This is a genomic window from Pseudomonas sp. S2_A02 (assembly GCF_054668495.1).
Genome location: NZ_CP162776.1, coordinates 2,175,768 through 2,286,838, shown reverse-complemented (window position 1 = coordinate 2,286,838; position 111,071 = coordinate 2,175,768). Strand labels below are relative to the sequence as shown.

General features: G+C 58.2%; 110 protein-coding genes, 2 tRNA genes and 6 pseudogenes (2 of these 118 cut by a window edge). 73 read left to right on the top strand and 45 right to left on the bottom strand.

What is annotated here, in order from left to right; genetic code table 11:
• On the bottom strand, positions 1-791 hold the 5' portion of the coding sequence (locus AB4O41_RS10525) for a DUF4917 family protein (protein ID WP_460147671.1). Its footprint begins 229 nt before the window's first position; only the first 791 of its 1,020 coding nucleotides appear in the window; the start codon lies at positions 789-791; the stop codon falls past the left edge of the window.
• Between the two features lie 156 nt (positions 792-947).
• Here AB4O41_RS10525 and yiaY point away from each other — a divergent pair, with 156 nt between their 5' ends.
• Positions 948-2,096 (top strand): L-threonine dehydrogenase, encoded by a 1,149-nt coding sequence (gene yiaY / locus AB4O41_RS10520; RefSeq protein ID WP_460147670.1) that lies wholly within the window; start codon positions 948-950, stop codon positions 2,094-2,096.
• Here yiaY and AB4O41_RS10515 read toward each other — a convergent pair.
• Positions 2,093-3,259, bottom strand: coding sequence for a multidrug effflux MFS transporter (locus tag AB4O41_RS10515; protein ID WP_460147669.1), 1,167 nt, complete (start codon positions 3,257-3,259; stop codon positions 2,093-2,095). The two genes, yiaY and AB4O41_RS10515, sit on opposite strands and share 4 nt — an antisense overlap.
• A gap of 331 nt (positions 3,260-3,590) precedes the next feature.
• On the opposite strand from AB4O41_RS10515, the gene AB4O41_RS10510 reads away from it, so the two are divergent.
• The 9 genes from AB4O41_RS10510 to AB4O41_RS10470 all read left to right on the top strand — a co-directional run bounded on the left by AB4O41_RS10510 (position 3,591) and on the right by AB4O41_RS10470 (position 12,004).
• A complete protein-coding gene (locus AB4O41_RS10510; protein WP_460147668.1) occupies positions 3,591-4,499 on the top strand; it encodes a LysR family transcriptional regulator in 909 nt (302 codons plus the stop codon).
• A 251-nt stretch (positions 4,500-4,750) separates the two neighbouring features.
• Positions 4,751-5,944, top strand: coding sequence for a CaiB/BaiF CoA transferase family protein (locus tag AB4O41_RS10505; protein WP_460147667.1), 1,194 nt, complete (start codon positions 4,751-4,753; stop codon positions 5,942-5,944).
• Positions 5,941-6,867 carry a hydroxymethylglutaryl-CoA lyase gene (locus tag AB4O41_RS10500; protein ID WP_460147666.1) on the top strand — a complete coding sequence of 309 codons (927 nt, stop codon included), beginning with the start codon at positions 5,941-5,943 and terminating at the stop codon, positions 6,865-6,867. Before AB4O41_RS10505 ends, AB4O41_RS10500 begins: the two co-directional genes overlap by 4 nt.
• 188 nt (positions 6,868-7,055) lie before the next feature.
• Positions 7,056-8,387 carry an MFS transporter gene (locus AB4O41_RS10495; protein WP_460147665.1) on the top strand — a complete coding sequence of 444 codons (1,332 nt, stop codon included), beginning with the start codon at positions 7,056-7,058 and terminating at the stop codon, positions 8,385-8,387.
• A gap of 201 nt (positions 8,388-8,588) precedes the next feature.
• Positions 8,589-9,005, top strand: a complete 417-nt coding sequence (fos, locus tag AB4O41_RS10490; RefSeq protein WP_460147664.1) for a fosfomycin resistance glutathione transferase — start codon at positions 8,589-8,591, stop codon at positions 9,003-9,005.
• A gap of 64 nt (positions 9,006-9,069) precedes the next feature.
• Positions 9,070-9,708: a LysE family translocator gene (locus AB4O41_RS10485; RefSeq protein WP_460147663.1), complete on the top strand. Its 639-nt coding sequence runs from the start codon at positions 9,070-9,072 to the stop codon at positions 9,706-9,708.
• 103 nt (positions 9,709-9,811) lie between these two features.
• Entirely contained in the window at positions 9,812-11,161 is a 1,350-nt protein-coding gene (locus AB4O41_RS10480; RefSeq protein ID WP_460147662.1) for a sensor domain-containing protein, read from the top strand.
• Between the two features lie 110 nt (positions 11,162-11,271).
• Positions 11,272-11,427, top strand: coding sequence for a KGG domain-containing protein (locus tag AB4O41_RS10475; protein WP_008014777.1), 156 nt, complete (start codon positions 11,272-11,274; stop codon positions 11,425-11,427).
• Positions 11,428-11,500: 73 nt separating this feature from the next.
• Positions 11,501-12,004 carry a DUF4142 domain-containing protein gene (locus tag AB4O41_RS10470; protein WP_123360469.1) on the top strand — a complete coding sequence of 168 codons (504 nt, stop codon included), beginning with the start codon at positions 11,501-11,503 and terminating at the stop codon, positions 12,002-12,004.
• Between the two features lie 55 nt (positions 12,005-12,059).
• Here AB4O41_RS10470 and AB4O41_RS10465 read toward each other — a convergent pair whose 3' ends face one another.
• Positions 12,060-12,458 carry a low affinity iron permease family protein gene (locus AB4O41_RS10465; protein ID WP_192344331.1) on the bottom strand — a complete coding sequence of 133 codons (399 nt, stop codon included), beginning with the start codon at positions 12,456-12,458 and terminating at the stop codon, positions 12,060-12,062.
• Positions 12,459-12,776: 318 nt separating this feature from the next.
• Here AB4O41_RS10465 and AB4O41_RS10460 point away from each other — a divergent pair.
• A pseudogene (locus tag AB4O41_RS10460) lies at positions 12,777-13,863 on the top strand (type I restriction endonuclease).
• A gap of 64 nt (positions 13,864-13,927) precedes the next feature.
• On the opposite strand, the gene AB4O41_RS10455 reads toward AB4O41_RS10460, so the two are convergent.
• Both AB4O41_RS10455 and AB4O41_RS10450 read right to left on the bottom strand, forming a co-directional pair.
• Complete coding sequence (locus AB4O41_RS10455) at positions 13,928-14,467, bottom strand: AidA/PixA family protein (RefSeq protein WP_460148325.1); 540 nt, start codon at positions 14,465-14,467, stop codon at positions 13,928-13,930.
• A 123-nt stretch (positions 14,468-14,590) separates the two neighbouring features.
• Positions 14,591-15,094 carry an inclusion body family protein gene (locus AB4O41_RS10450; RefSeq protein ID WP_460147661.1) on the bottom strand — a complete coding sequence of 168 codons (504 nt, stop codon included), beginning with the start codon at positions 15,092-15,094 and terminating at the stop codon, positions 14,591-14,593.
• Between the two features lie 444 nt (positions 15,095-15,538).
• On the opposite strand from AB4O41_RS10450, the gene AB4O41_RS10445 reads away from it, so the two are divergent.
• Together AB4O41_RS10445 and tam are read left to right on the top strand one after the other, a co-directional pair.
• Complete coding sequence (locus AB4O41_RS10445) at positions 15,539-15,868, top strand: YXWGXW repeat-containing protein (RefSeq protein ID WP_460147660.1); 330 nt, start codon at positions 15,539-15,541, stop codon at positions 15,866-15,868.
• A gap of 70 nt (positions 15,869-15,938) precedes the next feature.
• Complete coding sequence (gene tam / locus AB4O41_RS10440) at positions 15,939-16,709, top strand: trans-aconitate 2-methyltransferase (protein WP_460147659.1); 771 nt, start codon at positions 15,939-15,941, stop codon at positions 16,707-16,709.
• 56 nt (positions 16,710-16,765) lie between these two features.
• Here the strand turns inward: tam and AB4O41_RS10435 are convergent, their stop codons facing one another.
• The 3 genes from AB4O41_RS10435 to AB4O41_RS10425 all read right to left on the bottom strand — a co-directional run bounded on the left by AB4O41_RS10435 (position 16,766) and on the right by AB4O41_RS10425 (position 18,088).
• Positions 16,766-17,173, bottom strand: coding sequence for a type II toxin-antitoxin system HicB family antitoxin (locus AB4O41_RS10435; RefSeq protein WP_460147658.1), 408 nt, complete (start codon positions 17,171-17,173; stop codon positions 16,766-16,768).
• Between the two features lie 36 nt (positions 17,174-17,209).
• Positions 17,210-17,389 carry a type II toxin-antitoxin system HicA family toxin gene (locus AB4O41_RS10430; protein ID WP_048394018.1) on the bottom strand — a complete coding sequence of 60 codons (180 nt, stop codon included), beginning with the start codon at positions 17,387-17,389 and terminating at the stop codon, positions 17,210-17,212.
• 363 nt (positions 17,390-17,752) lie between these two features.
• Positions 17,753-18,088: a hypothetical protein gene (locus tag AB4O41_RS10425; RefSeq protein WP_460147657.1), complete on the bottom strand. Its 336-nt coding sequence runs from the start codon at positions 18,086-18,088 to the stop codon at positions 17,753-17,755.
• A 402-nt stretch (positions 18,089-18,490) separates the two neighbouring features.
• Between AB4O41_RS10425 and AB4O41_RS10420 the strand changes: the two are divergent.
• From AB4O41_RS10420 to AB4O41_RS10400, 5 genes and pseudogenes are all read left to right on the top strand, one after another.
• Positions 18,491-19,954, top strand: a pseudogene (locus tag AB4O41_RS10420) (c-type cytochrome); the annotation flags it as partial.
• A gap of 54 nt (positions 19,955-20,008) precedes the next feature.
• On the top strand, positions 20,009-21,784 hold the full coding sequence (gene ctaD / locus AB4O41_RS10415; RefSeq protein ID WP_460148324.1) for a cytochrome c oxidase subunit I: 1,776 nt from the start codon (positions 20,009-20,011) through the stop codon (positions 21,782-21,784).
• Positions 21,781-22,470, top strand: a complete 690-nt coding sequence (locus AB4O41_RS10410; RefSeq protein WP_460147656.1) for a cytochrome c oxidase subunit 3 — start codon at positions 21,781-21,783, stop codon at positions 22,468-22,470. The genes ctaD and AB4O41_RS10410 overlap by 4 nt, the downstream gene beginning before the upstream one ends.
• Before the next feature lie 6 nt (positions 22,471-22,476).
• The gene (locus AB4O41_RS10405) at positions 22,477-23,190 is read left to right on the top strand and encodes a heme-copper oxidase subunit III family protein (RefSeq protein ID WP_460147655.1); all 714 of its coding nucleotides are present in this window, start codon (positions 22,477-22,479) and stop codon (positions 23,188-23,190) included.
• Positions 23,191-23,203: 13 nt separating this feature from the next.
• A complete protein-coding gene (locus AB4O41_RS10400; RefSeq protein WP_460147654.1) occupies positions 23,204-23,521 on the top strand; it encodes a cytochrome C oxidase subunit IV family protein in 318 nt (105 codons plus the stop codon).
• 31 nt (positions 23,522-23,552) lie between these two features.
• Here AB4O41_RS10400 and AB4O41_RS10395 read toward each other — a convergent pair whose 3' ends face one another.
• From AB4O41_RS10395 to AB4O41_RS10375, 5 genes are all read right to left on the bottom strand, one after another.
• On the bottom strand, positions 23,553-24,113 hold the full coding sequence (locus AB4O41_RS10395; RefSeq protein ID WP_460147653.1) for a magnesium transporter: 561 nt from the start codon (positions 24,111-24,113) through the stop codon (positions 23,553-23,555).
• A 531-nt stretch (positions 24,114-24,644) separates the two neighbouring features.
• Positions 24,645-24,718: transfer RNA gene (locus tag AB4O41_RS10390), tRNA-Gly, on the bottom strand.
• A 182-nt stretch (positions 24,719-24,900) separates the two neighbouring features.
• Positions 24,901-25,785, bottom strand: a complete 885-nt coding sequence (locus tag AB4O41_RS10385; RefSeq protein ID WP_460147652.1) for an alpha/beta fold hydrolase — start codon at positions 25,783-25,785, stop codon at positions 24,901-24,903.
• Positions 25,786-26,100: 315 nt separating this feature from the next.
• Entirely contained in the window at positions 26,101-26,793 is a 693-nt protein-coding gene (locus tag AB4O41_RS10380; protein ID WP_460147651.1) for a pseudouridine synthase, read from the bottom strand.
• Positions 26,783-27,013 carry a cysteine-rich CWC family protein gene (locus AB4O41_RS10375; RefSeq protein WP_460147650.1) on the bottom strand — a complete coding sequence of 77 codons (231 nt, stop codon included), beginning with the start codon at positions 27,011-27,013 and terminating at the stop codon, positions 26,783-26,785. The genes AB4O41_RS10380 and AB4O41_RS10375 overlap by 11 nt, the downstream gene beginning before the upstream one ends.
• A 201-nt stretch (positions 27,014-27,214) precedes the next feature.
• Between AB4O41_RS10375 and AB4O41_RS10370 the strand changes: the two genes are divergently transcribed.
• Together AB4O41_RS10370 and AB4O41_RS10365 are read left to right on the top strand one after the other, a co-directional pair.
• The gene (locus AB4O41_RS10370) at positions 27,215-27,451 is read left to right on the top strand and encodes a hypothetical protein (RefSeq protein WP_460147649.1); all 237 of its coding nucleotides are present in this window, start codon (positions 27,215-27,217) and stop codon (positions 27,449-27,451) included.
• A 212-nt stretch (positions 27,452-27,663) separates the two neighbouring features.
• Positions 27,664-28,131 carry a hypothetical protein gene (locus tag AB4O41_RS10365; protein WP_460147648.1) on the top strand — a complete coding sequence of 156 codons (468 nt, stop codon included), beginning with the start codon at positions 27,664-27,666 and terminating at the stop codon, positions 28,129-28,131.
• 53 nt (positions 28,132-28,184) lie between these two features.
• On the opposite strand, the gene AB4O41_RS10360 is transcribed toward AB4O41_RS10365, so the two are convergent.
• Positions 28,185-29,297 carry an enoyl-CoA hydratase/isomerase family protein gene (locus AB4O41_RS10360; protein WP_460147647.1) on the bottom strand — a complete coding sequence of 371 codons (1,113 nt, stop codon included), beginning with the start codon at positions 29,295-29,297 and terminating at the stop codon, positions 28,185-28,187.
• Between the two features lie 132 nt (positions 29,298-29,429).
• On the opposite strand from AB4O41_RS10360, the gene ung reads away from it, so the two are divergent.
• A complete protein-coding gene (gene ung, locus AB4O41_RS10355) occupies positions 29,430-30,122 on the top strand; it encodes a uracil-DNA glycosylase (RefSeq protein WP_008074486.1) in 693 nt (230 codons plus the stop codon).
• Between the two features lie 102 nt (positions 30,123-30,224).
• On the opposite strand, the gene AB4O41_RS10350 is transcribed toward ung, so the two are convergent.
• Genes AB4O41_RS10350 through AB4O41_RS10330 form a run of 5 tightly spaced genes read right to left on the bottom strand, consistent with a single transcriptional unit; the run spans position 30,225 to position 35,604 of the window.
• Positions 30,225-31,265: an AbrB family transcriptional regulator gene (locus AB4O41_RS10350; protein ID WP_460147646.1), complete on the bottom strand. Its 1,041-nt coding sequence runs from the start codon at positions 31,263-31,265 to the stop codon at positions 30,225-30,227.
• A complete protein-coding gene (locus AB4O41_RS10345; protein ID WP_460147645.1) occupies positions 31,258-32,772 on the bottom strand; it encodes a tripartite tricarboxylate transporter permease in 1,515 nt (504 codons plus the stop codon). Before AB4O41_RS10345 ends, AB4O41_RS10350 begins: the two co-directional genes overlap by 8 nt.
• Before the next feature lies 1 nt (position 32,773).
• Positions 32,774-33,232 (bottom strand): tripartite tricarboxylate transporter TctB family protein, encoded by a 459-nt coding sequence (locus tag AB4O41_RS10340; RefSeq protein WP_367374499.1) that lies wholly within the window; start codon positions 33,230-33,232, stop codon positions 32,774-32,776.
• 58 nt (positions 33,233-33,290) lie between these two features.
• Positions 33,291-34,268, bottom strand: a complete 978-nt coding sequence (locus AB4O41_RS10335; protein WP_460147644.1) for a Bug family tripartite tricarboxylate transporter substrate binding protein — start codon at positions 34,266-34,268, stop codon at positions 33,291-33,293.
• A 43-nt stretch (positions 34,269-34,311) separates the two neighbouring features.
• Positions 34,312-35,604: an OprD family porin gene (locus AB4O41_RS10330; RefSeq protein ID WP_460147643.1), complete on the bottom strand. Its 1,293-nt coding sequence runs from the start codon at positions 35,602-35,604 to the stop codon at positions 34,312-34,314.
• A 233-nt stretch (positions 35,605-35,837) separates the two neighbouring features.
• Here AB4O41_RS10330 and AB4O41_RS10325 point away from each other — a divergent pair, with 233 nt between their 5' ends.
• Positions 35,838-36,509, top strand: coding sequence for a response regulator (locus AB4O41_RS10325; RefSeq protein WP_007898613.1), 672 nt, complete (start codon positions 35,838-35,840; stop codon positions 36,507-36,509).
• A complete protein-coding gene (locus tag AB4O41_RS10320; RefSeq protein WP_460147642.1) occupies positions 36,502-37,890 on the top strand; it encodes a sensor histidine kinase in 1,389 nt (462 codons plus the stop codon). Before AB4O41_RS10325 ends, AB4O41_RS10320 begins: the two co-directional genes overlap by 8 nt.
• Before the next feature lie 60 nt (positions 37,891-37,950).
• Here AB4O41_RS10320 and AB4O41_RS10315 read toward each other — a convergent pair whose 3' ends face one another.
• Both AB4O41_RS10315 and ygfZ read right to left on the bottom strand, forming a co-directional pair.
• On the bottom strand, positions 37,951-38,772 hold the full coding sequence (locus AB4O41_RS10315) for an HDOD domain-containing protein (protein WP_460147641.1): 822 nt from the start codon (positions 38,770-38,772) through the stop codon (positions 37,951-37,953).
• A 35-nt stretch (positions 38,773-38,807) separates the two neighbouring features.
• The gene (ygfZ, locus tag AB4O41_RS10310; protein ID WP_460147640.1) at positions 38,808-39,749 is read right to left on the bottom strand and encodes a CAF17-like 4Fe-4S cluster assembly/insertion protein YgfZ; all 942 of its coding nucleotides are present in this window, start codon (positions 39,747-39,749) and stop codon (positions 38,808-38,810) included.
• A gap of 148 nt (positions 39,750-39,897) precedes the next feature.
• Here ygfZ and AB4O41_RS10305 point away from each other — a divergent pair, with 148 nt between their 5' ends.
• Both AB4O41_RS10305 and AB4O41_RS10300 read left to right on the top strand, forming a co-directional pair.
• Entirely contained in the window at positions 39,898-40,152 is a 255-nt protein-coding gene (locus tag AB4O41_RS10305; RefSeq protein ID WP_217856610.1) for an FAD assembly factor SdhE, read from the top strand.
• Complete coding sequence (locus AB4O41_RS10300) at positions 40,136-40,588, top strand: protein YgfX (RefSeq protein WP_460147639.1); 453 nt, start codon at positions 40,136-40,138, stop codon at positions 40,586-40,588. The genes AB4O41_RS10305 and AB4O41_RS10300 overlap by 17 nt, the downstream gene beginning before the upstream one ends.
• On the opposite strand, the gene nadB is transcribed toward AB4O41_RS10300, so the two are convergent.
• Entirely contained in the window at positions 40,557-42,173 is a 1,617-nt protein-coding gene (nadB, locus tag AB4O41_RS10295; RefSeq protein WP_367374505.1) for an L-aspartate oxidase, read from the bottom strand. The two genes, AB4O41_RS10300 and nadB, sit on opposite strands and share 32 nt — an antisense overlap.
• Positions 42,174-42,729: 556 nt before the next feature.
• Here nadB and rpoE point away from each other — a divergent pair.
• From rpoE to AB4O41_RS10275, 4 genes are all read left to right on the top strand, one after another.
• Positions 42,730-43,311 carry an RNA polymerase sigma factor RpoE gene (rpoE, locus tag AB4O41_RS10290; RefSeq protein WP_003172477.1) on the top strand — a complete coding sequence of 194 codons (582 nt, stop codon included), beginning with the start codon at positions 42,730-42,732 and terminating at the stop codon, positions 43,309-43,311.
• A 30-nt stretch (positions 43,312-43,341) separates the two neighbouring features.
• Positions 43,342-43,929, top strand: a complete 588-nt coding sequence (locus tag AB4O41_RS10285; RefSeq protein ID WP_460147638.1) for a sigma-E factor negative regulatory protein — start codon at positions 43,342-43,344, stop codon at positions 43,927-43,929.
• Between the two features lie 8 nt (positions 43,930-43,937).
• Positions 43,938-44,900, top strand: a complete 963-nt coding sequence (locus AB4O41_RS10280; protein WP_123721945.1) for a MucB/RseB C-terminal domain-containing protein — start codon at positions 43,938-43,940, stop codon at positions 44,898-44,900.
• Positions 44,901-45,147: 247 nt separating this feature from the next.
• Entirely contained in the window at positions 45,148-46,578 is a 1,431-nt protein-coding gene (locus AB4O41_RS10275; protein ID WP_460147637.1) for a DegQ family serine endoprotease, read from the top strand.
• A 90-nt stretch (positions 46,579-46,668) separates the two neighbouring features.
• On the opposite strand, the gene AB4O41_RS10270 is transcribed toward AB4O41_RS10275, so the two are convergent.
• The gene (locus AB4O41_RS10270) at positions 46,669-48,102 is read right to left on the bottom strand and encodes a M48 family metalloprotease (RefSeq protein ID WP_460147636.1); all 1,434 of its coding nucleotides are present in this window, start codon (positions 48,100-48,102) and stop codon (positions 46,669-46,671) included.
• Between the two features lie 98 nt (positions 48,103-48,200).
• On the opposite strand from AB4O41_RS10270, the gene AB4O41_RS10265 reads away from it, so the two are divergent.
• Together AB4O41_RS10265 and AB4O41_RS10260 are read left to right on the top strand one after the other, a co-directional pair.
• Entirely contained in the window at positions 48,201-48,440 is a 240-nt protein-coding gene (locus AB4O41_RS10265) for a sulfurtransferase TusA family protein (RefSeq protein ID WP_020300476.1), read from the top strand.
• 31 nt (positions 48,441-48,471) lie between these two features.
• Positions 48,472-49,542, top strand: a complete 1,071-nt coding sequence (locus AB4O41_RS10260) for an AI-2E family transporter (protein WP_192344364.1) — start codon at positions 48,472-48,474, stop codon at positions 49,540-49,542.
• A gap of 126 nt (positions 49,543-49,668) precedes the next feature.
• Here AB4O41_RS10260 and AB4O41_RS10255 read toward each other — a convergent pair whose 3' ends face one another.
• Together AB4O41_RS10255 and AB4O41_RS10250 are read right to left on the bottom strand one after the other, a co-directional pair.
• The gene (locus tag AB4O41_RS10255; RefSeq protein ID WP_218398183.1) at positions 49,669-50,142 is read right to left on the bottom strand and encodes a peroxiredoxin; all 474 of its coding nucleotides are present in this window, start codon (positions 50,140-50,142) and stop codon (positions 49,669-49,671) included.
• A 10-nt stretch (positions 50,143-50,152) separates the two neighbouring features.
• A complete protein-coding gene (locus tag AB4O41_RS10250; protein ID WP_007898662.1) occupies positions 50,153-50,713 on the bottom strand; it encodes a glycine cleavage system transcriptional repressor in 561 nt (186 codons plus the stop codon).
• Between the two features lie 36 nt (positions 50,714-50,749).
• On the opposite strand from AB4O41_RS10250, the gene AB4O41_RS10245 reads away from it, so the two are divergent.
• The 14 genes and pseudogenes from AB4O41_RS10245 (at position 50,750) to AB4O41_RS10180 (ending at position 62,057) form a co-directional block, all read left to right on the top strand.
• Complete coding sequence (locus AB4O41_RS10245; RefSeq protein ID WP_460147635.1) at positions 50,750-51,043, top strand: hypothetical protein; 294 nt, start codon at positions 50,750-50,752, stop codon at positions 51,041-51,043.
• Positions 51,040-51,918, top strand: a complete 879-nt coding sequence (gene dapA, locus AB4O41_RS10240; protein ID WP_367374511.1) for a 4-hydroxy-tetrahydrodipicolinate synthase — start codon at positions 51,040-51,042, stop codon at positions 51,916-51,918. The genes AB4O41_RS10245 and dapA overlap by 4 nt, the downstream gene beginning before the upstream one ends.
• A 17-nt stretch (positions 51,919-51,935) precedes the next feature.
• Positions 51,936-53,051 carry an outer membrane protein assembly factor BamC gene (gene bamC / locus AB4O41_RS10235; RefSeq protein ID WP_460147634.1) on the top strand — a complete coding sequence of 372 codons (1,116 nt, stop codon included), beginning with the start codon at positions 51,936-51,938 and terminating at the stop codon, positions 53,049-53,051.
• Between the two features lie 4 nt (positions 53,052-53,055).
• The gene (locus AB4O41_RS10230) at positions 53,056-53,814 is read left to right on the top strand and encodes an MBL fold metallo-hydrolase (RefSeq protein WP_223487906.1); all 759 of its coding nucleotides are present in this window, start codon (positions 53,056-53,058) and stop codon (positions 53,812-53,814) included.
• Between the two features lie 28 nt (positions 53,815-53,842).
• Entirely contained in the window at positions 53,843-54,556 is a 714-nt protein-coding gene (gene purC, locus AB4O41_RS10225) for a phosphoribosylaminoimidazolesuccinocarboxamide synthase (protein WP_007898671.1), read from the top strand.
• An 83-nt stretch (positions 54,557-54,639) separates the two neighbouring features.
• Positions 54,640-54,729: transfer RNA gene (locus AB4O41_RS10220), tRNA-Ser, on the top strand.
• A 480-nt stretch (positions 54,730-55,209) separates the two neighbouring features.
• Positions 55,210-56,298 (top strand): annotated as a pseudogene (locus AB4O41_RS10215) (ShlB/FhaC/HecB family hemolysin secretion/activation protein); the annotation flags it as partial.
• Positions 56,299-56,359: 61 nt separating this feature from the next.
• Positions 56,360-57,256: a hypothetical protein gene (locus tag AB4O41_RS10210; protein ID WP_460147633.1), complete on the top strand. Its 897-nt coding sequence runs from the start codon at positions 56,360-56,362 to the stop codon at positions 57,254-57,256.
• A gap of 4 nt (positions 57,257-57,260) precedes the next feature.
• Positions 57,261-58,076, top strand: a complete 816-nt coding sequence (locus AB4O41_RS10205) for a hypothetical protein (protein WP_460147632.1) — start codon at positions 57,261-57,263, stop codon at positions 58,074-58,076.
• A 196-nt stretch (positions 58,077-58,272) separates the two neighbouring features.
• On the top strand, positions 58,273-58,827 hold the full coding sequence (locus AB4O41_RS10200; RefSeq protein WP_460147631.1) for a hypothetical protein: 555 nt from the start codon (positions 58,273-58,275) through the stop codon (positions 58,825-58,827).
• Positions 58,828-58,961: 134 nt separating this feature from the next.
• Positions 58,962-60,098: pseudogene (locus tag AB4O41_RS10195) on the top strand (hemagglutinin repeat-containing protein); the annotation flags it as partial.
• A 267-nt stretch (positions 60,099-60,365) separates the two neighbouring features.
• Entirely contained in the window at positions 60,366-60,557 is a 192-nt protein-coding gene (locus tag AB4O41_RS10190) for a YegP family protein (protein ID WP_367374524.1), read from the top strand.
• Positions 60,558-60,708: 151 nt separating this feature from the next.
• Positions 60,709-61,638, top strand: a complete 930-nt coding sequence (locus AB4O41_RS10185; RefSeq protein WP_460147630.1) for a LysR substrate-binding domain-containing protein — start codon at positions 60,709-60,711, stop codon at positions 61,636-61,638.
• Between the two features lie 53 nt (positions 61,639-61,691).
• Positions 61,692-62,057 carry a 5-carboxymethyl-2-hydroxymuconate Delta-isomerase gene (locus AB4O41_RS10180; RefSeq protein WP_460147629.1) on the top strand — a complete coding sequence of 122 codons (366 nt, stop codon included), beginning with the start codon at positions 61,692-61,694 and terminating at the stop codon, positions 62,055-62,057.
• A gap of 17 nt (positions 62,058-62,074) precedes the next feature.
• Here AB4O41_RS10180 and AB4O41_RS10175 read toward each other — a convergent pair whose 3' ends face one another.
• Both AB4O41_RS10175 and AB4O41_RS10170 read right to left on the bottom strand, forming a co-directional pair.
• A complete protein-coding gene (locus AB4O41_RS10175) occupies positions 62,075-62,989 on the bottom strand; it encodes a LysR family transcriptional regulator (protein ID WP_460148323.1) in 915 nt (304 codons plus the stop codon).
• A gap of 330 nt (positions 62,990-63,319) precedes the next feature.
• Positions 63,320-64,255, bottom strand: a complete 936-nt coding sequence (locus tag AB4O41_RS10170; protein WP_460147628.1) for a LysR family transcriptional regulator — start codon at positions 64,253-64,255, stop codon at positions 63,320-63,322.
• Between the two features lie 173 nt (positions 64,256-64,428).
• Here AB4O41_RS10170 and AB4O41_RS10165 point away from each other — a divergent pair, with 173 nt between their 5' ends.
• The 6 genes from AB4O41_RS10165 to AB4O41_RS10140 are packed head-to-tail and all read left to right on the top strand — an operon-like array spanning position 64,429 to position 71,340.
• Positions 64,429-65,046: a thermostable hemolysin gene (locus AB4O41_RS10165; protein WP_460147627.1), complete on the top strand. Its 618-nt coding sequence runs from the start codon at positions 64,429-64,431 to the stop codon at positions 65,044-65,046.
• Complete coding sequence (locus AB4O41_RS10160) at positions 65,043-66,611, top strand: AMP-binding protein (RefSeq protein WP_460147626.1); 1,569 nt, start codon at positions 65,043-65,045, stop codon at positions 66,609-66,611. Before AB4O41_RS10165 ends, AB4O41_RS10160 begins: the two co-directional genes overlap by 4 nt.
• Positions 66,586-67,467 carry a TauD/TfdA family dioxygenase gene (locus AB4O41_RS10155; RefSeq protein WP_460147625.1) on the top strand — a complete coding sequence of 294 codons (882 nt, stop codon included), beginning with the start codon at positions 66,586-66,588 and terminating at the stop codon, positions 67,465-67,467. Before AB4O41_RS10160 ends, AB4O41_RS10155 begins: the two co-directional genes overlap by 26 nt.
• 9 nt (positions 67,468-67,476) lie before the next feature.
• On the top strand, positions 67,477-68,604 hold the full coding sequence (locus AB4O41_RS10150; protein ID WP_460147624.1) for an aminotransferase class III-fold pyridoxal phosphate-dependent enzyme: 1,128 nt from the start codon (positions 67,477-67,479) through the stop codon (positions 68,602-68,604).
• On the top strand, positions 68,582-69,922 hold the full coding sequence (locus AB4O41_RS10145) for an aspartate aminotransferase family protein (RefSeq protein WP_460147623.1): 1,341 nt from the start codon (positions 68,582-68,584) through the stop codon (positions 69,920-69,922). Before AB4O41_RS10150 ends, AB4O41_RS10145 begins: the two co-directional genes overlap by 23 nt.
• A 2-nt stretch (positions 69,923-69,924) precedes the next feature.
• Positions 69,925-71,340, top strand: a complete 1,416-nt coding sequence (locus AB4O41_RS10140) for an amidase (RefSeq protein ID WP_460147622.1) — start codon at positions 69,925-69,927, stop codon at positions 71,338-71,340.
• 6 nt (positions 71,341-71,346) lie between these two features.
• Here AB4O41_RS10140 and AB4O41_RS10135 read toward each other — a convergent pair whose 3' ends face one another.
• Complete coding sequence (locus tag AB4O41_RS10135) at positions 71,347-72,258, bottom strand: DMT family transporter (protein ID WP_460147621.1); 912 nt, start codon at positions 72,256-72,258, stop codon at positions 71,347-71,349.
• Between the two features lie 56 nt (positions 72,259-72,314).
• Entirely contained in the window at positions 72,315-73,502 is a 1,188-nt protein-coding gene (locus AB4O41_RS10130; RefSeq protein ID WP_460147620.1) for a cyanate transporter, read from the bottom strand.
• A gap of 477 nt (positions 73,503-73,979) precedes the next feature.
• On the opposite strand from AB4O41_RS10130, the gene AB4O41_RS10125 reads away from it, so the two are divergent.
• The 6 genes and pseudogenes from AB4O41_RS10125 (at position 73,980) to AB4O41_RS10100 (ending at position 80,731) form a co-directional block, all read left to right on the top strand.
• On the top strand, positions 73,980-75,362 hold the full coding sequence (locus tag AB4O41_RS10125; protein ID WP_460147619.1) for a glutamine synthetase family protein: 1,383 nt from the start codon (positions 73,980-73,982) through the stop codon (positions 75,360-75,362).
• Positions 75,363-75,689: 327 nt separating this feature from the next.
• Entirely contained in the window at positions 75,690-77,339 is a 1,650-nt protein-coding gene (locus AB4O41_RS10120; protein ID WP_460147618.1) for a phosphoethanolamine transferase, read from the top strand.
• A gap of 75 nt (positions 77,340-77,414) precedes the next feature.
• Positions 77,415-78,077, top strand: coding sequence for a class I SAM-dependent methyltransferase (locus tag AB4O41_RS10115; protein WP_460147616.1), 663 nt, complete (start codon positions 77,415-77,417; stop codon positions 78,075-78,077).
• 178 nt (positions 78,078-78,255) lie between these two features.
• Positions 78,256-79,388: pseudogene (gene rnd, locus AB4O41_RS10110) on the top strand (ribonuclease D).
• Positions 79,385-79,678 (top strand): YcgL domain-containing protein, encoded by a 294-nt coding sequence (locus tag AB4O41_RS10105; protein ID WP_447788740.1) that lies wholly within the window; start codon positions 79,385-79,387, stop codon positions 79,676-79,678. The pseudogene rnd and the gene AB4O41_RS10105 overlap by 4 nt, the downstream one beginning before the upstream one ends.
• A gap of 120 nt (positions 79,679-79,798) precedes the next feature.
• Complete coding sequence (locus tag AB4O41_RS10100; RefSeq protein ID WP_460147614.1) at positions 79,799-80,731, top strand: D-2-hydroxyacid dehydrogenase; 933 nt, start codon at positions 79,799-79,801, stop codon at positions 80,729-80,731.
• 123 nt (positions 80,732-80,854) lie between these two features.
• On the opposite strand, the gene AB4O41_RS10095 is transcribed toward AB4O41_RS10100, so the two are convergent.
• A complete protein-coding gene (locus tag AB4O41_RS10095; protein WP_460147612.1) occupies positions 80,855-81,448 on the bottom strand; it encodes a nitroreductase family protein in 594 nt (197 codons plus the stop codon).
• Positions 81,449-81,726: 278 nt separating this feature from the next.
• On the opposite strand from AB4O41_RS10095, the gene AB4O41_RS10090 reads away from it, so the two are divergent.
• Both AB4O41_RS10090 and AB4O41_RS10085 read left to right on the top strand, forming a co-directional pair.
• On the top strand, positions 81,727-82,176 hold the full coding sequence (locus AB4O41_RS10090) for a YcgN family cysteine cluster protein (protein WP_038979355.1): 450 nt from the start codon (positions 81,727-81,729) through the stop codon (positions 82,174-82,176).
• A 125-nt stretch (positions 82,177-82,301) separates the two neighbouring features.
• The gene (locus tag AB4O41_RS10085) at positions 82,302-83,531 is read left to right on the top strand and encodes a hypothetical protein (RefSeq protein ID WP_460147610.1); all 1,230 of its coding nucleotides are present in this window, start codon (positions 82,302-82,304) and stop codon (positions 83,529-83,531) included.
• Positions 83,532-83,763: 232 nt separating this feature from the next.
• On the opposite strand, the gene AB4O41_RS10080 is transcribed toward AB4O41_RS10085, so the two are convergent.
• The 4 genes from AB4O41_RS10080 to AB4O41_RS10065 form a co-directional block, all read right to left on the bottom strand.
• Entirely contained in the window at positions 83,764-84,141 is a 378-nt protein-coding gene (locus tag AB4O41_RS10080) for a YgaP family membrane protein (protein WP_460147608.1), read from the bottom strand.
• Between the two features lie 92 nt (positions 84,142-84,233).
• On the bottom strand, positions 84,234-84,704 hold the full coding sequence (locus AB4O41_RS10075; RefSeq protein WP_007942196.1) for an RNA methyltransferase: 471 nt from the start codon (positions 84,702-84,704) through the stop codon (positions 84,234-84,236).
• A gap of 191 nt (positions 84,705-84,895) precedes the next feature.
• Positions 84,896-85,267 (bottom strand): YajD family HNH nuclease, encoded by a 372-nt coding sequence (locus tag AB4O41_RS10070; RefSeq protein WP_095630945.1) that lies wholly within the window; start codon positions 85,265-85,267, stop codon positions 84,896-84,898.
• Between the two features lie 49 nt (positions 85,268-85,316).
• The gene (locus tag AB4O41_RS10065; protein WP_007898703.1) at positions 85,317-86,003 is read right to left on the bottom strand and encodes a spermidine synthase; all 687 of its coding nucleotides are present in this window, start codon (positions 86,001-86,003) and stop codon (positions 85,317-85,319) included.
• A 95-nt stretch (positions 86,004-86,098) separates the two neighbouring features.
• On the opposite strand from AB4O41_RS10065, the gene AB4O41_RS10060 reads away from it, so the two are divergent.
• Positions 86,099-86,389, top strand: a complete 291-nt coding sequence (locus AB4O41_RS10060) for a hypothetical protein (protein ID WP_095920352.1) — start codon at positions 86,099-86,101, stop codon at positions 86,387-86,389.
• 4 nt (positions 86,390-86,393) lie between these two features.
• On the opposite strand, the gene AB4O41_RS10055 is transcribed toward AB4O41_RS10060, so the two are convergent.
• Both AB4O41_RS10055 and AB4O41_RS10050 read right to left on the bottom strand, forming a co-directional pair.
• Positions 86,394-86,867, bottom strand: coding sequence for a cyclic nucleotide-binding domain-containing protein (locus tag AB4O41_RS10055; RefSeq protein ID WP_105348246.1), 474 nt, complete (start codon positions 86,865-86,867; stop codon positions 86,394-86,396).
• Between the two features lie 213 nt (positions 86,868-87,080).
• Positions 87,081-89,135 (bottom strand): S9 family peptidase, encoded by a 2,055-nt coding sequence (locus AB4O41_RS10050; RefSeq protein ID WP_460147604.1) that lies wholly within the window; start codon positions 89,133-89,135, stop codon positions 87,081-87,083.
• A 216-nt stretch (positions 89,136-89,351) separates the two neighbouring features.
• Between AB4O41_RS10050 and AB4O41_RS10045 the strand changes: the two genes are divergently transcribed.
• From AB4O41_RS10045 to AB4O41_RS10035, 3 genes are read left to right on the top strand one after another with little or no spacing between them, the layout of a single operon-like run.
• Positions 89,352-89,849 (top strand): MFS transporter, encoded by a 498-nt coding sequence (locus AB4O41_RS10045; protein ID WP_237884157.1) that lies wholly within the window; start codon positions 89,352-89,354, stop codon positions 89,847-89,849.
• Positions 89,850-89,882: 33 nt separating this feature from the next.
• Entirely contained in the window at positions 89,883-90,659 is a 777-nt protein-coding gene (locus tag AB4O41_RS10040) for a class II glutamine amidotransferase (RefSeq protein WP_007898710.1), read from the top strand.
• A gap of 13 nt (positions 90,660-90,672) precedes the next feature.
• A complete protein-coding gene (locus AB4O41_RS10035; RefSeq protein ID WP_008067554.1) occupies positions 90,673-91,215 on the top strand; it encodes a DUF2937 family protein in 543 nt (180 codons plus the stop codon).
• A gap of 148 nt (positions 91,216-91,363) precedes the next feature.
• On the opposite strand, the gene AB4O41_RS10030 is transcribed toward AB4O41_RS10035, so the two are convergent.
• From AB4O41_RS10030 to AB4O41_RS10015, 4 genes and pseudogenes are all read right to left on the bottom strand, one after another.
• Positions 91,364-93,475, bottom strand: coding sequence for a TonB-dependent receptor (locus tag AB4O41_RS10030; RefSeq protein ID WP_460147601.1), 2,112 nt, complete (start codon positions 93,473-93,475; stop codon positions 91,364-91,366).
• Positions 93,476-93,488: 13 nt separating this feature from the next.
• Positions 93,489-94,691: pseudogene (locus AB4O41_RS10025) on the bottom strand (MFS transporter).
• On the bottom strand, positions 94,681-96,603 hold the full coding sequence (locus tag AB4O41_RS10020; RefSeq protein WP_460147599.1) for an IucA/IucC family protein: 1,923 nt from the start codon (positions 96,601-96,603) through the stop codon (positions 94,681-94,683). Before AB4O41_RS10020 ends, AB4O41_RS10025 begins: the two are co-directional and overlap by 11 nt.
• Positions 96,604-96,714: 111 nt before the next feature.
• On the bottom strand, positions 96,715-97,644 hold the full coding sequence (locus AB4O41_RS10015) for a LysR family transcriptional regulator (RefSeq protein ID WP_460147597.1): 930 nt from the start codon (positions 97,642-97,644) through the stop codon (positions 96,715-96,717).
• Between the two features lie 147 nt (positions 97,645-97,791).
• Here AB4O41_RS10015 and AB4O41_RS10010 point away from each other — a divergent pair, with 147 nt between their 5' ends.
• The 4 genes from AB4O41_RS10010 to AB4O41_RS09995 all read left to right on the top strand — a co-directional run bounded on the left by AB4O41_RS10010 (position 97,792) and on the right by AB4O41_RS09995 (position 101,530).
• Positions 97,792-99,075 (top strand): MFS transporter, encoded by a 1,284-nt coding sequence (locus AB4O41_RS10010; RefSeq protein ID WP_460147595.1) that lies wholly within the window; start codon positions 97,792-97,794, stop codon positions 99,073-99,075.
• A gap of 78 nt (positions 99,076-99,153) precedes the next feature.
• Positions 99,154-99,906: a 5-oxoprolinase subunit PxpA gene (locus AB4O41_RS10005; protein ID WP_460147593.1), complete on the top strand. Its 753-nt coding sequence runs from the start codon at positions 99,154-99,156 to the stop codon at positions 99,904-99,906.
• Complete coding sequence (pxpB, locus tag AB4O41_RS10000) at positions 99,903-100,607, top strand: 5-oxoprolinase subunit PxpB (RefSeq protein WP_460147591.1); 705 nt, start codon at positions 99,903-99,905, stop codon at positions 100,605-100,607. The genes AB4O41_RS10005 and pxpB overlap by 4 nt, the downstream gene beginning before the upstream one ends.
• Entirely contained in the window at positions 100,604-101,530 is a 927-nt protein-coding gene (locus AB4O41_RS09995; RefSeq protein WP_460147589.1) for a 5-oxoprolinase subunit C family protein, read from the top strand. Before pxpB ends, AB4O41_RS09995 begins: the two co-directional genes overlap by 4 nt.
• Before the next feature lie 123 nt (positions 101,531-101,653).
• Here the strand turns inward: AB4O41_RS09995 and AB4O41_RS09990 are convergent, their stop codons facing one another.
• On the bottom strand, positions 101,654-102,832 hold the full coding sequence (locus AB4O41_RS09990) for a vWA domain-containing protein (protein WP_460147587.1): 1,179 nt from the start codon (positions 102,830-102,832) through the stop codon (positions 101,654-101,656).
• A 27-nt stretch (positions 102,833-102,859) separates the two neighbouring features.
• Positions 102,860-103,705, bottom strand: a complete 846-nt coding sequence (locus AB4O41_RS09985) for an AAA family ATPase (RefSeq protein WP_007898718.1) — start codon at positions 103,703-103,705, stop codon at positions 102,860-102,862.
• A gap of 203 nt (positions 103,706-103,908) precedes the next feature.
• Here AB4O41_RS09985 and AB4O41_RS09980 point away from each other — a divergent pair, with 203 nt between their 5' ends.
• Positions 103,909-104,139: a DUF4160 domain-containing protein gene (locus AB4O41_RS09980; protein WP_460147584.1), complete on the top strand. Its 231-nt coding sequence runs from the start codon at positions 103,909-103,911 to the stop codon at positions 104,137-104,139.
• On the top strand, positions 104,127-104,630 hold the full coding sequence (locus AB4O41_RS09975; protein ID WP_460147583.1) for a DUF2442 domain-containing protein: 504 nt from the start codon (positions 104,127-104,129) through the stop codon (positions 104,628-104,630). The genes AB4O41_RS09980 and AB4O41_RS09975 overlap by 13 nt, the downstream gene beginning before the upstream one ends.
• Here AB4O41_RS09975 and AB4O41_RS09970 read toward each other — a convergent pair.
• Positions 104,627-105,703: a DUF748 domain-containing protein gene (locus tag AB4O41_RS09970; RefSeq protein ID WP_460147581.1), complete on the bottom strand. Its 1,077-nt coding sequence runs from the start codon at positions 105,701-105,703 to the stop codon at positions 104,627-104,629. The two genes, AB4O41_RS09975 and AB4O41_RS09970, sit on opposite strands and share 4 nt — an antisense overlap.
• Positions 105,704-105,829: 126 nt before the next feature.
• On the opposite strand from AB4O41_RS09970, the gene cysK reads away from it, so the two are divergent.
• Both cysK and AB4O41_RS09960 read left to right on the top strand, forming a co-directional pair.
• On the top strand, positions 105,830-106,804 hold the full coding sequence (gene cysK, locus AB4O41_RS09965) for a cysteine synthase A (protein ID WP_460147579.1): 975 nt from the start codon (positions 105,830-105,832) through the stop codon (positions 106,802-106,804).
• 222 nt (positions 106,805-107,026) lie between these two features.
• Positions 107,027-107,965, top strand: coding sequence for an aspartyl/asparaginyl beta-hydroxylase domain-containing protein (locus tag AB4O41_RS09960; RefSeq protein ID WP_460147577.1), 939 nt, complete (start codon positions 107,027-107,029; stop codon positions 107,963-107,965).
• Between the two features lie 57 nt (positions 107,966-108,022).
• Here the strand turns inward: AB4O41_RS09960 and AB4O41_RS09955 are convergent, their stop codons facing one another.
• A complete protein-coding gene (locus AB4O41_RS09955; protein WP_367374559.1) occupies positions 108,023-108,184 on the bottom strand; it encodes a hypothetical protein in 162 nt (53 codons plus the stop codon).
• A 734-nt stretch (positions 108,185-108,918) separates the two neighbouring features.
• On the opposite strand from AB4O41_RS09955, the gene AB4O41_RS09950 reads away from it, so the two are divergent.
• Complete coding sequence (locus AB4O41_RS09950; protein WP_460147575.1) at positions 108,919-109,782, top strand: DMT family transporter; 864 nt, start codon at positions 108,919-108,921, stop codon at positions 109,780-109,782.
• Positions 109,783-109,978: 196 nt separating this feature from the next.
• Here AB4O41_RS09950 and AB4O41_RS09945 read toward each other — a convergent pair whose 3' ends face one another.
• A complete protein-coding gene (locus AB4O41_RS09945; RefSeq protein ID WP_460147573.1) occupies positions 109,979-110,890 on the bottom strand; it encodes a DMT family transporter in 912 nt (303 codons plus the stop codon).
• Positions 110,891-111,019: 129 nt separating this feature from the next.
• Here AB4O41_RS09945 and aceK point away from each other — a divergent pair, with 129 nt between their 5' ends.
• Positions 111,020-111,071 carry the beginning of a bifunctional isocitrate dehydrogenase kinase/phosphatase gene (gene aceK / locus AB4O41_RS09940; protein ID WP_460147571.1) on the top strand. Its footprint extends 1,670 nt past the window's final position, so only the first 52 of its 1,722 coding nucleotides appear in the window; the start codon lies at positions 111,020-111,022; its stop codon lies beyond the right edge, outside the window.

The window sequence follows — 111,071 nt, the reverse complement described above, 5'->3', positions numbered from 1 at the left end:
ATGCACAACCCATCGCCATGGCCCAGTAACTGGTCGTAGCAGAACGACAGGTAATCCGAGCTGCGAATGGTCTTGAGCTTGTCCTGGGTCGGACCTTCATTGACGAACAGCGGTACATCGTCGAGGGTCTTGATCGTATTGTTGATGGCGAAACTGCCCAGCAACGTACCCTCGGTCGACATCAATTTACGCGCCGTACCGTCCTGATTACGCACCAGATGCAGGCCGCCGTGCAGATACAGCAGCCGGGTTTTATCTGTTGCGGTGAGGCTCAGATCAAAACGCGGCTCGGAGCCCTGGAACAGATCGGTAATAGCGTCAGGCTGGTGCTGGATCGCCCAGTAGTTGAGCAAGTCGTAATTGGTGGTGAACACCGTCCGATAGCTGCCCAGTTCCTGATTGATCGTCGCCAGCGTCGAGGGCACCACCAACCGCCAAGGGATATGCACCGCATGCACGGTGTTGATCAGCGCTTCCTTGATCGCGTAATAGCGATTGCGCGGTGCGGCAGAGCTGACGGCCAACGCCTTGTTGACCCGGCTGGTGGTTTTCAGCGCCCCAAGCACTTGTTCGAAACTGCGCGTCTGCATCGCGTCGAACACGCTCAGTTCGGATTGGCTCAGAGGCTTCTCTTCGACCGTGCGGGCGTTTTCGAACAGCGAGTCATAGCCGAAGTCGTCCCATACCGCACGACTGGCACCGTTACCCACCAGCAGGCCGCCGAAAGAGGCGGTGGTGCGCAAGGCGTTCCAGTCTTCAAGTTGGGCATCGACATCCTGGAAATCGGTCATTGCGTTCGTTGTCTCAAAGCAAAAGGTCTGATGGACGGCGACTTTATCACGCCCCGGCCTTGAGCCAGATCAAGTTACCGCGCGACTAATGGGTCGATCCTGTGCGCACCCGCCGGATCGGTGCTGTTGATTCGGCTTCAGCCAGGAGACTCGCGCATGAGCAGTACGTTTTTCATCCCCGCTGTGAACATCATGGGCACCGGTTGCCTCGACGAAGCCATGGACGCCATTCGCAAGTATGGTTTTCGCAAGGCGCTGATCGTCACCGACACCGGATTGGCCAAGGCTGGCGTGGCGACGATGATTGCCGAGAAACTGGCGATCCAGGACATCGACTCGGTGATCTTCGACGGCGCGAAGCCGAATCCGAGCATCGCCAACGTCGAACTTGGCCTGGGCCTGCTCAAGGAAAGTCGCTGTGATTTCGTGGTGTCGCTGGGCGGCGGTTCGCCTCACGACTGCGCCAAGGGCATCGCCTTGTGCGCCACAAACGGTGGGACGATTCGTGACTACGAAGGTGTCGATCAGTCGGCCAAACCGCAAATGCCGTTGATCGCGATCAACACCACTGCCGGTACCGCCAGCGAGATGACCCGTTTTTGCATCATCACCGACGAATCCCGTCACGTGAAAATGGCCATCGTCGATCGCAACGTCACACCGCTCCTGTCAGTCAACGATCCGGCGCTGATGGTCGCCATGCCCAAGGGCCTGACTGCCGCCACTGGCATGGACGCTCTGACCCACGCCATCGAAGCCTACGTCTCCACGGCGGCCAACCCGATTACCGATGCCTGTGCGCTGAAAGCCATCACGTTAATCAGCAATAACTTGCGTCTGGCCGTACGCGACGGCAGTGACATGGTTGCGCGGGAAAACATGGCTTACGCGCAATTCATGGCGGGTATGGCGTTCAACAACGCGTCCCTTGGCTACGTTCACGCGATGGCTCACCAGTTAGGTGGGTTCTACGACTTGCCCCATGGTGTGTGCAACGCGGTGTTGCTGCCTCATGTGCAAAGTTTCAACGCGCTGGTGTGCGCCGACCGCCTGGCCGATGTTGCCCGCGCGATGGGCGTCGACGTTCGCGGGTTCAGCCCCGAAGAGGGCGCTCAGGCAGCCATCGCGGCCATTCGCAACCTGGCCAAGGATGTGGAGATTCCCGGCGGTTTGCGCGAGCTCGGTGCCAAGCTCAACGACATCCCGGTGCTTGCCAGCAATGCCATGAAAGACGCCTGTGGACTGACCAATCCACGGAAGGCAGATCAGCGGCAGATCGAGGAAATTTTCCGCAGCGCGTTCTAAGTGGTTCGACGGCCGGGCGCGAACACTACGCAAAGCAGCGCGCCCACGGCCAGCAAGGTGCATAACAGCGACAATGGCCATGCCTGCTGGCTCGCTATCAGGCTGGCGATACCGCCGATAATGGCGGCCATCAGTTGGTGAATGAAACCGCTCAATGCCATCGCATAAGCGCCGCCGACTGGCGAACCTTCGTTGGCCAGGGACAGGCTGATCGGGTAATTCAGCGACTGGCCAAACACCGCAAAACAATAGGGCAACCAGAACAGCAGCGCTATCGATGTACCGGCGATGCTACCCAGCAACATGACTGCGCTGCCCGTCAGTACCAGCCCCACGCCTGCCGTCATCAGTTGGCGCTGACCGGTGCGCAACACAAAGCGATTGACCGCCACAGCCCCGAGAAAATAGGCCGCGCTGATTGGCCAACCCAACAATCCGTATTCCACTGCCGACCAGTTGAAGGGGCCTTGCAGAATCAACGGCGCCGCGGTGTTGAATGCGACGATCACCCCGTACCCCAAGCCGCCGACAAGGGCCGGCAACAGGAAGGCCCGATGACCCAGAATGTGCCAGTAACTCGTCCAGGCGGATGACAGTGTGTGCTCTGCTGCCAGCACCGGGAACGTGAATCGGGCCACCACCGTCGCCATCAACAGGCTTACGCCACCCAACAAGTAGAAGATCATCGGCCAACCCAGCGCCACTTGGATAATCGACCCCAGGTACTGGCCGATACCCAGCGCCACCACAAAGGAAATCGATATCCAGGACAACGCCTTGGCCAGCAGGTCTCCGCGAAAACTGTCGCGGATCAGCACCCGGGCCATGACCGAAATTCCGCTGGCGCCTACACCCTGAATCAGTCGAAAAATCAGGAACGATTCAAGCGTCTGGCCCAGGGGCAGGGCTAGGTTGCCCACCCCATAGATACCGAGTGCCGCGAGCAGCACCGGTTTGCGGCCAATGCGCTGACCGAGGCTGCCCCAGAACAGCATCGGCAGCGCCATGCCGATCAGATACACCGCCAGCCCCCATGAAACCTGCGAGGCATCGGCGGTTAAATCCCGGGCAATTTCCGGTAGCGCCGACAGATAAATGCTCATGCCCAATTGAGCGAGAAAAACCGTGCAGCAGGTGATGAGGAGGGTGGTGCTGCGCTTCATTTGATCTTCCCTGGGTTGCAGCTGCCGATGTCCCGGCCGTGAGTGCGTAAAAGCTCGCTGATGAGTTCGCAGAAATGGTGTATCAGCGTCGTATCCATGTCGGCGCGTAACGTGATTCTGATGGCTGCCTTGCCTTGTGCGACCATCGGGCAAACACTGCCGAAGTGAAAAAAACCTGGCGGATATTAACGTAAAGCTTTTCCTTCAATGCGACGCAATTCCAGAGTGCGGTGAACTGCCCTGAAGTGTTGTCGGGCAATTGGATGGCGGGGACGAAACGAAACCGGGCTATCCTGCCGACTCAGTCGAACCGAAATCATCGAGCCCTCCCATGCTGCAAAAAAGCCTGATCCGCCGCCTCGACCTGATCACTCTCCAACTCTTTGTGGCCGTCCATGAAGAGGGCACCTTGACCCGTGCCGCCGCTCGCGAAGCGATCGCGGTGTCGGCGGCCAGCAAGCGCTTGATGGAGTTGGAGGAGGCGCTGGGCATCAGCTTGTTCGTGCGCCAGGCCAAGGGCATGACCCTGACGCCGGCCGGTGAAACCCTGCTGCACCACGCCCGGCAGATGCTGTTCAACGTCGAGAAAATGGGCCTCGAACTGGGCGAGCATAGCCACGGTGTACGGGGTTATGTGCGGATGCTCGCCAATCTGTCGGCGATCATTCAGTTCCTGCCTGAAGACTTGAGAGACTTTTCCGAACGCCATCCGCAGGTCAAGACCGACCTCGAAGAACGCCCCAGCAGTGGGGTGATTCAGGGTGTGCTCGATGGCGTGGCAGACCTCGGGATTTGCTCCAGCGACAGTGATGTCAAAGGTCTGCACAGTGTTCTTTATCGTCGGGACAAACTGATGGTGTTGATGCCGGCCGATCATCCGCTGGCGAGTCGTTCGACCCTGGCTTTTGCCGACACGCTGGGCAGCGATTACGTTGGCTTGCACGCCGCCAGTTCCATCAACATGCGCACCCATGCGGCCGCGCGCAAGGCTGGCAAGGTACTGAGGCTGCGGATTCATGTGCCGGGGTTCGATGCCATGTGCCGGATGGTCCAGGCCAACATGGGCATCGGCATCCTGCCGCAAAAGGCCTACGAACTGTTTGGCCGGGCGTTGGGTTTGCACGCGGTGCCGCTGACGGATGACTGGTCGGATCGTGCGTTGATTCTGGTGGTGCGTGATGAAGCGGCGCTTTCGCCGGTGAGTAGGATGTTGTTTGAGCAGTTGCGCGGTCAGGCCTGAATATTCTCGATTGGATGGGCGGGCCTCTTCGCGGGCAAGCCTCGCTCCTACAGGATTGGCGGTGGGCATACAAAACTCTGTAGGAGCGAGGCTTGCCCGCGAAGACTGACTTGAGGTCGCGGCAATCTCCAGCCGGCCATCCAGCCATGCATTCGCGTTTCGCGAACGGTCGTTGCCAACTGACGGTTGGATTCCCGGCCCCTCGGTCCTCTAGCCTTGGCTCATATTCCAAGAACAAGAGGTACCCCGCGATGACTGCCCCCTTGAGTGCAATCAAAGTGATCGAGATCGGCACACTGATCGCCGCGCCATTCGCGGCGCGCATGCTCGCCGAGTTCGGCGCCGAAGTGATCAAGATCGAAGCCATGGGCCAGGGCGATCCCCTGCGAAAATGGCGCAAGCTGCACGAAGGCACTTCGCTGTGGTGGTACCTGCAATCGCGAAACAAGAAGTCCCTGGCGCTGAATCTGAAATCCCCCGAAGGCATCGAGTTGGTCAAGCAACTGGCGACCGACGCCGATGTGCTGATCGAAAACCTGCGCCCCGGTGCCCTGGAAAAACTTGGCCTGGGCTGGAACGTATTGCATGCCCTCAATCCCAACCTGACGCTGGTGCGCATTTCCGGTTATGGCCAGACCGGCCCATACCGTGATCGTCCGGGTTTCGGTGCCATCGGCGAGGCCATGGGCGGGATTCGCTACACCACCGGCACCCCCGGTTCACCGCCGGCCCGAGTGGGTGTGAGTCTCGGCGATTCCCTGGCCTCGCTGCATGCGGTCATCGGTGCGCTGATGTCGCTGCTGCGAGTCAAGACCGGGCAGGGCGGCGGGCAGGTGGTGGATGTGTCTTTGGCCGAAAGCGTGTTCAACGTGATGGAAAGCCTGGTGCCGGAATACGACATGCTGGGCCACGTTCGTGAGCGCAGCGGCGGGGCGTTGCCGGGCATCGCGCCATCCAATACCTACCTGACGGCCGACGGCGCCTACGTGGTGATCGCCGGCAACAGTGACCCGATCTATAAGCGCCTGATGGCGGTGATCGGTCGGATCGATCTGGCCGAAGCGCCGGAGTTTGCGCATAACGATGGCCGCGCCGCCAAAAGTAATGTGCTCGACGCCGCCATCACTCATTGGACTAGCAGCCTGCCTATCGACGAAGTGCTGTCGGCCCTGGAAGCTGCCGAAGTCCCGGCCGGGCGCATCTACTCGGTAGCCGACATCGTTGCCGATCCGCATTACCAGGCGCGGGACATGCTGCTCAGCGCCGAACTGCCCGGCGGCGCCACGGTGAAGATGCCGGGCATCGTACCGAAAATGTCCGAGACCCCCGGCGGCGTGAACTGGTCGGGACCGAGTCTGGGTCAGCACACCGACGGCATCCTCGCGGGGCTGGGCCTGACTGACCAGGACATCGAACGGCTGAAAGCTGAAGGGGTGGTGCAATGATCACTGATTATTCAGAGACCCTGATCGTTCAGGAAGTCTCCCCTCGTGACGGTTTGCAGATCGAGCCGACCTGGGTCGAAACCATCGACAAGATTGCGCTGATCGATCAGTTGTCGCTGGCGGGGTTCAGCCGTATCGAAGCAGGCTCGTTCGTTTCGCCAAAGGCCATTCCAGCGCTGCGTGATGGCGAGCAAGTGTTCAAGGGTATCGCCCGACGGCTAGATGTGATCTATGTGGCATTGATCCCCAACCTCAAAGGTGCACAACGAGCGCTGGACTCGGGGGCCGATGAGCTGAATCTGGTGATGTCCGCCAGCCAGACCCACAACCTGGCGAATATGCGGATGCGCTGCGAGGCGTCATTGGTGGCGTTTGGCGAGATCGTCGAATTCGTTCGCGGTACGCAGGTGCGGCTCAACGGCAGCATCGCCACGACCTTCGGTTGCCCGTTTGAATGCAGGATCGATGAGGACCGAGTGCTGCAGATCGTCGACGCCTATCAGGAGCTCGGGATCCAGGGCATTACCCTGGCCGACACCACCGGCATGGCCAATCCGCGTCAGGTCGATCGCTTGGTGCGCAGAGTCTTGCAGCGGGTTTCGCCGGCTGATCTGACCCTGCACTTTCACAACACTCGCGGCCTCGGTTTGTGCAATGTCCTGGCCGCTTACGAGGCCGGAGCCCGTCGCTTCGACGCGGCCCTCGGCGGCCTTGGCGGCTGCCCGTTTGCGCCGGGTGCTTCGGGCAATATCTGCACTGAAGATCTGGTCAACCTGTGCGACGAAATCGGTATTCACACCGGTATCGATCTGCCGTTGTTGCTGAAGTTGTCCCGAGGGTTACCCGCGTTGCTGGGTCACGAAGTACCCGGGCAGCTCGCCAAGGCCGGACGCAATTGCGACCTGCACCCGACACCCACCTGAAACCACCACGAACCCTGTAGGAGCGAGGCTTGCCCGCGAAAGCGGTCTGACATTCAGCATCGATGGCGACTGACACGCCGCCTTCGCGGGCAAGCCTCGCTCCTACAAAAAAGCGCGTTCACTGAACACCTCAACCAGACAACAAAAACAATCGGGACTCCCTCGTGAAGTCCATCTGGAGAAACACTATGAGCCTCAATGTATTGGAGGCGGGTGCGAGCCCGTCCGTTAGCCACGACGCCGAAAAAGCCCTGGTTCGCAAAGTCGCCTGGCGAGTGATGCCGCTGATCATGGTCTGCTACCTGTTCGCGTTTTTCGACCGCATCAACATCAGCTTTGCCAAGTTCCAGTTGCAGACCGACCTGAGCCTGAGCGATACCGCTTACGGCCTCGGCGCCGGGCTGTTTGTGGTCGGTTACGTGATCTTCGAAGTGCCGAGCAACATGATGCTCTACAAGGTCGGTGCGCGGCGCTGGATCGCCCGGATCATGATGTCCTGGGGGATCGCCACGGCGGCCATGGTCTTCGTCAACAGCGAATGGCAGTTCTACGCCTTGCGCTTCGTGATCGGTGCGATGGAAGCGGGTTTCGCCCCCGGCGTGCTGTATTACCTGACGCTGTGGTTCCCGCAGCACTATCGCGGGCGCATCACCTCGATGCTGTTCCTCGCGTCGGCGTTTGCCGGGCTGGTTGGCGCACCGTTCTCCGGGCTGGTGCTGCAACACCTTGATGGCTTCTTAGATATGCGCGGCTGGCATTGGCTGTTTCTGCTCGGAGGCGTGCCTTGCATCGGCCTCGGTTTGTTGGTGCTGACCTTGCTCAAGGACCGCATCGAAGACGCCCATTGGCTGACGCCGTCGGAGAAGACACTGCTCGCCAGCCGTATCGCTCACCACGAACCGCACAAGAGCGGCGGTTCCTTGCTGGCAGCCTTGCGAATTCCAGGTTTCCTGATGCTGGGACTGATCTACTTTCTGATTCAAGTAGCGTCCTATGGCTTGAATTTCTGGGCACCGCAACTGATCCGCAGCGCCGGCACCGAGAGTCCGGTGATGATCGGCTTGCTGACCGCCATTCCCTATGTCTGCGGCGCCATCAGCATGGTGGTGATCGGGCGGTTGTCCGATGCCACCGGCGAGCGGCGCAAGTTTGTCGCAGGTCTGGTGGCGGTAGGCGCGGTGGGGTTCTTCAGCGCAGGAATCTTCGCTAACCACACGACCTTCCTGATTGTCGCCCTGGGCTTGCTCGGTGCCGGGATCATCGCCTCCATCCCCAGCTTCTGGACCTTGCCGCCAAAACTGCTGGCCGGTGCCGGCGCAGGTGCCGCTGGCGGGATCGCGGTGATCAACACCCTTGGCCAATTCGGTGGGATCGTCAGCCCGGTCATGGTCGGGCGGATCAAGGACCTGACCGGCAGCACCACCCCGGCCCTGTACGTCATCGGCGTCGCCGCGCTGATCGCTGCTGCGTTGTTGCTGTGGGGATTGCCGCAGAAGCTGCGCACGCTCGATAAGTTCTGAAATTTTTGGCGTCAGGAAAAACGCTTTCGCGAGCAAGCCCGCTCCCACATTTAACCGTGTCCAACTTTGGAATTCGGTCAAGTGTGGGAGCGGGCTTGCTCGCGAAGACTGACTCACAGCAACAAAGCACTAGTGGTTCTACGCTCAAAGACGTTTAAGTTGTACGCTCCGGTCGGACCCAGCCTCAAGGTTACTTAACCCATGCTAACCGGCCTCAACCACCTGACCTTCGCCGTCACCGACCTGAACCGCGGTGTGGCGTTCTATCGCGATCTGCTGCAACTCCAGCTAGAAGCCACTTGGGACACCGGCGCCTATCTCTCATTACCCGGTCTATGGCTGTGCCTTTCTTTCGATCCGCTACGCGAATCTACGCCCGCCGCTGACTACACCCATTACGCTTTCAGTATTGGCGCTACGGACTTCCCGCTGATCGTCGAGCGTCTGCGATCCGCCAACGTGCGGGAATGGCGGGATAACCGCAGCGAAGGCGCGTCGTTCTATTTTCTCGACCCGGACGGGCACAAGCTTGAGGCGCATGTCGGGGATCTGGCGTCGCGGCTGGCGGCTTGTAGGCAGCAGCCGTATGCGGGGATGAAGTTCTTCGACGATCGTTAAGTCGATGCACGAGGTCCTGAGATAGACTTGCGTCCATTCATCCGGCGTTTCAACAGGAATTCCCATGACTCCATCGCTGCTAATGGCCGTTCTCGCCTCGGGCTTCATTTATGGCATCACGCCGGGACCGGGTGTGCTGGCGGTGTTTGGCATCGGCGCGGCACGCGGGCGGCGGGCCGGAGCGGGGTTTCTGTGCGGGCATTTGCTGGGCGACGTGGTCTGGTGCAGCACGGCGCTGATCGCTATTGTCGGTGCTCGGGAAATCGGCAGCACCGCGTTCGATGTGCTGGGCGTATTCAGTGGGCTCTACTTGTTCTGGCTGGGGCTGCGCGCAGTGCGAGCTCGGCGGGGCAGTGCCGAGGCGCCTCAGGGAACGGCGCGACAGCCGTTCTGGCACGGCATCATGTTCGGTTTGACCAACCCCAAGGCGTACCCGGTGGCGGTGGCGACCTTTACTGCGCTGCTGTCCAGCCGTGCAGAATTGCTGCATTGGTCAATGTTGCCCTGGTTGATCATCTTGAGCTTCATTGGTGGCCTTTTGGCCTACGCTATTCTCATCGGCATCGTCGGTGCGCGTCAGGTGCGCACGTTGTATCAGCGCCATGAGCTGGCGATCACCCGGTTGTGCGGGGTAATGTTCATCGGTTTTGCCATCAATGCCCTGGTGCATGCGCTGCCGGGGCTGGTGACGAACAAGGCTTGAGGCTGATCGCAGGGAAGCGTCAGCTGCACAGTCATCGCTCGGGCGTATGACCGGTCAGGGAGGGTTGTTCAATGTTGCATTGTCCGGACACGCTCTCGGCATCATGGAAAGCAGAAATTCCGCGCCACTGGCGAGTTACATCGACCTCTTGCTGGACGCCGTCTGTGCGGTGGACAAACAAGGTCGCTTCGTATTTGTCAGCGCGGCCTGCGAGCGAATTTTCGGTTACACCCCCGACGAGCTGATCGGCCAGCCGATGATCGACCTGGTGCATCCCGCCGACCGACAGCGCACCCTCGACGCCGCGCGGGAGATCATGGGGGGCGAGCCCAAGCTCAACTTTGAGAATCGTTACCTGCGCAAGGACGGCCGGGTGGTGCATATTCTCTGGTCGGCGCGCTGGTCGGAGGTCGATCAGGTGCGCATTGCCGTGGCGCGCGACATCTCCGAGCGCAAACAGGCCGAGTCCCGGCAAGCGGCGCTGTACGCAATCTCCGAAGCAGCCCACGCGGCGGAAGATCTGCTGGCGCTGTTCAAACGCATCCATTCGATCATCGGTGAATGGCTCCCGGCGTTGAATTTCTCTGTGGCGCTGTATGACGAGCACTGTGCGCAGCTGAATTTTCCCTATCACGTCGACGACTGTGAACCGCAACCCGAGGAGCCTGGGACGGTGACCGGGCGTCTTTGCAGTGAAGTGATCCGCAGCGGCTTGCCGATTCTGCTGACCCCGGATCAGGACAATCCGCCGGCGAGATTCGCGGCGCTGGTCGCGGGGCAGGATTCGCCCTGCTGGCTGGGCGTGCCATTGAGTTCGCAGAACGGCACCATTGGCGCGCTGATCGTTAAAAGCGTACCGGGCGGCGAGCGTTACACCGAGCAAGACAAGGAACTGCTGCAGTATGTTTGCGCCCAGGTCGCGACCGCTATCGAGCGCAAGCAATTGCATGCCCGGCTCCAGCGCATGGCCCAGTACGACCAATTGACTCAGTTGCCCAATCGCGAGTTGCTGCGCGAACGCCTCAAGGCCTCACTGGCGCTGGCCCGGGCAGATGCCGGTCGCATGGCGTTGCTCTATGTCGACCTCGACCGCTTCAAGCAAGTCAACGACACCCTGGGTCATGCGGTCGGCGACATGCTATTGCAAGCGGTCGCCAATCGGCTCAAAGGCTGCGTGCGCGAAACCGACACCGTAGCGCGTATCGGTGGTGATGAATTTGTCGTTTTGTTGCACAGCCTCCACGCCGCGGAAGACGCCGAGAAAGTGGCGGGAAAAATCCGCCAGGTACTGGTTCAGCCCCTGCGCCTGGACGGGCATAACCTGAATATTCAACCGAGCATCGGCGTTGCGCTCTACCCCGAACATGGGACCGAAGAAAATCAGTTGTTCAGGCATGCCGATGAGGCGATGTACAGCGCCAAACGCCAACAGCACTTGCGCTTCGAGGCCTGAAAGTCCGTTCGTCGCAGCGCCACCAGTTTTTCTAAACCTTTTTGACGATGGAAATTCTTATTCTATGCGGGCGGCTGCTCGCTGTGATCATCATCAAGAGGATGAAAACCATGCCTACTTCAAAAAATCCGAGTCCGGGTAGTGCCCATGATCGAACGAAGGCGTCTGAAGCCGGTCGCAAAGGTGGGAAAACCACCACGACGACCGTTGATAAAGACTCCGCGAAAGGCGGCATGGGCCGCAAAGGTGGTCAGAAATCCCGGTAATAGTGAAGATGGTTTCATTAAAAGACGGGGGCGAAAGCCCCCGTTGGAATTTTCAAAGAAGGAGGGCGCGACCATGAGCCGGATGGCCACCCGTTTACGCAATGCCAGTTTTGTCACGTTACTGGGTCTGTTTGCCAACAGTGCCTTTGCCCAGTCAGCCGCTGAATTCATCAACGAAGCGTCGGCCAAAGGCATGGCCGATATCGAAGCCAGTCGCCTGGCGCACCAGAAAACCGAGTCCAAAGAGGTCAAGGATTACACCATCGTGGTGATCAACGACCTCACCACCGCCAACCAGCATCTGGCGAAAATTGCCAAGCAACTCGATTTGCCGGTCGCACCACGCGAAGAGGTGATGGATAAGGCCAAAGCCTTGATTCCCGAGGTGAAGGACGATGCGTCCTTCGATCAGGCGTATGCCGCCAGTCAGGTGAAAACTACCCAAGAGACCATCGAGCAGCTTCAACAACAAGCGCAGACCACGGACGTGCCGCAAATCAAAGCGTTCGCCGAAGAAACCCTGCCCAAACTGCAAAACCATCTGCAAATGGCCAGGGCCCTGCAAGCCAGTCGCTAGCACTCATGGCGCGGGTGACGTCGCCGGTCACCCGCGGGGCATGGATCAACATTCATCAATCCTGTTTCTTTGTTTCCGGGACAACAGTGCCGTCCAGGGGAATCGTCTCGCCCTCGCCGAGGTGACGATATTTCTTTCTCAATTCTTCCAACTGTTTGAGATCCAGCGATTCGAGCCCCAGCATCGCATTCTGCGCTTCTTTCGTGACTCGCAATAACTCATCGATCTTCAAGTGCAAAATGTCCGTGTCGCGGTTCTGGGTGTTCTGGATCAGGAACACCATCAGGAAGGTGATGATGGTGGTCGAGGTGTTGATGATCAGCTGCCAGGTATCGTTGAAATGGAAAATCGGCCCGCTCAAACCCCACAGGATAATCAGAACGATCGCCCCCAGAAATGTCCGGGGCAGGCCGGCCCACAGGGAGAGTTTCTGTGCAATTTTTGCGAATTTCATTGCCGTGTTCCTTATAGGAATGCGCCTGATTTTCAGACAGCACGGGCACGACGAAAATTCTGCTGAATATTGCCTGCGGGATGAAAAGCCGGTGCGCTGAACCCTCTGTCAGCGCTCATCGTTCGGGGCCGAGAAGGTCGCAACCATTTCCACGGCCGAGGGAGCGCTCGCGCTCTTCATCGGAATGCGGCCTATGCCTTGCTGCGTCTGGAATCTTTGATTGGAATCTTTCTTTGTGCCGGTTTGTGTCTAGTATCAAATGGCAGTCAATTTGCCAGCATGCAAACACACGGATCGAAACCAAGTCAGAGGTCACTCATGGAATTCTTTGAGAAGTTAGCAAGCTCTAGCCGCCAAGGTTCGTTTGCAAAGCGCTGCAATTCAGACGGAGGAGGCGACCAAGAATGCTTTCGTCATGCCCTTCATCAGTACGGTGCTGGGCTACGATGTCTTTGATCCGAGTGAGGTGACTCCAGAATTCGTTTGCGATATCGGAACGAAAAAAGGAGAAAAAATTGACTACGCAATCATGAAGGAAGGAGAGGTACAGATCCTCATCGAGTGCAAAAAAATAGGCGAATCGCTGCACATCAATCACGCCTCCCAGCTGTTTCGCTATTTCCATGTCACCAGCGCTCGAATCTCTATCCTCACCAACGGCCAAGTCTATAAATTCTTCACCGACCTGGATGCGCCCAACAAGATGGATGAGAAACCGTTTCTTGAACTCGATCTTCTGGATATCGATGAGTACTCCGTCCCCGAATTGATCAAGCTCACCAAGTCTGCATTCGACGTGGATTCGATCATCAATGCTGCAGGTGAGCTGAAATACGTCAGTCAGATCAAAAAGGTCATCGCCTCGCAGGTCATCAAACCTGATGACGACTTTGTAAAAGTCTTCGCCTCCCGAGTGTACGATGGGGTCATAACTCAGAAAGTCCGTGAACAGTTCCACGAGCTGACGAGAAAAGCAGTCGTGCAGTTTCTCAATGATCAGATCAATGACCGACTCAAATCAGCTATGAGTGGTGCCATTCAGCCTGCGCTGGCATCGAGATCGGTTCCTGCCGGCGGCAGTGATCTGACAGATCCGCGTGACGAATCAGAGGATAAAGTGCTGACGACCCTGGAAGAATTGGAGGGTTATCACATTGTCCGTGCGGTGGTTCGTTCGGTTGTAGACGCTAAACGGATAGTGCAGCGCGATACGCAAAGCTATTTTGGGATCTTGCTCGATGACAACAATCGCAAGCCGATTTGTCGCCTTCATTTCAATCGTTCACAAAAGTACATTGGGATTTTTGACGAAGAAAAAAATGAAACGCGGCATCCGATTGGCTCGGTTGATGAGATTTACGATTATTCGGATCACTTGAAGAAGACAGTTGGATACTACGACTGACCGTGTTGGGTAAACGGCATACAAAGAACCGGCCCCTTGAGGCCGGTTTTTTGTGGGTCTCTGTTCACGTCGACAGCATCACCTCAGTCTTCCAACTGAAGTACCCCAACGCTTCACAGCGCGGGTTGATCAGCATGAAGCTCAGTTCGCAGGTTGCCACACCCGGGGTCAGTTGCGAGCACTCCCAATAATGATCATCGGCTTTGTGGCTACCCGGTTGGGTCGGGTTGGCGGGGTCGGGCGCGGGGACTGTCTGCTCGTCATGGACGACCAGTTTGGGCGGCGAAAGGATTCCGGTATCGCTTACCGAAATGTTGTGAAATACCACGCTGTGTTCGGCCAGCAGGCTGACGGTTCTGCCGCGGATATGAAAGACTTTTCCGTTGTTGGCGGTCAGTGTAATTTTACTGTCACTTTTAGCATTTTGTGTTGTCATTGTATCGCTGATGGCGAAGATGAAGCCGTCTTCAATCACAGTCGGTTTTTGCGGTTCGAGGCTGGGTTGCGGGTAACGGGAAAGCAGCGATTCGGCATCGACGATCAGCAGCACATTATTGGCTGTCACGACACTCGCCGAAGGGGAGTTAATCGGTTCGGAAGTCATCATGGATTCCTTTCATGATGTTGACGCATATCGATAGCCGCTTCGGTTCAAGCAGAGATCCATTCCAGTCGAGGCGGCAACGAGCCCGGTAGGCCCCTCGTTGCCAAGGGGCCCGGCGCATCATCAGTTGCGGATGGTAATGAACGGATCCCAAGAGCAGCAGCCGACGATTTTGCAATCGCGATCCACGATCAGGAAGTTGAAGTGATAGGTCACGCTGCCGCACGAAAGTGTTTCCGAAGACCAGTAATAGTTATCGACTTTCTGGCAGCTGGGCACCGACGGGTTGCTGGTGTTGGGGACGGCGACGCAGGCGGTAGCCTTGCGCGGCGTAGGCGTGGAGATCAACTCGTTACCTGCGTTACCGATGAATTTGTAGAAAACCACCGCAGTCTCGAAGCTCTGCGACAGGCTGGTTTCACGCCAGCGAATCAGATCGCCCACCTGTGCTTTCAGGTTGAGTTCGCCACCGGCCTGGCCACTTACCACGTTGTTCTGATTGGTCACCATGTACACATGATTGACGTCGATCATCGTCGGCGCAGCAGGGTTTTTGCTGATGTTCGGATAATTTTTCAGAATGGTTTCGGTGTCGATGGAAACAAGTACATCCGTGACTCGAGACATAGTAAAGCTCCTTTGAACATAGTGATTACCTGGCTACCTACCAGGCACGGCAACGCTTGTTTGCCTTGCGGCCGTTGCGAACACACTACTGGGGAACCCACTCGATCACGGGGTACGAGCTGGCCTTGCTCCTTGCCTTGAAATGACGGGTTGGGTTCCTTCCAACAGGCCGCGAGTAGGACTATAGATGCCATTTCTATACTGTCAAAATCGCTTTGTCGTTCGCTCGACGAACGGTTCTTTTTGTTATGACTTTCAATGATTTTGCGATAAGAGAAGACTCATTCAGATCCCCTGTGTTTTTCAATCATCAAATGACCCGGGTTCAGGCAACAGACAGACAAGGCCTGTTAAAAGAGTAATGAACCAGGCAGGAGCATGGTTAGAAAAGGGGGTGTTTTTTGCTGATTCACTCGATTTGGCTTTCAAGCCTGAGGAGGCGGCATGTTGTTACGTTACATGGTGTTGCTGGCGGTGGTGGTTACCGCTGCGGGTTGTGTGCAGGAACGGGTTGTTCATGACCGGCGTCCGGTGCAGCGTGAATATGTTGAAATCATCGCGCCGCAACCGCCACCGGAACGCGTTGTTGAGGTAGAGCCTGCGGGGCGGCCGGGTTATCTCTGGTCCAGAGGGTACTGGCGTTGGGAAGGTGGGCGTTATGTCGCGATTCATGGCCATTGGGTCCCGGAACGGCCGGGTTATCGTTATGTGCATCCGCACTGGGAGCAACGTAACGATGGCTGGCATTGGCGGGTGGGGGCGTGGGTTAACTGACGCGGTCGATGTATCGTAGCGAACCGGTTGTCTGCCTCTGGCTACAACCCTGCACCGACAGGAGAGCGATATGAGTTGGTCCGCCAAACAATACGTAGCGTTTGAAGATGAGCGCACGCGCCCGGCGCGTGACTTGCTGGCCGCCATCCCCCAAGTGGACGTCCAATCGGCAATCGACATCGGCTGCGGCCCCGGTAATTCCACCGAGTTGCTGGTGCAGCGTTTTCCCAATGCCGCGGTGCGAGGGGTGGACAGTTCACCCGATATGGTCGAGGCCGCTCGCAAGCGCTTGCCTCACCTGCGTTTCGACATTGCTGACATTGATACCTGGAACGAGACCGGCCCGTTCGATGTGATTTTCGCCAACGCGGTATTGCAGTGGCTGCCCGATCACACCCGGTTGCTGCCGTCATTGGTAACCAGGCTTGCGCCCGGCGGTAGCCTGGCGATTCAGATGCCCGACAACCTCAACGAACCGTCGCACAGGTTGATGCGCGAGGTTGCAGCGAACGGCCCTTGGGCTGACAAATTGGCAAGAGCCACTGGCCTGCGAACGGAAATGGAGGATGCGGGTGGTTACTACTCGATGATGCGTGCCCACTGCACCCGCGTCGATGTATGGCGCACCACTTACTACCATCCACTCGCGGACGGCGCATCGGGCGTGGTCGAGTGGTTCAAGGGCAGCGGTTTACGGCCTTTCCTTGAGCCGCTGAATGAAGCGGAGCGGGTGCAGTATCTCAAGCAGTATCAGGCGGCGATCGAGCAGGCCTATCCGGCGCTGAGCGATGGTTCGGTGCTGTTGCCATTTCCGCGGTTGTTCATGGTGGCGACGCGTTGACCTACAAAGGGACATGCCTGGTCGATTGGCTCTTTGGTTGACCAACCTTCGAACCATTAGCCCTGCTGCAAAACCTTGAGTGCCGCCGAGGCGAGAAACCCGGAGCGACTCTTCTCTTCCGGATGATGCAGTACGTACTCATCGATGCGGTTGAGCAGGTAGCCGGGCAGGGTGATGTTGAGTTTCTGTGCCTTGCCCAGGTATTTGGTGATATCGATGTCCACCACGGCCCACGTACACCCTGCGTACTGTGGATTGGCCGCATGCAGGGTCACTTTGTTGGCGGGCGGAATCGGTGATCCGTCTTCGGCCAATATTTCGAAATGGCCTTCGATGGCTTCGCGTGCCATGGCCATGGCGTCATCCAGATCCTCGCCGGCGGAAAAACAACCCGGAATATCCGGTACTTCTACACCCCAGGCGTGTTCGTCATCGCCCATGGAAATCGCAATTGGATAAAGCATGTTCGTCATCCTCCGAAGGCGCTGTCCATCGACTCGTCAGAGCAGTGCCTGTTGCAAAATACTGATGGCCGTTTTTTTGAGCAGATCCTTTTTCGGATGAGGAACCGTTACCAGTCCTGGCTTGGTCGGATGCTTGAAATGGTGATGGCTCCCCTTGATTCGTACCAGATACCAGCCATCTGCAACGATTTGGCTTATCAAAAAACGGCTATTCACATCACCTCCCTGTGGTGTGCTTGTGGTTACTATACCTACTGAAATTCACTAATCAACACTATAACCGCCAATGCATCCTGAGCACCGATGTGTTAGCGACATGAAATGAGTCTAGGAGGGCATTTGGCGATGGCTTGGGGAAGGCCGGCTTTCTGTATTGCAGGGTTTTGCCGAGGTGCTGGGGAGCGAGGGAGATCAAATCTCAATGCATAAAAAAACGGGCCACTTCGGATCAATGTCAGTCAATTGGGCAAATTGGACATGTAGGAGCCCGCGGTGCGGCGAAAAGCGGTTGCTCGCTTAACTGACTGGCATTGGCCACTTCAACCATCATGACGCGAGACTGAAATTGAGTAGTAGCTTCTAAAGCAGCTGATCAATCAGAACCGCATTGGTATAGACCAAGCTTCCATCACTCGCTTGATGCCCGACCAAATGGAACTGACCGCGCTCGTGCTGCAAGTAGACGCGCATTTGGCAGTCGGACAAGGGGCCGTACCCCTCTGGCAGGATCAAATCCATGGAGCTCATGTCGACATCGACCATGGCTTCAGGCTCATGGGTCTTCTGTAAACGTTCTTCAGCTTGCTCCAGACGCAGATGGAGGGGGCCATCGACATCAAAACTGATCTCACCTATCGGGGTGGACTTTTGCGCGCCGGTGGTTTTGCACCAGCCTTCGATCGTCAGGTTACTCATGACGAAACCTCCGTCGTGGACTGCTGGACTCTGTAGCTCTTGTCTCTTCTCAAGCCATCCTCTTCTGGCCAGTTCTGCCATCCGTATCAGGGTTGAGTATAGCTGGCAACCGGGCTTCGCTTGCTGTAGCCGGCGTCAATTCGCTATGCCACATTTAGTCCCGAGAGACGGGATATTGAATATCCATAGTTACATGTAGCGAATAGCTTTAAACGATTAACTTAATGTTCGAATTGGAATATCTGGCCAGCAGGTTTTTCAGAAAAAGCGCGTGTTCCGTCCATGCACTATACTTCTTGCGGACTTTGCCGTCGGCATGGATGGTACTTGTCTGCCCTGCTTGGACGTCAGTGGCGATGCTGTTGCATAACCAGTGAACAACAGGAATAGGATGAACAGAAAATGGCAATAGCAATTATCTTGATACTAATCGTTATTGCATCAGTTCTGTTCAATATACTAGCGCCTTGGCATGCGACACCGGCAGCGTCCAACTGGGGGTCGATAGACACCACCCTGTTCATCACCCTGATCATTAGTGGAATATTTTTCATCGCTATCACGGTATTTATGGCGGTAGCCGTGATGCGTTACCGGCACAAGGAAGGTTCCAGGGCACACTACCAGCCAGAAAGTAAAAAGTTGGAAACCTGGTTAATTATCGTGACCTCGGTAGGTATTGCCGCAATGTTGGCGCCAGGCCTGGTGGTTTACAATGATTTCATCCGCGTGCCGAAAAATGCTTATGAACTTGAAGTGGTCGCCCAGCAGTGGCAGTGGGCCTTTCGTTTTCCCGGCCATGACGGCAAGCTGGGTAAATCGGATATCAAGTTTGTTGATGCCACCAATCCCCTCGGCCTTGATCCCAGGGATCCTGTGGGTCAGGACGATGTACTTATAAAAAACAATGAAGTTCGCCTTCCGCTCGATCAACCAGTGAAAGTTTTACTGCGTTCTAAAGATGTACTACACAATTTTTATATCCCGCAAATTCGCAGCAAGATGGACATGGTGCCGGGGATGGTGTCGTACTTTTGGTTTACGCCGACTAAAACCGGGAAATATGAAATCCTTTGCGCTGAATATTGTGGCGTAGGTCATTACAACATGCGCGGCCAGATGATTGTGGAAGAGCGGGGCGCCTTCGATCAATGGCTGAACAGCCAACCGACTTTTGCGCAGACATTAAAGACAGCAGCCAAACCCAGTCAGGACAGCGTGGTGGAAAAAGGTCGCTTGCTGGTCGAAAAATACGGCTGCGGTGCCTGCCATAGCCAGGATGGCAGTACCAGTCTCGGCCCGGGATGGAAGGGGCTGTATGGCCGCACTGAACAGTTTGCCGATGGCACCAGTGCGCTGGTTGATGAGGCCTACCTGAAAGAGTCGATCCTCGATCCTAAGGCCCGACTGGTGCAGGGCTACCCGCCGGTCATGGTGGCCTATACTCTCACTGAAGATGAACTGGGTGCTGTCGTCGCCCTGATCAAATCACTGGGTGCCGCGCAGCAAGAACCGTCTGCCAGCGAAAAGTTGGACAGAGGTGACGACTTGGCGACGCAGGGGCAGCGGCTGGCCGAGTCGCTAGGTTGCCTGGCCTGCCACAGTGTCGATGGTAGCAAGAGTGTCGGCCCCAGCTGGCAGGGGCTGTATGGCAAGACAGAAACCCTTGCCGACGGTACGAGTACCAAGGTCGATGAGGGCTATATAAAGGATTCAGTTCTTAATCCCGGCGCCAAAATCGTCAAAGGCTATGCACCCGTCATGCCGACCTTGGCTCCGACTGATCAGGAGTTGAATGCACTGATCGCTTTTATCAAATCCAAAGCGAATGCCGACGCTGATGCGAGTAAGGCGGAGCCAGGGGAAGTAGCCGTAAAGCAGCCAGGAATGCACCGAAACTTCGAACAGGAGGATGACGTGATGGCCTATGCGGAGCAAGCCGAAACAGAAGCACTACACGAACCCAAAAGCTTCCTGACCAAATATATCTGGAGTCAGGACCACAAGGTTATAGCCATTCAATATTCCTTGACGGCTATTTTCGTGGGCGTTATCGCCGTGGTGTTGTCCGGCTTGATGCGTATACAGATTGGCTTCCCCGGCGCGTTGGAGTTCATGGACGCCAGTGCTTACTATCAGGCGATGACCATGCACGGCATGATCATGGTCATTTACTTGTTGACGGCCTTGTTTCTGGGTGGCTTCGGTAACTATCTGATCCCGCTGATGGTGGGGGCCCGTGACATGGTCTTCCCCTATGTCAACATGCTGAGTTACTGGTTCTACCTGGTAGCGGTAGTGGTGTTGCTCTCCAGCTTCTTTGTCCCTGGCGGCCCCACTGGTTCGGGCTGGACGCTCTATCCGCCACAGTCCATTTCTCAGGGGACACCGGGGGTCGAGTGGGGCATCGTCCTGATGCTCGTCTCCCTGGCGATTTTTATTGTCGCAGCCACTATGGGTGGCTTGAACTACGTCACCACGGTGTTGCAGGCGCGCACGCACGGCATGACATTGTTTCGCATGCCGCTCTCCGTATGGGGAATTTTTACTGCCTCGATTATGGCCTTGCTGGCCTTCCCAGCATTGTTTGTCAGTGCGGTAATGATGCTGTTTGACAAGCTGTTGGGCACCAGCTTCTTTATGCCGGCGATGATCTCACTGGGGCAGCAGATCGATCACCAGGGTGGCAGCCCAATATTATTTCAGCACCTGTTCTGGTTCTTCGGCCACCCGGAGGTCTACATCGTTGCTCTCCCTGCGTTTGGCCTGGTCTCCGACTTGATCAGCACGCATGCGCGTAAAAATATCTTCGGCTACCGAATGATGGTGTGGGCCATTATTGCGATTGGCGTACTCAGCTTTGTGGTCTGGGCGCACCATATGTATGTCAGTGGAATGAACCCGTACTTTGGCTTTTTCTTCGCCACCACCACCTTGATCATCGCGGTGCCGACCGCACTGAAAGTCTACAACTGGGTGCTGACCCTGTGGCGGGGCGATATCCATCTGACCGTGCCGATGCTGTTTGCCCTGGCCTTTATTGTCACCTTCCTGGTCGGCGGTCTGACCGGGTTGTTTCTCGGCAATGTGATCGTGGATATTCCGCTCTCGGACACCTATTTCGTCGTCGCCCATTTTCATATGGTCATGGGGGTCGCTCCGGTACTGGTGGTGTTCGGCGGCATTTATCATTGGTTCCCGAAAGTCACCGGGCGCATGTTGAACGACACCCTGGGCAAGTTGCATTTCTGGATTACCTTTCTGGGTACCTACGCCATCTTCTTCCCCATGCACTACCTGGGTTTCCAGGGCATGCCTCGCCGTTACTACGCCTATGAAAACTACGCGTTCATCCCGCAGTCGGCGCAAGAGTTGAATGCCTTCATTACGGTGATCGCATTGACCGTCGGCGTTTCCCAGCTGCTGTTCCTGTTCAACCTTGCCTGGAGTGCATTCAAGGGCAAGCCCGCAGGCAGTAATCCCTGGGGCGCGGCCAGCCTGGAATGGCAAACGCCGAACACCCCGCCGATACATGGTAACTGGGGAGCGAAGCTGCCGGTCGTGCATCGCTGGGCCTATGACTACAGTGTGCCGGGGATAGAACAGGATTTCGTTCCGCAAACCGTCTCCGCCGAGGAGCTGGAGCAGATGCGGCAACTGAGTGCCGGAACCAAGATAGCGGACGTTAAAACATGAAAAGGCTGCTATTGAGAAACGCCGACGGCGCTGACCCCGGCGGCAGTTGGAGTCGCGATCCTGGTGGTATTCAGGCCACCGAGGCTGATAGAAGCCAAATCGCAAGAGTGGGCCTGCGCTTGTTTCTGGTCGTGGTGAGTTCGTTGTTCTTTCTCTTCCTGTTCGCCTTTATTGCCCGTTCACAAATGGCCGACTGGCTCCCCCTGACTGACCCCTTGGCGCCGTTAGCCAATCTCTGGCAGCTATGGCTGAATTCGGCTTTTCTGGTATTGAGTTGCATCGCACTGCAGTGCTCGCGTATGGCCGCCCGGCAGGCTCGACTGGACGCAACAGTCATTGGTTTTGCATTGGGGGGAGTATTTGCCATTGCCTTTCTGGTGGGGCAACTCTGGGTCTGGCAGCAGTTTGTCGCCTGGGGCTACTTTGTCGCCAGCAATCCGGCCAACAGTTTCTTCTACCTGTTGACCGGCCTGCATGGGCTCCACCTGCTGGGCGGGCTGATAGCCTGGAGCATAATCGTCGCTAAATTCCTGCGTCGCGTGCCGTTGGCGCAACTCAGCGTCAGCGTAGAACTCTGTACCACTTATTGGCACTACTTACTGGGTCTTTGGTTCGTGCTATTCGCTTTGCTGGCCAGCACGCCGGAGACTTACGAAGCCATCGCCAGATTCTGCGGCCTGAGGTGAAAAGCCATGGCATCGCACCCACTTGCCCCAGGCGAATCCAGTTCATCCAATCCACCCGACTCACCGCCTGCTCCGGGATGGCAGGGCATCGCCAGCGACTGGGCCTCGGATAAAGAGGTCTTCAAGCAGGTGCCTTGGGGCAAGGCGATGATGTGGATATTCCTGCTCAGCGATACGTTTATATTCACCTGTTTTTTAACCGGCTACATGTCGGTACGCATGACCATCACCACCGCCTGGCCGAACCCCAGTGAAGTGTTCGCATTGACGATCGGCGGTAGAGAAATCCCGCTTATTCTGATCGCGATCATGACCTTTGTGCTGATCAGTAGCAGCGGCACCATGGCCATGGCCGTTAATTTCGCCTATCGCCGTGATCGCGCGAAAACCACTGCCCTGATGCTGGCGACCGCTGCCTTGGGGGTGACCTTCGTCGGCATGCAGGCATTTGAATGGAGCAAGCTCATTGCAGAAGGGGTGCGTCCCTGGGGGAACCCCATGGGGGCGGCGCAATTTGGTGCCAGCTTTTTCATGATTACCGGCTTCCACGGACTGCATGTGTCAATCGGAGCCATCTACCTCAGCATTGTGGCGATGAAAGTATTGCGGGGAGATTATGAGCGCTCCGGAAACTATCAAAACGTCGAGATAGCCGGGCTTTACTGGCACTTCGTGGATTTGGTGTGGGTTTTTATTTTTGCTTTCTTCTATTTATGGTAGAGGAGCACGGGTGATGGCGCATGCTCAGGGTCAGCAACATCCAATCAGTTTGTACCTCAAAATCTGGGGGCTGTTATTCGTCCTCAGCACGATGTCGTACCTTGTCGACTATTTCCATTTCCATGGCTACCTTCGGTGGTCTCTGATCATCACTTTCATGTTGTTGAAGGCAGGTTTGATTGTCTCCATCTTCATGCACATGGCCTGGGAACGGTTGGCCATTGTCTACGCCATACTGTTGCCACCTTTATGTTTACTGGTGCTCGTCGGACTGATGGCCACCGAGGCAGACTATGTTTTCCTCAGCCGGGTCATTTCCTTCGGCCAATAAGCAGCTTCCGAATGGCCATGAGTCTCCAGGGCTAACCCGATATCACTCGCTTGAACTGATGCCATTTGTGCTGCCAGGCCACTGTCCAGTGGGGAGCTGCCGTTCCCGTGCCGGCGATCGTCAGCGCTGGATGATGTTCAATTACCCGATCCAGTACCGGTTCCTGATTCGGTTCAACATCCACGAAGAAGATATGTTTTCCCTCTTCTACCATCTGTTTAAAATTGCGGAAGTGAGCATTCGGCACCTGGATACCAAAAAAGCCGCCTTCCCAGATGCAGAAGCCAAATATAACGATGGCCAGGAAGATAAAAGGCACCCAGCCAGCGGCGGATTCGGTCCAGCCCATCCAATAGGCGCCGCCAAGGACCAGCGCCGCGAGTGGCACGCCGACCAACGCACCAATCTCGCCAGAGTGAACAACATCCTGTTTCATCAACGAGTTAACCTCGTGGAGGTGATGTTCTTCAACATCAGCCACTTGTTCACTGAGCACATGAATTTGTTCGGTATTGATGCCGTTGGCTTCAAGTTCATTTTCAACGGCTTCGAGATCGTCGAGATTGTCACTGATGTAATAGTGCCGATTCATGCCACACCTCCCATCTCGTGTTGGCTGTAGACCTCCTCTGTCTTGCAGCCGTTAACTGAGATTTGCAGTCGGTATCTGTGTCCATGGGGAACGTTGTACGCTTCATGCAATTCGTAGGAAGTATAGCATTCGCTAGTATGCGGGGCAGGAGGTGTCAAGGTCTGGAGGGCGGCATGGGCTTGGCGTGCGCCGACGAATTCTGCATTGCAGCGCCACATTCAGACGTTTCCCTGTCAGCCGTTCGTAGAGGAATCCAAAACGCTAATTTCCGTAGATGTGAAAACATTAACGCTTGATGAAATTTGATAATAAATCCGTACTTTTCGAAAAAAATGCTAACAGGCTTCAGGGTAGTCGCTAACGCCCGGAGAGCACTTGCTCATCGATCAGCGGATAATGGACGAAAATTGGGGGATGTTTCAGAGCCCGATTCCACCAAACCCCAAACACAAAAAAACCGGCCATCGAGGCCGGTTTTTTTGTGTTCCTGCATCCCCCGCCAAAAAAACTGACGTGAGACAAAAATTCGATTGGAGCGGGTGAAGGGAATCGAACCCTCGTTATCAGCTTGGGAAGCTGGAGTAATGCCATTATACGACACCCGCTCAGAGCGGCTGACTTTGTACCAGATGTGGGCGTGAAAATGAAGTTTTTCTTTGCGTGCGATGGCTTTAGCACGGGTGAAACGAAAGCACAGACCGCATTTGCGGTCTATCGCGGGCAAGCCTCGCTCCTACAGGAGTGCGTTCAACGATGTAGGGCTGAGCTTGCTCGCGATGACTCTGTTTCAAATTGCCAATGCATGGTGGTCCTGAACGTAGTGGTAACGCGGTCGGCTTTCGTGTTGCGTCGGTTTCAGGAAGCCCAGCAATGCGTTGCGGCTGTCTCGGCAGGCAGCTTTGTGCTCCATGTCGAGAAAGTGGCCGGTGGCCTGCAGGGTACTGAAGGTGCTGTGCTGCACGTGGCCGGCGAATAGCTTGGCATCGTCGGCGGCGGTGTACTCGTCCCATTCGCCGTTCATGAACAGCACCGGCACGTTGATTTTCTTCGCCGCGTTCAGGTAGCACTGGCGGTCGCTGTTGAGCACGTCGCTGATGTGAAAATGCATCTGCCCGTATTCATGTTCGGCCAACGAACTGACGTGACGGTAGTTGAAGCGCTTGAACAGCGAGGGCAGGTGTTTGCCGATGGTGCTGTTCACCAAGTCACCAACCCGGTTCCCGTCACGGCTGCCGAGATAATCGACACCGCGCTCAAGGTAGTCGAGCATGTGCTCGTTGACCACCGGCGAGAACGAGCTGATCACGGCCTTTTCGATGCGCCGTGGTTGTTGGGCGAGGGCGACCAGAGTGGCGGCGCCACCAAAGGAAAACGACAGCACGTGCTCGGCGGCGAAGTGGTCGATCAGCTCAAGGAGGATCTGCCCTTCGATTTCCTTGGTGAGCATTTTCTCATGCAGGTTGTGAGCCTTGGACTTGCCCGCGTAGGGCTGGTCGTAGCACACCACATTGAACTCTGGGTAAAGGTTTTTCACGGTCTGTGCAAACGACGCAGTCGTGGACATGGAGCCATTGACCAGAATAATGGTCTTCTCTGCGGCGTCTGCGCGATAGAACTCCGTGTAAACCCGATACTGACCCTGTATATCCAGCACAGCGATTTCTGGCCTCATGACATAAGACTCCTGGCAAGCGGGTATGCGCGCAAATCAGATTGCACGAGCTTTGTGACAGGTAGGCATACGCCTGGAATTTTTGAAGGCCCATGTCGATCCATTGCAGGCCGGTCGACGGGTATTGTTATAAGCGGGCAGTTTGCCGGGGGAAGGCGGAACCTGAGGGTTCTCTGCCGGCAAAAGTTTCTTAGAGTAGTTTTGGTGACTCGCCGGTCACATTTCGCGCCGACGTCCTGATTCAAGCAGGGGTCACGTCATCGCGCAAGTATCTTTCGTAAAATTTTTAGCGGCTTCTGCTGAGCGGTCGCCTGCTTAGATCAATCGGATCTCATCGCTGCTCAACGGCCGGTACTCGCCCGGCTTCAGCGCATCGTCGAGCACCAGCGGACCCATGCGTTCACGGTGCAGGCGCAACACCTTGTTGTCGAAGTGGCCGAACATCCGTTTAACCTGATGATAGCGGCCCTCGACGATGCTCAGACGCGCAGATTTTGGCCCGAGTACGACCAGTTCGGCAGGTTGGGTAGTGAGGTCTTCGAAGGCGAAATACAGCCCTTTGGCGAACGTGATCGCGTACTCGGCAGTGATGTCCTGCTCCGTCTCGACGTGGTAGATCTTGGGCAGTTTGGTCTGCGGTTGCGTCAGGCGTCGCGACCAGCTGCCATCGTTGGTGATCAGCATCAGGCCGGTGGTGTTGAAATCCAGACGGCCGGCGATGTGCAGGTCTTCCTTGTCCGATTCATCGATCAGGTCGAGCACGGTCGGGTGTTGCGGGTCGCGGGTGGCACTGACGCAGCCGGGTGGTTTATGCAGCATGAAGTAGCGGGCCGGCTTGCCAACTTGCAGCACCTCGTCGTCGACTTCCACGCGGCTGAACTCGAGCACCTCGGCGTGAGGGTCGCTGACGACTTCTCCGTCGACCCTGACGCGCTTTTCCACCAGCAACAGGCGTACCTGCTTACGGTTGAAGCAGGGCAGGTTGCTGAGGAAGCGGTCAACGCGCATGGCTAGGGATCGGCCAAACGGCTGCTTGCAACTGCATCTCGACCTGGGCGCAGGCCGGGCACAGGCAGGACTTGTCGCGCAGCTCGGCGGGCAATGCCTGGAGCACCGCCGGATCGATGCTGACGCCGTAGCACCAGCAGGCACGATCAACGGTTCGCGGGTCAGCCAGGCTGCAGTCGTTGGAGGCGCCGCAAGCCGGGCAGAGGTCAGGTTTATTCATGAGAGGCATTCGATTACGGCCGGTTTGCTTGGCCCGAGACCGCGCATGATCGGTCGGCTGGCAGCCATGCGCAAGCCAGCTTGAGCTGGCCGCTGATCTGAAGGCCAGACGCTGTCTGGCACTCGGGACCGGTTTGAAAGTCAAAACAGGTGTCAGCCGGTCAGTGCCGACTGCTGTTTGCGGGTCTTCCAGGAGGCCGCCATGCTTTGTCAGAAAAAGCTCCGCCGAATACTGCTCTGTGTGTTTTTTGGTTTGGGCTTGTCCGGCTGCTATTACTACGCAGGTGGTGCCGATGTTTATCCGGCACCTTATTACTATCCCGGCTATAACTACTCTCCTTACTACGACGGCGGCCCGCGTTTTTACGGGGGCTATCGCTACTATTATTTCAGTGGGCCCCGTCATTACCACGGTGGACACTATCGCGGACACCGTTAACCCAACTCACGAAGACAGCGGCGCGTCCGGCTTCACGAGCGCGCCGTTTTCTTCTGGGTAGATGAAAAACCTTTCATCGGGTACTTGTTTCAGAGTGTTGCATGAACGCACCAGATTCCGATTTCACTGTCTGATCTTTCGACAGTTGTGAACAATTGACTGTCGCCTGCCAGCGTCGCTGGTGTGGCTCACTCGCGGTCCAGGAGGCCGCCATGCTCTGTCAAAAAAAGCTCCACCAAACTCTGCTGATTGCTCTATTGGGATTGTTTCTTGGTGCGTGCGTACCCTATTCCGATGGAGGAGACAGCTACTACCGTTCCGAGGTCTACACATCCCCTGCGCCGTATTATTCCGGCGGCGGGTCCTATTACTCTGATGGTCGTTACTACTCGGCCCCGCAAAGGTATTACTCACCACCTGCACGGTATTACCAGCCAACGCCGCGTTATTACCACCAGCCGCGGGTTTATCAATCGGCACCACGGTATTACCAGTCGGCGCCACGAGCAGACTATCGGGTCTATCAGAATCGTGGATGGGACCGTCATGACCGCGGCGGTTGGGACGGCCATAACCGGGGTGGCCGGAATGATGACTATCGAGGTCACAACAGGTCGGATTATCGCGGCGGAAGGGACGGCCATCATGATCGCGGCGACGGCCGAGGCGGCCGCTGGTAAAACCTCTCAACAAAAAGCGGCGCATGAAGCGCCGCTTTTTTTGTGCCCGAAACTCAATACTCCGACAGGTCAGCCAGAGGATGCCGGCCTTCCCAGACTTTATGGAAATGCGCCTCCACCGCCGCCTCCGGTACATTGTTGATGTCTGGCCAGTGCCAGCGAGGTTTCTGGTCCTTGTCGATCAACCGCGCTCGCACGCCTTCGCTGAACTCCGGATGACGGCAGCAGTTGAGGCTGATGGTGTATTCCATCTGAAAGACTTGAGCCAACGATAGATGCCGGGCGCGATCGATCTGTTCCCACACCAGATGGGCGGTCAGGGGCGAGCCTTCAGTCATGGTTTTGGCGGCACGAGCGAGCAGCGGGTCGGAATGTTCGCGCAGCGTACTGATGGCCTTCCAGGCGCAACGAACGTCGCTGACATCCAGCAGTTCGTCGATCTGCTCGCGTCGAGGCAGCCACTGCGCTTCGGGCAGTTGCGCGATCGCTTCCTGCTGCAAGGCCTTGAGCAGGCTGTTGAGCTGCATGGCTGTCTGTTCCTGCCAGTTCAATTGCAGCAAACCTTCGAGCAGCTCATGTTGTTGATCATCGCGCAGGAAGCGGTCGGCGAGGTCCAGATCGATTGCATCACGACCGTTCATCTGGGCGCCGGTCAGGCCGAGAAACAATCCGAGCTTGCCGGGTAACCGCGACAGAAACCAACTGGCGCCGACGTCCGGGTACAAGCCGATGCCGATCTCCGGCATCGCCAACCGGCTGCTCGGCGTAACGATCCGAATGCTCGCACCTTGCAGCAGTCCCATGCCACCACCCAGCACGTACCCATGACCCCAGCAGATCAGCGGTTTGGGGTAGGTGTGCAGGTTGAAGTCGAGGCGATATTCTGCCGCAAAGAAGTTTGCAGCCAAGGGCGGCACTTCGCCGGGATGGGCGCGACACGCCTCCACCAGGCTACGTACTTCACCGCCGGCGCAAAAAGCCTTGGCGCCATTGCCGCGCAGCAGTACGCAAACAATCTGTGGCTCCTTGGCCCAGGCGTCCAGTTGATCGCGCAGGGCGTTAATCATCGGCAAGGAGAGGGCGTTGAGGGACTTTTCGGCATCCAGGCTGGCGATGCCGATGCGTGCGCCGTCGGTGCCGGTGAGTTCTTCGAAGTGCAGATTCATCGTGACCTCGATCGGGAAATTGAGCGTTCAGTATGATCGCTCCATAGGAAAGTGCCGGATCTGCGTCAGATCAATTGACAAGCATGGTCAGCTTTCCTAGGGTTCGCCCCATTGTTTTTGCCGGATGTAACCATGACTGCTGACGACCGTATCAAACTCGAACCGAGCTGGAAGGAGGCACTGCGTGCCGAATTCGACCAGCCTTACATGGCAGAGTTGCGCACATTCCTGCAACAGGAACGCGCGGCGGGAAAAGAGATCTATCCACCCGGACCGATGATTTTCAACGCGCTCAATTCCACGCCGCTGGACAAGGTCAAAGTGGTCATCCTTGGTCAAGACCCTTACCACGGCCCGGGCCAGGCCCATGGGTTGTGCTTCTCGGTGCAGCCGGGCGTGCCGGCACCGCCATCGCTGGTGAACATCTATAAAGAATTGAAACGCGACCTGAACATCGACATTCCCAACCATGGCTATCTGCAGAGTTGGGCAGAGCAGGGCGTGTTGATGCTCAACACCACCATGACCGTGGAACGCGCGAATGCCAACGCCCATGCGGGCAAGGGCTGGCAGTACTTTACCGACCGGATTATCGAAGTGGTCAGCGAGCACCAGCCACATTTGGTGTTCCTGCTATGGGGCGCGCATGCCCAGAGCAAGCAGAAACTCATCGACGCCACCAAACACCTGGTGCTGACCTCGGTCCACCCGTCGCCGCTGTCCGCCTATCGCGGCTTCCTCGGCTGCGGGCACTTCAGCCGGGCGAACAAGTTTCTGGAGCAGAATGGCGAGACGCCGATCGAGTGGCGATTGCCGTCGGTTTGATGGGTTGGCCGTGAAGGCCCCATCGCGGGCAAGCCCGCTCCCACAAGGACTACGCGGACCCTGTGGGAGCGAGCCTGCTCGCGATGGAGGCAACTCGGTCTATCAGGGCGAATCCGGCTCCCGGTTCCAATACCGAAACAACGGCTCAGCCAGAAACAATACAAACAACAACCGCATCACCTGCATCGCCGTCACCAGCGGCACCGACAATTGCAGGGTCTCCGCCGTCAGGCTCATTTCGGCGATTCCGCCGGGCATCATGCCCAGCGTTAGCGAACGCAGATCCAGATGGGTCAGCGCACTCAACCCCAATGCCGCCAACGTTGCGATCAACATGGTCAACATCGTGCCAAGCAGGGTTCGGCCCATGAACGACGGTGCCCGCCGGAAGAACTGCCGATTGAAGTGACACCCCAACCCGCTGCCAATCAGCCACTGACCAATCTGACTGCCGCCGTTGGGCAGACCGATGTGCAGGTCCCAGGCAATGCTCACCGTCGCAGTCACCAGCAACGGTCCGAACAGCCAGGGATTGGGTTGTCGCAGCCGCTCCCAGATCCAGGCGGCAAGGGCGCCCGCCGGGAACAGAATGGCCAGCCACCACCAGTCGACGGTTGTTGGATGCAAGACCGGCGCACCATCACCCAACAGATACTTGAACGCCGCCGGCACACACAGCACCACCACCAACACCCGCAAACTCTGCCCCGCCGCGACACGGCTGAGCACCGCGCCGTTGCGGGCGCCGAGGTTGACCATCTCCCCGGAGCCGCCGGGCATGCTGGAAAAGAATGCAGTGGCGCGATCTTCCCCGGTGCGCCGCATCAACCAGACCCCCACCACAGCGGACAGGCTGGTAACCAGCGCACCGAAGAAGATCAGACCGAAGTGGCTCAGCACCTGCTCCATCACCACTGGGGTGAAGTGCAGGCCGATGCCGATGCCGACGATCCACTGGCCGCACTTGCGGCCGCCAGGGATTTCCGCCAATTGCCAGGGCGTCAGACAGCGCACCAGGATGATCGCCAGCAACGAGCCGACCATCCACGGCAGTGGCCAGCCGATCTGGCTGGCGAGGTAACCGCCCAGCAGACCGACCAGCGGTGTTCCCCACCAGCTTTTGAAGGGCGGCCGATCAGACATCGGCGAGAGCGCGACGGGCGACCGAACGTTTGCGCCAGATGCGCAGCAGCGGCATCAGCAGCATGATTGCCGTCAGTACCCAGCAACCGAATGTGATCGGGCTCGACCAGAGGATTTCCAGCGCACCATTGGAAATCGACAGCGCGCGACGTAGATTTTGCTCCATCAGACCACCAAGGATGAAACCCAGCAGTACCGGCGACAACGGGAAGTCTAGCTTGCGCAGGATGTAGCCGAAAATACCGATGCCGATCATCAGGAACAGGTCGAACGTGGTGGCATGCACCGCGTAGACCCCGATCCCGGTGATGATCGCAATCACCGGCACCAGCGCCCAGTTCGGCACGGCGAGGATGCGGGTAAAGATGCGGATCATCGGAATGTTGAGGATCACCAGCATCACGTTGGCAACGAACAACGACGCGATCAGGCCCCAGACGATGTCCGGTTGCTGCTGGAACAACAGCGGGCCTGGGGTGATGTTGTACAGCGACAGCGCGCCGATCATCACTGCCGTGGTACCCGAGCCCGGAACGCCGAGGGTCAGCATCGGCACCAGTGCACCGCAGGCGGCGCCACCGATGGCGGTTTCCGGAGCCGCGAGGCCACGCATGTCGCCTTGTCCGAACGTACCCTTGGTGCCGGCGATACGTTTCTCGGTCATGTAGGCCACAGCGCTGGCCAACGTCGCACCGGCACCCGGCAACACGCCCATGATGAAGCCCAGTAAACCGCAACGGATGTTCACCACGAACACCGCCGAAGCTTCCTTGAAGTTAAACATCATGCGCCCGGTGGCTTTCACCGCTTCCTGGCCGCGGTGGGTTTTTTCCAGCAGCAGGAGGATTTCGCTGATGGAGAACAGACCCAATACCAGTACGACGAACTGAATGCCGTCCGTCAGGTGAATGTTATCCCCGGTGAAACGGTATACGCCGCTGTTGGCGTCGATGCCGACGCTCGACAGAAACAGACCGATCAGCGCCGCTATGAAGGTCTTGAGTGGTCGGTCGCCGGCCATGCCGCCGAGACAGACAATCGCAAACACCATCAGCACGAAATACTCCGCCGGTCCAAAGGCAATTGCCCATTTCGCCAGCAGCGGGGCAAACAGCACCATGCCGCACGTCGCGATGAATGCACCGATGAACGAGCTCCACGCCGACAGCGACAACGCTACACCGGCCAGGCCTTTGCGGGCCATCGGGTAACCGTCGAGGGTGGTCATGACGGTGGAGGCTTCGCCCGGAATGTTCAGCAGGATCGAGCTGATCCGGCCGCCGTATTCACAACCCAGATATACCGCCGCCAGCAGGATCAGCGCCGACTCCGGCGGCAGGCCGAGGGCGAACGCGATCGGAATCAGCAACGCCACGCCGTTGATCGGACCCAGCCCCGGCAACAGCCCGACGACGGTGCCGATCAGGGTGCCGCACAGCGCGGTCACCAGGTTGTACGGGCTCAGCGCGACGCCGAAGCCCTGACCCAAATAGCCAAGAGTATCCATATCAGTTCTCCAGAACGTCGAGCACGCCCAGCGGCAGTGGCACGTCCATCAACTTGTCGAACAGCAGATAAAGACCGATGGCCATCAGGCTGATGATCACCGCGCTGGGTAGCCAGCGGCCGCCATACAGGCGTGCCATCGGGACACCGATCAGAATGCTGGCGACGATGAAACCCAGAGGTTCGAAGGTCCCGGCGAACACCAGCAACAGCAGCACGCAAATGCCGATTTTGGTCAGGGTTTCGCGGTCCAGTTTCGGGTCATCGTCGCTGTGCACGATCGGCGCCGGTCGAAACACCATGTACAGCAACGCCAGGCCCATCAGGCCGAGCATTAGCAGAGGGAAGGCCCGAGGCCCGACCGGTTCGTAGGAAAAAGCCGCTTGATACGGCCACGCCATCAATGCCAGGCCGATACAGGCCAGCAACAGCACCGAAGCGAAAATGCGTTGTATGAGCATGAGGAACTCCTGGGCCACGACCCCGAGAACCGGGGTCGTGGCCGCTAGACAGAGGCGATCACTGGATCAGGCCGAACTCTTTGGCCAGCACTTTGTAGTCCGCGACCTGCTTCTTCACATAGGTGTCCAGCTCCGGGCCGGTCATGGCAAAGGGGAACAGTTCACGCTGATCGCGCAACTTGGCGAAATCCTCGGAGGCCAGCAGTTTGTCGAAGGCGTTTTTCCACCAGGCGTAGTCTTCGTCGCTGACTTTTGGCCCGAGGTAGAAACCGCGAACCACCGGCCAGACGATGTCGTAGCCTTGCTCTTTAGCGGTCGGAATGTCTTTCATTTCCGGCTCGTCCAGACGCTTCTCGGAGAACACCGCGAGCAGGCGCATGTCGCCGCTCAGGATGTGTGGCATGGAGTCGGAAATGTCGGTACTGCCGACCTGGATGTGGCCACCGAGCAGGGCAGTGGCGATTTCACCGCCGCCTTCGAGGGCGACATAACGCAGGTCGCGCGGGTTGATCCCGGCTGCCTTGGCGATCAGTGCGGTTTGCATCCAGTCCTGGCTGCCGACGGTGCCGCCGGAACCGATCACCACTTTGCTCGGATCTTTCTTCAGCGCCTGAACCAGATCGTCCAGGGTCTTGTAAGGCGAATCGCTTTTCACCGCGATGGCGCCATAGCTTGTGCCGACGGCGGCGAGCCAGCGGACGTTGGTTTCATCGAAACGACCGAACTTGCCTTGCGCCAGGTTCAGCAGCGAACCGCTGGACCATGCCACCAACGTGCCGGCATCGGCCGGGCGCTGAGCGACCACCGCGTTGTACGCCACCGCGCCGACACCGCCGGGCATGTAGGTCACGCGCATCGGTTTAGTCAGCAGTTTTTCGTTGACCAGCGCGCTTTGCGCCAGTTTGCAGGTGAGGTCGAAACCGCCGCCCGGCGAGGCCGGGGCGATGCATTCCGGACGTTTCGGTTCGGCCATCAATTGGCCGGCAAACAGTACACAGCTGGCGGCTAGAGCAACTTTACGCAGTGATAAGTTCATTTGAGTCTCCACGGGCATTCATTATTGTTATTGAACGTGATGTTTACCAAAGGGCAACGCTATAGCTCACCAGCAGACGCACTTCATCGGCATCGCGAGCAGAGTAGTTGGAGCGGTAGGTGGCATTGCGCAGGCGTACAGCGACGTCTTTCAGGGCGCCACTTTGTACGACGTATTTGATCTCCGTGTTGCGTTCCCACTCCTTGCCTTCGTCACCGTTCTTGAGCTTGATGTTGTCACCGCTCACGTAACGGCTCATGAAGCTCAGGCCGGGAATGCCGAGTTTGGAGAAGTCGTAGTCGTAACGTGCCTGCCAGGAGTGTTCTTCGGCACCGGCAAAGTCATTGATCTGCACGAAGTTGACCAGGTACGGATCGCTGCCGTCGACGTAGGGGAAAGCGCTGTCACCGGACATGTGTTGATAGCCGGCGCTGAGTTTATGCCCGTTCAAGGCGTAGCTCACCAGACCGTTGAGGGATTTGTTATCGATTGGACCGCCACGGGCTGCGCCCTCGTCATCACTGATGGCCAGGCGCAAGTCAGTGCCGACTGTGCCGGGACCGAACGGTTGCGACGCGACAACGCCGAGGAAGTGCTGGTTGTAGACTTCATCGAGTTGGGCGAAGTGGTAGCTGCCGGTGATCTTGTCGGTGAACTTATAGTCCAAACCGCCAAAGTCAAAGTGCTTGCCGGCCACGGTGCCGGCGAAACGGCTGTTCTTGTTGTTGAGGGCGATGTCCTCGAAGTCGGTGCTGTCGCGGTCCTTGGCTTTCTCCAGACGCCCGCCGGTGAAGGTCAGGTTCTTGATCTCTTTGGAGGTCAGCAGGCCGCCTTCAAAGGTCTGCGGCAGAATGCGCCCGTCGTTGGGCTTGAGGATCGGCAATTCCGGAATCAGGCTGCCGACTTTCAGCTCCGTGGCGGAGATTTTCACTTTGCCGGTCAGGCCGAGCTTGGAATATTCATCCGCCGCGCGACCGTCGTCATGGGTCGGCAACAGGCCGGTGCCGGTGCGGTCCGGACTTGAATCGAGTTTTACTCCCAGCATGCCCAACGCATCGACACCGAACCCCACGGTGCCGTCGGTGTAACCCGATTGCAGATTGAGCATGAACCCCTGGGCCCATTCGTCCCGCTTGGATTGCTGGGCGCTGGTGCCGTCGCGAAAGTCGCGGTTGAAATACATGTTGCGGGTTTCGAAGGTTGCCGTACTGTCTTCGAAGAAGGCAGCCTGGCTCAACGGCGAAAAGCCGGCGAGAGCGGCGGCACTGGCAAGGGCGGTGTGGCTGAGGCGGGAAAAACGCGCAGGCGGGCGAGCCTGAAGCTGCATGGACAGCATGGTGACGTACTCCGTTTATTGTTCTTATTGGCGAAAACGCTTCGAGGCGTTTTTCGTACGCTATGTGCGGTAGCGACGGCAGTCGAAACTGTCCGTGGCTGGACTCTAACCGGCCAACCTTTCGCTAACCTTTCAGCTGACTTTCACGGTTTTCGGGCTTCACAGCGACGGATGCGGCTGTAAACTCCGCGCCAAAGAATGGCGTCGACCATCCCTGAATGAGGTAAAGATCCATGCGTGTTCTGCTCGTCGAAGACCACCTGCAACTTGCCGAAAGTGTCGCTCAGGCGCTCAAGAGCACCGGCCTGACCGTGGATGTGCTGCACGACGGTGTGGCGGCCGACCTGGCCTTGAGCAGCGAGGAATACGCCGTGGCGATCCTCGATGTCGGCCTGCCGCGCATGGATGGCTTCGAAGTGCTGGCGCGCCTGCGAGCCCGGGGCAAGAACCTGCCGGTGCTGATGCTGACCGCCCGCAGCGACGTCAAGGATCGGGTCCATGGCCTGAACCTTGGGGCTGACGATTACCTGGCCAAACCCTTCGAGCTGACAGAGCTCGAAGCCCGGGTCAAAGCCTTGCTGCGCCGCAGTGTGCTCGGCGGTGAACGCCAGCAGCGTTGTGGTGTGCTGGCCTATGACTTGGACACCCGGCGCTTCACCCTTGGCGAAGAATTGCTGACCCTGACCTCCCGCGAACAAGCGGTGCTCGAAGCCCTGATCGCCCGTCCCGGTCGGGTGATGAGCAAGGAGCAACTGGCCGCCCAGGTTTTCGGTCTGGATGAGGAAGCCAGTCCCGATGCCATCGAAATTTACGTTCACCGCTTGCGCAAGAAACTCGATGGTCAACCGGTAGCCATCGTGACCTTTCGCGGCCTTGGCTACCTGCTGGAAAGCCGCGATGCATAAGCTCAGCAGCCTGCGTTGGCGGTTGCTGTGGAACCTCGCGCTGTTGCTGGTGGTGTTGATGCTCGCCAGTGGTTTGAGCGCGTACTGGAACGGCCGCGAAGCCGCTGATACTGCGTATGACCGGACCTTGCTGGCCTCGGCGCGGACCATCGCCGCCGGCCTGTCCCAGCGCGACGGCAGCCTCAGCGCCAACGTGCCTTACGTGGCCCTCGATACGTTCGCCTACGACAGTGCCGGACGGATTTTTTACCTGGTCAATGACATCAATCAGAAGCTGATTTCGGGCTACGAAAACCTGCCACCGCCGCCGCCGGGAACGCCACGTACCGATGATTATCCGGCGCTGGCGCGTTTCTATAACGCCACTTATCAAGGGCAGAACGTGCGAGTGGTCAGCCTGCTCAAAGCGGTCAGCGAGCCGAACATGAACGGCATGGCGGAAATCCGCGTGGCGGAAACTGATGAGGCGCGGGTCCGCATGGCTCGCAGCCTGATGGCTGACACTTTGTTGCGTCTGGGCATGCTGGCGATCGGTGCGTTGCTGATGGTGTGGTTTGCGGTCAGTGCGGCGCTGCGTCCGCTGGAACGCTTGCGCACGGCGGTGGAAGAACGTCAGCCCGATGACTTGCGGCCCTTGCCGTTGGTAGAAGTGCAGCATGAGTTGGGGCCGCTGGTGCGTGCGCTCAATCACTTTACCGAGCGTTTGCGCGGGCAGTTCGAGCGTCAGGCGCAGTTCATCGCCGATGCCGCCCATGAGTTGCGTACCCCGTTGGCGGCGCTCAAGGCACGACTCGAACTGGGCATGCGGTCGAATGAACCTGAAACCTGGCGCAACACCCTGGAAACCGCCGCCCAGAACACAGATCGCCTGACTCACCTGGCCAATCAATTGCTCTCGCTGGCACGGGTCGAGAATGGCGCCCGGGCTATCGCCGAGGGCGGTGCGCAGTTGCTCGACCTCAGTCAGTTGGCCCGGGAACTGGGCATGGCCATGGCGCCGCTGGCCCATGCACGTGGTGTGGCGCTGGCGCTGGAAGCCGACGAACCGGTGTGGCTGCGCGGCGAGCCGACGCTGTTGAACGAGTTATTGAGCAATCTGGTGGACAACGCGCTGGCCCATACGCCACCGGGTGGCAATGTGATCCTGCGGGTCATGGCGCCGGCGGTGCTGGAAGTCGAAGACGATGGCCCGGGGATTCCCCTTGAAGAGCGGGATCGGGTGTTCGAGCGTTTTTATCGGCGTAACGAACAGGTGGCCGGGTCGGGGTTGGGGTTGGCCATCGTCGGCGAGATCTGCCGTGCCCACCTGGCGCAGATCAGCCTGCACGATGGCGAGCAGGCGGGGCTGAAGGTGCGGGTGAGTTTTATCGCGGGAGAGTAATGGTGTTTGTTTTGGCCCCATCGCGAGCCTGCTCGCGATGGGCGCGACGCGGTCCCTTGATCAGTAAAACATCGAGCGCGACTCTTCCAGATCTTTGCACATCGCCTCGTTATCCAGATCGATCCCCAGCTTCTTGAAGGCTGGCACGCCGAGCAAGTCGATACGGGCCAGTGGATGATCGGTGTCCTTGTGGCAATACAAGCTGGCCACTTGCACCAGATCGACATAATCGACCCGTTCCGATTGCCGCTTGAAATCCAGATACAGCCCCGGCAATTGCACCAGCATTTCCGGAAACTCCCAGACCCTGAGCAATTTATCGCCGAGTAGCGGATGAATCCGGTCGATCACATGGTTGAGGCTGATCGGGTCAGACAGCAATTCATAGTGATCTTCGGCATAGGTCAGGATCGGCAGTACACCAATCTGATGCACCAGACCGCCAAGGGCTGCCTGATCAGGCTTGAGTTGCGTATAACTGCGGCACAACGCGTAACTGACGCCGGCGATTTCCAGGCTTTTGCGCCAGACCTCGCGCATCTTCTGTTCCACCACTTCGGAACGGGCATTGAAGATCTGTTCCATCACCAGGCCAATGGCCAGGTTGCTACTGTAATTGACGCCCAGCCGGGTGATGGCCGTGTGCAGGTCAGTCACTTCCTGGGTCGCGCGCAGCAACGGGCTATTGACCACTTTGATCAGGCGCGCCGACAGCGCGGTATCGCGGCCAATCACTTTGCTCAGTGTGGTGACACTGATTTCCGGGTCTTCAGCGGCCTTGCGAATCTGCAGGGCCACTTCCGGTAACGTTGGCAGAACCAGGTCATCGTTATCGATGGCCTCAACCAAATCCTGTTGGACCTTATCCGCCAGCTCGATCATTTCTTTTCTCTAGGGTATTGCGACAAGTGCTGCTGTTAACGCTGGATTTCGCGATCACGATCCAGTTGGTAAGGCAGGTCGAGCAGATGCAGGCCAGGACCTTCGAGTGCGCCAAGGTGCAGGTTGCCATCTTCTGCCGCTTCGGCTTGCAGCACCGCAAGGAGTTCAATGTTTTGCCCGGCGCGGGCGGCCAGCACCACTTCACCGATCGAACTGCCGTGGGTCGGGGAGAACAATTGGGTGCCGGGCTCCGGTAATTCGCTGGCCTCCAGTTGCAGGCGATACAGCCGGCGCTTGAGCTTGCCCAGATACTGCATGCGCGCGACGATTTCCTGGCCGGTGTAGCAACCTTTCTTGAAACTCACACCACCGACGGCTTGCAGATTGAGCATCTGCGGGATGAACAGCTCGCGGGTGCTCGGCATGACCTGACCGATCCCGGCGCGGATCTGGCCCAACAGCCATTGGTTCAATTCACCTTCGACCAACAGAGCAGACAGCTTGCCCTTGATGGTGTCGGCTTGATCGGCACGAACCCAGAGTTCAGCGCGATCAGGCGAGACGCGAAGGGCGATCAGGCCATCATTGCGCACCACGCTGTCGGTTTCTGCCGGTAGTTCCAGGCCCAGGCTGGTCAGTGCCGCATCGCCATGCTGAAGGCCAAAGCGAACCCAGCTGGCACTTTCATCGGTCAGTTTCGATTTGGAGAATACGGCGTACTTTTTCAGGTCCGCCAGTTGCGGCTCCAGCAGTTCGCTGGCCATCGCCATGAGCACGCCGTCGCCTTCCAGCAAAATGCGGAAACTCGACTGCATCCGGCCTTTCTGCGTGCAGCGCGCACCAAGGCTGGCCTGGGTATCGCTCAGATAATCAAGGTTGCAAGTCAATTGGCCTTGCAGGAATTTGCCGGCATCCGCGCCGCGTACCGCGAGAACGCCTTCGTGAGACAGGGTGCAGAAAAAAGCAGAATCGGCCATGGGTCATCGCAGGGTAAAGAGTCCGAGGGACATCATAAGGGGGCGCCCATGAAATGGGTAGTTCACAAAGGATCGTCGGTCCCGACCAAAGCCGACTGTTAGGCTCGCTTTGGGGCTGTATACTTGCCGCCTATTTGAGGAGCGCTCCATGGTCGAACAAGTTGAACTGAATCGCCTCTACTGGCACAGCCGCCGCGGCATGCTTGAGCTTGACGTATTGCTGGTGCCGTTTGTGAAAGAGGTTTACCCGCACCTCAACCAGGTGGATCGTGATCTGTACGTCCGTCTGCTGACGTGTGAGGATCAGGACATGTTCGGCTGGTTCATGGAACGTGCCGAATCGGAAGATCCGGAGCTGCAACGCATGGTTCGCATGATCCTGGATCGTGTCCAGCCCAAGTAACGCGTTCGAATGCCGCTGGCATGCCTCACGGCAGTTGCTGGCGGCGTATCTTCTGGCCCAGCTATTCGCGCTGGGTTCGTTGTCTCTTCTTTCCCTACCAGTCTGGGCCAGTTTGCTCGGCGCTTTTTGCTGCCTGGCTCATGGCGCCTGGGCATTGCCGCGACAGATTCTGCTGACACACCCGCAAGCGTTTCGGGGCTTGCGTCGTGATGCCGATGGTTGGCAGTTGTGGAATCAGGCGGTGGGTTGGCAGCCCGTGCAGCTGCGACCGGACAGTCTGGCGTTGCCATTGATTGTGGTTCTGCGTTTTCGTCTGCGCGATGAGCGACGGGTCAGGGCGATCTGTGTGCCGCGCGATTCGCAGGCGGCGGATATGCACCGACGCCTGCGGGTTCGGCTCAAGTTCAGTCGGCGTAGGTGGGCGGCACCAGAATAGTGTCGAGGGCGACCGGCAGCATGTTCGGGTAATCGAGGGTGTAATGCAGGCCACGACTTTCCTTGCGCTCCATGGCTGACTGAATCATCAGCTCGGCCACCTGCGCCAGGTTACGCAGCTCGATCAAATCCCGGCTGACCTTGTAGTTGCTGTAGAACTCGTCAATTTCGTCCAACAACAGACGCACCCGGTGCTGAGCCCGTTGCAGGCGCTTGTTGGTGCGCACGATGCCGACGTAGTCCCACATGAATCGCCGCAGTTCGTCCCAGTTGTGCGCAATGATCACGTCTTCGTCGGAATCGGTGACCTGGCTCGCATCCCAAACGGGCAGGGCGGTCGGAATCGATACGTCTGGCAACTGCTCAAGAATATCTGCTGCTGCCGAACGGGCGTAAACGAAACATTCCAGCAGCGAGTTGCTGGCCATGCGGTTGGCGCCATGCAGGCCGGTGAAGCTGGTTTCACCAATCGCATACAGGCCCGGCACATCGGTGCGGCCCCGCTGATCGACCATCACGCCGCCGCAGGTGTAGTGCGCCGCCGGCACCACCGGGATCGGTTGTTTAGTGATGTCGATGGAGAATTCCAGGCAGCGTTCATAGACCGTCGGGAAGTGCGTTTTGATGAAGTCTTCGGGCTTGTGGCTGATGTCCAGGTAGACGCAGTCGATACCCAAGCGCTTCATCTCATGGTCGATGGCGCGGGCGACGATGTCCCGTGGTGCCAGCTCGGCCCGCGGGTCGAAGCGCTGCATGAAGCGTTCGCCATTAGGCAGCTTCAGATGTCCGCCTTCGCCGCGGAGGGCTTCGGTGATCAGAAAACTCTTGGCTTGCGGGTGATAAAGGCAGGTGGGATGGAACTGGTTGAACTCCAGGTTCGCCACCCGGCAGCCCGAACGCCAAGCCATGGCAATGCCATCACCGCAGGCGCCGTCGGGGTTGCTGGTATAGAGATAGACTTTTGCCGCGCCGCCCGATGCAAGGATCACGAAGCGCGCGCCGTAGGTGTCGACTTCACCGGTGCTGCGGTTGAGCACATAGGCGCCGAGGCAACGATCGCCTTCAAGACCGAGGCGCTTTTCGGTGATCAGGTCGACCGCGACTCGCTGCTCCAGCAGTTCGATGTTGGGACGCTGTTTGGCCTGATCGAGCAGGGTTCTGAAGATGGCCGCGCCCGTCGCATCGGCGGCGTGGATGATGCGCCGATGGCTATGACCGCCTTCGCGGGTCAGGTGAAACTCGAAACCACCGTCTTCGGTGCCGGACTGTTCATCGCGGGTAAAGGGCACGCCTTGGTCGATCAGCCATTGAATCGCCTCTCTGCTGTGCTCGACGGTAAAGCGCACCGCGTCTTCATGGCACAGGCCACCACCGGCGTTGAGGGTGTCATCGACGTGGGATTCGACAGTATCAGTGTCATCCAGAACGGCAGCGACGCCGCCCTGGGCCCAGAAGGTTGAGCCATTGGCAAGGTCGCCTTTGCTCAATACGGCGATGCGCAAATGACCGGGCAAGGTCAGCGCAAGGCTCAAGCCGGCAGCGCCGCTGCCAATTACCAGAACATCGTGTTGAAACTGTTGGCTCATTTCAGGATTCCGCTCAAAGCGACCCGGGACGGGGTTGGCGCAAGACAGCTGGATCGGCGAGTCAAGACAGCCACACAGCCCACTAGTATATAGAGGGGGGATCGGCACAATAGCCGGGCCAGCATGGCATTGTGAAACTACTGTGACGGAAAAGGCTGGACGCTTCGTCGGAAGTTTTTTTGAGGGCTTCGGCGACAAGGTGACTGTATCGTGGATTTAACAGTCTTTTTCTCTTCACAGTTGCACAATGTCGGTTTCGGGCAGCTATAAATATGGAACTTTTGCCAAAGGCCCAAGATCAATAGAAGGTTGCCTGAAACAAGGGACAGTGTCGGCTTCGGTGCGGGACTTGCGGTTGGGTCCTTGCTGACGAATCCGATGACAAGATTATTCGCGCAGCCGGGTTATCCCGCGCTGCGCTTTTCGTGCGTGCCAAATCAGAGCGCGCAGGAAACTTGCTTGAAGGGGGAGAACTTTTGCGAAAAGCCCGAGTCTATGTTTGCAAGTCTGGTCGTTCAGTAATGCAAGCCTCCTTCGAGCTTATCGAGGAGTGTTCATGCTAACCCAGGAAGAGGATCAGCAGCTGGTCGAGCGCGTTCAACGCGGCGACAAGCGAGCTTTCGATCTGCTAGTGCTGAAATACCAGCACAAAATTCTCGGGTTGATCGTGCGGTTTGTGCACGACACCCATGAAGCCCAGGATGTCGCACAGGAAGCCTTTATCAAGGCATACCGTGCACTTGGTAATTTTCGCGGAGACAGCGCGTTTTATACGTGGCTTTACCGCATCGCCATCAACACGGCGAAAAACTATCTGGTTTCACGCGGCCGCCGGCCGCCGGATAGCGATGTCAGTTCCGAGGATGCAGAGTTCTACGATGGCGATCATGGCCTCAAGGATCTCGAGTCGCCAGAACGTGCATTGCTGCGGGATGAGATCGAAGGCACCGTCCATCGAACCATTCAGCAACTGCCAGAAGATTTGCGTACGGCTTTAACTTTACGTGAATTCGATGGTCTGAGTTACGAGGACATTGCCAGCGTCATGCAGTGTCCGGTGGGTACCGTGCGCTCCCGGATTTTCCGCGCTCGGGAAGCCATCGATAAAGCCCTGCAACCGTTGTTGCAGGAAAACTGAGACAGCGGCGACAGCCAAGAGAGGAACGCCATGAGTCGTGAAGCCCTGCAGGAATCGCTGTCCGCAGTGATGGATAACGAAGCGGACGAATTGGAATTGCGTCGGGTGTTGAATGCCTTCGACGATGTTGAAACCCGCGATACTTGGGCTCGTTACCAGATCGCTCGGGCAGTTATGCACAAGGATTTGTTGCTTCCTCGTCTGGACATCGCTGCGGCAGTCTCTGCTGCGCTGGCTGACGAAGCCGTACCGGCAAAAGCCTCTCGCGGCCCATGGCGCAGCCTCGGTCGTCTGGCAGTCGCTGCTTCGGTGACCATTGCCGTGCTGGCGGGTGTTCGTCTGTACAACCAGGACGAGATCGCCGGTGTCGAGTTGGCCCAGCAGTCCAGTCAACCGGGTCTGGTCGCTCCTCAGGTCAAGGGGCCCGCTGTATTGGCAGGCTACAATGAGAGTTCGGAAGCCACTGGCCCTATGGCCAACGGCGTATTGCAAGGTCAACCAGGCTGGCACGATCAGCGTCTGCCAGGTTACTTGCGCCAACATGCTCAACAAGCTGCACTGAAAGGTACTGAGAGCGCTCTGCCTTACGCTCGTGCAGCAAGCCTGGAAAACCGCTAAGGAGGATCATGCGCGCCATACCTCTACTTACGCTTCTGCTCAGTGGCTGGTTTGTTGTTCCAGCCCACGCCGATGAAGCCCAGGACTGGCTGAAGCGTCTGGGACAGGCCGAGCAAACGCAGAGCTTTCACGGTACTTTCGTCTACGAGCGTAACGGTAGTTTCTCTACCCACAACATCTGGCATCGCGTCCAGGATGGCAAGGTCCGCGAGCGTTTACTCCAGCTCGACGGCTCGGCACAGGAAGTCGTGCGCATTGATGGGCATACTCAATGCGTGAGCGGCACCCTGATAGCAGGGCTGGGGGACTCACCCAACTCCACCGCTCGTGCACTCGATCCACAAAAGCTAAAGAATTGGTACGACCTTGCCGTCATTGGCAAGTCGCGTGTGGCCGGGCGTGCGGCAGTGATTGTGTCGTTGACGCCTCGCGATCAACACCGCTACGGTTTTGAATTGCATCTGGACAAGGAAACCGGTTTGCCGTTGAAGTCATTGTTGCTCAATGACAAAGGGCAACTGCTGGAGCGGTTCCAGTTCACCCGACTGGATACTGCCGAGGTGCCTTCCGACAGCGATTTGCAGGCAGGTTCTGATTGCAAACCCATTACCCTCGACAGTGACAAGGCTTCCGCCGTCAAAACTGCGCAGGTCTGGCATTCGGACTGGTTACCGCCAGGTTTCGAGCTGACCAGCAGTACCTCTCACAAGGACCCGGAGACCAAAGCCCAGGTCAACAGTCTGATGTTCGACGACGGTCTGGCCCGATTCTCGGTGTTCCTTGAGCCGTTGAATGGCGCAACAGTCACTGACACGCGCACCCAACTGGGGCCAACCGTTGCTGTTTCCCGGCGATTGACTACTCCGCAAGGCGAGATGATGGTGACCGTGGTCGGTGAAATACCGATTGGCACTGCCGAACGGATTGCGTTGTCCATGCGCAACGATGCCGCGGCTACCAGCAAGCAGTGAGCTGATCAGCCATGCTCCTCAATCGGGCTTTTGATTGTGCGGGAGGTCAGCAATGCCTATCCCGCCATTGACGCCTCGAAATGTTTTGCCGAGCATTTTCATTTGCAAATATCCCCAAAATTTTTTATAGGTCAGAACCCCTCGGCTCTGGCCTTGTTTGTTGTTCCCGGAACAAAAATACCGGCGTATCGTTTCCGGTGTTCCTTGCTCCATATCGCTTAACCATGCTCGTCGTAACGGGAGCCGTATGTCGATACCACGCTTGAAGTCTTATCTCTCCATTTTTGCCACCGTGCTGGTGCTCGGTCAGGCGGTCGCTGCGCAAGCGGTCGAGTTGCCTGACTTCACACAGTTGGTCGAGCAAGCCTCGCCCGCGGTGGTTAACATCAGTACTACCCAGAAGCTGCCGGACCGTAAGGTGTCCAGCGAGCAAATGCCTGATCTTGAAGGGTTGCCGCCGATGCTGCGCGAATTCTTTGAGCGGGGCATGCCGCAGCAACCACGTTCCCCTCGTGGCGATCGTCAGCGTGAAGCGCAATCCCTGGGCTCGGGCTTTATCATTTCGTCCGACGGCTACATCCTGACCAACAACCATGTGATTGCCGATGCCGACGAGATTCTCGTGCGCCTCGCCGATCGCAGTGAGTTGAAGGCCAAGCTGATCGGTACCGATCCGCGCTCCGACGTCGCTTTGCTGAAAATCGAAGGCAAGGATCTGCCGGTTCTGAAGCTTGGCAAGTCGCAAGACCTGAAAGCCGGTCAATGGGTCGTGGCCATCGGTTCGCCGTTCGGCTTTGATCACACGGTGACCCAAGGTATTGTCAGCGCCATCGGCCGCAGCCTGCCGAACGAAAACTATGTGCCGTTCATCCAGACCGACGTGCCGATCAACCCGGGCAACTCCGGTGGTCCGCTGTTTAACCTGGCCGGTGAAGTGGTCGGCATCAACTCGCAGATCTACACCCGTTCCGGCGGCTTCATGGGCGTGTCCTTCGCAATCCCTATCGATGTGGCGATGGACGTTTCCAATCAGCTGAAAAGCGGCGGTAAAGTCAGCCGTGGCTGGTTGGGCGTAGTGATCCAGGAAGTGAACAAGGATCTGGCCGAGTCGTTCGGTCTCGAGAAGCCGGCCGGTGCGCTGGTGGCTCAGATCCAGGATGACGGTCCGGCTGCCAAGGGTGGCCTGCAAGTGGGCGACGTGATCCTCAGCATGAACGGTCAACCGATCGTCATGTCCGCCGATCTGCCGCATCTGGTGGGCGCGCTGAAGGCTGGCTCGAAAGCCGATCTTGAAGTGATCCGCGAAGGCAAGCGCAAGAACGTTGAGCTGACCGTCGGCGCTATCCCCGAAGAAGGCAAAGAGTTGGAAGCCCTGCCTAAATCCAGCGCCGAGCGCAGCAGCAATCGCCTCGGAGTTTCCGTGGCCGAGTTGACCGATGAGCAGAAGAAAACCCTCGACCTCAAGGGTGGTGTGGTTATCAAGGAAGTTCAGGAGGGTCCTGCTGCCCTGATAGGCTTGCAGCCGGGCGATGTGATCACTCATCTGAACAACCAGGCGATCGGCTCCTCCAAGGAGTTCACGGACATTGCCAAGGCGCTGCCGAAGAACCGCTCGGTGTCGATGCGGGTTCTGCGTCAAGGTCGCGCCAGCTTCATCACCTTCAAACTGGCTGAATAAACCGGTTGTCGGCTGAATAAAAAACCGCCTCGAAAGAGGCGGTTTTTTTGTACCTGCATTTTTTGCTACTGAGCTTTATATCTGAAGACGTTAGCCCATCATGTCCTTGACCATACGTTCCTGCTCCATCAACTCACGTTGCCGTGCGTCGATGCGCGATGACAGCGGGAAGTTGCTGCCAGCCTTGCGCTTGGCGAAGTCCAGTTGCTGGATCGCCTGGCGATAGTCGCCGACCAGTGCAAAGTACTCCGCGCGAGCCTGATGCAGGCCGATGATGTTGCCCGACAGACCGCGAGTCTCGGCCACCATATACCAGACGTCCGGATCATCGGGGCGGCTCTTGAGTAGATTCTCCAGCGCTTTTTCCGCCTCGGCCGCTCGATTCTGCTTGAGCAGCAGGTCGACGCGCACCTGATTCAGCGGGTAGTTGCCGGGGTATTGAGTGAGCATCCGGTCGACCCGTGATTGAGCATCGGGCAGACGATTATTGGTGATGTCGAGATCGACCTGCGCCAGGTTGTAGATGATCTCGTTCGGCGATTTGGCCAACAGCAGCTTGAGATTCTCGCGAGCCTCATTCAGCTGGCCGCCCTTGATCTGGGCGATCGCCAAGCCGTAGCGCGCGACGTCATTTTTCGGGTTTTCATCGAGTTGGGCCCGGAAGCGCTTGGCGCCCAGACCAGGGGTTTCTTCATAGATCAGCTGCACCCGCGCCCGAATCAGCTGGTAACGCATACTGTCTTCGATACCGCCCGGCTTGGCCTGTTCGGCGCGGTTGCGGGTATCGGCGATCCGCGACTCGGTTACTGGGTGAGTCAGGAGAAATTCCGGTGGCTTGGCGTCAAAGCGGTACTGGCGCATCAGTCGTTCGAACATGGTCGGCATCGAATGCGGATCGTAACCGGCCTTTTCCAGATTCATGATGCCGATACGGTCGGCTTCCTGTTCGTTCTGGCGCGAGAAGCGTCGTTGTTCCTGAATCGCCGCCGCTTGAGTACCAGCAATGGCCGCGATCCCGGCATCGCCTGCACCGGCCGCGGCAATTACGATGCCGGCCAGCAGCGCAGCCATCATGGGCACTTGCATGCGTTGCGACGCTTCGACACCGCGCGCGAAGTGACGCTGCGACAAGTGAGCCAGTTCGTGGGCCAGTACCGAGGCATATTCGCCCTCGGTCTGGGCATTGAGGAACAAGCCACCATTGACGCCGACGATCCCGCCTGGCGCAGCAAAAGCGTTCAGCTGCGGGCTGTTGATCAGGATGAATTCCAGGCGCCGGTCATTGACCTGGCTGGTCTCCACCAGCCGGTAGACGCTGGATTCGACGTAATCCTTGAGTTGTGGATCGTTGAGCTGCGACACCTGGCTGCGCAACAGCGCCAGCCACGCACGGCCCAGTTGGTGTTCCTGTTGCGGCGAGACGATGGCAGAACTGGCGTCACCGAGTGACGGCAAGTCGTCGGCGAAGCCTGGTGAGGCGAGCAGGCAAGCGAGCGTCAGCAGGGTAGGGCGCAAAAAAGTCATGCACAAAGCCTTAGTCGACAAAGACCTTACTGTAGCCGGACACTACGCTTGGGACCAGATATTCTAAGCGGCTTAACCCCCTGCCCCGGAGTGATTCGATGACTGATGCTGTAGCTCACGACGCCGAACTGGACGCCAGCGGTCTGAATTGTCCGTTGCCGTTGCTGAAGGCCAAACTGGAACTCAACCGACTGGCCAGCGGTGCGGTACTCAAGGTAATCGCTACCGATGCAGGTTCCCAGCGCGACTTTCGCACCTTTGCCCGATTGGCCGGTCATACGCTGCTTCGTGAAGAAGATGAGGCGGGCGTTTACCGCTATTGGTTGAAAAAAGCCTGAAACCTGCTGCGTTCGTTTCTAAGGATTATTGATGTTCAAGGTGTTACGCGACTGGATTCAGCGCTACTTCTCGGATGAAGAGGCCGTGGTGCTGGCGGTGCTGCTGTTTCTGGCATTTACCGCTGTGCTCACCCTGGGTGGAATGCTCGCGCCGGTACTGGCCGGTATGGTGCTGGCGTATCTGATGCAGGGTCTGGTGGTGACCCTCGAACGCCTGCGCGTGCCGGGTGGCGCGGCGGTGGGGCTTGTCTTCGCGTTGTTCATGGGACTGTTGCTGGTCTTTATCATCATCGTGGTACCACTGCTCTGGCACCAACTGATCACATTGTTCAACGAATTGCCCGGCATGCTCGCCAAGTGGCAGTCGCTGCTGTTGTTGCTGCCCGAACGCTATCCGCACCTGGTATCGGATGAGCAAGTGCTGCAGGCGATCGAAGTGGCGAGGGGCGAGATCGGCAAGTTCGGCCAGTGGGCGCTGACATTCTCGCTGTCGAGTCTGCCGCTACTGGTGAACATCATGATCTACCTGGTGCTGGTGCCGATCCTGGTGTTCTTCTTTCTCAAGGACCGGGAGATGATCGGCCAGTGGGTGCGCGGTTATCTGCCGCGCGAGCGGGCGCTGATCACCCGGGTCGCCCAGGAAATGAATCGGCAGATCGCCAATTACATTCGCGGCAAGGTCATCGAAATCTTCATTTGCGGTGGCGTGACTTACATTGCGTTCGTGGCGCTGGGGCTCAACTATTCGGCTCTGCTGGCGTTGCTGGTGGGTGTTTCGGTGGTGGTGCCTTACGTCGGGGCGGTGGTGGTGACCGTGCCAGTGCTGCTGATTGCGCTGTTCCAGTGGGGCTGGAGCGATCAGTTCATCTATTTGATGGCGGTCTACGGGATCATCCAGACACTTGATGGCAACGTGCTGGTGCCGCTGCTGTTCTCGGAAGCGGTCAACCTGCATCCGGTGGCGATCATTTGTGCGGTGCTGTTGTTTGGCGGGTTGTGGGGTTTTTGGGGCGTGTTCTTTGCCATTCCCCTGGCGACCTTGTTCAAGGCTGTGCTGGATGCCTGGCCGCGCAAAGAGCCGATGGTGGCGCCGCTGCTTTAACGGTCAGTGCTCGTTATGCGGTGAGGCTGATGGCCTCATCTCGAGCAGGCTCGGTCCCACAAGGTTTGCGCAAATCCTGTGGGAGCGAGCCTGCTCGCGATGGCGTCCGAACGGGCACTAGATGAATCAGGCTTTATTGAGGGCCTGAGCAGCAGCCAAAACCGCATCCACATGCCCCGGCACCTTCACACCGCGCCATTCCTGACGCAGCACGCCGTTCTTGTCGATCAGGAACGTGCTGCGATCAACGCCCATGTATTCCTTGCCGTAGAGCTTTTTCAGCTTGATCACGTCGAATTGCTGGCACAGCGCTTCTTCCTTGTCACTGATCAGTTCGAAGGTAAACGCCTGCTTGGCCTTGAAGTTTTCGTGGGATTTCAGGCTGTCGCGAGACACGCCGAAAACTTCGGTATTGGCGGCTTTAAAGGCTTCAAGCTGATCACGAAAACCCTGGCCCTGGGTGGTGCAGCCCGGCGTGCTGTCCTTCGGATAGAAGTAAATCACCACTTGCTTGCCTTTGAGGCCCGCGAGGCTGACGGATTGCCCGCTGGTGGCGGGTGCTTCGAAGTCGGCAACCGGTTGGTCGATGGCTACGGCCATGAAAGCTTCCTTACATTGGGTTTTGTGGGCGCCACGGTTCAATCAGTGCGTCCAGGTTCATGGCGTCGGCGAAATCCAGGAACTGATCACGCAACCAGCTGATCTGGGTGCCGGCCGGCAAGGTCACGGTGAACGTGGCGTTAAGCATGGTGCCGCCGGTCTGTGGGGCCTGGTAGGTGTCACAGGTCAGGTTTTCCAGCTCGACGTTGTGGTCCATGAAGAACTGGCACAGCTCGTTGATGATGTCCGGGCGGTAGGCCGAACTGACGTAGGCAACGTACGGCAGGGCTTGGGGACGGTTCTCCAGGGCAGCGCTGCGGACCACGTTAACGGTGAAGGCGTGCCGTTTGGCCAGCACTGGCAGGCTGCCTTCGAGGCGCGCCAAGGCGTCCCAGCTGCCCGAGATTTCAAGGATCAACGCACTGCATTCGCCATGGCGCGTCAGCCGAGAGGTGACCACGGCGCAGCGGTTTTCATGGCTGGCGCGGCACAGGACGTTAGTCAGCTCCATGGGGTTGGCGCCGAGGGCACTGATGACAAGGAATTGTTCGCGAACTGTGGGGGTGGACATGCAGCATTCCTAAAGCGATGAGCGGTCGATACCTTTATGGGCTTTTTTTACCGGGACGAGCCTGCGGATGCGAATTCAGAAAACCCGGCCGAAGGTTGCAACATGCTCCAGTATGGCAAGAGCGAGGGGTGGCAACGCTGGATCGGGGCTTGTGATGCCGAAAATGGAGGCTGGAACGCGGCGTACGAGCTTATCAGTACCGATCAAAGTCTGAAGGGTAGCGAAAAGCAGCGCCAAGGGGAATGGCGGCAGCGCAGTACTTCGCTTGTACAAGCATCTTGGCGCCAGTACCATTACCGCTCTCTTTTTCCGGCAGGAGCGGTTGCATGATTGCGGGCAGTATGGTGGCACTGGTCACACCCATGGATGCACAGGGTCGTCTCGACTGGGACAGCCTGAGCAAACTGGTGGACTTCCACCTGCAAGAGGGCACCAACGCCATCGTGGCGGTCGGCACTACAGGTGAGTCGGCCACGCTTGACGTGAACGAGCACATTGAAGTGATTCGTCGCGTGGTTGCCCAGGTTGCAGGGCGTATTCCGGTGATCGCCGGTACGGGCGCCAATTCGACGCGCGAAGCGATCGAACTGACAACCAACGCGAAGAACGCCGGCGCCGACGCGTGCCTGCTGGTAACCCCTTATTACAACAAGCCGACGCAAGAAGGCCTGTACTTGCACTTCAAGGCCATCGCTGAAGCCGTCGACATTCCGCAGATTCTCTACAATGTGCCGGGCCGTACCGCGTGCGACATGCAGGCCGAGACGGTGATCCGCCTGTCGACCGTGAAGAACATCATCGGCATCAAGGAAGCCACGGGTGACCTGCAACGCGCCAAGGACATCCTGGCCGGCGTGAGCAGCGACTTCCTGGTTTATTCCGGCGACGACGCGACTGCGGTCGAGCTGATGCTGCTGGGTGGCAAGGGCAATATTTCGGTGACCGCCAACGTCGCACCGCGCGCCATGAGCGACCTGTGCGCCGCTGCGATGGCCGGCGATGCCGTCAAAGCCCGGGCGATCCACGAAAAGCTGATGCCGCTCAATAAAACCCTGTTTATCGAATCCAACCCTATCCCCGTGAAATGGGCTCTGCATGAAATGGGCTTGATGCCGGACGGTATCCGTCTGCCGCTCACCTGGCTCAGTGCTGCCTGTCACGAACCGCTGCGGCAGGCCATGCGCCAGTCCGGCGTCCTGGTTTAATTGAGGAAGTACTACGCATGAAGCGAATGGCCGGACTTTCCGCACTTGCCTTGATTATCTCCAGCACCAGTGGCTGCGGATGGATCTGGGGCCCGGAAGGTTACTTCCGTGACCGTGGTAGCGATTACCTGGAAGCGCAACAGACTGCACCGATGCAACTGCCACCGGACGTCAGCACCGCCAAGCGTCTGGATCCGCTGTTGCCGATCCCGCGCAACGTGGCCGATGACACCGCCAAGGGCGAATACATCGTGCCTCGTCCGCAGCCATTGTCGGCATCGGCTGACGCCAGTGCCTACTCCCTGCAGAAGAGCGGCGACTCACGTTCGATCCTTGCTCAGAACCCGCCGGCCGAAGTCTGGCCCGTGGCCGTGCAGTTCTTCCAGGACAACGGTTTCCGTCTGGACGAGCAACGCCCGCAAACCGGTGAATTCACCACCAGCTGGCAGCATTCCGACGAACTGTCCGCAGCAATGGCCAAGCGTCTGAGCGCGGCCGGTGTCGGCGCCGACAGTGAAAGCCGTGTACGGGTGCGTATCGAGCCGGGCGTGCAGCGCAACACCAGTGAAGTCTACGTGGTCAGCGCCGAGCGTCCTGCCGGCAGCACCGCCAATGTGGATTTCACCAATCGTTCGGTCAACACCGGCCTGGACGCAGCCCTGGTCGACGACATGCTCGCGAGCATGAGCCGCACCGCGGAGAAGGGTGGTTCGGTCTCCATGCTGGCCTCTCGTGATTTCGATACGCCAAGTCGTGTCAGCCTGACCGAAGATGGCAGCGGCAACCCGGTGCTCAACGTCGGTTCCGATCTGGATCGTGCCTGGTCGAGTGTCGGTCGTGCGCTGGAACAGGGCGAATGGCGTGTTGAAGACATCAACCGCAGCCTGGGCCTGTACTACATCAACCTCGCCGAAAAAGCCGAGAAGAAAGACGAGAAGCCTGGCTTCTTCAGCAGCCTGTTCGGCAGCGCGCCGAGCAAGGAAGAAGTTGACGCCCGCGCCGAGCGTTATCAGGTTCGCCTGAGCAAGGTTGGCGAGAACGTCCAAGTCACCGTCGAGAAAAACATCAACACCGTGGCGCCAGCAGACGTGGCGCGTAAAGTGTTGAGCGTGATTCAGGACAACCTGGGCTGATCACATGCGTTTTGCCGTTCTCGGCAGCGGTAGCCAAGGGAACGGCACGCTGATAGCCAGCGATGACACGTATGTACTGGTGGATTGTGGTTTCTCCTTGCGAGAAACCGAAAAACGCCTGCTGCGACTGGGTGTGAACCCTGCGCAGCTGAGCGCGATACTCGTGACCCACGAACATGCCGACCACGTGCATGGCGTGGGTTTGCTGTCTCGGCGTTACAATCTGCCTGTCTACCTCAGTCGCGGGACCCTGCGCGGGATGCGCAAACCGATTGAACCCGCAGGCTTTCTGGCTGGCGGCGAGCAACTGCAAATCGGCAACCTGAGCATCGGCGTCATTGCCGTGGCGCATGATGCGCAGGAGCCGACGCAGTATGTCTTCAGCGACGGTCAGCGGCGTTTCGGCCTGTTGACCGACCTGGGCTCGTATTGCAACACGGTGCTGGACGGCTACCGGGACCTCGATGCATTGATGATCGAGTCCAACCATTGCCGTGACATGCTGGCTCGCGGTCATTACCCGTACTTTCTCAAGCAGCGGGTGGGCGGTGAATTGGGACATTTGAACAACCATCAGGCGGCATTCCTGGTGGCCGAGTTGGGTTGGCAGGGCCTGCAACATCTGGTCCTGGCCCATCTGAGCAGCAAGAACAACCTGCCGCAGCTGGCCCGGCAATGTTTTGTCGACACCCTCGGGTGCGACCCGGACTGGCTGCAACTGGCCGATCAAGATTCAGGGCTCGACTGGCGACACATCGCCTAGCCCACCTACTTAGCAAGCGGAGCCCATCATGGAAAAACGTGAAGAACTCTACCGCGGCAAAGCCAAATCGGTTTACAAGACCGATGACGCTGACCGCTTGATCCTGCTGTTTCGCAACGACACCTCGGCGTTCGACGGCAAGCGCATCGAGCAGCTCGACCGCAAAGGCATGGTGAACAACAAGTTCAACGCCTTCATCATGCAGAAACTCGAAGCAGCCGGCGTGCCGACGCAATTCGACAAACTGCTGGGCGACAACGAATGCCTGGTGAAGAAACTCGACATGATCCCGGTCGAGTGCGTCGTGCGTAACTACGCCGCCGGCAGCCTGGTCAAGCGCCTGGGCGTCGAAGAAGGCATGAAGCTCAACCCTTACACCTTCGAACTGTTCCTGAAGGACGACGCCAAGGGCGACCCGTTCATCAACGAATCCCATGTCGTGGCATTCGGTTGGGGCACCGCCGAGCAACTGGTTCGCATGAAAGAACTGTCGCTCAAGGTCAACGAAGTCCTGAGCAAACTGTTCGACGACGCTGGCCTGCTGCTGGTCGACTTCAAACTGGAATTCGGCGTTTTCTCCGACGGCTCCATCGTCCTGGGCGACGAGTTCAGTCCGGACGGCTGCCGTCTGTGGGACAAGGCCACCGGCAAGAAAATGGACAAGGACCGCTTCCGTCAGGGCCTCGGTGACGTCATCGAAGCCTACGAAGAAGTCGCCAACCGTCTGGGCGTACCGCTGTAATCGACGCAAGCATCTGATAGCACGGAAAAATTTCGCTTAGGGGGTTCGCTTCCGGCGAAAGTGTTGTTATGATGCGCGCCGTTGGAGAGATGCCAGAGTGGCCGAATGGGACGGATTCGAAATCCGTTGTACCTTCACCGGTACCTAGGGTTCGAATCCCTATCTCTCCGCCATACATAGAAAAGCCCCGTAGCTGAATAAGCTACGGGGCTTTTTTGTTTTCCGGTTGTACTACTCGATTGTACTACTCAAGCCATGCTGTTTTGAGTCGATACGGCACTGTTGGCATGAGCAAATCAGGTACAGAAAGGCCCGCTTGATGGCGGGCGCTTGGGTGTTCGTGTACGACAGTGATCACAGCAGAACCTTCTTGCGTTTTGAAATCATCCCTTCTACATCCCTGCCACCAATTCAAATGTCACGCCAAATGCTCCCAGAGTGGCTCGTTTCTGTCGTAATTTCAGACGCGTCCTGTGAGATACGTCTCTTTTTTTAGTAGAAAGTTTCCGCGCCCTTGAACCGAAAACGATATGCGGAGTCTGGTGTGCGCGTAGTTGTGCGCATCAGCAACGTGAGTGTTTTGTGGGAGTAAGCCGGTATGGCTATTCGTCCGCTCGCGAGCTTGCTGTCATTTCCGTATCGAGGGATCGAACATGTTCTCACCCGCCCATTGGGCGAGGTTGTGCCTGGCTTTGCTGTGCCTCTCTCCGCTAACGCTCGCTTATGCTGCGCCAACCCCCGGTGACACGGACCTGATCCGTGAGCGTCAGGACCGCCTGCTCGAAGAACAGCGCCGACGTCTTGAGGAACTCAAGGACCTGCCCGGCAAAGAGGCGAAGCCTACCCAGCCGACGGCCCCTACCGACAGCCGTTGCTTCCCGATCAAGACCATCGAGCTCAAGGGCGCCGATGCCCTGTCCGAGGGCGAGCGTCAACGCCTGCTCAAGCCCTTTCTCAACCAGTGCCTGGGCGTGCCGCAGCTTAACCAGTTGCTCAAGGTCATCACCAACCACTATCTCGAAAAAGGCCTGGTCACCAGCCGCGCTTATCTACCGCAGCAGGATTTGGCCGGCGGGCATTTGAGTGTGCTGGTAGTGGAAGGGCGCCTTGAAGGCTTGAAAGGCGCTGAAAACAGCAAACTGTCGGACCGCGAATTGGCGATGGCGTTTCCCGGTAAGGCCGGCGACTTGGTCAACCTGCGGGAGATCGAACAGATGGTCGATCAACTGAACCGTTTACCATCCAACCGTGCGCAAATGGAACTGACACCAGGGCAGAACATCGGTGGCAGCGAAGTGCTGGTCAATAACTCTGCGCAGAAACCCTGGCGCGTCGGCCTGTCGCGGCATAACGATGGGCAGAAAAGCACCGGCGAGCAGCAATGGGGAACCGCCCTGGACTGGGACAGCCCTTTGGGCCTGGCTGACCAACTGGCCTTGCGCGGCAGCCACGATGCCATCAGCGACCATCAGAAAACCTCGCGTAATGGCATGCTCTATTACAACCTGCCCTTTGGCTGGTGGAACCTGAGCTACACCTACAGCCAGAGCGAGTACCGGGCGCTGGGCCAGGCCAACGGCTTCAATTTCAAGCAGAGCGGCGACAGCCAGAACCATCAGTTGCGCCTGGAGCGGGTGATCCATCGCGACTCGGTGAGCAAGACCTCGCTCAACACCGGGCTGGCGTACCTGTGCACCAACAACTTCATCGAAGACAGCAAACTCGCTGAAAGCAGCAATCGCGGATTCTGCCAATGCCGTAGCAGGTGCCGGAGCGGCTAAGAATGCCGCCGAGAACAATGCTATGGGCATGATGGCTGGTGGCGATCTTGGGTTCTGGCTCGCTGACGTAAAGGGGTGTGACAGCGCCTGTAAAGCCGATATTGCGAAACAGACGGCCGAAGGTGGTGTGCTTGTTTCCGGTGCCATGCTGGCTTCGACTGTCGCCGCAGTCGGTGCCGTCGCGACACCTGAATTAATAGCCGCCGCTCAAACTGCCGCTCGGGCCTGCTCGGCTAACCCGGTTTTGTGCGCCAATGAGACGACAGTGTGGCTGGCTGAAATGGCCGCCAGTGAAGCCTTGCCCGCGGGTCTTGCGGTGGGAGGTGCTGCCAAGTTGACTGCGGAGCAGCTGCGTGATGCCCGCGCTTTGATGGTGATCGAAACGCAGACGGGGAAAAAAATCACCTCAGAGGCATTGGGTATTGCTTTAGGGAAAACCGGGAGCGGAACGGTTGTCGGTGATGAGTTGGCAGCCCGCCTGACACCCCAAAGTTTTGGCTTTTCAACAGTTGCGGACAACCCTCAATCGCTTCAGATGTGGAACGATGCGATGCGTTCCGCTGCCAGCGCCAGCCGGCCTAATGGATATACGCGATACCTTGATACCCTTGCCAGCGGACAAAATCCCAGCCAGCAAATATTGGAGGATGCATTCAGTGCCGTTAATAGCCGCTTTGTTAAATCGGCCCGCAATGCCGGGCAAGAAATCGCGCAAGTTCATCACTGGAATTTTGGCAAAACGGATTTCCCAACACAGATCGTTGACCCCCGACACTTGGTGCCCGTACCTTCACGCGAGGCCCATCTTTTGATCCATCAGCAAACTAGTGAGACCACCAACATTTGGGTTGGCCCCATCTCGCCTTTGCACAGAATAGAAATTCCTGAATGGTCCACTCCTCTGGCGCCAAAATGGTGAAAACATGAACTTTGAAAACGCGCTTAAAGCTCTGAATCTGCCGGATGCGGTGGTAGCGTGTGCTGCCGGAAAAATCAGGCCACCCATTTGCACTTTGGAGGCTCCTGCTCAATGGTTTGGTTTCCCGCCTGCGCTGATCCCAATCTGGAGTGACGGCTCTCGCCCTACCTATATTGGGTATTGGAAGCACTGGTTCGTGGAGCGGGAACCTTGCTTTGTAAAAATGTACATAAGCTCCGATCGTATGACGACTGAGATCGCCAGGACTTCTTCACAACTGTTTGGAGTCGTTGCGATGATGGCGCTCAGTCTGGATGATGGGGTGACGTTAGGTCTTGAACAGTTCGCCGCGAGGGTGGGACTTGAGGGTTTGTCGGAGCTTGATGCAGTCTCCTTGAAAACGGGTGATGACCCTAAGGGTTTTCCCAAAGCGGAGCTATTTAAAACATTAACTCCCCTCGACTGTATCTCCTGTGACGGTACTCCCTATATGGGAGGGTTTCCCAATGAGTTCGCCAGCGGAAACTGGTGGGAAACTAGCTGTTCCTTTGAGATTCTAAACAGGAATATGAGAGTCCCAGAGAGTTCAAACTTGCCTGGCTGGTTTGACCCGGCTCAGGAAAAAACGACGCTATTCGAAGGTTTCATGTCGGCGAGTCGTCTGGACTATGCATGGCTGACATTGAACTCGACGGGTTGGTTGATTGCTGATGCAAGAAGGGCAATTGTTGAGCTGCAGGCTCGCACCAGCGATGAGGCTTTTAATTGTGTTGTTACGTCTTGGCTATCCGTTGCTGACGTTGGTGCTGGAAGCTATTGAGTGCAGTAAAGAACGTGTAAATGGAACAGAAAAAAAGTGACAGATTTATTTGTTTTGTTTGTTTTATAAATAAGGTTGTACCCTTTTTTCATTGTTTGCAGCTGCCGACTAGATGAAAATAACGGGTAACGCGGTCAGCTCCTGAGACAATACAGTCGGGCGGAAAGTAATTTTTAATGATGTACTTGGAGTGTTCATGAAAAGAACTTCACTACTAATGTTAAGCCTGATTCTGACATTGTCAGGTTGTAAGTCCAACGTACGGGATTCTTCTCCTGATCTGCTCAGCGACGGTATCCAACTGCGCCAAGATAAAGTAACCGTCGATGCCCAGCACGCCAAGGTCATCATGAAAGCGTCGGGCGCCACCTATCCGGTAGAGTTTTCGATCAGACGCGCTGCGGATCCCGATCAGCGCATGGATGTGCAGGGAACCGTAGTGGATACCGGTCGGGGGAAGGTGTTTGGCTGGATTGCCAAGGTCAACGAAACGGTTCACAGCGCTACCTTGAAACACTTCCCGCAGTTGGAAGTACAAGCAGACCCTGATCAGCCGTTTGAGGTGTCGGGCTACGCCAGCGGCGAGAGCATCGGGACTGGCTACCGCTGCGGCCCACTCAGAAGCACTTTTACACCGGAGCGAAGTAAGGTTTATCTGGTGGAGTTTCAGTTCGTGGGTGATCGTTGTGAGCAGCACGTCTACGATGTCACCCAGCCGCAGGAGCGTATTCCTGTCGCAAGTTTGCCTTAGCACCTGAGTCGAATGGAAATGGGCGATCCAAGATCGTTCATTTCCATTTGTTCCGCAGCCGTCTCCCAATCACATCCATCACATAGCACCCGTCGCGCAACGCTATCATCAGCATTGTTGCATAAATCGGAAAAAGTGCGGCCTCCAGCATCACCACCGGCGGAAACCTGGATATCCAGGGCGACACCCTGGCCAACCGGAGCAGCAGCATCGGCGTCGGCGGTGCATTGACCGCCAACCTCGTCAGCCTGAACAACATCGGCATCGAAACCGGCGAGACCGAAACCTCGCGCACCTTCATGTCCGAACGCACGCGCCACCCGCGCTGGCTGGCGCGCCGCCGCGAATGACTTCACCAACAAATACTGGTTGCAGAGCCCAGGTTACAACGCCAACGACCTGGGCGGCCTCGAAGCGGCGATGAGCCGCTTCATCGGCATGACCGAGCGCGAAATCCCTTCGCTTGGCACTCAAACAGCCACCACCGATAACCAGACCTACGCGTCATTATCCAGGCCGGCGGCGCGGTCGATGTTCGCACCCAGGGCAACGCCGACAACCGCGTCGTGCGCAGCGGCTACAACTACGTCGGCGCCGGCCCGCGTACCGACACCCAGGCCGACAACGCCTTTTCCACCCGCATCAGCGTCAATCGGCAGCTAGCCCCGAACCTGACCCAACAGCAGGTCGATCCGCTGGCCTTGCCCGGTTTTGACTTGCCAACCGGGCAAAACGGCCTGTTCCGCATGAGCGGCGACGGCTCGACCACGCCCACCCAGGGCGCCGGCCTGCTGCAAGTGCGTGGGCTGCCTGACAGTTCGATCAGGTCCAATCCGCACAAGTACCTGATCGAGACCAATCCGGCGCTGACCGATATGCGCCGGTTCATGAGCTCGGATTACCTGCTGACAAACCTGGGCTACGATCCGGACCTCGCCGCCAAGCGCCTGGGTGACGGTTTCTACGAACAGCGGCTGATCCAACGGGCGGTAATCGCCCGCACCGGCCAACGCTTCCTCGACGGCCAGACCTCCGACGACGGCATGTTCAAGTACCTGATGAACAACGCCATCGCCAGCAAGGACGCCCTCCACCTGTCCTTGGGCGTCAGTCTGACCGCCGAACAGGTTGCGGCCCTGACCCATGACATCGTCTGGATGGAAACCCGGACCGTGAACAACCAACAGGTGTTGGTGCCGGTGCTCTACCTGGCCAACGCCAATCACCGACTGGCGGCGAATGGCGCGCTGATCCAGGGCGCCGATGTCAGCACAGCGCGCTCACCCAAGCCCCCGAGTGCTTCCAGTGTCGGATGAATCGGCATAGCAGCGTAAGAAAAATATGCATATTCACGGGAAAACTGACTTCGCCGAGTCTCTTTAATTACCGCCCCCCGTATCTATTGATCGTCCCGCGAATAAAGGGTTTTTCTTCGAAATATCCCCTCACATTGAAAGACATTGCCTCATAAATTCCTCATCTACTCTGGTTTCGCAGATCACTGATCTGTCGTAATCAGCAGTCGCAAGGAGCGATCAATGTATTTTGAGATTTACAGGCAAACCCGTGGTATCGCACAAACTGGCAAGGGCCAATGGCGCTGGCGTTTGCGGGCGGGGAATCATGAAACGATTGCCAGTGGGGAGGCTTACCTCAACAAGTCTGATTGCGTGCACGCCATCAGTTTGATCAAAGGGACTCATGATCAGACCCCGGTCAAGGAGATATAAGCTCCAGGGCGGTGAAGCTGCTCAGTCGGAGCAGCTTCGTTTTTTCGGACTCCCTGTTTTTATCGATCAGGTCATTTGCCAGCCTGCATAGACGCCGATTACGACACCTCCCTAAACTGTCACCCAAGTCTTGGGGACCGGGGTGCAATGGATGAATCGCAACGAACTGCGCAAGGCCGACATCAACTTGATGGTGGTGTTCGAGACATTGATGCTCGAACGCAACGTCACGCGGGTGGCTGAGAAGCTGTTCCTCGGTCAGCCGACCATCAGTGCGGCGTTGAATCGTTTGCGGACGATGTTCAATGATCCGCTGTTCATACGGGTTGGCCATCGTATGGAGCCGACGGCGCGGGCCGAGGAAATTATTCAGCACTTGTCACCGGCGCTGGACTCGCTGTCGGTGGCCTTGAGCCTGACCCACGATTTCGATCCACTCAGCAGTACCATGACTTTTCGCATCGGGCTGTCGGACGATGTCGAGTTCGGCCTGTTGCCGCCGCTGCTGCGGGTTTTGCGCCAAGAAGCGCCGAAGGTGGTGTTCGTGGTCCAGCATGTCGACTACTGGCGCATTCCCGACCTGCTGGCGTCTGGTGATATCACCGTTGGTATCAGCCAGACCCGCGGCCTGCCGGCCAACGCCAAGCGCAAATTGTTGCGACACATCCAGCCCAGTGTTTTGCGTGCAGACGCATCAGATACACCGCTGACCCTCGATGAATATTGCTCGCGGCCGCATGTGTTGGTGTCTCACACCGCCAATGTCAGTGGCTATGCCGATGAGTGGCTGGCAGAGATCGGTCGTACGCGCCAGGTAGTGTTGTCTGTCCCGCAATACAGCTCGTTGCCGGCCTTGCTCGCCGGCACCGATCTGATCGCCAGCCTGCCCGATTACACGGCCGAAGCAATGGCTGCGTCCGGTCAGTTGTTCAAGGAGCCGTTTCCGTTCAAGACGCCAACTCTGGACCTTTCCATGGTCTGGCTCAGTCATGTCGATAACGATCCGGCCGAACGCTGGCTACGCTCGAGACTGGAGGCGTTCATGAGTGAGCGTCCGATTCTTCCGCTGCCCGGTGAGTAGGGCGGCTCTGTGTTATATGTACGACCTTTCTGCCAATCTTCAGGAGCCCCTCTATGCCTCACCTGCACATGGAATACACCGCCAACTTGCCCGAACTGAATGCCGACGTGGCGTTAATGCGACTCAACAATGCGTTGATGGCTTCCGGTCAGTTTGCGGCCGAGTTCGATATCAAAAGCCGAGCAGTGAAGGTCGAAAGCTACAAGGTTGGCACCGCACTGGGCGAGCGGGCTTTTGTGCATATCAAGCTGGCACTGTTGAGCGGGCGCTCGGCGGAGATCAAGACGCAGTTGTCACAAAGCCTGTTGGCAGTGTTGCAGGACTTGTGCGAATGGCCGGCCAACGTAGAAGTGCAGTTGTGTGCGGAAATTCTGGATATTGATCGTGAGTCCTACACCAAGACTGCCATTGGCCTCTGACAGGCCAGGTTTCGGAGTCAGAGCAAACCTTGTTCCCCACAGGCTTTGATCACTTGCTCACGAAGCCAGGTATTGGCGCTGTCCTGATCGCTGGCTTCGCTCCATTGCATGTCGAGAGTAAGTGCTGGCAAGCCATTCGGTGCTTCGCAATGACTGAATACCGCCTCATTGGCCAGCAGCGATTGAATGCGCCGCGGTAGCGTCAGGATGAAGTCGGTGCCGGTGATCATCTTGAGGGCTGCTCTGTAGTTGTTGGACCGCTCGATAAGCTGTCGTTTGTGATCGACTCTATGGGTGTCGAAAGTTCTGTGTGGAGGGAGCACGTGACGATGTTCCATGAACGATCGCAAACTTGGGCGCAATTCCGGCGGGGTTGCGCGTTTATCGAAAACGTAAACCAGCTCGTCTTCAACCAGCCTCCGGGATTTGCAGCCAGTGTGGCTGTGTTGAGAATCGGGCCCGAAGCAGATCACCAGATCGAGACTGCCATCGCGCAGTTCATCGAAGGGCTGGACGGTATCGGTTTTTTGCACATTGACGATCACTGGCAGGTTGGCGAAGTCGAAGTTCCTCAACAGCCGCGGTAGTACCAGCAGTTCGAAGTATTCCGACACGCAAATGTTGAAGGTGACTGCTTTTAGAGTCGGATCAAAGGCTTGAGCTCCGGAATGGCAGAAGTTGATGCCTTCCAGAATCTTCAGCACATGCCCGTGCATGGTGGTGGCTTTGTAGGTTGGACGCATTCCTGATCGGGTGTTGATGAACAAATCATCTTCGAAGCCGGTGCGCAGCTTTTTCAGCGAATAGCTGACGGTGGACTGGCTGACCCCGAGGGTTTCGGAGACGGCGGTGACGCTGCTTTGTTCATACACGGCGACGAACACCATGAGGTCTTGCATATCGAGCTTTCTAAGTAAATTGCTGTTAAGCATCTGCCCCATCTCGATGAACTCCCTGTTCTGTTTTGAACGAGATCTATCCACAAAAGGATAACGGAACGATAGTGCCAGGAGAATGCCTTGTAGGAAGCTTCATTGTCAGATGTGGGACACAACGTGTAGGTAACACGACCTGAGCACTCAATCGCCCAGCGAGTTCTGGCCTGGAGGGGCTTTGCGGGATTTTCTGGATCTGCGCGCACGGCTTGAAAGTGATTGGTATCAGGCTGCCAGGCACTGAATACCCACCACCCAAGCGCTGAAGTTACGCCCGGACACTTGGCTATGCTCGGGTCCAGTAAAACTATATGTTAATAATTCTTATTACAGAAAGCCGTCTTGTGCACACACGCTGACAATTTGTTCGCGAAACCAGTTATTGGCGCTGTCTTGACCTGGTTTCTCGTTCCATAACATATCCAGCGTGAAGTTCGGTAAACCCGTCGGCGGTTTGCAGTGGCTGAATCGGGCTTCATTACTGATCAGCATCTGGATGCGCCTAGGCAGAGTGAGAACAAAATCGGTCCCGGGGATCATGTTGAGTGCCGCAACGTAACTATTGGCCCGTGCCACAATTTGGCGGGTGTAGTCCCATTTGCTGAGCCAGCCATCCACCATATTGGTGTCTGAAGTCCATGGCGTCGGGAAGATATGCTGGCGTGCGACAAAGGTGTCCAGGCTGAACTCGCGCTCTGGAGGCGCGAAATTTTTATCGACGACGCAGACCAGATCATCTTCCAGCAGTACTTGTGATTTCAGGTTTTTAGCGCTGTGATGAAAGTTGGGGCCGAAACAAATAACCAGATCGAAGCGGCCATCTATAAGTTCTTCGTTAGGAATATCTCTGTGGAATTTCTGGATGTTTACAATGACCGGAAAGCTACTGCCGATAAAACGTTTCAATAAGTTTGGCAGTATCAGAAGTTCAAAATATTCAGGAGCGCAAATGTTAAAAGTGATCTCTTTTTGCGCTGGGTCGAATGAATGGAATCCGGAATGGCATATGTTTATGGATTTCAGGATTTTGAGAACATGGCTGTACATTGTGGCGGCTTTGTGTGTTGGCCACATGCCATTGCGGGTATTGATGAAGAGCTCGTCGTCGAAACTCGTGCGCAGCTTTTTCAGGCAGTAACTCACCGTGGACTGGCTGACGCAAAGGGTTTCGGAGACCTCGGTGACGCTTCTTTGTTCATACACAGCCACGAAAACCATAAGGTCCTGCATATCCAGTTTTCTTAGCAGATTGCTATTAAGCATAAAATCCTTCTCGGTGAAAATCCATGTGTGTCACTTTACGTCGTGTTTTGTGACAAGGTTGTTTATTTATATATTAGTGGAAGTAATTGGTTTTTTAAATAGTCTGTCGGAAATTTCCTCAATATATTCTCGTACCACTTACAGAGAACCCCGATCAGGGATAGGAGGGCGAAGTGTTGGTACGCGTCACGGAAAGTCAAACGCCGTTATGGATGCAGGCGACTGAAGTTGTGAAAGAAAAGTTTCGCAGCTCTTATAAGGCATCCGTAGAACCGAGCCCGCAGTATTTTGCGGTCACCCAGGACAGTGAGGAGCGGATTCTTTCTTGCGCCGGTATAACTTTTGCGGATGACCGCACACTGTTTTCGGAGCAATACCTGTCGCAACCGATAGAAACGATTCTGTCCCAGCGTTTTGAAAAGATGATTGATCGGTCAGTTATTGCTGAAATAGGCAGTTTGATTTCTCATCATCTGACGGCCGGAATGATTATGGTCAACATGGTTCCGTTGTTGGCCTGGTGCATGGGGGCTCAATATTTGCTCTGCACCGTTACGCCCCGGGTCCGGAAAATGATGGAAAGCTGCCAGATCGATTTCGAACCACTACTCACGGCGGACCCTCAGCGCCTGGCCAATGATGGAGGCAAGAACTGGGGAACCTACTACTCGAAATTGCCTGTCACCGGTTTTATCCGCGTGGACCCGAAACGCTCGCGATTTGCAGCCATGACCCTCGGTACCCTATTCACCCAGCTGCCGACCGATTTGCCGGCGAGGGCGCAGTCATGAGCGGCCGTTTCATTGCGGATTTGCGGCTTGCGTTGCAGGTCAATCGCCAGAAGGTCTGCGCTATCGATTGTGTTCCGAGCGGCCTGGAACACGCCTCTGTCATGACCTATGGCGAGCTGGAATCCCGGGCGCTGAATCTGGCGGCAGAACTGCAACGGCGTTTCGACACGGCGGCTCACGGCGACCACGTTGTGCTGGGGATTGCGACGCGTAACAGCAGTGACTGGCTGATTGCCGATCTGGCTTGCCTGTTTGCCGGAATTACCGCGCTGCCTTTGCCGCTGGCGTTCAGTCAGTCCCAGGCCGAGCACCTTGCCGAGCGTTGTGACGGGTTTCTGGTGGATGCCGCAGGCGAGCGGACGTTGGCGGAGCGGTGGATGCTGGACTTTCCCGACAGCCGCCTCAGACGTATCGGCGAACCTGCCCTGGAGCAGCCGCTGTTGCGAGAACCGGACGGCGATAGCGCCTGGATCTGCAAAATCATTCACACCTCGGGGACTACCAGCCGGCCCAAGGGCGTGCGCCTGAGCACGGCGGCGGTGGGGGCGGTGTTGGCTTCCCTGCGCCAGTGGATGCCGGTCGATGCCCATCGCAGCTACCTGTCACTGGTGCCATTGAGCCTGCTGCTGGAACAAGTGACCGCCGCGTATTTGCCGCTGCTGGCCGGTGGGATCGTGCATTTTCTGCCTGAAGGCGAGGCGTTGCTTGGGGAGCCGGGCACTTCACCGCAGCGTTTGATTGAGTGGATTCTGCGGGTCGAACCGACGGCCTTGACCGTACCACCGGTGATGCTCAATCGCTTTCACGAACTCTTGACCGAAGGCGGCGCGCAGGGTGAGCGTCTGTCTCGTTACTTGCATTCGGGGGTGCATATCACCTGCGGCGGCGCGGCCGTCAGCATCGATATCCTGCATGCCCTCGCTGAGGACGGTATCCCGGTGTTCCAGGGTTACGGGCTCTCCGAGAACGCCTCGGTCGTCAGTATGAATACCGTGCAGCACCAACGTCTGGGCAGTGTGGGCAGGCCGTTGCCGCATGTTCAGGTGCGTATCGGCGCCGACCAGACCATTGAGGTCAAGAGCAGTTCGTTGTTCAGCGGCTACTCGGGCAAAGACCCGAGCGCCTGTTCGATGTCCGACGATGGCTGGATGGACACCGGGGATCTGGGGGAGCTGGACGCTGATGGCTTTCTCTATGTTCGCGGTCGCAAGAAAAATGTGATCTGCCTGCCCAATGGCCGCAACGTCAGCCCGGAGCAGGTCGAGTTGGAATACCGCGAATATCCCGGTGTGCGCGATGCCGCTGTGTTTTTCGATGAGGCCCATGGTCTGGTGGCGTTGTTGTGTGTTGAGTCGGCACCGGATCGCGATGAGCTGGCCAGCTGGTCAGCCCGGCGCTTTTCCGATATCGAGCGACCGAGCCGCCTGTGGTTGCTGACCAAGGACGATCCATTGCTCGAGCAGCTCTACACCGTCACCGGCCGTCCAAAACGCGCCGATATCGCTACTGTTTTCGCCAATCTGCAAGGGAATGCATCTGATGAACACACCTGCCTATCACTGTGAAAATCCCGACGTATCCATTATTGAACCGCGCCATTTTGCAAACCTCGGCAAGGCCGAGCTGTACGACCTGCTGGGGCATTACGGTGTCGTCCTGTTACGTAACTGCATCCACAATGCCGAGGATTTCAGCGCCTATGTGAAGCAGAACAGCTCGCGGCTGAGCCTCGACCCGGCTCGGGTCATGGTCGGTGGAGCCGCGCAGCTGGTGGATGCGGGCCGCCAGGCGATCGGTCTGCATTGCGAGAATGGTAACTCGCCGTTCTGGCCGGACATCACCTGGTTCTATTGCCAGGAAGCACCGCGCACAGGCTCGCAAACCACCTTGTGCGACGGTGAGAAAGTACTGGCGAAGCTGTCATCCGCCTGCCGCACATTTTTCGAGGACAACCCGATTCGCTACAGCCGCACCGTTGCCGGCGACAAATGGCGTCGGCTGGTTTGCCACTATTCGCCAGCGCTCTCGGACCCGGCGGCGGTCGGGATCGAAGACCTGATGCAGATCATCGGCGACGATCCGCAGACACAGATCTCCTTCAATGCGGTTGATGATTCGATTCATTACGCCTTCAGTACCCCGGCGATTCTGGTCTCCGAATTCAGCCAGCGCCCAGCGTTTGCCAACAGCATTCTCGGGCCGTCCTTCAACTATGAAGTGCCGGTGATCGATACGTCGTCCGGGCAGCCCATTCCCGGTGAATTCCTGCACGAAATCGCCGAGGTTTCCGCGCAATACACCTACCCCGTCGGCTGGCGTGACCATGACATGGTGATGATCGACAACCGTCGGGTGATGCATGGTCGTGAGGCCATCGTTGACGAGCGCCGCCGTATCTTCAACGCCCTGAGCTACCGCTGAGACCCATTTATGAAGACCCATAACAAACAGATCATTTCTGGTCAGTACGAGACGTATATCGACGGTGACGGTCGCCAGATAATCGATCTGACCGGCGGTTTTGGCTTTCAGGTGCCGGCGGTAATCGACGCGGTCAGCCTCCAGGCGCAAAGCATGGGGCTGTCCAATCGGGTGCTGATGTCCGACCCACTGATCGCTTTGTGCCGGCGCTTGGCCGAGCTGCTACCGCAGCCGCTGGTCAGCTCTTATGTGTGCAGCTCCGGCGATGAAGCATTCGAAGGCGCCTTGAAACTGTGTAAAGGCCTCAAGCCCAAGGGCAACACCATTGTTGTTGTCCAGGGCGGCGACTATGGCTCGCTGAGTTACGGACGTTGCCTCAGCGCGCCGCAAAACTATCTGCAGATGCAGCGTTTCCTGGGCTTCGAGCTCGTGACGATCAGGTATGTCCGCGACCTGGATAAAGTGGACTGGAACGATTGCTTCGCGGTTTGCCACACCAGCACCGTGATTGATGGAGACGGTCGCTTGCGCCTGATAGAGCAGGTGCTACTCGATCACTTGTATGTCGCGGCGGCCAATGCGTCGGTGCCAGTCATCGCGGTCGACGTGCAAAGTTGTCTGGGGAGCCTGGGCACGCTGTTTGGGTTTCAGCGTTATCGCAATACCCCGGACATTGTGGTGTTGGGCGGCCCACTGGGCGGCAGTGCGATTCCTGTCGGCACCTATACCTGCAGCGAACAGATGGCCTATCAAGTCTATGGTCGCAGCAGCCCGGCGAAACATGGCAGCACCACGGCCGGCAATCCGATGGCCTGCGTGGCCGCCATGGCAGCACTGGATTACGTGCAGGCGCACGACTTGCCCAGGGAATGCCTCAATAACGGCCAGATCCTGGCGCAAGCGCTCGCCTCATTCGGCGCTGTCGCCTACGGTGCCTGGGTCAGCCTACCGCTGCCAGCCGACCTCAAACCCGCCGATTTGTGCGAGGAGCTTTATCAGCGTGGCATCTATGTCAGTGCACCCCGTGGCCGCGAGTTGATTCTGCGTTGCCCGATCACCGCACGAGCCGAACACATCCAGCGCGCATCCCGGATTCTCAAGGAGACTTTAAGCCATGTCCTTAACCCTATCGCATGAACAACTGCTGGATGATTGCCAGCAGCATTGGAGTGCCTCGGCGGCCAAGCTCTATCGCCTGGGTAAAACCAGCGTCGAAAAGGACGCGGATGGCATCTATGTCACCGACCATGCCGGCAAGCGCTTTATCGATTGCGCATGCAGCTATGGGGTGTTCATCGTCGGCCATCGTAATCCGATGGTGCGTGAACAGGTGCAGACCCAGTTGAACCAGATGGCCTGGATTCCGGAGGGGCGGGTGCATCCGCTGCAAGGCGCATTGTCCGAGCGCCTTCGGAATCTGGTACCAGGGAATTGGGGGGATGTGCAGTTTATGGTCTCGGGTGCCGAAGCCATCGAACAGAGCATGCGTTATGTGCTCAAGGTGAAGCCGCACCGGCGTGGAATCGTGGTAATGAGTGATTCCTATCACGGCAAGACGCTGGCGGCGATGAGCATTCTTGGACAGAAACAGCACCATCGCAGCTATGGCACTGCGGCCTCGGAAGTGACTTATGTGCCGTACGGTGATTTCGCTGCTTTGCAGAGAGCGGTTGGTGAGGGTGTGCGTGCGGTGTATGTCGAGCCGATTCTGGGGGGCGCCCACTTACAGGTTCCGCCCGTGGGTTACATGGCGAATATCCGCGCCCTGTGCGATGCCACTGACACCTTGCTGGTGGCCGACGAAATCCAGACCGGTTTCGGTCGCTGTGGCAAGTGGTTCGCCGTGCAGTACGACGACATCGTGCCGGACATAATGATTCTCTCCAAAGGCCTGACGGGCGGTTACACCTCGTTTGCCTGCGCGATGTACAGCTGGCGACTGACCACACAGTATCCGCTGAGCGAGATCGAGCCTGACCAGCGAACCAATGGTGGGCATCCGGTGGCGTGCGCCTCGGCGCTGGCCGCGATCGATTACATCGAGCAGAACAACCTGGTCGAGCAATCGCGGATCAATGGCGGCTTGCTGCGCCATGGCCTGCAACGGCTGGCTCAGCGTTATCCGCAGATTGTCGAGGATGTGCCCGGTGTCGGCTTGATGACCGGCCTGCGCTTGCGCGGTTCGGTCTACGAAGCACTGATGAGCATGGAGTTGGGCAAGCGTGGTGTGCATGCCGGGCATTCCATGAATGAAAAAGCCGCGCACCCGGTTCTGCGGTTTTACCCGCCGCTGAACATCACGCCCGAAGCACTTCGGCATGTCCTGACGATGACCGAGGAAGCCCTTGAGGCGATCGCCCGGCGTCCGAAGTTGGCGGTCAAGGCGTTTTCTCTGGTGGTCAGAAACATGTACCACATCCCCAACAAGCTACTGCGCAGCAAAGGAAAGCCCTGAGTATGTTCAATCCCGACACGTTGACCCTACGCGAAATGGCCGGGTTGCTGCGCCGTGGTGTGTTGAGCAGCGTCGACTTGATGGAGTTCTACCTGCAGCGTATTGCCGAGCGCAATCCGCAGATCAATGCCCTGATTCAACTGGAGTCTGTCGACGAACTGCGTCGACAGGCCCGGGAGGCCGATGAGATGGCCCGCACCGGAAAGATTCGTGGCCCTTTACACGGGATCCCCATGACCATCAAGGACGTCTGCCATGTGCGCGGCTTCCGGATGTCGCGAGGCCTGAAGGAATTGCTGGGCGAGGCCAGTCAGGAGGATGCCACGGTCGTTGCCCGGCTTCGCCAGGCGGGGGCGATCATCCTTGGGATCACCAATGTTCCCGAGTTGTGCATGGCGTTTGAAACCGACAATTTGCTATATGGCCGCACGCTCAATCCTCATGACAGGCAGCGTTCCGCTGGCGGTAGCAGTGGCGGTGAAGCGGCGGCCATCGCGGCCGGTTGCTCGCCGGCCGGGCTGGCATCGGATGCTGGCGGCAGTGTGCGGATTCCGGCGCATTTCAACGGTATCTGCGGCATGAAACTCACCCAGGGGCGTGTGCCGTTGACCGGCCAGTTTCCCTGTGATCGCTCCGGGCTGTTTCATCTGACGTCGGCGTTTGGCGTGATGGGGCGTTATGTCGACGATCTGGCGCTACTCGGGCAACTGATCAGCGGCGCTGACGGCCACGACCCGGACACCGTCGATGTGCCTTTCGCCGAGAGTAAGCCCTTGGCCCAACTGCGTGTCGCACTGTCTTGGGAGTCCACCAGAACCCGGGTGAGCCCGGCGGTGAAGCAGGTTCTGCAGTGGGTTGAGAGTTGCCTGAGCAGTGTGGTGGCGCATGTTACACCGACGGCTCCGCAGATGCTCGACGAGGCCTGCGATGTGCTATGGCGGGTTTTCATCACGGGTGGGGATGCCGGGCGTGGCTGGAAGCGTTTGTTCCAGTCCATGGACAAACAGACCTATGCGCCCGCCACCACAGGGTTGATTCGCTTGAGCGAAGAGGTCGAGTTGAGCGTGGATGAAATGAAGCGCGACTGGATTCTGATCGATACGTTTCGCTATCACCTGGCGAAGTTTTTCAATCAGTATGACCTGTTCATTTGCCCGGTATTCCCGGACGTGGCGTTCGCCCATGGCGAGTCTTTGCAGGATCGTGATCGCTATTCCTTTGTGTTTCCGTTCAGCCTCTCCGGTTCACCGGCGGTGGTCATTCGCGCCGGGCATGATCCGGCCAACGGGATGCCGATCGGCATCCAGATAGTCGGCCCGCACTGGCAGGAAGAGCGGCTGCTGGCCGTGGCCAATTTCCTTGAGCGCGAACTGGAGCGCTGGAGTCCGGTGGCCCCGTTGGACGCAGTCACTCTCTGACGGATCTCAAGCCGTAACGGTTCTGGCGTTACGGCTGGTGATCACCAATGTCAGTATGCCGACACCCACCAGCACGGCACCGGTGACTTCTATCAGCACCGGTTGCTGTCTGAGCCAGAACCAGTGAAACAATGTGACAAACAAGGTGTTCAGGTAGACGTAGGAAACCACCGTAGACGGTGAAATCACCCCGATTGCCCGATGCAGCAGCCAGAATGTCGCGAGGGTGCCAAACAGCGCCAGGTATACCAGCCAGAACATATCGCTCGCCGACAACTGCGCGCCGCTGCGCCAACCGCCGTTGAACAGACAGAACACAAACAGAAACAGCGAACCGAAAAGCATGTTCCAGAAGGTCATCGCCACCGGGTCACGCCCCTTCAAGGTCTTGACCTTGAATCGCTGGCTCAGAGGCGAATAAAGCGCCATCGCCAGGCAGCCGACGCCGAAGACCAGTACCGGGTACAGTGCAGGTAGTTCGCCTGGAGCCGTCCCTTTGAAAATCAGCAGCAGTGCACCGATCGCTGCAATCGCCATCGGTAACAAGCGGCTCTTCAGGCTTGGGCTCCGCAGCAGGAACACCTCGAAAAGTAACGTCATCAGCGGCACCAGGGTATACAGCGTCGCGGTGTTGACCGCGGTGGTATAGCGCAGCGCTTCAAACAGCGAACCAAAATACGTTGCCAGCAGCAGCCCAAGAACTGCATGCGCCAGCAAGCCTCTGGCCGAAATCGGTGACGTGTTTTTCAATAACAGCAGTGGCAAGAACATCAAGGCTGAAAACAACAGACGCAGCCCGGTCAACAGTATTGGATCTATTGATTGGCTGACCTCTGCCGCTGCAAAGAAAGACGATGCGATCAGCATCGCCCAGATCAGCATGCCCCAGTGAGCTTCTGCAAAACCGACTTGTTTCATGAGTTCCTTACCCTGCGTTTGATCGGACCTCCTACGAAAAGCAGGACCTTGGAAGACTATTGGATATGCTGCGCGTATTGCCTTGGGTTGAAGCGCAGCACCATTACAATCATCACCGCCATCACCGCTGTGAGTGACCACCAGGCCCATTCGAAGCTACCCAATTGGTCGCGAATCATCCCGGCAATCAGCGGCGAGAGGCCCGCGATCAGGTAACCGATGCCTTGTACGAAGGCCGTCAGGCCACCGGCACGACGCGGGTTATCCAGGTGATCAAGGGACACGATCAGGCTCATCGGGAACAGACCGCCAATGCCCAGGCCCAACAGGCACGGCCATAGCAGGCTAAAGCGTTCCGGGCTGAGGATCAGGCCGCAGAAGCCGGCCATGATCAAGGCCAGCAGAACGACCAGTACCAGACGCTTGTCCTGGCTGCGGTTGGCAATCGCGGGTGTTATCAGCCCGGACACGACTTCCATGGCCGTGAGAAACCCCAGCAATAAACCGGCATTCTGTTCGCTCCAGCCTTTTTCCACGTAATACGGGGCTAGCCAGGCCAGTACACAGGTGTAGGAGGCCGTGCCCAAACCGAAGAAAATCGCCAGCAACCAGGCCCGTGAATTACCGACGAAGGACTCCTGGCGCCCCATCGGCGCCGCCGGTAATGGCGCGATTGCCGAGCGCTGGGCAAGCCAGAAGACCAGGGCCACCAGCGTCAGGAGTGCCCAGATTGCCAGGCCCATCCGCCAACTACCGGTTTGCGCCAGGACGAAAGGCGAGAACGATGCCGCAATCGCCGCTCCGCCCATGATCGAGGTGACATACAAACCCATGAACAGCGAAACGTTGTCGCTGAAGCGCGACTTGATCAGCACTGGCATCACCGCCTGGATGAGGGCGATCCCCAGCCCGGCCAGTACCGCGCTGAGGATCAGCTCAAAGGTGTTGTCCAGATACAGCCGCGAGACCGTGGCCACACCGATGATCAACAAGGACAGGATGATGGTGCGGTGTTCACCAACCCGTTGCGCGATGCGCATTCCCAGGAACATCGCCAGGCCCATCGCCATGACGGGCAGCATGGTCAGCAGCGAGGCGGTACTGAAACTTAATGGAACATCGCCGCGAATGGCCGACAACAATGGCCCGACAGCGGCCATCGATGGCCTCAGGTTCAGTGCCACCAACACCACGCTGACCATCAGCCATCCGGCATAGGAGCTTGAAGTACGAACGTTTTCCATGACGGAGCCCAAAATTTACAAGACTTTGATTAGGCCGCTCCAAGCCAGCAGGGGCAAACTGAAAAGTCGCTGGCGCTATCGAGAAATTAGGTTGGTTGCCGGGAGGAATGTTTAGCCAGTCTGTAACCAAGGATCATCAAGTCTGGATTTAACGGCTTATCTGCCCGTGTGACGCTGCTTTGCATCTGTTTACCGCGGTCTTTTCCATGGACATCTGGCTGATAGGAATCAAACATGAGGGGGCATCTGGTGCCACTTCAAGCCTTCAGCCACGTCGTCTATACAGGCCTGCCTGCGTGCCGAGCCTGTCTGTTCTCCCTTCTGAACTGGCCTTCTGGGCACTGTGGCATTGCCGCCACGCCCGCCCGCCGGATTCCTGCATCTCCCGCTGATTGTTCTGACAGGTCCCGCGCTGTGCGCCGGGATCAAACTGGCGGCGCCTGTGCGTTTGCCTGACGCGGATAGACGAGAATTCCCATGAGCTGTGCCACGACATCCTTCGCCACGAAAGAAGAAGCCCTGTCCTTTCTGGAACACAATCCGGATATCGAGATGTTCGAGCTGTTCATCTTCGACAACAACGGTGTGCCACGGGGCAAGCTGCTGCATCGCGATGAACTGTTGGCGGTGTACGAAAGCGGGCGGCCGCTGCCGAGTACCATTCTGGGCCTGACCATCAATGGCGATGACGTTGAAAATTCCGGGCTGGTCTGGGACGTCGGTGATATCGATTGCCGGGCCTACCCAATCAGCGGCAGTTTGCAGCGTATGCCGTGGCGATTGATTCCCACGGCGGCGGTGCAGGTCAGCATGCATCCAAAAGAAGGCATGCCCGCGACCATCGCCGACCCACGGCACTTGCTGGCCAAGGTCATCGAAGGCTTGCAGGCCGACGGTTATTACCCGGTGATGGCGGCGGAGCTGGAGTTCTATTTGCTGGATCAGCAGCGCGACAGCAACGGTCGGCCGCAGCCGGCACGCGATGTCGATGGCGGGCGGCCACGCTCCACGCAGGTCTATGGCTTACGTGAGCTGGAGCAAATCGAACCGTTTCTGGCCGACCTCTACAGCGCCTGCAAGCTGCAGGGCATTGCGGCGCGCACGGCAATCTCCGAATACGCGCCGGGGCAGGTGGAAATCACCCTCGAACACCGCACCGATGCTTTGCAGGCGATGGATGAAGCAGTGCGCTACAAACGGCTGGTCAAGGGCGTGGCCCACAAGCATGGGATGGCGGCGTGTTTCATGGCCAAGCCTTTCGATGATCTGGCCGGCACCGGCATGCACATGCACGTTAGCCTGGCGGACAAGGAGGGCAATAACCTGTTCGCCAGCGAAGCCCCGGACGGCACGCCGTTGCTTAAACAAGCGGTCGGCGGAATGCTCGGCACGTTGCTCGATTCATTGCTGCTGTTCTGCCCGAACGCCAACTCGTACCGCCGTTTCCAGACCAACAGCTACGCACCACTGGCGGCCACCTGGGGCGTGGACAACCGCACCGTGAGTTTGCGGGTGCCCGGCGGGCCGGCATTATCCCGGCATATCGAACACCGCATCTGTGGTGCCGACGCCAACCCGTACCTGGCGGCTGCGGCGATTCTGGCCGGAATTCATCGCGGCATCCGCGAGCAGCTTGACCCTGGAGCACCCGTGGAAGGCAACGGTTACGCCCAAGCCACGGAATTGTTGCCCACCGACTGGTTGACCACGTTGCGAGCGCTGGAGGCATCGAACTGGGCGCGGGAGGCCTTCGGCAGTGAGTTTCTTGGCGTGTATCTGGCGGTGAAACGTGCCGAATACCGGCAGTTCATGGGTGAAGTCGGTGAGCAGGACTGGCGCTGGTATCTGCATCAGGCGTGAAGTTAGTGTCCTGTCTCGCCAATACTGTTCCTTTTTGACGGCGTCTGTTGCCGTCATGCTGCGTTGCCACTCCTCGCCATAGCGGGCTATGACTCGTCGCGGCGCCTTGCCTGACGGCAACAGCCACTCGTCAAAAGAGGAACGTATTGGTGAGACAGGACACCAGTTCCCAATGTTGAAAGTTTTGGCCCAATGCCATGAGCCAACTATTCGTTGGCTTCTTTTTCACGAAAAATTGATGGTCGGCTGCTTAAAATTAGTGTTGTCGCGGTCAATGAAATTTTCACATTTGCCGTGGGCACTTCTTTCCAGGAACAGCCGTTCATCATGTTGAAGTTCAAAGCCGTGCGCCCCGAGTGGGTGACGTTGATTGTCAGTGCCTTTTTATTGGCAGGGTTCAATTCAGTTCTCTGGCAACACCTGTTCGAGATCACCGCAGCAGACGGTCAAGGCATCGCCATGCGTGTCGCGTTCGGGGCGATGATCCTGGCGATCTTTAACATTGTGCTGACCTTGCTGGCATTCAGGTTGGTGATGAAACCCGTGTTGACGCTGATCTTTTTGATCAGTGCTGGCGTGGCTTACTTCATGAGCCAATACGGTGTACTGATCGACGCGGGTATGTTGCGTAACTTTGCCGAAACCAATGCCACGGAAGTGCGCGATTTACTGTCGATAAAGTTGTTTGTTTATATTGTGTTGCTCGGTGTTTTGCCGTCGTGGTTGTTGTGGAAGATTCCCGTCAATTACCGCCGCTGGCACCGTGAGTTATTAAGCAAAGTGCTGGTAAGTGTCGCATCGGTTGCGGTGATCGGCGGTGTCGCATTGGTCAATTATCAGGGCCTGTCGTCGTTGTTTCGCAATCACCATGAGTTGCGCTTGATGGTGGTGCCGAGCAACTACATCGGTGCCTCGGTCGGTTATCTGCGTGAGCAGGTGGTGTCGGCGCAGCAACCGTTCATCAAACTCGGCGAAGATGCCCAAAGAAATCCTGCCTGGCAAACCCACGGCCGTAAATCCCTGACGGTGCTGGTGGTGGGCGAAAGTGCCCGGGCCGAGAACTTCGGCATCCTGGGTTATGACCGCGACACCACCCCCCAACTGGATAAGGAAGCCGGCCTGATTGCCTTCACCGATGTGCATTCTTGCGGCACGGAAACGGCCGTGTCGGTACCCTGCATGTTCTCCAACATGGGTCGCAAGGATTACAACGCCAGCAAGGCAAAGAACGAGGAAGGTCTGCTGGACGTGCTCAAACACGCGGGTCTGGAGGTGATCTGGCGGGATAACCAGTCAGGCTGCAAAGGTACTTGCGATCGAGTCACTGTCGACAACGTGAGTAACCTGAAAGATCCGGTGCTGTGTGCCAATAGCGAGTGCCGCGATGAAATTCTCCTGCAAGGTTTGCAGCACTTTATCGACACGCTGGATAAAGACACCGTGCTGGTACTGCACCAAATGGGCAGTCACGGTCCGGAATACTTCAAGCGCTACCCGAAAGAGTACGAACACTTCACCCCGGTGTGTGAAAGCAATGCACTGAACAATTGCAGCCGCGAAAGTATCGTCAATGGCTACGACAACACGTTGGTGTACACCGACCATGTGCTGTCGACCCTGATCGACCTGTTGCGCAGTAATCAGGACAAAGTCGATACCGCGATGCTTTATCTGTCGGACCACGGCGAATCGCTGGGCGAATACAACCTGTTCCTTCATGGCACGCCTTATATGTTGGCGCCGGAACAACAGAAGCATGTAGCGATGCTGGCGTGGTTCTCCGACAGCTATCAAAAATCGTTCTCGGTGGACACCCATTGCCTGCAACTGAGTCGCGAAAAGCCCTTGAGCCAGGACAACCTGTTCCATTCCATGCTTGGCCTGCTGGAGGTCAACAGCAAGGTCTACGATCCGGGGCTGGACATGTTTGCCGGCTGCCGGGGCGCAGTGATTGACGGTGTTCTGGCTAAAAAATGAATGATTCGACCTTTTTTTCACGTAGCGACCGCTAACTTGCGGCGCCTGGAACGTCCAATAAAAGAGCCCTTGCACATGTCCGCGCAGCCCCCATCCGCCATCGAACTTGAGTTCGCCCGGCGCTACGATCAGGAACACGCTCGCGTCTGCCTTCAGTCGCGACCGCGTGGCCTGGCAGGGCGTTTGACGTTCTGGCGCGACGAGCAACTGGTGCGTAACGCGCTTCAGGTCGCTGGCGAACCGGGATTGATTCTTGATGTAGCCTGCGGTGCGGGGCGCTTCTGGTCGATACTGGCCGAGCATGCGAATCGGGTGATTCTTGCGACCGATCCGTCTCAGGACATGCTCGATCATGCCCGCACTCACCATCCGCAACACCTGCTGGAGCGGATCAAGACCTTTCAGAGTTCAGCCTTCACCATCGGTTTGTCGGCGAACGCGGTTGATTGCATTTTTTGCATGCAACTGTTTCAACACATCGCCAGTCCTGAACATCGGTTAGCCATGTTGGGTGAGTTCCACCGGGTCAGTCGCGATACCGTGATTGTGGCGGTGCGCATTGATGGGCGTTTCAAGCTCCGCCGATCGGATGGGGAGGGCGCAGAGGTCCAGCCACAGGCGAGCAAGGCCGAGCTTGAGGCCGAGTTCAGGCAGGCGGGTTTCCACTTGCTCAGCCATCAGGACTTCCTGCCGGGGTGCGCTCGGATGCGGGTCTACGTACTGCGTAAGAGCAGCTAGAGGGCGTTCTCAATTAGTTTCCACACCGGGGAAACTAATTGAGAACGCCCCCCAATCTCCTCCTGTCAGACTATTCTTGCGGTCCAGCAGGTATTTTCGCTAAAGCTCTTGTTCAGTGGATGCGCGGAAATCGCCGGGGGCGATATATACTGCGCGCCATTCTTCAAGGGAGAGCCGTGTGGCCATCGATATTCACTGGATTCGCGACAACGATAGCCTCGGTCAGTTTTGTGCCGAGTGGCAGCTGCTGCCATTCGTTGCCCTCGACACCGAATTCATGCGGGTCGACACCTTTTACCCGATCGCCGGCCTGCTGCAGATCGGCGATGGCGTACGCGCTTACCTGATTGACCCGCTGACCATCGATAATTGGCAGCCATTGGCGGCGCTGCTGGAAAACCCGGCCGTGGTCAAAGTCGTCCACGCGTGCAGCGAAGACCTCGAAGTCCTGTTGCGCCTGACCGGCAGTTTGCCGGCGCCGCTGTTCGACACCCAATTGGCCGCCGCTTACCTGAACCTCGGTTTCTCCATGGGCTATTCGCGGCTGGTGCAGGAAGTGCTCGGCATCGACCTGCCCAAGGGCGAAACCCGTTCCGACTGGCTGCAACGTCCGCTGTCCGACACCCAGATCAGCTACGCCGCCGAAGATGCCTTGCACCTGGCGGAAGTTTTCGTACAGCTGCGTCCGAAGCTTTCTGACGAAAAATACGCCTGGGTTTTGGAAGACGGTGCCGAGCTGGTGGCCAATCTGCGTCGCGAGGTTGACCCGTATGAGGTCTATCGCGACGCCAAACTGGCTGGAAACTGTCCCGGGCCCAACTCGCCGTGTTGCGTGAACTTTGCGCCTGGCGTGAACGCGAAGCCCGTGCCCGTGATCTGCCGCGCAACCGCATCGTCCGTGAACATTCCCTGTGGCCGTTGGCTCGCACGCAACCGGACAACCTCGGCGCGCTGGCGAAAATCGAAGACATGCACCCGCGTACCGTGCGTCAGGACGGCGAATTTCTGCTTGATCTGATCAAGCGCTCTGGCAGTGTGTCGCCTGATCAATGGCCACCTGCGGTGCCGGAGCCGTTGCCGGTGGACGCCGCCGCGCTGGTCAAACAGCTGCGCGCCATAGGCCAGGCCGAAGCCGAACGCCTGAACATCGCGCCGGAGCTGATGCTGCGCAAGAAAACTCTGGAAGCGCTGCTCAAGAGCGGCTTCCCCAATGGTCCTTACCAATTGCCTGATTCGCTGCGTGGCTGGCGCCGCGAATTGATGGGCCAGGCGCTGCTCGACAGCCTGGCCACCGCCGGAGAACAGCCTTGAAACGTATTTGCTCCATCTACCAAAGCTCCAAGCGCAGCGGCATGTACCTTTATGTGCTCAAAAGCGATGCGCTTGAACGTGTGCCGGAAGCGCTGAGGCTGGCCTTTGGCAAGCCGAAACACTCCTTCGATCTGGTGCTGTCGCCCGAGCGCAAACTGGCCAGTGAAGACATCGTCGTCGTGCTGGAAAACCTCGAGAAGCAGGGCTACCACCTGCAAATGCCGCCGGCCGAAGATGAATATATCGAGCATCTGCCGGAAGAACTGCTGCGGCGCAACGACCCGATGTAATCGGCAGACAGGCTCTGTTCAGAGCCTTTATGAAACACTGGAATGATTTTGGCGATGGCCAGGACGATGGAGTGATACTCCGTCGGCGGCCGTCTGCACTGTTTTTGAAAGGTTTGAACCATGCGCGTTCTGATTGCTGAACACGACCACCCTGTGTATGCCCAACTGTTGCGTCAGGCAGCGCCTGATCTGGAAGTACTGACCAGCGGCGACTCCGCCGAACTGGCCCGTCAGGCCGCCGATTGCCAAGTCTGGCTCGGTCAGCCGGACCTGCTGGCGACGCTGTTGCGTCAGGGCCACCTGCCTGCATGGCTGCAGTCGACCTGGGCCGGTATCACACCGTTGCTGGCCGACGGCCTGCCTCGGCACTATCGCCTGACCCGGGCGGTGGGGATTTTCGGTCAGGTCATGGCCGAATACGTACTGACCTACATGCTCGGCCACGAGCGCGAAGTACTGGCGCGACTGGTCAGCCAGGTCGAGCGCAAATGGGACAACCGCCAGGGCCAAAGCCTGGCCGGACGCAAGGTATTGATCGTCGGTACCGGTGACATTGGTCAGACCGTGGCGCAGTTTCTGCTGCCGTTTGGCGTCGAGTTATACGGCATCGCCAGCGAAGCCCGTGAGCAAGCGCCCTTTGTCGAAGTTGGCGCGCTGAGCGACTTGCCGCGCCTGGTCGGTGAAGTGGATTACGTGATCAATCTGCTGCCGAATACCCCGAATACTCACGACCTGTACGACGCCGCACTGTTCAAGCAGTTCAAGCCGACCGGGTTGTTCATCAACGTCGGGCGCGGTGTGGCGGTGGTCGATGCGGATCTGGTGGAAGCCTTGAAGGAAGGACATCTGGCCGGGGCCGTGATCGACGTCTGCCGTCAGGAGCCGTTGCCGCAACGCCATCCGTTCTGGACCGCGTGGGGCCTGCTGCTGACCGGCCATAGCTCTGCACCGACTTCGCCACCGATGATGGTGAAGTTGTTTGTCGAAAACCTGCGGGCGTATCAGGCGGGTGAAGCGTTGCGTGGGGAAGTGGATTTCAATCGCGGGTATTAGACACCACCAGTCAAATGTGGGAGCGGGCTTGCTCGCGAAAGCGTAGTGTCAGTCGATACTCAAGGTGACTGACACACCGCCTTCGCGAGCAAGCCCGCTCCCACATTAGGTCTTCATCGTTGGTTAGAGGGTGAAATCACCTTCAGCCGCCAACTCGCTCAGCGGACGACGCGGGCTCGGCTCTTCGCGAGCTTGCAGATAGTCCGCCAGCGTCGCCTTGTCGCCCAGCTTGCCGATCGCCACCGCCGCGTGCAGCGCATATTCCTCAGGAATATTCAGCTCTTTGCGAGTCAGTTCCTGATCGAAACCAGCCATGCCGTGAGTGTGCCAGCCGCTGATGCTCGCTTGTAGCGCCAGGTGGCCCCAGGCCGAACCGGTGTCGAAGGTGTGCGACAGCGCCGGTGTTTCTTCGGTGGCGCCAGGTATCGCAAAGGTGGTTTTCGAGACAACGATCACCAGCGCCGAGGCATGCTGCGCCCAGCTGCGGTTGAACTCATTCAACAGGCCCAGGTAACGCTCCCAATTCGGCGTGTCGCGGCGCGCATAAAGAAACCGCCAAGGCTGCGAGTTGTACGCCGATGGAGCCCAGCGTGCGGCTTCGAAGAAGCTCAGCAAGGTCTCTTCAGGGATGGTTTCGCCGGTGAAGGCACGGGGCGACCAGCGATCGGTGAACTGAGGATGAATGGCGTAGTCGGCAACGCGTGGGTTAGCACTCATCAAGAGATTCCTTTACGTTTGAAAGTGAGGGTCGTCTAAAAAACCGGCGGGCGCAGTTGGCTGAGCGATAGGGTTTTCCGAGCGCCAGGGCCGTTCACCTGAATGCAACGCCGTTGAGCGTTAATGGCACGTGGGCAGGGCTCTTTGCGACTGGCAAAGCTACCGGGCGACGCAAAAACTCACAAGTGCCGTGTACCGGCAGTCGCCAATGCTTGGCCCGCCGGTGCCTTGGCACTAGACTGGCGGCCTTTTCACCACCTGATGTTGATGCTTGAGCCATGGCCGCCAAAGTCGAACCGTTCTGGATACGCAAAACCCTCGATCAACTCGATCAAGAGGAATGGGAATCGCTGTGCGATGGTTGTGGCCTGTGCTGCCTGCAAAAACTCGAGGACGAAGACGACAACTCCGTCTACTACACGCGCATCGCCTGCAAATTGCTGGACCTCAAAACCTGTCAGTGCACTGATTACCCCAACCGCCGCGACTTTGTGCCCGATTGCATTCAGCTCACGCCGGGCAAGGCCGATGAGTTCAAATGGCTGCCGCCGACCTGCGGTTATCGACTGGTCAGCGAAGGCAAGGACCTGCCGCTCTGGCATCATCTGGTGTGCGGTGATCGCGAAGCGGTGCATCACGAACGTATTTCCCAGTCCGGGCGCATGCTCGCCGAAGGCAGCGTGGCCGAAGACGATTGGGAAGACCATCTGATTTTTCGCGCGGGTTAGTTTCCCCTGCTTATATGGCTCGCGCTTGAGTGCGTAGCACCCACAAAACCGGCAGTGATTACAAGAATTTGGGGCTGCCACGCAGCCCGGCGCGAGCAGGCTCGCTCGCCACACTAGGAGTGTGTATGGCTGTGGGAGTGCGGCAGGCGTTGGCCTTTGGACTTTTGGCCCTGAGTTCGCCCGTGTGGGCGGCGCAGAAAGTCGATCTGGATTATCACGTGCGCCTGTTGCCGCAAAGTGATCAGGCCGAAGTGCGCTTGACTCTGGCCCAGGGCTCGGCGGTGCGCAGTCTGGATTTCGACTTGGGCGATGGCAGTCACTACAGTGATTTCAAGGCCGATGGCCAATGGCAACTCACCCCCGGCAAACAGGCCCGTGGGGTCTGGCGCCCGACCGCCGACAAGGCCAGCCTGACCTACCGCGTGCGCATCAGCCATGGGCGCAAGAGCGGCAGCTTCGACACCCGCATGACGCCGAACTGGGCGCTGATGCGTGGCGATGACTTGGTGCCCGCGGCCAAACTCGATCAGCAGGACGGCATCGAACTGGTTTCACGCCTTGAATTCGAATTGCCCACCGGTTGGAAAAGTGTCGAAACCGCCTGGCCGCGGATCGGCAAGAACACGTTCCGGATCGATAACGTCTCGCGTCTGTTCGACCGCCCCACTGGCTGGATGCTCGCCGGCCATCTAGGCAGCCGTCGCACGCGGCTGGGGGAAACCGAAGTCACCGTCGCCTCGCCACAGGGGCAGGGCATGCGCCGCATGGATGTGCTGACGCTGCTGACCTTTGTCTGGCCGCAAGTGCAAGCGGTGTATCCACGTCACCCCACCAAACTGCTGATTGTCGGCGCCAACGACCCGATGTGGCGCGGCAGCTCGGCCGCGCATGAATCGATCTATCTGAACACGCGTCTGCCGCTGGTCAGCGAAAGCGGTAGCAGTGCCTTGGTGCGTGAGTTGGCTCAGGTGTTCGGGCGAATCAACGACCGCCAGCGCAGCGACTGGATCAGCGAAGGGTTTGCCGAGTATTACGCCATCGAACTGGTGCGCCGCGCAGGCGGCATGAGTGATGAGCGGTATGAAAGCCTGCACAGCAAGTTGGTCAAGGACAGCCAGAAGGTCAGCACGTTGCGCGGTGAGCAGATCAACCCGGCGCAGGTGGCCAAAGCGGTAGTGTTGTTACAGGAACTGGATCGCGAAATTCGCCTGAAAACCCGCAACAAGCGCTCGCTGGATGATGTGCTGCGTGGGGCGATGCATTTGGAAAGTGTGGATACCAAGGCATTCGTTCAGCTCGCGGAAAGCGTACTTGGCGAGTCTTCCAAGGTGCTTGATAGCGAGTTGCTTCAGTAGCACCGCCTTCGTGGGCAAGCCCCGATGCCAGTCAGTTCAGAACCTGTGGGAGCGTGGCTTGCCCGCGATAGCGACCTGTCTGACACATCAATGGTGAATGTGCTGCCGTCATCGCGGGCAAGCCCGCTCCCACAGTAACTGGCGGTGATCACAAATGTTGTGTACGCCGCATAACCCTGTGGAAGCAGGCTTGCGCGCGAAGAGGCCCTGAGTCTCCACCGCAACTTTCGGATCAAACCCCAGCCTTCGGCGAGTTCAACGAATCATTTCCCGTCACGGTCGCCGTGCTGGTCGCCGCTTCGGCATTGGCTTTCATGCGGCTCAGCTCATCCCCGGCGCGCTCGATTCTCTCGCGTGCGTTTTTCATGTCCTGACGGTTCTTTTCCAACAGGCTTTTCGCCGAACAATGCCCGGTGATGCCCCGGGCCAGAGCCATGCCGCCGATAGCCATTTCGATCAATCCGAACACGCCGCCACGTCGCAGGCCCTTGCTCAGCATGACCACGCCACCCGCCAGGGAGCCGGCGCGTTCCCAACCATGAACGTTCTGTACGGAAGGGCTCTGGAACGGGGTGGTTTCGATACGTTCTACAGGATTGAACTCGCGCATGATCTGTCTCCAGGCAGGGAAGGGTTGCTTTAGCAATAGATATTTAGCTGACTGCCTGGGCGAGCGGCTTGTTCCATCGAATATGCGGCAATTCAGCGGAATTTCGGCCCGGAGCGGGTGTTGTTGCCCTTGGCCATGCGGTCGTACAGCACAACGTTGACGGTGGCCGCCAGGTTCATGCAGCCGGTGGTCGGGATGTAGACCACATCTTCGCACCAGTCGCGGATTTCTTTATCCAGCGAGCCGTCTTCGGGGCCGAAGATGTAGAGGGCGCGATCCGGGTGCGTGTATTCCGGGAGCGAACGGGCGCCGTCTACCAGTTCGACCGCGACCGGGACACAGCCCAGGGGCAGGATTTTTTTCAGGTCGTCGATGCCGATCAGCGGAATGTCGTAGTGGACCTTCTTGGTGTCGGTGACGAAATCGGCGGCGCGTTCATAGCGCTTGCCGGTGTAAAAAACCGACGCCACGCCATAGCAGCCGGCGGCGCGCATCACCGAACCGACGTTCTCCGGTGATTTGGGGTTATACAAACCAATGCAGCTGTACCGTTTATCTGCCACGAGCGGGGTGCCTTCGGGGAAAAAACGGCGATTATACGGGGATTGGGGGAGGGGTGGTCAGTGATCGTTCCCACGCTCTGCGTGGGAATGCCGCCAGGGACGCTCCGCGTTCCGCTTCCGAATGTGACGCAGAGCGTCACGGGATGCATTCCCACGCAGAGCGTGGGAACGATCATGTCCAACGAATATCTTCAGTCTTCTTTCTTCATCAACCCGGCCAACGCCGCAAACGGGTTGTGCGTCGCCTTGGCAATCTTCGGTGTACTCAGCGAACCTTCATCGAAATACTGCTGATCGGTATAACGCGAGTGTTCGTTGTCGTGGCAATACAGGCACAACAGCTCCCAGTTCGAGCCATCCTGAGGGTTGTTGTCGTGGTTGTGGTCGCGGTGGTGCACGGTCAGTTCGCTCAGGCGCTTGCCGGAGAACTCGCGGGCGCAGCGGCCGCACACGTGCGGGTACATTTTCAGGGCCTTGTCGCGGTAACCCATTTCCTTGTCGCGCTGGTTATCGGCGAGGATGCGGTCCAGCTTCGATGTGTTGGTTGGGGGGGACGAACTCATGGGTTCACCTTTGTAAAAAGACTAATGACGGTTATGACGTGAGTTTAGCTCAGCCCTTGAGCTTCTCGGCAATCCAGATGGTGTGGCGGGTGCCCTTGTTGCCGTGGGCGAACACTTGCACTTCCTCGGCCTTGAAACCGGCTTTTTTCAGCTTGTCGGAAAACTGCCGGTCAGCGCTGGCCGACCACACCGCCAGCACGCCTTTTGGCCGCAGGGCCTTGGCGCACGCGCTCAGGCCGCCGGCGGAGTAGAGCCAGCTGTTGGCTTTCTGGGTCAGGCCTTCGGGGCCGTTGTCGACGTCGAGCATGATCGCATCGAAACCTTGTGGCTCGGCTTGCAGCACCTTGGCCACGTCTTCCATACGGATCACGGTGCGCGGGTCAAGCAGCGGGTTGCCGGCCTTCTCGCCCAGCGGCCCGCGGTTCCACTCCACCACGCCGGGTACCAATTCGGCGACCACCACTTCAGCCGTTTTGCCTAAGTGCTTGAGCGCCGAGGCGAGGGTGAAGCCCATGCCCAGGCCACCGATTAACACGCGCGAATTCGGCCGGCCGGCGACCTTGCGGCAGGGGATTTCGGCCAGGGCATCTTCGGAGCCGTGCATGCGGGTGTTCATCAACTGCCCGCCGTCACCGCCCTGAATCTTGATGACAAAGTCCTCGCCGTATTCGAACAGGCACAGGGCACCGCCGTTTTCAGGGATGGGGGTGGTGTCGAGCAGAACGAAACGTTTCATGGGGCTCTCTTGAGGAGAAATTGACTACGGAGGAAGGCAAATACGCGCAGTTGGGAGTAGCCTGCAAAAGGACAACAAGGCCAACGGAGCCATTGATGAAGCGCACCATTCTAACGGTCATTGCCCTGGCCGCGCTCTCGATAACTGCAGTGCAGGCCCAGGAGCTGCAAACCATCCCCACCAGCCCCGTGCCGATGCCCGGCTCACCCGGCACCGCCACCCCGACGCCGTACCCGCAGATTACCCCGACCAGCGTGCCCAAGGCCGGTTCCGGCAGTGGCGGGCCACCGCTGTTGCCGCCGATCGAAATGCCCAATCCACCCAAAGACCAGACCTTGCCGGGCCTTGAGCCGAGTACAACGAAAATCAAAACGCCGGGCGGGTAGGTATCTAAATCTGCTGCGAGAGCAATTGTCCATCGGCCATGCGCAAGCGTTTGGAAAGGGAAACGGCGAGGGCGCGGATGATTTTGGCGGCGATTTTCGGCGCGTCGTTGAGCATCTTTTCCAGGGAGTCCTTGCCCAGGTTGAGCAACTGGCAATTGCTCGCGGCCACGCAACTGGCTGAGCGTCGTTCACCGTCGAGCACGGCCATTTCGCCGAACGCCCGACCGCTGCGCAAGGTGGCCATGGTCACCCGCTGCCCCTCGCTGTTGGTCTTCTGCACCGCGACCTGGCCGGTGTGGATGATGCACATGAAGCTGCCAGCATCGCCCTCATGGAAGATCTCTTCGCCTTCGGCGATGGTGCTGATGCTGAAATAACCCGAAGCTGCCACGAAGTCTGCCGGCAACAGTTGATCGAACAGGCCGCAGTCCATCAGCCAGTCGCGAATTTCTTTGTTCAGTAAGGTCGGTTCTGACATGTCGTCACGGTCTTTTTTTGTGTCTGTGTCTGTTCCGGGCCTTCAGTCACCCATCATTTCCTGTGGGAGCGGGCTTGCCCGCGATGACGATGTCACAGCCAATGTTGATATTGAATGTGATGGCCTCATCGCGGGCAAGCCCGCTCCCACAGGGGATGTGTTGTCTCGGGCCACGGTGTCTGGTGTTAAGACCGGCACGCCGGGCCAAGTTCCTCAGGCGATGCCCAAAACCTTGAAAACAAATGCGTATTCGAGGGCTACGTCACGTAATCCCTGATAACGACCGCTCATCCCGCCATGCCCGGCACCCAGTTCAGTCTTGAGCAACAAGGCGTTGGTGTCGGTTTTGGTCGCGCGCAATTTCGCTACCCACTTGGCCGCTTCCCAGTACTGCACGCGACTGTCGTTGTAGCCGGCGATCACCAGCGTTGCCGGATACGCTTGCGCGCTGACGTTTTCGTACGGGGCGTAGGCCTTGATCCGATCATAGACGTCCGGCTCTTGCGGGTTACCCCACTCGTCGTATTCCGTGACGGTCAGCGGCAGGTCCGGGTCGAGCATGGTGTTGAGCACGTCGACGAACGGCACTTCGGCAATCGCCGCAGCGAACAGCTCTGGCCGTTGATTGAGTACCGCGCCGATCAGCAAACCGCCGGCGCTGCCACCGCTGATCGCCAACTGCGATGGGGTGGTGAAGCCGTTGGCGATCAGGTGTTCGGCGCAGGCAATGAAGTCGCTGAAGGTGTTGTGCTTGTGTTCCTGCTTGCCGGCGCGGTACCAGGCTTCGCCCAGCTCACCGCCACCGCGTACATGGGCGATGGCAAATGCCATGCCGCGATCCAGCAGGCTCAGGCGCGCGTGGGAGAACCAAGGGTCGAGGCTTTCGCCGTAGGCGCCGTAGCCGTACAGATAAAGCGGCGTCGGCTTGCCGAGGAACTCGCGTTTGACCACAAGGCTGATCGGCACTTGCGTGCCGTCCGGTGCCGTCGCCCAAAGGCGCTGGCTGACGTACGTATCGGCGTCGAACGGGCCGAGCACCGGGGTTTCCTTGAGGACTTGCTGCTCGCCGGTGGTCAGAATCAGTTGGCGGATCTGCGCCGGGCGGTTCAAGGCTTCGTAGCGCAGACGGATCCGGTCGCTGACAAATTCCAGGCTGTTCTGCACGTGCAGGCTGTAGGCCGCGTCCGGCAATTGCACGCGATATGGCACCAAGTCCCGTGGGCGGACTTCGATGATCGGCAGGCCACCTTCGCGCAGGCTCAGGGTCATGGCCTCGGAGTTCAGGCTCATGCCTTCGAGCATCACCGTGTCGCTGTGGGGAATCAGGTTCTGCCAGTCGGCTTCGGTCGGCGCGACGCCAGTATCGGCGGCCTGGTACAGCGCGAAGTTGATGCCGTCGCGGTTGGTACGGATCAGCCACGCCCACTCGCCATCGAGTTTGCCGTGGTCGACATCGTATTCATGCTCTTCAACCCTCGGCGCCAGGCAGGTAAAGGCCTGATGCGGCAGCGAGGCGTCGAGCACCCAGACTTCGCTGGTGGTTTTGCTGCCCAGCGACAACAGCAGTTGCCGTTCGGAACTGGAGCGGTAGCAATGCAGGAAGAATCGGCCGTCCGGCTCATGGAATACTTCTTCGGCCGCGGTGCCGTCCAGCCGATAGCGGAACAGCTTGTGCGGGCGATGGGTGTCGTCGAGTTCGCCGAAGAACAGCGTCAGGCTGTCGTTGGCCCAGGTCATGCTGCCGTCGCAATCCTGGAATTCCAGTTCGCTGACGCGGCCGCTGGATAATTCCTTCACGAACAGCGTGTAAATCTCTTCGCCGCTGGAGTCGATGCTGTAGGCCAGACGCTGGTGGTCTGGGCTGATGCTGAACGCGCCCAGGGAAAAGAAGCCGCCCTTGGCCAACACGTTCGGGTCAAGCAGCAGCAGTTCCTGGCTTTCGTCGATCTGCAGGCTGCCATCGACCGGACGCGGGCAGCGGTAGTGGCGGGCGTATTCGTCGCCGGCAGTGGTGCGGGTGTAATACAGGTACGGTCCCCAAGGGGAGGGCAGCGACAGATCGGTTTCGAGAATCCGCCCCTTGATCTCTTCGAACAGGATTTCGCGCAGCCCGGCCTGATCGGCGGTTTGTGCCTCTTGATAGCGGTTTTCAGCTTTCAGGTAATCGAGCACCGCGTCGGTGTCGCGCTCCTGCAACCAGGCATACGGGTCAGAACCATCGGCCTTATGGGCAATCGGAGCGCTGGTGACGTTGGCGGATAGGGGCATGAATGGCTCTCGAACAATGTACGGAATAGGGGCTTCGCAACCTGTGGGAGCGGGCTTGCTCGCGAAGGCGGTGTGTCAGGCAACATCAATGTCGAGTGATACTCCCTCTTCGCGAGCAAGCCCGCTCCCACATGGAATGCGCTTAACTCACTGGTATTGGGACAAGCCTGACGTGCGAAAAGTCGTTACTATAAGCGCCTCTTTGCCTGCCTTGCCATGGACACCATGACCGAGAACGACTATCTGATCGCTTGGGGCCTCTACGCCTTTGCCGCTTTAGGCTGCCTGTTGGTGTGGATGCGCATCACCCGCTGGATGTGGCGCTGGCTGCGTGAGCCGCTGCGGCTGCTGATGGCGGTGTTGCTGTTCAGCCCGACCATCATCGACCCGGTGAAAGAAAAGGTCGCCCCGGCCATCGCCATTACTGCCCTCGACTTGCTGTTCAAGGTTGGCAACAACGCCTGGCGCGCGATTTCCGACTTGTTCATGTACGGCATGATTGTCTTCGGCATTTATCTGGTATTCGTGGCCATCCGTTTTCCCATCGAGCGCGCTTCCAACGCTCGCAAGGAACAGGCGGCTGCCGCCAAGGCAGCGGCGCGGGCCGACGAGCCTGACGACGATCAGCCTTTCGGCGGTGCCGGCGATGATCGTTACGGCCGGCCACCGGTGCCGAGCAACCCTCAGCGTTTGCGGGTCGAACCGCGTCTGTAACCTTGCCCCTGCCTTTTCATAGAGAATCCGAGCATGTGTGAGTTATTGGGCATGAGCGCCAATGTCCCGACCGATATCGTGTTCAGCTTCACCGGGTTGATGCAGCGCGGCGGCCGTACCGGGCCGCACCGTGACGGTTGGGGTATCGCTTTTTATGAAGGCCGTGGCCTGCGGCTGTTCCAGGACCCGGCGGCGAGCAGCGAGTCGGAAGTGGCGAACCTGGTGCAGCGCTATCCGATCAAAAGCGAAGTGGTGATCGGGCACATCCGCCAGGCCAACGTCGGCAAAGTGTGCCTGTCCAACACTCACCCGTTCGTGCGCGAGTTGTGGGGGCGCAACTGGTGTTTCGCCCACAACGGCCAGTTGGCCGATTTCAACCCGACCGCCAGTTTTTACCGCCCCGTTGGCGATACCGACAGCGAAGCGGCGTTTTGCGATTTGCTCAATCGGGTGCGTGCTGCGTTTCCCGAACCGGTAGAGATCGAAGCACTGTTGCCGGACCTGGTGGCCGCCTGCGCCGAGTACCGCAGCAAAGGCGTGTTCAACTGCTTGCTCAGCGACGGTGACTGGCTGTTCTGCTACTGCTCGAGCAAACTGGCGCAGATCACCCGCCGTGCCCCGTTCGGCCCGGCGCGTTTGAAGGACGTCGATGTGATCGTCGACTTCCAGGCCGAAACCACACCCAACGACGTGGTCACGGTGATTGCCACCGAACCCTTGACCGAAAACGAAACCTGGACCCGCTACGAGCCGGGCCAATGGAGCCTCTGGCGACGCGGTGAATGCGTCAGCCAGGGCAAGACCGAATAAGGATCTCTCCCCCATGTTGCTCAGTTATCTACGGCTGGTGTTGTTCGCGGCGGGCCTGTTGATCGGTGTCCAGGTGCCTGGGTTCATCAGTGACTATGCCAAGCGGGTCGAGGCGCATCTGATTGAGGCGCAGACCGGTTTGAGCGGTTTTCAGGGCACCGCCAATCAATTTTTCAAAGGTGATATGCAGGCGCTCGTGGCCCATTACCGTGCCAGCGAAGACCCGATCTTTCGCAGCGATGCCGACAGCCTGAGCACTTTGCTCACCCGTCAACTGGCCCTCGACAAGCAATTCCAGGCCATGCAGGGCCCGTGGTACATCCGCGTCCTGCAAGTGGCCCTGGCCGCCGACCCGGATATTCGCAAGGAAACCTGGAACGGCTACAGCTACCAGATCCTGCTGACGCCGGAAGCAATGATCTGGGGCATGAGCGGCGCGTTGCTGCTGTCGTTCGGCATTGAATGCCTGTTCCGGTTGATCGACTGGGTGGTGCTGGGCGGCAAGCGTTTGCGCCAGAGCCGGCCGATCGAAGACCGGGATGTGCGCGGCCTGTAACCCAGTAGCCGACTTGCCAGTCAGTTAAACATACCCCCTGTGGGAGCGAGCCTGCTCGCGATAGCGATGGGGCAGCCAACATTGATGCTGAATGTACCGCCGTCATCGCGAGCAGGCTCGCTGCATTGTGGCAAGCCGGCTTCTGTTTTTACCAATCCACCGAGTAGCTCATGCTCAGCGTGCGGCCTTCGGCGTTGGCGTACGGCGCTCTGGCGTTGGCTTGGGTGAACAGGTTCTGGTAAGTGCGGTTGGTCAGGTTGTACACGCCGCCTTCAAGACGACCGACCGGCAGTTGCACGGAGCCGAGCAGGTCCACCAGCGTATAGCCTTCGATCTCGCGTCCGTTGTCGTCCTTGGCGGCGGCGTCATAACTGGATAAATGCATGCCTTGCAGGCGCAGGGTGTAGTCGTCTTCGGTGTAGCCGACGAACAGTGTGGTCTTGGCTGGTGAGATGCGCGTAGCTGGCAGATCGATCCATTTGCCGTTCTGCTCGGTCTCGCCTTTGGCCCAGGCATAAGTGCCACCCACCGACCAGCGATCGGTCGCGCGGTAGGTCAGGCTGTTTTCGATACCGCGAACTCGCTCTTTCTGGTTGATCAGGCGCAATACGCGATCATTGGCATCGTAGAACTGGGTCACGTCCGAGGTGTTTTCGTACACGGTCACATCGGCCTGCCACTGGTCCCAGTTACCGCGCCAGCCCAGCTCGTAACTATCAACTTTGATGGCCTGGGCGTTGAGACTCTGAATGTCGAAAGTGCTGCTGACATCACGCATGAAGCGCTGGATATCCGGGAGCGAAAACCCCTGGCTGTAATTGGCGAAGACGTCCTGGTTTTCACTCAGGTGGTAGACCGCCCCCAAGTTGTACAGCGTGGCATCGTATTTGAGGGTGTCACCGGGCAGTGTTGCGCGTACGCCGGTCTGGACGATCTCACCATAAGCGATGCTGTCGGAGACGTCGCTTTCGATCCATTCACGGCGCACACCACCACGCAAGGTCCAGTCACCGATGTCCCAGGACATCTGCCCGAACAGCGATTTGGTGGTGGTTTCAATGTCCGGGCCCAGCTCGTAGGTGTTGCCGGTCTTGGTGTAGTTCAGGCCATTGAGCGTGTATTGATCACCTCGTTGGCGGGAGCGCTCATTATCATAGTCGGCGCCCCAGACCAGATTGCCCGTGGCACTCCCGATCGCCGGCAGCGGCGTGTCGATGGCCGCGCGCAGGCCGTAGACGTCCTGAACACTGTTATTGTCGGAGATCCCGGCCCTGCCTCGCGACAGGTCCGGAAAGAACAATGCATCGGCGCGACGCCAGTAGCTTTCCAGTTGCAGGCCCTGACCGTAGAAGTCCTTGTCGGCGTAGTTGAGGTTGACCGCCTGGTTATGGGTATAGGGCTGGTCGTCGAGTTTCAGCCCTTTGACCGCCACGGCTTCCTGTCGGTTTGTCGGGTCTTTTGTATAGCCAGTGTCCTGCTGGTCCTTGTAGTCCTGCAGCGACAGGCTGAGTTTTTTGTCGGCATCCAGCTCGTAACCGAAACGACCTTGCAGGTCATAGGTTTCGGTGTCCATGTTGCTGCCCTGGGAGGTGTCTTGAGGGATGCGGTCGCCGTTGCCATCGAACTGATCGTTACGCTGGGTCAGGTCGGCGGAGACGTACCAGTCAAGGGCATCCTTGCGCCCCGTTGCACTCTGAAAGGCTTCGTAGGCGAAGCCTTTGCGGTTGAGATTGTTGCCGCTGGTCAGGCCCAGTTTGCTGCTGTAGGCAATGTCCTGGCCCTGATTGCGCTTGGTGATGATGTTGATGATGCCGCCTGAAGCACCGGCACCGTAGATGCTGCTGGCGCCGGAGATCACTTCGATGCGTTCGATGCTGGCCGGGGCGATGCTGTTGAGCTGGCGGTAGTTGTCGCGCGTGGCGTTCTGCGATACGCCGTCGACCAACACCAGCATGTTGCGCCCGCGCAGGGTCTGGCCGAAGTTGCTCATCCCGCCGCTGGACGGCGCAAGACCGGGGACCAATTGCCCGAGGATGTCGGAGACCCGGCGACCCGCGCCGCTCTGCTCACGGACCTGCTGTTCATCGATCACCTGGACCGAGCCCGGAATCGAAGCAATGCTCGCTTCACTGCGAGTAGCGGAAACGACGGTGGCTTGCATGTTCAAGGTGCCGGGCTGCTGCTCGGTATCCTCGGCCCAGGTCTGGGCGCTGAAGGTACCGAGCAGCGGGATCAGCAGGGAGAGCTTGGTTCGGATCATGACGTGGTCTTTTTTAGTTGTGATAAGTGTGGGGCGATAAGGTCAGGCGCGGCGTTGAACAAGCGCACCCAGCGGATCCCGATGGCGGCTATGGCATAGGTCAGCGCCACCAGCCAGAAACTGTGAGCCAGGCCCACCAGGCCCATGCCGATCCCGCCAAGGACGACACCGAGCAGAGCCCCAGCTTTTGCCGCGCTGTTGCCCAGGCCAAGCGCGAATCCTTGCTGGGTGATGGAAATGGTGTTGGCGATCAATGCATAGGCGACGGGCAGCAGGGCGCCTTGCCAGATGCCCCAGACGAGCCGACTGACGAGAAACCCCAGCCATTCGTTGGCCAGTGCCGTGGCCGCCAGCGTCAGGGCACACAGCCAGGCCACGCCTTCGATGACGCGCAAGGTGTAGGCGGGCTGCCAGCGGTCGAACAGGCGTCCCCACAGCGGTGCGGAAATCGCCAGGGTCGCGGCGCTCGCCGCGTAGGTGGCGCCGATCAGCCAGCCAGGGGCATGCAGAATGTTCGCGACGTACAGCGCGTAGAACGACTGCGGCATCATCTTCGCGGCCTGAATCAACACGATCACCAACAGGATTCCACCGAGCCAGCCTTTGGGCAGGGCGACCGGTTCAACCGCTTTTTCTTCGAGGTCCGGGCCTTGTCGGCCGGCAGGAAAAAACTCCCCAGAGCGCACAACAGGCAAATCGCCGTCGCGCCATAACAGAGCAGGGCAAACCCCGAGACGTCCATCAGCCAGCCACCCAGCACCGGGCCGATCAATGAGCCGACGGCGGTTGCCGATTGCAGGCGGGCCAGGGTATGACCCCGTCTGGAACTGTCGCAGCAGGCCAAGGCATAGGCTTGCGCGGCAGCGAGAAAACCGGCCAATGCGCCTTGCATCACGCGAATACCCACCAGCAGCCACGGGTCGAGGGTGATGGCCGCCAACCCTTGGCACAGCGCGAGTGCCAGCAACGCCCGAACAATCATCGGTTTGTGTCCGGTGCGATCGCCCAACCGGCCCCACATGGGCGTCAGGAGCATGGCCGCCAGCATCGGACCGGCATAGACCATCGCCGATAACAGCGCGGTGTAGCCGGCGCCCTCTGGCCCGAGCAGATGCTGGATCTGCAAGGGCCAGAACGGGCCGCTCATTTCCATTGCGCCCATGGAGACGAACTGGATAACGATCAGCAGTCGCAAGGCGCGACCGTCAGCGAGCATGGGTGTTGGGTCGCAGCGGGTTATTCAGGCGTCCGACGATGTCGGCATGGCTGTCGAGCAAGCGCATGCGCATGAACGATTTGGCGGGCCAATCCTGTTCCAGCAAGGCCTTGCGCTCGCTTTCCCAACGTGCCGGATCGACGCGCTCGCGCAAGGTCTCGAAGCACTGGGCAACGTGCGATGCCAATCGCTCCCAAAGGATACTTTCCGGCACATTCCAGTGGCGGGCACAGAGCAACGTCAGCTCGCCGAGGTGGCACATGAAGGTGGTGTGCAGAAGCTTGTCGCGGACGAAACCGGAGTCGTCATACAGGGTCATTTTCGGATCGTGCAACTGGATATCCAGGCCCTTGGCGTGCAGGGTTTTGCGATCGATACGAACGTCGCCGAAATCACGCAGAAGCAGCCGATTCAATTGCCCGTCAGCGCCCATCACCATGAAACTGTTTTGCTGATGCGCTTCGAACGCCACGCCATACATCAGGTAAATGCCCAGCAGACTCGGTACGGCAATCGACAGGTAATCATCGAAGAACGCCAACATGGCCTCGCTGTCGTCACTGCCCTGAGCCAGTTTTACCCAATCACGCAGCAACGGTTGTTCGAATTCGTTGACGGCGAACAGACTGCCGACCGGCACCGCCAACTCGCCTTCTTGCAGGAGGGTAAGCGGGTTGTCGCGATACAGCACGGCAGCATGCCGGGAGCGTTCGTCATCGGCCGGCAGCGGTGCGTAATGCACACCGATGCGTTCGGGAACGATGTTCAGCAGACGCTGAATCTGCGGCTCCTGATCGAGAATATTCAATATCAGTTGGCTGATGCGCGGACCCATTCGGGCCGAGCGCGGCGACACGGTGCGCTGCACGCTGGTCAGTCGCAGAGCCACCGGCAGTTTGACCATCGGCGCCACGCGACTGGCCTGCGGCAGAACCGTGCGGAACGACATGGTCGGGTGGCCGGTGAAAGCCACGATGTCAGTGACGATCAGCAGGTTGTCGGCGATCTCGTTGGCGAACGAATGCGGCAACTCTTCATGGGCTTGCCATGGGTGCGACGGAAGCGGGAGGTAGTCCTTTGCGTCCAGACCCAGTTGCTGCAAATGGCGTTGCAATTGCTCGGCGGCCTGTGGGAAGTGACCTTGCCACCAGTCCCAGTAATCGGCGGTGCCAGCCAGTGCTTCGACGTGTGCGTACTGGCGGTGCAGGGCGCACAGGACAATCGGAAAACTCGCTTCGAATTCTGGCGAGAAAGCGATGACCTGAGCGGCGCTCAAACCCAGTTTGGTCTTGTAGTTGGGGTGCCACGGATGGCCGAGAGTGCCCCACTGTTCGAGCAATGACGTAGGGTTCTGGTGGCTGGGGTCGGCTTTGAGCCAAGCGAGCAGATTGTCATCGTACTCGGTGTCGATCTGCTCTCTCAGGCGCTCGGTCCATCCATGGTGAAACGCCAGGCACAGGGTGTCGTTGCTGAAGCTGTCATCCAGCTCCCGGGCCAGACGTTCCAGTACTTGCGGGGAGGCTGGCGGGTTGAGCTGAGTGCTGAGGTGTGCGAGCAGTTCGCTGGGCAACTGGATTTTGTGGGGCAGTCTGTCGGGGGTGTGCAAAACGATGCTGCCGCGTACGTCCCAGCTGTTCATTCTGCCGCCGGACAAGTGCTCGAAGCAAAGATGCGCGCCATCGCCAAGTGGCAGCCAGCATCGGCTGGAGTCGTCGTATTCGCAGGCGTCGGGGTTGATCAGATCTTCACGAAACAGCGCCTGGATCAGGCGTTGGAAACAGCGCTGGGCAGCGGGCTCCAGTGCATTGCTCAAATGATCGAGAGTGATTCGGTGGGACTGGAAAGCCTGAGTGCCAAGCGCTTCGCTCCAGTGAGCGAGCAATTGTTGCTGTTTTTGCGTGTGGCCGCGCATCAGGTCCGACTCCTTCTGGACAGTTGATTAACTGAAAGCGCGCAAAGAATACCCCCTTGAAAAAATAATGCAAATGATAGTGGTTCGGATTTAGACTTTGAGAAATATCCTTCAGATGCTGGCCTGTGGTTTGCTCAAGACGATGTACTGCTCGCCCACTTTATGCGCATAGCGCTCCACGACGTGCTGACACAACGCCACGATTTCTTCGACCCATTCCACGCCAACCCGCCACGACACCACCACCTGCAAGTTCCGCGGCCGTTGATCGATGGCCAGCAAGGTCAATTCCCCTCGCGCCAATTCTTCGGCCACCAGCACCGGCGGTAGCGCGCCAATGCCAAATCCGTCCCTCAGCAATCGGGTAATCGCCGACACTGAATTCACGCAGTTCAGCCGTGGCGCCATGACCCCGTTGGCCTGCATCAGGCTCAAGATGTCCTGATGAGGATGGGAGTTTTTCGAATAGGTAATAATCCGCTCCCGCGCCAGATCGGCGACACCTGAATACTCGCGGTTGTAGATGGAATTGCTGGCCACGATCCAGCCCATCGGATGACTCGCCAGCTCCAGGCTGCGCACACTTTCCTGACGCAACAAGTCGGTTTGCAGGATCAGATCGAGAAAGCCTTTTTGCAGCTGATCGCAGAGGTTGAGCGCGGTATCGGCCACCAGCTCGATTTCCACCAGCGGGTAGTGATCCATCATTTGCGCCACCAACGGGCTGAGCCAGGTGTGGATCACGGTGTCCATGACGCCGATCCGGATTCGTCCGACCTTACTCGAACGTGTCTCGATCGACTGCTTGAGCGCCTGCATCGTGTCCATCATCTGCTCGGCGTATTCGAGCACTTTCAGGCCTTCGGGCGTCAGGCTCACGCCGCGAGAATCGCGCAGGAACAGCTTCACCCCGAGCTCGCCTTCGAGCACGGCGATACGGCTGGAAATCGACGCCTGGGTGGTGAAGAGCTTGTCTGCCGTCAGGCGGAAACTCTTGAGTCGGGCGACCCAGACAAAGGTCTCGAGAAACTTCAGGTTCATGGGATCAACTTTTTCTTATGCCTTGGCCGGGTTTTTATTAGTTGGACGCAGCAAGGCCAAGCGTCCAAAAATCGACGCATCCGGTTCCCACGATAGGCGTCGTCGGGGCTCAGAACAATACCAATAAAATTTGCACGGAGACTTGCCATGAGTGCGCCCGACACCCTCATTCCCAAAGCCACGGCTCGCCCGGGACCCTTCGATTGGTACCACAACATCAATAAGCAGGAACGTCGTACGTTCTGGAGCTGCAAGATCGGCTATGGCCTGGACGGCATGGACACCCAGATGCTCAGTTTTGTGGTGCCAACCCTGATTGCCATGTGGGGCATTACCACTGGCGAAGCCGGGCTGATTCACACCAGCACCCTGATTGCCTCGGCCATCGGTGGTTGGGTGGCGGGGATTCTCTCTGACCGCATCGGCCGGGTGCGTACCCTGCAACTGACGGTGCTCTGGTTCGCGTTCTTCACCTTCCTCTGCGGCTTCGCCCAGAACTACGAACAACTGTTGATCAGCCGTACGTTAATGGGCTTCGGTTTCGGCGGTGAATGGACCGCCGGTGCCGTGCTGATGGGCGAAGTGATTCGCGCCAAGGACCGTGGCAAAGCCGTCGGCATGGTGCAATCGGGCTGGGCGTTGGGTTGGGGACTGACGGCGATTCTGTATGCGCTGCTATTTTCCGTACTGCCGCCGGAAGACGCGTGGCGGGCGCTGTTCATCCTCGGCATCGTGCCGGCGATTTTCGTGATCTTCGTCCGTCGCCTGGTCAAGGACCCGGAAATCTACCGCGAAGCCAAAGCCAGGCAAGAACCAAGCAACCCGGCCAAGTTCTACGAGATCTTCGCCCCCGGCATCCTTTTCACCACGATCCGCGCGTCGATCCTGACCACCGGCGCCCTCGGCGGTTACTACGCGATCACTTCCTGGTTGCCGACCTTTCTGAAAAACGAACGAGGCTTGAGCGTACTCGGCACCGGTGGTTATCTGGCGATGGTGATCGTCGGGTCCTACGTCGGCTATGTGATCAGCGCGTATTTGACTGACATCCTCGGTCGTAAAAAGAACTTCATTCTGTTCGCTGTTGGCTCGTTCACCATTGTTCTGCTGTACACCCAATTGCCGGTCAGCAACGGCGTGATGCTCTGGCTGGGTTTCCCTCTAGGCTTCTTCGCTTCGGGGATCTTCAGCGGCATGGGCGCGTTTTTGACTGAGCTGTTTCCGACGCGGATTCGCGGCTCGGGCCAGGGTTTTTGCTACAACATCGGTCGGGCATTGGCGGCATTGTTCCCGCTGCTGATCGGCTTGCTCAGCCAGAAGGTGCCACTGAGCGTGGGAATCGGTGCCTTCGCGGCGGTGTCCTACGGGGTAGTGATCCTGGCAGCCCTGAGCCTGCCGGAAACCCGTGGCAAGCAACTCGACGCTCAATAACCGAATATCCGGTAACTGATAATCTGAGGGGCACATGTCCTTCAGTTAAGAAGATAAAAGCCTACAGGAGTGTTCACCGTGAACCGCCTGCTATTGAACTGCGACATCGGCGAGAGTTTCGGTAACTGGACCATGGGTCTGGACGCCGAGGTCATGCCCTTCATCGACTGCGCCAACATCGCCTGCGGCTTCCACGCCGGCGATCCGAGCATCATGCGCAAGACCGTCAGCCTGGCCCTGGGCCACGGCGTGCAGATTGGTGCTCATCCGGCCTATCAGGATCTGGTGGGGTTCGGTCGCCGATCCATGGCTTACACCGCCCAGGAACTGCAGGACCTGTTGCATTACCAGATCGGCGCTCTTGACGGCATTTGCCGGGCACAGGGTGGGCGGGTGAGTTACGTCAAACCCCACGGCGCGATGTACAACGACATGATGGCCAACCCAGCGCAACTGCGCGCGGTGATTCAGGCCGTGGCAGCCTATGACCGGACGCTGCCATTGATGCTGATGGCGACCCGCGACAACAGGGCCGCGCAGCGACTCGGCGATGAATATGGCGTGACGTTGTGGTTCGAAGCCTTCGCCGATCGCGCTTACGACAGCGCAGGCAGGCTGGTTTCGCGGCAACTGCCGGGCGCCGTGCATCACGATCCCGAGAAAATCATCGAACAGGCGTTGATCATTGCCCGCGGTGACAATCTTACGGCCAGCGATGGCAGCGCCTTGCACCTGCAGGCCAACACCTTGTGCGTACACGGCGATAACGCCAGTTCGGTGGCCGCTGTGCAGCGCATTCGCGAAGCCTTGAATCAGCAGAGTGCATCATGAAACCACGGGTGGAAGTGGTGGCCCTGGATTGCATGATGGTGCGTCTGTTCGATGAAATCAGCGAAGCCAACATGCCGTGGATGCTCGCCGCCAGCGAGCGTTTGCGAGAGGCATTCGCCAACCATTTGATCGATCTGGTGCCGTCCTACACGACGTTGATGGTGCATTACGATTTGATGGCACTGAATTCGGCTCAGGCGCGGGAGTTGATTGCTGAAGCTTTGATTGATCTGTCCCCCAACGCTCGGGCCAGCGGTAAATGCCATGTATTGCCGGTCTGGTATGACCTGAGTGTCGGCCCGGAACTGACGTTGCTGTCTCAGCGCAGCGGATTAACGGTGGAAGAGGTGATCCGTCGCCACAGCCAGCACGAGTATCAGGTGTTCGCATTGGGCTTCGCGCCGGGATTCGCCTTCATGGGGTTGGTGGAGGAAGTATTGGCTGCACCGCGTATGAATACTCCGCGCAAAAAAGTGGCTGCCGGCAGTGTTGGTATCGCCGAACGCCAGACGGCGGCTTATCCGGTGGTGTCCCCCGGCGGCTGGAACCTGATCGGCCGTACACCGGCCAAATTGTTCGACCGCGAGCGCGACGGCTACAGCCTGATGCAACCGGGCGACACCGTGCGCTTCGAAGCGGTCAGCCATGCCGAGTTCATCAATCTGGGCGGTGATGACACGCCGTTGGAGGCCCTGGCATGAGCCGGCTGACGATTGAAGCAAGTACACCGCTGTGCCTGTTGCAGGACGCCGGGCGGTTTGGCGTGCGGCATCTGGGCGTGACCCAGGGCGGGGCGGCGGATTGGCGTTCGATGTCGTGGGCCAATTGGCTGCTGGGCAATGGGCTGGATGCTTCGGTGATCGAAATCACCCTCGGCGGGTTTACGCTCGTTGCCCAGGAAGATTGCGTGCTGGCGTTGGCCGGGGCAGATCTGGGGGCGCAGGTGGATGGCGAGGCATTGGCACCGTGGCGCAGTTTCAGGCTGCACAAAGGCCAGCAATTGCAATTCACCCAGCCGCTGCTTGGCGCTCGGGCCTATTTGGCGGCCCCGGGCGGATTTGATGCGCCAAAGGTGTTGGGCAGTAGCGCAACGGTGGTCCGTGAGGAGCTCGGTGGACTGGATGGCATGGGTCGGGCGTTGGCCAAAGATGCGCAGTTGAGCTACTCGGGGAGCTCGCTGTTACTGCTGCGGGCGTTGGCGCCCGAACAAGTGCCGGATTTCAAACTCAATGCGCCGCTGGACCTGGTGCTCGGTGCGCAGATCGGCGAGTTCAGTGGACAGAGTTTATTCGACGCGTTCAACAGCGTCTGGACCCTCGACAGTCGTGCCGACCGGATGGGCATCCGCTTGCTGGGAACGGCGTTGCAGTATCAGGGCAAGCCGATGATTTCCGAAGGCATCCCGTTGGGCGCGGTCCAGGTGCCGCCGGATGGGCAGCCGATTGTGCTGCTCAATGATCGGCAGACCATTGGTGGGTATCCGCGATTGGGGGCATTGACGCCGTTGGCATTGGCGCGATTGGCGCAGTGTTTGCCGGGGGTGAAGGTGCGGTTGAAACCGGTAGTGCAGGACGTTGCGCATCGGGAGCAGGTCGAGTATTTGCGCCGATTCCTGAATAGCTAAAAGCTTCGCGAGCAAGCCCGCTCCCACATTGGATATTCGTCGTACACAAACACTGTGTCCGCTGGAGATCAAATGTGGGAGCGGGCTTGCTCGCGAAGACGGCATCACAGACAACAAAAATCTCTATTTGGAAAGAAACCGCATCCCTTCCTCCAACCCCCGCAACGTCAGCGGGAACATCTGGTCATCAATCAAATCCCGCACGATGTTGGTCGACGAGGTATAGCCCCATGTGTCTTTCGGGTACGGGTTGATCCAGATGAGCTTCTTGTACTTCTCCTTGAAGCGCTGCATCCACACGTACCCGGCTTCTTCGTTCCAGTGCTCGACGCTGCCGCCGGCCTGGGTGATTTCATAGGGCGCCATGGCGGCGTCGCCGATGAAGATCACTTTGTAATCGGTGCCGTATTTGTGCAGCAGGTCCTGGGTGGCGGTGCGCTCGGAAGTGCGGCGCATGTTGTTCTTCCACACCGATTCATAAATGAAGTTGTGGAAGTAGAAGTACTCCAGGTGCTTGAACTCAGTCTTGCAGGCCGAGAACAGCTCTTCGCAAATCTTCACGTGGGCGTCCATCGAGCCGCCGATGTCGAACAGCAACAACAACTTGACGGTGTTGCGGCGCTCCGGACGCATCTGGATGTTCAGCAACCCGGCATCGCGCGCGGTGTGGTCGATGGTGCCGTCGATGTCCAGTTCTTCCGCCGCGCCCTGGCGGGCGAATTTACGCAGGCGACGCAGGGCGACCTTGATGTTGCGCGTGCCCAGTTCGACCGAATCGTCGAGGTTCTTGTACTCGCGCTGATCCCAGACTTTGACCGCTTTGCCTTGACGCTTGCCGGCATCGCCGACCCGAATGCCTTCGGGGTTGAAGCCACCGGAGCCGAACGGGCTGGTGCCGCCGGTGCCGATCCACTTGTTGCCGCCGGCATGGCGTTCTTTCTGTTCTTCCAGGCGCTTCTTGAACTCTTCGATCAGCTTGTCCAGGCCGCCCAGGGACTGGATCGCGGCCCGCTCTTCATCGGTCAGGGAACGCTCAAATTCCTTGCGCAGCCAGTCTTCCGGAATCAATGCCTGAAGGTGATCGTCGAGTTTTTCCAGGCCATTGAAGTAGGCCCCGAACGCCCGGTCGAACTTGTCGAAATGCTTTTCATCCTTCACCAGAATCGCCCGCGACAAGTAATAGAACTCGTCCATGTCGGCGAAGGTCACGCGCTGTTTCAGCGCGTTGATCAGGTCCAGCAGCTCACGCACCGAGACCGGCACCTTGGCTGCGCGCATTTCATTGAACAGGTTGAGCAGCATGGCATTTGCCTCTCTCTCTATCGGGGCTTAGCGAGTGCCGCGACGGCTCATGAACGCCAGGCGCTCAAGCAGTTGCACATCCTGCTCGTTCTTTACCAAAGCGCCTGCCAGTGGCGGAATGGCCTTGGTCGGATCGCGCTCGCGCAGCACCGCTTCGCCGATGTTGTCGGCCATCAGCAGCTTCAGCCAGTCCACCAGTTCGGAGGTCGATGGCTTCTTCTTCAGGCCCGGCACTTTGCGTACGTCGAAGAACACGTCCAGCGCTTCGCTGACCAGGTCTTTCTTGATGTTCGGATAATGCACGTCGACGATCCGTTGCATCGTGACGCGATCCGGGAAGGCGATGTAGTGGAAGAAGCAGCGGCGCAGGAAAGCGTCCGGCAGCTCTTTCTCGTTGTTGGAGGTAATGATGATGATCGGGCGCTTCTTGGCCTTGATGGTCTCGTCGATCTCGTAAACGTAGAACTCCATCTTGTCGAGTTCTTGCAGCAGGTCGTTAGGGAACTCGATGTCGGCCTTGTCGATTTCGTCGATCAGCAGAATCACCCGCTCTTCAGACTCGAACGCCTCCCAGAGCTTGCCCTTTTTCAGGTAGTTGCGAACGTCGTGGACCTTCTCCGTACCCAGCTGCGAGTCCCGCAGGCGACTGACCGCGTCGTACTCGTACAGGCCTTGATGGGCCTTGGTGGTGGACTTGATATGCCAGGTAATCAACTTGGCGCCGAAGGATTCGGCCAATTGCTCGGCGAGCATGGTCTTGCCGGTGCCTGGCTCGCCCTTGACCAGCAGTGGCCGCTCCAGGGTGATGGCGGCGTTGACCGCCAGCTTCAGGTCATCGGTGGCGACGTAGGCCTGGGTGCCTTCGAACTTCATCTGCTAATCCTCGAACGGTAACGCCGACCTGAACGAGGCAGGGCGGGGCGCAATAAATATTCAGACTCGACTATAACGCGCTGCCCGGTCGACTGTGAACGCAGACGGCTTATTCAGTCTCTGAATGGGGCGTCACATCTTGACTCAGTCTCGGCTGCTGGCCAGTATTGAGCTATCGCCATTTTGGCGATAGCTTGCGGGGCATGTCTACTAAATATCGATTTCGCGATACGTACCGCATTCAGCTGCGCGAGAAGGATCATCCGCCACCCCATGTACATCTGACCGGTGGCGGGCTGGACGTAATGCTTAGCCTGGAAACCGTCGAAGTGGTGGTGGGCAAGGCGCCGCCGCTGATCATCAAGGAAGCGCTGGAGTGGGTCAGGGCCCATCAGGCGCAATTGCTGGAGGATTGGAAACAATGTTACCCATGAAACGACCACGGCTGTCGGCTGTGCAGGTACTGCCGGATTACAGGCTGGCGCTGACTTTTATCGATGGCCAGCAACTGAGCCTCGATTTAAGTCGCGATCTGCGTTCATATCCAGGGCTGCAACCATTGCTGGAAGACCGTGCTTTTGAAGGCGCAGCCTTGGGTGACGATGGCTGGAGCGTGGAGTGGCCTGAACTGGATATCCAGATTGGCGCAGACACGTTGTATCTGGATGCCCTTGCGCAAAATGCGGCAGATGAAAACACCCGTATTTTCATCGATTGGCGTGCTCGCACCGGGTTGCCGCTGAATCAGGCGGCCGAAGCGCTGGGCGTCAGTGCCCGCAGTATCAGTCGCTACAGCAGTGGTCGTGAAGCTGTGCCCCGGTCGTTGGCTCTGGCTTGCCTGGGTTGGGACTTCTTGCAACAGCAATCAAGTCCGGCGCGGGCAGCCGAAGAAACCGGTCGTTACACCGTCACACGCAAGTCTTAACCGGCATCCGGCTTGGGCCGTTCATACTGGGCATTGAATGCCTGGATGAAACCGTTACGTAAAATCTGCAAAAAAGCCTCGAACGCGCTTATATCTTTCTGATGCACGCTACCTCTGAGCTGGACGCGAGTGGCGAACTGGTTTTTCGGCTGGTTCTTCAACACATTCTCGGTGCCGCCGACAAGTGCTTCCCAGATGGAGCGAAAAATCCCTTTGTCCTTGTTCTCCACGTCCTGTTGCCAATTGAACACATCGACGTCCCGCAATAGCGGCTTGATGTAGCCAGTGAGTTGGCCCTTGTTGGCTTCGGCTTCGATGACCAGGTCACCATGGCCGGCGTTGAAGTCGAACTTGCCGTAGGCCGCGGCGAAGTCATTCATGCGTTTGAGTTCAAGGTTCCTGGCGCGCAGGCGGAACTCAAAGTCTTCGAAATTGCTAAATGGATCAAAGGTCGCCAGGGTTTCCAGCGGTGCATGCCCCAGCAACAGCGCCTTGCCGTCGAATCGGGCATCGCGTTTGCCTTTGGTGTCGACCACATTGGTCAAGTTGTAAACGCTGGCATTCACCTGGGTGGCATTCATGTTCACGGGCGGTTTTGAATTGAAGTTTCGAAAGGTGACCCGGCCGTCGTTGATCCGCACTTCGTTGAGGGTTATCGGCAGCAATTTTTCCAATTGTGCCCGCCAGTCGGTGCCCTCACCGGTCTGGGAATTTTTCTTGTTGGCCCCGCCGTCGACGAAGTTCACCTCGGGTTTGTCGAACTGCGCCTCGGCCACCACGGCGTGGTCATACCAGAGCGAGTGCCAGCTGATGGAGAGGTCAATCAATGGCGCGTTGACGAAAGGCACGGGGACCTTGCCATTGACCTTGACGATTTTCAGTCCGTTGATTTTGTAGGCGCCGCGCCACAGGGCCAGGTCTACGTCGGTAATCTGCCCTCGATAGTCACCCATGTTCGCCAATCTCTCGTTGAGGTAATCGCGCACCATGTAAGGCAGGGCAATGTGCAGGGCAACCAGCAGCAGAACGAGGCCGGCGAGGGTCCACAGGGGCCAACTGTATCGACGCTTCATGACGGCAAATCTCTGGCGGTATAAAGCGATTGACTGCGGGGGTAAGCGGACGTTCGACTGACTGGACGACCACGGGTAACAGGCATACCTTGGACAGCTAATTCAACGCTGTATAAGGACCCAGCCATGAGCCGTATTTATGCTGATAACGCCCATTCCATTGGCAATACGCCGCTGGTGCAGATCAACCGTATTGCCCCGCGCGGTGTCACCATCCTGGCCAAGATCGAAGGGCGCAACCCCGGTTATTCGGTCAAGTGCCGGATTGGCGCGAACATGATCTGGGAGGCTGAAAGCAGCGGTAAACTCAAGCCTGGCATGACCATCATCGAACCGACTTCGGGCAACACCGGCATCGGCCTGGCGTTCGTTGCCGCCGCCCGCGGTTACCGGCTGGTGCTGACCATGCCGGCGTCCATGAGCATCGAACGACGCAAGGTGCTCAAGGCCCTTGGCGCCGAACTGGTGCTGACGGAACCGGCCAAAGGCATGAAAGGCGCGATCGAGAAGGCCACCGAAATCCTCGCCAGCGACCCGTCCACTTACTTCATGCCGGCGCAATTCGAAAACCCGGCCAACCCGGCCATCCACGAAAAAACCACCGGCCCGGAAATCTGGAATGACACCGACGGCGCAGTCGACGTACTGGTGGCAGGCGTCGGGACAGGTGGAACCATTACCGGGGTTTCGCGGTATATCAAGAATACCCAGGGCAAGCCGATAATCTCGGTGGCGGTGGAGCCGTTGGTGTCTCCAGTGATTACCCAGACAATCGCCGGGGAAGAGATCAAACCGAGCCCTCACAAAATCCAGGGCATTGGCGCCGGTTTTGTGCCGAAGAACCTGGACCTGTCGATGGTCGACCGGGTCGAACTGGTCAGCGACGACGAATCCAAGGCGATGGCCCTGCGCCTGATGCAGGAAGAAGGGATTTTGAGCGGTATCTCGTGCGGCGCCGCCATGGCGGTGGCTGTGCGGCTGGCCGAAACCCCAGAGATGCAGGGCAAGACCATCGTGGTGATCCTGCCCGACTCTGGCGAACGCTACCTGTCGAGCATGCTGTTTAGTGACCTGTTTACCGAACAGGAAAATCAACCGTAGGAGCTGCCGAAGGCTGCGAATTTTTGATTCTCGTGTGAAGGGGGTGATTCAGGTCAGCCCCTGTTCAGGAACCCTGTGTTAAGAAGTGCTTTATTGCGCAATCCTTAACACTGAATGTTGAGTCATGTGGGTTTTTCCCGAGGCCGGTAGTGTTTATCATGGCCGACTGCCACGTCGGGTAAATGGCGTTGTGCGGAGTTACCTATCCTCAAGGAGTCGTAGATGAGCTTTTCTTTTGTCGCGAAGGCGTCGGTGTTGCTGCTATTCCTGGGTAGCACGCTCTATGTGCACTTGCGTGGCAAGGCGCGTTTGCCGGTCCTGCGTCAGTTCGTCAATCATTCGGCTCTGTTCGCGCCTTACAACGCCTTGATGTACCTGTTCTCCGGCGTGCCGTCCAAACCCTACCTGGACCGCAGCAGGTTCCCGGAACTGGACGTACTCAGAGACAACTGGGAAGTTATCCGCGACGAAGCCATGCACTTGTTCGACGAGGGCTACATTCGCGCCGCCGAAAAGAACAACGATGCCGGTTTCGGTTCGTTCTTCAAGAAAGGCTGGAAGCGTTTCTACCTCAAGTGGTACGACAAACCGCTGCCATCGGCCGAAGCCTTGTGCCCAAAAACCGTGGCATTGGTCAGCAGTATCCCCAACGTTAAGGGTGCCATGTTTGCGCTCCTGCCCGGTGGCAGTCACCTCAACCCGCATCGTGACCCGTTCGCCGGTTCCCTGCGTTATCACCTGGGGTTGTCGACACCGAACTCCGACGATTGCCGCATCTTTGTCGACGGGCAGGTCTATGCCTGGCGTGATGGCGAAGACGTGATGTTTGATGAAACCTACGTGCATTGGGTCAAGAACGAAACCGAGCAAACCCGGGTCATTCTGTTTTGCGACATCGAGCGACCGCTGAGCAATCGCCTCATGACCCGTATCAATCGCTGGATCAGCGGCTTGCTGGGGCGCGCCACTGCACCCCAGAACCTTGATGATGAACACGTTGGCGGGATCAATCAGGCCTATGCCTGGAGCAAGAACTCAAGTGACAAATTCAGCGGTGTGGTCAAACAGTGGAAACGCCGCAATCCCAAGGCCTACCGCGTACTGCGGCCGGTGCTGGCGGTGGTAGTGTTGATGTTGTTGGGGTATTGGCTGTTTGGTTGAGGCCGATCACGGAATGAAAAAACCGCTCCTTGGGAGCGGTTTTTTTATCTGCGAGTTTTAGGGGCGCCCGGCAAGCAGACTAGGTTCTTCGGTTTCGGTGCCCGTAATGAGTATCTGTAGAAGGCGCTGCTGACTGGCCGTCAACTTCACATCATCGGATTTGTTGTCGCTGGAGGGAGAGCTTTTCTTTGTGTGAGATTTTTTGATCACTTTGCGCATATTCCCTCCAAAGCTGGTCATTAATTGAACAGTTGTCACGATACTAGGCTCTCCAGGGTTTTGACAAGTCGGCCTTCTGTATCGAAGTTAAAGCCGAGCTGTTGATAAATTGAAACAGCGCCTACGCATGGCTCCTGAACTTCGAGAAGCCGACTACCAATGACTGTTGGGGCAGCCAGATCAAGTTGATTTTGCAGGTGGGCAATGTGAACGCCTGCAAGCTTTCTAGCCCTTGACCTATACAACTGATACCGAAGATGAGTCCGTTCCCTGGGCATTTGATCTCTTGCATTCCATGTCCCCCATCACGGGCGATTTCATTTCTCCCAGAGTAAGCAGCGCTTCCCTGGCTGTCTTTACTGGCCCTTGGTCCAAGTCATTGCAATCCATGTCGAGCGCTGGTTATAGTCGGCGCTCGGTGGTTTACTGAACCACTCTTTCACCCATCAAAAAAGATCAGCCCATGCCAGCTTCTCCCATCAACGCGGTAGTCGATTCAGCGGTCAACGTTGGCGTCGTGCCGTGCGGGGATCAGCAGCCTGCGCAGATCAGTCATTACCCCCCACCTGTCAGTAGCACGCCGGTGTGCGCAGTCGTATCACCGCCAGGCGTTGGCTTTTCGGGCTGATCAGCTTTTTTCTGCTGTCCCCATGCCCATCTGAAAAGCGCCTGAAAAAACTACTGAATTTCAGCTTCGGCTGAGTTGGCTTTTTGCCTGACTACAGGTGGTATTCATGTTTGTCCTTTCGAAAAAATCCGCGCTCGCGGCGGCGTCCACGAGCCTGTTCGTTTTGCTGTGGAGCAGCGGGGCGATCTTCTCCAAATGGGGCCTGGCCCATGCGTCACCCTTTGCCTTTCTGCTGGTTCGCTTCGCCATTGCCCTGTGCGGGTTGGTGTTGTTGATGCCGTTACTCAAGCTGAAACTGCCCAAGGGCGGCAAGCCGATGTTGTATGCGATGGCCACAGGTGTGGTGTTGCTGGGGGCTTATCAGATTTTCTATCTGCTGGCTCTCGACCTCAAAGTCACGCCGGGGATGATGGCAACCATCATGGGCGTTCAACCGATTCTCACCGTTGTGATCATGGAGCGGCACCGATCAATAAGCCGGATGTTCGGTCTGGCGTTGGGCTTGGCCGGATTAATCATGGTGGTCTATCAGGGCATCGGTCTGGCCGGCATGTCGTTGGCCGGAATGCTCTTCGGTCTGTTGGCGCTGGCGAGCATGACGTTCGGTTCGATCATGCAGAAACGCATCACCGATAATCCTCTCGGCACACTGCCGGTGCAGTACCTGGCGGGGTTGTTGCTCTGCGGGATTTTCGTGCCGTTCCAGCCGTTTCACCTTGAACACAGTACGGGGTTCATCGTGCCGGTGTTGTGGATGGGGTTGGTGGTATCAGTGCTGGCGACTTTGCTGCTGTATCGACTGATCGCCCGGGGCAATCTGGTGAATGTCACCAGCCTGTTCTATCTGGTACCGGCGGTGACGGCGGTGATGGATTACCTGTTTTTCGGTAATCGATTGGCGGTGTTGAGTCTGTTAGGCATGGGGCTGATCATCGTCGGCCTGGTGTTTGTGTTCCGTAAGAGCGCTTGAAGCGAAAGGCCGCTCCAGGCACAGCTCCCGCACTGGATCTTTCGTAACACCGATCCAATGCAGGAGCTTGCGATCTTATCGGGGCCGCCGAAGAGCAAGATCAAAAGATCGCAGCCTTCGGCAGCTCCTACCGGGGGAATGCATTTCCACTGTAGGAGCGAGGCTTGCCCGCGAAGGCGTCATCAGCAATACCACATCACCACCTGGCAACCACCTCAGCCGTCTTCACCACCGCCGGCTTCAACACCAGCCACAACGCCACCGCAATCAACACCCCGCCATAAAGATGCGCCATCGACAGCGGCTCATCCAGCAACAGTGCCCCCCACAACACGCCGAACGGCGGGATCATGAAGGTCACGGTCATCGACTTCACCGGGCCGATCGAGCTGAGCAAACGGAAGTAAATAATGTAGGCAAAGGCCGTGCATACCAAACCCAACCCCAGCAACGACAACCAGACACTCCAGCCGCCCCAGCTCGCCGGTGGCTGGCTGATCACGCTGTAGCCAAACAGCGGCAGCAACAACAACGTCGCGCCGAGCATGCTGCCCAGCGCCGAAAGGCGACTGTCGAGGCCGCCGGCATGGTCGAGCCAGCGCCGGGCGAGGAACCCGGCAAAGCCATAGCAGGTGGTGGCCATCAGGCACGCGAGTGCGCCCATCAGCAGTTCCATGTTGAACGCCACCGGCCCGGCCCGGGTGAGGATGCCGACGCCTAACAGGCCGAGAAATACTCCGCCCAACTTGGCGGCGGTGAGCTTTTCATGGAAGAACAGCCCGCCAATCAACACCCCCATCAAAGGCGTGGTGGCGTTGAAAATTGCCGAATAACCGGCCGGCAGCACTTGGGCGGCAACGCAATAGAGGGTTGCTGGAATCCCCGAGTTGATCATCCCGAGCAGCATCACCGTCTTGAGTTTGCCTTTGAAATCCCAGCTGATGCGCATCAGCCCAAGGATCACCAGCAGCCCGACGGCGGCAATCGATACGCGAAAAAAAGCGGTGGGGATTGTGCCAATCACTGGGGCAATCACGCGCATGAACAGAAAGCTCGCCCCCCAAATGGCGGCAAGCGACAACATACGCAGGATATCGACGGGGTTCACAGCACTTTCCTTCCTTGATTGGCGCGCAAGTGTCGCGCCAGTCAGGGCGCAAGGCAATGGTTGCGTTGCGTCATACAGGGCCACTAAGCTCAGGCTCCAACGACAAGAACAGCCGCCGAGGTTTTACCTATGCCGCAGCAATGGCCAGCCGCCGACATCGCCCGAATGATCCTCGATGGCT

Bases quoted from the DNA above. Each gene is read 5' to 3' on its own strand.
- AB4O41_RS10125 (WP_460147619.1), top strand. From the start codon at position 73,980: ATGAGCTGTGCCACGACATCCTTCGCCACGAAAGAAGAAGCCCTGTCC.
- AB4O41_RS09960 (WP_460147577.1), top strand. From the start codon at position 107,027: ATGAGCTTTTCTTTTGTCGCGAAGGCGTCGGTGTTGCTGCTATTCCTG.
- AB4O41_RS10325 (WP_007898613.1), top strand. From the start codon at position 35,838: ATGCGTGTTCTGCTCGTCGAAGACCACCTGCAACTTGCCGAAAGTGTC.
- AB4O41_RS10285 (WP_460147638.1), top strand. From the start codon at position 43,342: ATGAGTCGTGAAGCCCTGCAGGAATCGCTGTCCGCAGTGATGGATAAC.
- AB4O41_RS10205 (WP_460147632.1), top strand. From the start codon at position 57,261: ATGAACTTTGAAAACGCGCTTAAAGCTCTGAATCTGCCGGATGCGGTG.
- AB4O41_RS10500 (WP_460147666.1), top strand. From the start codon at position 5,941: ATGATCACTGATTATTCAGAGACCCTGATCGTTCAGGAAGTCTCCCCT.
- AB4O41_RS10425 (WP_460147657.1), bottom strand. From the start codon at position 18,088: ATGAGTAACCTGACGATCGAAGGCTGGTGCAAAACCACCGGCGCGCAA.
- AB4O41_RS10210 (WP_460147633.1), top strand. From the start codon at position 56,360: ATGGGCATGATGGCTGGTGGCGATCTTGGGTTCTGGCTCGCTGACGTA.
- AB4O41_RS10320 (WP_460147642.1), top strand. From the start codon at position 36,502: ATGCATAAGCTCAGCAGCCTGCGTTGGCGGTTGCTGTGGAACCTCGCG.
- AB4O41_RS10160 (WP_460147626.1), top strand. From the start codon at position 65,043: ATGAGCGGCCGTTTCATTGCGGATTTGCGGCTTGCGTTGCAGGTCAAT.
- AB4O41_RS10170 (WP_460147628.1), bottom strand. From the start codon at position 64,255: ATGCTTAATAGCAATCTGCTAAGAAAACTGGATATGCAGGACCTTATG.
- AB4O41_RS10270 (WP_460147636.1), bottom strand. From the start codon at position 48,102: ATGACTTTTTTGCGCCCTACCCTGCTGACGCTCGCTTGCCTGCTCGCC.
- AB4O41_RS10130 (WP_460147620.1), bottom strand. From the start codon at position 73,502: ATGGAAAACGTTCGTACTTCAAGCTCCTATGCCGGATGGCTGATGGTC.
- AB4O41_RS09955 (WP_367374559.1), bottom strand. From the start codon at position 108,184: ATGCGCAAAGTGATCAAAAAATCTCACACAAAGAAAAGCTCTCCCTCC.
- AB4O41_RS10375 (WP_460147650.1), bottom strand. From the start codon at position 27,013: ATGAATAAACCTGACCTCTGCCCGGCTTGCGGCGCCTCCAACGACTGC.
- bamC (WP_460147634.1), top strand. From the start codon at position 51,936: ATGAAGCGAATGGCCGGACTTTCCGCACTTGCCTTGATTATCTCCAGC.
- AB4O41_RS10475 (WP_008014777.1), top strand. From the start codon at position 11,272: ATGCCTACTTCAAAAAATCCGAGTCCGGGTAGTGCCCATGATCGAACG.
- AB4O41_RS10030 (WP_460147601.1), bottom strand. From the start codon at position 93,475: ATGATCCGAACCAAGCTCTCCCTGCTGATCCCGCTGCTCGGTACCTTC.
- AB4O41_RS10190 (WP_367374524.1), top strand. From the start codon at position 60,366: ATGTATTTTGAGATTTACAGGCAAACCCGTGGTATCGCACAAACTGGC.
- AB4O41_RS10385 (WP_460147652.1), bottom strand. From the start codon at position 25,785: ATGAGGCCAGAAATCGCTGTGCTGGATATACAGGGTCAGTATCGGGTT.
- AB4O41_RS10485 (WP_460147663.1), top strand. From the start codon at position 9,070: ATGACTCCATCGCTGCTAATGGCCGTTCTCGCCTCGGGCTTCATTTAT.
- AB4O41_RS10350 (WP_460147646.1), bottom strand. From the start codon at position 31,265: ATGTCTGATCGGCCGCCCTTCAAAAGCTGGTGGGGAACACCGCTGGTC.
- AB4O41_RS09985 (WP_007898718.1), bottom strand. From the start codon at position 103,705: ATGAAGTTCGAAGGCACCCAGGCCTACGTCGCCACCGATGACCTGAAG.
- AB4O41_RS10045 (WP_237884157.1), top strand. From the start codon at position 89,352: ATGGACACCATGACCGAGAACGACTATCTGATCGCTTGGGGCCTCTAC.
- AB4O41_RS10435 (WP_460147658.1), bottom strand. From the start codon at position 17,173: ATGCTTTATCCAATTGCGATTTCCATGGGCGATGACGAACACGCCTGG.
- AB4O41_RS10335 (WP_460147644.1), bottom strand. From the start codon at position 34,268: ATGAACTTATCACTGCGTAAAGTTGCTCTAGCCGCCAGCTGTGTACTG.
- AB4O41_RS10085 (WP_460147610.1), top strand. From the start codon at position 82,302: ATGGCTGTGGGAGTGCGGCAGGCGTTGGCCTTTGGACTTTTGGCCCTG.
- AB4O41_RS10505 (WP_460147667.1), top strand. From the start codon at position 4,751: ATGACTGCCCCCTTGAGTGCAATCAAAGTGATCGAGATCGGCACACTG.
- AB4O41_RS10055 (WP_105348246.1), bottom strand. From the start codon at position 86,867: ATGTCAGAACCGACCTTACTGAACAAAGAAATTCGCGACTGGCTGATG.
- AB4O41_RS10230 (WP_223487906.1), top strand. From the start codon at position 53,056: ATGCGTTTTGCCGTTCTCGGCAGCGGTAGCCAAGGGAACGGCACGCTG.
- AB4O41_RS10015 (WP_460147597.1), bottom strand. From the start codon at position 97,644: ATGAACCTGAAGTTTCTCGAGACCTTTGTCTGGGTCGCCCGACTCAAG.
- AB4O41_RS10265 (WP_020300476.1), top strand. From the start codon at position 48,201: ATGACTGATGCTGTAGCTCACGACGCCGAACTGGACGCCAGCGGTCTG.
- AB4O41_RS10040 (WP_007898710.1), top strand. From the start codon at position 89,883: ATGTGTGAGTTATTGGGCATGAGCGCCAATGTCCCGACCGATATCGTG.
- yiaY (WP_460147670.1), top strand. From the start codon at position 948: ATGAGCAGTACGTTTTTCATCCCCGCTGTGAACATCATGGGCACCGGT.
- AB4O41_RS10405 (WP_460147655.1), top strand. From the start codon at position 22,477: ATGGCATCGCACCCACTTGCCCCAGGCGAATCCAGTTCATCCAATCCA.
- AB4O41_RS10010 (WP_460147595.1), top strand. From the start codon at position 97,792: ATGAGTGCGCCCGACACCCTCATTCCCAAAGCCACGGCTCGCCCGGGA.
- AB4O41_RS10315 (WP_460147641.1), bottom strand. From the start codon at position 38,772: ATGATCGAGCTGGCGGATAAGGTCCAACAGGATTTGGTTGAGGCCATC.
- AB4O41_RS10090 (WP_038979355.1), top strand. From the start codon at position 81,727: ATGGCCGCCAAAGTCGAACCGTTCTGGATACGCAAAACCCTCGATCAA.
- AB4O41_RS10150 (WP_460147624.1), top strand. From the start codon at position 67,477: ATGAAGACCCATAACAAACAGATCATTTCTGGTCAGTACGAGACGTAT.
- AB4O41_RS10480 (WP_460147662.1), top strand. From the start codon at position 9,812: ATGGAAAGCAGAAATTCCGCGCCACTGGCGAGTTACATCGACCTCTTG.
- AB4O41_RS10200 (WP_460147631.1), top strand. From the start codon at position 58,273: ATGAAAAGAACTTCACTACTAATGTTAAGCCTGATTCTGACATTGTCA.
- AB4O41_RS10370 (WP_460147649.1), top strand. From the start codon at position 27,215: ATGCTTTGTCAGAAAAAGCTCCGCCGAATACTGCTCTGTGTGTTTTTT.
- AB4O41_RS10060 (WP_095920352.1), top strand. From the start codon at position 86,099: ATGAAGCGCACCATTCTAACGGTCATTGCCCTGGCCGCGCTCTCGATA.
- AB4O41_RS10120 (WP_460147618.1), top strand. From the start codon at position 75,690: ATGTTGAAGTTCAAAGCCGTGCGCCCCGAGTGGGTGACGTTGATTGTC.
- AB4O41_RS10345 (WP_460147645.1), bottom strand. From the start codon at position 32,772: ATGGATACTCTTGGCTATTTGGGTCAGGGCTTCGGCGTCGCGCTGAGC.
- ygfZ (WP_460147640.1), bottom strand. From the start codon at position 39,749: ATGGCCGATTCTGCTTTTTTCTGCACCCTGTCTCACGAAGGCGTTCTC.
- AB4O41_RS10275 (WP_460147637.1), top strand. From the start codon at position 45,148: ATGTCGATACCACGCTTGAAGTCTTATCTCTCCATTTTTGCCACCGTG.
- AB4O41_RS10470 (WP_123360469.1), top strand. From the start codon at position 11,501: ATGAGCCGGATGGCCACCCGTTTACGCAATGCCAGTTTTGTCACGTTA.
- AB4O41_RS10050 (WP_460147604.1), bottom strand. From the start codon at position 89,135: ATGCCCCTATCCGCCAACGTCACCAGCGCTCCGATTGCCCATAAGGCC.
- AB4O41_RS10455 (WP_460148325.1), bottom strand. From the start codon at position 14,467: ATGACTTCCGAACCGATTAACTCCCCTTCGGCGAGTGTCGTGACAGCC.
- AB4O41_RS10140 (WP_460147622.1), top strand. From the start codon at position 69,925: ATGTTCAATCCCGACACGTTGACCCTACGCGAAATGGCCGGGTTGCTG.
- AB4O41_RS10175 (WP_460148323.1), bottom strand. From the start codon at position 62,989: ATGCTTAACAGCAATTTACTTAGAAAGCTCGATATGCAAGACCTCATG.
- AB4O41_RS10135 (WP_460147621.1), bottom strand. From the start codon at position 72,258: ATGAAACAAGTCGGTTTTGCAGAAGCTCACTGGGGCATGCTGATCTGG.
- AB4O41_RS10445 (WP_460147660.1), top strand. From the start codon at position 15,539: ATGTTGTTACGTTACATGGTGTTGCTGGCGGTGGTGGTTACCGCTGCG.
- AB4O41_RS09980 (WP_460147584.1), top strand. From the start codon at position 103,909: ATGTCTACTAAATATCGATTTCGCGATACGTACCGCATTCAGCTGCGC.
- AB4O41_RS09975 (WP_460147583.1), top strand. From the start codon at position 104,127: ATGTTACCCATGAAACGACCACGGCTGTCGGCTGTGCAGGTACTGCCG.
- AB4O41_RS10145 (WP_460147623.1), top strand. From the start codon at position 68,582: ATGTCCTTAACCCTATCGCATGAACAACTGCTGGATGATTGCCAGCAG.
- AB4O41_RS10395 (WP_460147653.1), bottom strand. From the start codon at position 24,113: ATGAATCGGCACTATTACATCAGTGACAATCTCGACGATCTCGAAGCC.
- AB4O41_RS10115 (WP_460147616.1), top strand. From the start codon at position 77,415: ATGTCCGCGCAGCCCCCATCCGCCATCGAACTTGAGTTCGCCCGGCGC.
- AB4O41_RS10250 (WP_007898662.1), bottom strand. From the start codon at position 50,713: ATGTCCACCCCCACAGTTCGCGAACAATTCCTTGTCATCAGTGCCCTC.
- AB4O41_RS09950 (WP_460147575.1), top strand. From the start codon at position 108,919: ATGTTTGTCCTTTCGAAAAAATCCGCGCTCGCGGCGGCGTCCACGAGC.
- pxpB (WP_460147591.1), top strand. From the start codon at position 99,903: ATGAAACCACGGGTGGAAGTGGTGGCCCTGGATTGCATGATGGTGCGT.
- AB4O41_RS10340 (WP_367374499.1), bottom strand. From the start codon at position 33,232: ATGCTCATACAACGCATTTTCGCTTCGGTGCTGTTGCTGGCCTGTATC.
- AB4O41_RS09990 (WP_460147587.1), bottom strand. From the start codon at position 102,832: ATGCTGCTCAACCTGTTCAATGAAATGCGCGCAGCCAAGGTGCCGGTC.
- AB4O41_RS10020 (WP_460147599.1), bottom strand. From the start codon at position 96,603: ATGCGCGGCCACACGCAAAAACAGCAACAATTGCTCGCTCACTGGAGC.
- AB4O41_RS10515 (WP_460147669.1), bottom strand. From the start codon at position 3,259: ATGAAGCGCAGCACCACCCTCCTCATCACCTGCTGCACGGTTTTTCTC.
- purC (WP_007898671.1), top strand. From the start codon at position 53,843: ATGGAAAAACGTGAAGAACTCTACCGCGGCAAAGCCAAATCGGTTTAC.
- AB4O41_RS10465 (WP_192344331.1), bottom strand. From the start codon at position 12,458: ATGAAATTCGCAAAAATTGCACAGAAACTCTCCCTGTGGGCCGGCCTG.
- AB4O41_RS10360 (WP_460147647.1), bottom strand. From the start codon at position 29,297: ATGAATCTGCACTTCGAAGAACTCACCGGCACCGACGGCGCACGCATC.
- AB4O41_RS10330 (WP_460147643.1), bottom strand. From the start codon at position 35,604: ATGCTGTCCATGCAGCTTCAGGCTCGCCCGCCTGCGCGTTTTTCCCGC.
- tam (WP_460147659.1), top strand. From the start codon at position 15,939: ATGAGTTGGTCCGCCAAACAATACGTAGCGTTTGAAGATGAGCGCACG.
- AB4O41_RS10100 (WP_460147614.1), top strand. From the start codon at position 79,799: ATGCGCGTTCTGATTGCTGAACACGACCACCCTGTGTATGCCCAACTG.
- AB4O41_RS10155 (WP_460147625.1), top strand. From the start codon at position 66,586: ATGAACACACCTGCCTATCACTGTGAAAATCCCGACGTATCCATTATT.
- AB4O41_RS10400 (WP_460147654.1), top strand. From the start codon at position 23,204: ATGGCGCATGCTCAGGGTCAGCAACATCCAATCAGTTTGTACCTCAAA.
- AB4O41_RS10035 (WP_008067554.1), top strand. From the start codon at position 90,673: ATGTTGCTCAGTTATCTACGGCTGGTGTTGTTCGCGGCGGGCCTGTTG.
- AB4O41_RS10065 (WP_007898703.1), bottom strand. From the start codon at position 86,003: ATGAAACGTTTCGTTCTGCTCGACACCACCCCCATCCCTGAAAACGGC.
- AB4O41_RS10070 (WP_095630945.1), bottom strand. From the start codon at position 85,267: ATGAGTTCGTCCCCCCCAACCAACACATCGAAGCTGGACCGCATCCTC.
- AB4O41_RS10180 (WP_460147629.1), top strand. From the start codon at position 61,692: ATGCCTCACCTGCACATGGAATACACCGCCAACTTGCCCGAACTGAAT.
- AB4O41_RS10280 (WP_123721945.1), top strand. From the start codon at position 43,938: ATGCGCGCCATACCTCTACTTACGCTTCTGCTCAGTGGCTGGTTTGTT.
- nadB (WP_367374505.1), bottom strand. From the start codon at position 42,173: ATGAGCCAACAGTTTCAACACGATGTTCTGGTAATTGGCAGCGGCGCT.
- cysK (WP_460147579.1), top strand. From the start codon at position 105,830: ATGAGCCGTATTTATGCTGATAACGCCCATTCCATTGGCAATACGCCG.
- AB4O41_RS10365 (WP_460147648.1), top strand. From the start codon at position 27,664: ATGCTCTGTCAAAAAAAGCTCCACCAAACTCTGCTGATTGCTCTATTG.
- AB4O41_RS10510 (WP_460147668.1), top strand. From the start codon at position 3,591: ATGCTGCAAAAAAGCCTGATCCGCCGCCTCGACCTGATCACTCTCCAA.
- AB4O41_RS10080 (WP_460147608.1), bottom strand. From the start codon at position 84,141: ATGCGCGAGTTCAATCCTGTAGAACGTATCGAAACCACCCCGTTCCAG.
- AB4O41_RS10380 (WP_460147651.1), bottom strand. From the start codon at position 26,793: ATGCGCGTTGACCGCTTCCTCAGCAACCTGCCCTGCTTCAACCGTAAG.
- ctaD (WP_460148324.1), top strand. From the start codon at position 20,009: ATGGCCTATGCGGAGCAAGCCGAAACAGAAGCACTACACGAACCCAAA.
- AB4O41_RS10260 (WP_192344364.1), top strand. From the start codon at position 48,472: ATGTTCAAGGTGTTACGCGACTGGATTCAGCGCTACTTCTCGGATGAA.
- fos (WP_460147664.1), top strand. From the start codon at position 8,589: ATGCTAACCGGCCTCAACCACCTGACCTTCGCCGTCACCGACCTGAAC.
- AB4O41_RS10185 (WP_460147630.1), top strand. From the start codon at position 60,709: ATGAATCGCAACGAACTGCGCAAGGCCGACATCAACTTGATGGTGGTG.
- AB4O41_RS10095 (WP_460147612.1), bottom strand. From the start codon at position 81,448: ATGAGTGCTAACCCACGCGTTGCCGACTACGCCATTCATCCTCAGTTC.
- AB4O41_RS09995 (WP_460147589.1), top strand. From the start codon at position 100,604: ATGAGCCGGCTGACGATTGAAGCAAGTACACCGCTGTGCCTGTTGCAG.
- AB4O41_RS10450 (WP_460147661.1), bottom strand. From the start codon at position 15,094: ATGTCTCGAGTCACGGATGTACTTGTTTCCATCGACACCGAAACCATT.
- dapA (WP_367374511.1), top strand. From the start codon at position 51,040: ATGATTGCGGGCAGTATGGTGGCACTGGTCACACCCATGGATGCACAG.
- AB4O41_RS10305 (WP_217856610.1), top strand. From the start codon at position 39,898: ATGGTCGAACAAGTTGAACTGAATCGCCTCTACTGGCACAGCCGCCGC.
- AB4O41_RS10495 (WP_460147665.1), top strand. From the start codon at position 7,056: ATGAGCCTCAATGTATTGGAGGCGGGTGCGAGCCCGTCCGTTAGCCAC.
- AB4O41_RS10410 (WP_460147656.1), top strand. From the start codon at position 21,781: ATGAAAAGGCTGCTATTGAGAAACGCCGACGGCGCTGACCCCGGCGGC.
- AB4O41_RS10245 (WP_460147635.1), top strand. From the start codon at position 50,750: ATGGGCTTTTTTTACCGGGACGAGCCTGCGGATGCGAATTCAGAAAAC.
- AB4O41_RS10255 (WP_218398183.1), bottom strand. From the start codon at position 50,142: ATGGCCGTAGCCATCGACCAACCGGTTGCCGACTTCGAAGCACCCGCC.
- rpoE (WP_003172477.1), top strand. From the start codon at position 42,730: ATGCTAACCCAGGAAGAGGATCAGCAGCTGGTCGAGCGCGTTCAACGC.
- AB4O41_RS09970 (WP_460147581.1), bottom strand. From the start codon at position 105,703: ATGAAGCGTCGATACAGTTGGCCCCTGTGGACCCTCGCCGGCCTCGTT.
- ung (WP_008074486.1), top strand. From the start codon at position 29,430: ATGACTGCTGACGACCGTATCAAACTCGAACCGAGCTGGAAGGAGGCA.